The sequence below is a fragment of the Pseudomonas sp. E6002 genome (assembly GCF_013385565.1).
Lineage (GTDB): Bacteria > Pseudomonadota > Gammaproteobacteria > Pseudomonadales > Pseudomonadaceae > Aquipseudomonas.
Map to the genome: position 1 here is coordinate 27,508 of NZ_JACAPT010000031.1, position 110,295 is coordinate 137,802.

General features: G+C 60.4%; 88 protein-coding genes and 4 pseudogenes. 41 read left to right on the plus strand and 51 right to left on the minus strand.

The features are described from left to right. Positions 1-197: 197 nt before the first annotated feature. Genes HX815_RS24660 through HX815_RS24680 form a run of 5 tightly spaced genes read left to right on the plus strand, consistent with a single transcriptional unit; the run spans position 198 to position 5,753 of the window. The gene (locus tag HX815_RS24660) at positions 198-1,847 is read left to right on the plus strand and encodes an AMP-binding protein (RefSeq protein WP_134326619.1); all 1,650 of its coding nucleotides are present in this window, start codon (positions 198-200) and stop codon (positions 1,845-1,847) included. Between the two features lie 22 nt (positions 1,848-1,869). Beyond that, positions 1,870-2,637 carry an SDR family NAD(P)-dependent oxidoreductase gene (locus HX815_RS24665; RefSeq protein WP_008433459.1) on the plus strand — a complete coding sequence of 256 codons (768 nt, stop codon included), beginning with the start codon at positions 1,870-1,872 and terminating at the stop codon, positions 2,635-2,637. 11 nt (positions 2,638-2,648) lie between these two features. After that, positions 2,649-3,833 (plus strand): acetyl-CoA C-acyltransferase, encoded by a 1,185-nt coding sequence (locus tag HX815_RS24670; RefSeq protein WP_087693007.1) that lies wholly within the window; start codon positions 2,649-2,651, stop codon positions 3,831-3,833. A gap of 9 nt (positions 3,834-3,842) precedes the next feature. Then, entirely contained in the window at positions 3,843-4,970 is a 1,128-nt protein-coding gene (locus tag HX815_RS24675) for an acyl-CoA dehydrogenase (RefSeq protein ID WP_102604354.1), read from the plus strand. Positions 4,971-4,979: 9 nt separating this feature from the next. Next, positions 4,980-5,753 carry an enoyl-CoA hydratase gene (locus tag HX815_RS24680; protein WP_003217608.1) on the plus strand — a complete coding sequence of 258 codons (774 nt, stop codon included), beginning with the start codon at positions 4,980-4,982 and terminating at the stop codon, positions 5,751-5,753. 141 nt (positions 5,754-5,894) lie between these two features. Here HX815_RS24680 and HX815_RS24685 read toward each other — a convergent pair whose 3' ends face one another. From HX815_RS24685 to arnC, 12 genes are all read right to left on the minus strand, one after another. Further along, entirely contained in the window at positions 5,895-7,046 is a 1,152-nt protein-coding gene (locus HX815_RS24685; protein WP_087693006.1) for an acyl-CoA dehydrogenase family protein, read from the minus strand. Between the two features lie 3 nt (positions 7,047-7,049). Then, positions 7,050-8,153, minus strand: a complete 1,104-nt coding sequence (locus HX815_RS24690) for an enoyl-CoA hydratase/isomerase family protein (protein WP_087693005.1) — start codon at positions 8,151-8,153, stop codon at positions 7,050-7,052. Between the two features lie 124 nt (positions 8,154-8,277). After that, positions 8,278-8,994: an HPP family protein gene (locus HX815_RS24695; RefSeq protein ID WP_102369056.1), complete on the minus strand. Its 717-nt coding sequence runs from the start codon at positions 8,992-8,994 to the stop codon at positions 8,278-8,280. A 176-nt stretch (positions 8,995-9,170) separates the two neighbouring features. Then, positions 9,171-9,350: a type VI secretion system contractile sheath small subunit gene (locus HX815_RS24700; protein WP_256344058.1), complete on the minus strand. Its 180-nt coding sequence runs from the start codon at positions 9,348-9,350 to the stop codon at positions 9,171-9,173. Positions 9,351-9,871: 521 nt separating this feature from the next. Beyond that, positions 9,872-11,494: a glycosyltransferase family 39 protein gene (locus HX815_RS24705; RefSeq protein WP_087693003.1), complete on the minus strand. Its 1,623-nt coding sequence runs from the start codon at positions 11,492-11,494 to the stop codon at positions 9,872-9,874. 3 nt (positions 11,495-11,497) lie between these two features. Then, positions 11,498-12,877, minus strand: a complete 1,380-nt coding sequence (locus tag HX815_RS24710) for a UDP-glucose/GDP-mannose dehydrogenase family protein (protein WP_008433443.1) — start codon at positions 12,875-12,877, stop codon at positions 11,498-11,500. After that, positions 12,874-13,287, minus strand: a complete 414-nt coding sequence (arnF, locus tag HX815_RS24715; protein WP_177021107.1) for a 4-amino-4-deoxy-L-arabinose-phosphoundecaprenol flippase subunit ArnF — start codon at positions 13,285-13,287, stop codon at positions 12,874-12,876. Before arnF ends, HX815_RS24710 begins: the two co-directional genes overlap by 4 nt. Then, complete coding sequence (gene arnE, locus HX815_RS24720; protein WP_003217625.1) at positions 13,284-13,631, minus strand: 4-amino-4-deoxy-L-arabinose-phosphoundecaprenol flippase subunit ArnE; 348 nt, start codon at positions 13,629-13,631, stop codon at positions 13,284-13,286. Before arnE ends, arnF begins: the two co-directional genes overlap by 4 nt. Continuing rightward, positions 13,628-15,283, minus strand: coding sequence for a lipid IV(A) 4-amino-4-deoxy-L-arabinosyltransferase (arnT, locus tag HX815_RS24725; protein ID WP_177029025.1), 1,656 nt, complete (start codon positions 15,281-15,283; stop codon positions 13,628-13,630). Before arnT ends, arnE begins: the two co-directional genes overlap by 4 nt. Then, complete coding sequence (arnD, locus tag HX815_RS24730; RefSeq protein ID WP_023658828.1) at positions 15,280-16,164, minus strand: 4-deoxy-4-formamido-L-arabinose-phosphoundecaprenol deformylase; 885 nt, start codon at positions 16,162-16,164, stop codon at positions 15,280-15,282. Before arnD ends, arnT begins: the two co-directional genes overlap by 4 nt. Beyond that, positions 16,164-18,155, minus strand: coding sequence for a bifunctional UDP-4-amino-4-deoxy-L-arabinose formyltransferase/UDP-glucuronic acid oxidase ArnA (gene arnA / locus HX815_RS24735; protein ID WP_087693000.1), 1,992 nt, complete (start codon positions 18,153-18,155; stop codon positions 16,164-16,166). The genes arnD and arnA overlap by 1 nt, the downstream gene beginning before the upstream one ends. After that, positions 18,152-19,186 carry an undecaprenyl-phosphate 4-deoxy-4-formamido-L-arabinose transferase gene (gene arnC, locus HX815_RS24740; RefSeq protein WP_003217633.1) on the minus strand — a complete coding sequence of 345 codons (1,035 nt, stop codon included), beginning with the start codon at positions 19,184-19,186 and terminating at the stop codon, positions 18,152-18,154. Before arnC ends, arnA begins: the two co-directional genes overlap by 4 nt. Positions 19,187-19,655: 469 nt before the next feature. Here arnC and HX815_RS24745 point away from each other — a divergent pair, with 469 nt between their 5' ends. The 3 genes from HX815_RS24745 to HX815_RS24755 all read left to right on the plus strand — a co-directional run bounded on the left by HX815_RS24745 (position 19,656) and on the right by HX815_RS24755 (position 21,802). Then, a complete protein-coding gene (locus tag HX815_RS24745; RefSeq protein WP_087692999.1) occupies positions 19,656-20,444 on the plus strand; it encodes a M949_RS01915 family surface polysaccharide biosynthesis protein in 789 nt (262 codons plus the stop codon). 103 nt (positions 20,445-20,547) lie between these two features. Then, complete coding sequence (gene xerC, locus HX815_RS24750; protein WP_087692998.1) at positions 20,548-21,462, plus strand: tyrosine recombinase XerC; 915 nt, start codon at positions 20,548-20,550, stop codon at positions 21,460-21,462. A gap of 115 nt (positions 21,463-21,577) precedes the next feature. Next, the gene (locus tag HX815_RS24755) at positions 21,578-21,802 is read left to right on the plus strand and encodes a DUF2188 domain-containing protein (RefSeq protein WP_003217639.1); all 225 of its coding nucleotides are present in this window, start codon (positions 21,578-21,580) and stop codon (positions 21,800-21,802) included. 119 nt (positions 21,803-21,921) lie between these two features. Here the strand turns inward: HX815_RS24755 and HX815_RS24760 are convergent. Continuing rightward, positions 21,922-22,216: pseudogene (locus tag HX815_RS24760) on the minus strand (SDR family oxidoreductase); the annotation flags it as partial. Between HX815_RS24760 and HX815_RS24765 the strand changes: the two are divergent. Next, positions 22,217-22,366 (plus strand): annotated as a pseudogene (locus tag HX815_RS24765) (DUF2188 domain-containing protein); the annotation flags it as partial. 119 nt (positions 22,367-22,485) lie between these two features. Here HX815_RS24765 and HX815_RS24770 read toward each other — a convergent pair. Beyond that, positions 22,486-22,797 (minus strand): annotated as a pseudogene (locus HX815_RS24770) (SDR family oxidoreductase); the annotation flags it as partial. Between HX815_RS24770 and HX815_RS24775 the strand changes: the two are divergent. Beyond that, positions 22,798-22,947, plus strand: a pseudogene (locus HX815_RS24775) (DUF2188 domain-containing protein); the annotation flags it as partial. Positions 22,948-23,066: 119 nt separating this feature from the next. On the opposite strand, the gene HX815_RS24780 reads toward HX815_RS24775, so the two are convergent. Next, entirely contained in the window at positions 23,067-23,924 is an 858-nt protein-coding gene (locus HX815_RS24780; RefSeq protein WP_177029026.1) for an SDR family oxidoreductase, read from the minus strand. Positions 23,925-24,023: 99 nt separating this feature from the next. Then, positions 24,024-24,296: a DUF2790 domain-containing protein gene (locus HX815_RS24785; RefSeq protein ID WP_008433423.1), complete on the minus strand. Its 273-nt coding sequence runs from the start codon at positions 24,294-24,296 to the stop codon at positions 24,024-24,026. Between the two features lie 229 nt (positions 24,297-24,525). Between HX815_RS24785 and HX815_RS24790 the strand changes: the two genes are divergently transcribed. The 9 genes from HX815_RS24790 to HX815_RS24830 all read left to right on the plus strand — a co-directional run bounded on the left by HX815_RS24790 (position 24,526) and on the right by HX815_RS24830 (position 34,818). Beyond that, entirely contained in the window at positions 24,526-27,447 is a 2,922-nt protein-coding gene (locus HX815_RS24790; RefSeq protein ID WP_177029027.1) for a TonB-dependent receptor, read from the plus strand. 169 nt (positions 27,448-27,616) lie between these two features. Next, complete coding sequence (locus HX815_RS24795) at positions 27,617-28,378, plus strand: GntR family transcriptional regulator (RefSeq protein ID WP_008433419.1); 762 nt, start codon at positions 27,617-27,619, stop codon at positions 28,376-28,378. Further along, positions 28,375-30,105 carry a fumarate reductase/succinate dehydrogenase flavoprotein subunit gene (locus HX815_RS24800; protein WP_003217648.1) on the plus strand — a complete coding sequence of 577 codons (1,731 nt, stop codon included), beginning with the start codon at positions 28,375-28,377 and terminating at the stop codon, positions 30,103-30,105. The genes HX815_RS24795 and HX815_RS24800 overlap by 4 nt, the downstream gene beginning before the upstream one ends. A gap of 40 nt (positions 30,106-30,145) precedes the next feature. Continuing rightward, a complete protein-coding gene (locus HX815_RS24805) occupies positions 30,146-30,391 on the plus strand; it encodes a ferredoxin family protein (protein WP_003217650.1) in 246 nt (81 codons plus the stop codon). A gap of 122 nt (positions 30,392-30,513) precedes the next feature. Continuing rightward, entirely contained in the window at positions 30,514-31,920 is a 1,407-nt protein-coding gene (locus tag HX815_RS24810; RefSeq protein ID WP_008433414.1) for an ABC transporter substrate-binding protein, read from the plus strand. 12 nt (positions 31,921-31,932) lie between these two features. Continuing rightward, complete coding sequence (locus HX815_RS24815) at positions 31,933-32,715, plus strand: ABC transporter permease (protein WP_134326624.1); 783 nt, start codon at positions 31,933-31,935, stop codon at positions 32,713-32,715. Beyond that, positions 32,715-33,554, plus strand: a complete 840-nt coding sequence (locus tag HX815_RS24820; protein ID WP_177029028.1) for an ABC transporter ATP-binding protein — start codon at positions 32,715-32,717, stop codon at positions 33,552-33,554. The genes HX815_RS24815 and HX815_RS24820 overlap by 1 nt, the downstream gene beginning before the upstream one ends. After that, the gene (locus HX815_RS24825; protein WP_177029029.1) at positions 33,551-34,504 is read left to right on the plus strand and encodes a HEAT repeat domain-containing protein; all 954 of its coding nucleotides are present in this window, start codon (positions 33,551-33,553) and stop codon (positions 34,502-34,504) included. Before HX815_RS24820 ends, HX815_RS24825 begins: the two co-directional genes overlap by 4 nt. Next, on the plus strand, positions 34,501-34,818 hold the full coding sequence (locus HX815_RS24830) for a DUF971 domain-containing protein (RefSeq protein ID WP_008433404.1): 318 nt from the start codon (positions 34,501-34,503) through the stop codon (positions 34,816-34,818). The genes HX815_RS24825 and HX815_RS24830 overlap by 4 nt, the downstream gene beginning before the upstream one ends. On the opposite strand, the gene HX815_RS24835 is transcribed toward HX815_RS24830, so the two are convergent. Together HX815_RS24835 and HX815_RS24840 are read right to left on the minus strand one after the other, a co-directional pair. Continuing rightward, on the minus strand, positions 34,803-36,008 hold the full coding sequence (locus tag HX815_RS24835) for a multidrug effflux MFS transporter (protein WP_177029030.1): 1,206 nt from the start codon (positions 36,006-36,008) through the stop codon (positions 34,803-34,805). The genes HX815_RS24830 and HX815_RS24835 overlap by 16 nt on opposite strands. A gap of 198 nt (positions 36,009-36,206) precedes the next feature. Further along, positions 36,207-36,566, minus strand: coding sequence for a helix-turn-helix domain-containing protein (locus HX815_RS24840; protein ID WP_177021099.1), 360 nt, complete (start codon positions 36,564-36,566; stop codon positions 36,207-36,209). A gap of 98 nt (positions 36,567-36,664) precedes the next feature. Between HX815_RS24840 and HX815_RS24845 the strand changes: the two genes are divergently transcribed. From HX815_RS24845 to HX815_RS24875, 7 genes are all read left to right on the plus strand, one after another. Further along, entirely contained in the window at positions 36,665-37,414 is a 750-nt protein-coding gene (locus HX815_RS24845) for an SDR family NAD(P)-dependent oxidoreductase (protein WP_087692989.1), read from the plus strand. A 260-nt stretch (positions 37,415-37,674) separates the two neighbouring features. Continuing rightward, positions 37,675-38,244 (plus strand): substrate-binding domain-containing protein, encoded by a 570-nt coding sequence (locus HX815_RS24850; protein ID WP_177022826.1) that lies wholly within the window; start codon positions 37,675-37,677, stop codon positions 38,242-38,244. 271 nt (positions 38,245-38,515) lie between these two features. After that, positions 38,516-39,235, plus strand: coding sequence for a fimbria/pilus chaperone family protein (locus HX815_RS24855; RefSeq protein ID WP_177029031.1), 720 nt, complete (start codon positions 38,516-38,518; stop codon positions 39,233-39,235). Between the two features lie 62 nt (positions 39,236-39,297). After that, positions 39,298-41,829, plus strand: coding sequence for a fimbrial biogenesis usher protein (locus HX815_RS24860; protein ID WP_177029032.1), 2,532 nt, complete (start codon positions 39,298-39,300; stop codon positions 41,827-41,829). Continuing rightward, positions 41,783-42,367, plus strand: coding sequence for a hypothetical protein (locus HX815_RS24865; RefSeq protein WP_177029033.1), 585 nt, complete (start codon positions 41,783-41,785; stop codon positions 42,365-42,367). Before HX815_RS24860 ends, HX815_RS24865 begins: the two co-directional genes overlap by 47 nt. 146 nt (positions 42,368-42,513) lie before the next feature. Further along, a complete protein-coding gene (locus tag HX815_RS24870) occupies positions 42,514-43,188 on the plus strand; it encodes a DUF1120 domain-containing protein (RefSeq protein WP_177022822.1) in 675 nt (224 codons plus the stop codon). Positions 43,189-43,331: 143 nt separating this feature from the next. Beyond that, entirely contained in the window at positions 43,332-43,577 is a 246-nt protein-coding gene (locus HX815_RS24875) for a hypothetical protein (protein WP_177029034.1), read from the plus strand. A 214-nt stretch (positions 43,578-43,791) separates the two neighbouring features. On the opposite strand, the gene HX815_RS24880 is transcribed toward HX815_RS24875, so the two are convergent. After that, positions 43,792-44,457: a response regulator transcription factor gene (locus tag HX815_RS24880; RefSeq protein WP_177022821.1), complete on the minus strand. Its 666-nt coding sequence runs from the start codon at positions 44,455-44,457 to the stop codon at positions 43,792-43,794. Between the two features lie 136 nt (positions 44,458-44,593). Then, positions 44,594-45,922 carry an EAL domain-containing protein gene (locus HX815_RS24885; RefSeq protein ID WP_177022820.1) on the minus strand — a complete coding sequence of 443 codons (1,329 nt, stop codon included), beginning with the start codon at positions 45,920-45,922 and terminating at the stop codon, positions 44,594-44,596. Positions 45,923-46,192: 270 nt separating this feature from the next. Between HX815_RS24885 and HX815_RS24890 the strand changes: the two genes are divergently transcribed. Continuing rightward, a complete protein-coding gene (locus HX815_RS24890; protein ID WP_177022819.1) occupies positions 46,193-48,577 on the plus strand; it encodes an ATP-binding protein in 2,385 nt (794 codons plus the stop codon). Positions 48,578-48,690: 113 nt separating this feature from the next. Further along, entirely contained in the window at positions 48,691-49,884 is a 1,194-nt protein-coding gene (locus tag HX815_RS24895) for an EAL domain-containing protein (protein ID WP_177029035.1), read from the plus strand. A gap of 159 nt (positions 49,885-50,043) precedes the next feature. Here the strand turns inward: HX815_RS24895 and HX815_RS24900 are convergent, their stop codons facing one another. The 8 genes from HX815_RS24900 to HX815_RS24935 form a co-directional block, all read right to left on the minus strand. Beyond that, positions 50,044-50,658, minus strand: a complete 615-nt coding sequence (locus HX815_RS24900) for a histidine phosphatase family protein (RefSeq protein ID WP_371136005.1) — start codon at positions 50,656-50,658, stop codon at positions 50,044-50,046. A 971-nt stretch (positions 50,659-51,629) separates the two neighbouring features. After that, positions 51,630-55,274 (minus strand): autotransporter domain-containing protein, encoded by a 3,645-nt coding sequence (locus HX815_RS24905; RefSeq protein WP_256351182.1) that lies wholly within the window; start codon positions 55,272-55,274, stop codon positions 51,630-51,632. Positions 55,275-56,217: 943 nt separating this feature from the next. After that, a complete protein-coding gene (locus tag HX815_RS31755) occupies positions 56,218-56,691 on the minus strand; it encodes a hypothetical protein (RefSeq protein ID WP_256344290.1) in 474 nt (157 codons plus the stop codon). Between the two features lie 100 nt (positions 56,692-56,791). Beyond that, on the minus strand, positions 56,792-57,841 hold the full coding sequence (locus HX815_RS24915) for an alcohol dehydrogenase (protein ID WP_177022817.1): 1,050 nt from the start codon (positions 57,839-57,841) through the stop codon (positions 56,792-56,794). 85 nt (positions 57,842-57,926) lie between these two features. Then, positions 57,927-59,084: an FAD-dependent oxidoreductase gene (locus HX815_RS24920; protein ID WP_218169015.1), complete on the minus strand. Its 1,158-nt coding sequence runs from the start codon at positions 59,082-59,084 to the stop codon at positions 57,927-57,929. 2 nt (positions 59,085-59,086) lie between these two features. After that, the gene (locus HX815_RS24925; protein WP_177029037.1) at positions 59,087-59,755 is read right to left on the minus strand and encodes a cupin domain-containing protein; all 669 of its coding nucleotides are present in this window, start codon (positions 59,753-59,755) and stop codon (positions 59,087-59,089) included. Between the two features lie 71 nt (positions 59,756-59,826). After that, on the minus strand, positions 59,827-60,168 hold the full coding sequence (locus tag HX815_RS24930; protein ID WP_218169017.1) for a carboxymuconolactone decarboxylase family protein: 342 nt from the start codon (positions 60,166-60,168) through the stop codon (positions 59,827-59,829). A gap of 80 nt (positions 60,169-60,248) precedes the next feature. After that, positions 60,249-61,022 carry an SDR family NAD(P)-dependent oxidoreductase gene (locus HX815_RS24935; RefSeq protein ID WP_177022813.1) on the minus strand — a complete coding sequence of 258 codons (774 nt, stop codon included), beginning with the start codon at positions 61,020-61,022 and terminating at the stop codon, positions 60,249-60,251. 197 nt (positions 61,023-61,219) lie between these two features. Between HX815_RS24935 and gcvA the strand changes: the two genes are divergently transcribed. Beyond that, positions 61,220-62,158: a transcriptional regulator GcvA gene (gene gcvA / locus HX815_RS24940; RefSeq protein WP_177029039.1), complete on the plus strand. Its 939-nt coding sequence runs from the start codon at positions 61,220-61,222 to the stop codon at positions 62,156-62,158. Between the two features lie 6 nt (positions 62,159-62,164). Here the strand turns inward: gcvA and HX815_RS24945 are convergent, their stop codons facing one another. From HX815_RS24945 to valS, 10 genes are all read right to left on the minus strand, one after another. After that, a complete protein-coding gene (locus tag HX815_RS24945) occupies positions 62,165-63,745 on the minus strand; it encodes an ABC transporter ATP-binding protein (RefSeq protein WP_008433389.1) in 1,581 nt (526 codons plus the stop codon). Positions 63,746-63,760: 15 nt separating this feature from the next. Continuing rightward, positions 63,761-64,783, minus strand: coding sequence for an ABC transporter permease (locus tag HX815_RS24950; RefSeq protein ID WP_173883025.1), 1,023 nt, complete (start codon positions 64,781-64,783; stop codon positions 63,761-63,763). Next, complete coding sequence (locus tag HX815_RS24955) at positions 64,783-65,847, minus strand: microcin C ABC transporter permease YejB (protein ID WP_003217676.1); 1,065 nt, start codon at positions 65,845-65,847, stop codon at positions 64,783-64,785. Before HX815_RS24955 ends, HX815_RS24950 begins: the two co-directional genes overlap by 1 nt. Beyond that, positions 65,834-67,672, minus strand: a complete 1,839-nt coding sequence (locus HX815_RS24960) for an extracellular solute-binding protein (protein WP_177029058.1) — start codon at positions 67,670-67,672, stop codon at positions 65,834-65,836. Before HX815_RS24960 ends, HX815_RS24955 begins: the two co-directional genes overlap by 14 nt. A 129-nt stretch (positions 67,673-67,801) precedes the next feature. Beyond that, positions 67,802-70,741, minus strand: a complete 2,940-nt coding sequence (locus tag HX815_RS24965; protein WP_177029040.1) for a TonB-dependent receptor — start codon at positions 70,739-70,741, stop codon at positions 67,802-67,804. A gap of 191 nt (positions 70,742-70,932) precedes the next feature. Continuing rightward, positions 70,933-71,886 (minus strand): FecR domain-containing protein, encoded by a 954-nt coding sequence (locus tag HX815_RS24970; RefSeq protein ID WP_003217682.1) that lies wholly within the window; start codon positions 71,884-71,886, stop codon positions 70,933-70,935. Beyond that, complete coding sequence (locus tag HX815_RS24975) at positions 71,883-72,395, minus strand: sigma-70 family RNA polymerase sigma factor (protein ID WP_003217684.1); 513 nt, start codon at positions 72,393-72,395, stop codon at positions 71,883-71,885. Before HX815_RS24975 ends, HX815_RS24970 begins: the two co-directional genes overlap by 4 nt. A 181-nt stretch (positions 72,396-72,576) precedes the next feature. Further along, positions 72,577-73,515: an AraC family transcriptional regulator gene (locus HX815_RS24980; RefSeq protein ID WP_087693824.1), complete on the minus strand. Its 939-nt coding sequence runs from the start codon at positions 73,513-73,515 to the stop codon at positions 72,577-72,579. Positions 73,516-73,532: 17 nt separating this feature from the next. Next, positions 73,533-74,375, minus strand: coding sequence for an oxidoreductase (locus HX815_RS24985; protein WP_087693825.1), 843 nt, complete (start codon positions 74,373-74,375; stop codon positions 73,533-73,535). Between the two features lie 202 nt (positions 74,376-74,577). Beyond that, positions 74,578-77,145: a valine--tRNA ligase gene (valS, locus tag HX815_RS24990; RefSeq protein WP_177029041.1), complete on the minus strand. Its 2,568-nt coding sequence runs from the start codon at positions 77,143-77,145 to the stop codon at positions 74,578-74,580. 140 nt (positions 77,146-77,285) lie between these two features. Between valS and HX815_RS24995 the strand changes: the two genes are divergently transcribed. Beyond that, positions 77,286-78,413 carry an NAD(P)/FAD-dependent oxidoreductase gene (locus HX815_RS24995; RefSeq protein WP_177029042.1) on the plus strand — a complete coding sequence of 376 codons (1,128 nt, stop codon included), beginning with the start codon at positions 77,286-77,288 and terminating at the stop codon, positions 78,411-78,413. Positions 78,414-78,425: 12 nt separating this feature from the next. On the opposite strand, the gene HX815_RS25000 is transcribed toward HX815_RS24995, so the two are convergent. The 4 genes from HX815_RS25000 to HX815_RS25015 all read right to left on the minus strand — a co-directional run bounded on the left by HX815_RS25000 (position 78,426) and on the right by HX815_RS25015 (position 83,414). Continuing rightward, the gene (locus tag HX815_RS25000) at positions 78,426-79,028 is read right to left on the minus strand and encodes a dTMP kinase (RefSeq protein WP_177022840.1); all 603 of its coding nucleotides are present in this window, start codon (positions 79,026-79,028) and stop codon (positions 78,426-78,428) included. A gap of 32 nt (positions 79,029-79,060) precedes the next feature. Next, a complete protein-coding gene (locus HX815_RS25005; protein ID WP_177029043.1) occupies positions 79,061-81,007 on the minus strand; it encodes a PAS domain-containing sensor histidine kinase in 1,947 nt (648 codons plus the stop codon). 95 nt (positions 81,008-81,102) lie between these two features. Continuing rightward, positions 81,103-82,434: an LLM class flavin-dependent oxidoreductase gene (locus HX815_RS25010; RefSeq protein WP_177029044.1), complete on the minus strand. Its 1,332-nt coding sequence runs from the start codon at positions 82,432-82,434 to the stop codon at positions 81,103-81,105. 23 nt (positions 82,435-82,457) lie between these two features. Then, on the minus strand, positions 82,458-83,414 hold the full coding sequence (locus HX815_RS25015) for an ABC transporter substrate-binding protein (protein WP_177029045.1): 957 nt from the start codon (positions 83,412-83,414) through the stop codon (positions 82,458-82,460). Between the two features lie 409 nt (positions 83,415-83,823). Between HX815_RS25015 and HX815_RS25020 the strand changes: the two genes are divergently transcribed. The 3 genes from HX815_RS25020 to HX815_RS25030 all read left to right on the plus strand — a co-directional run bounded on the left by HX815_RS25020 (position 83,824) and on the right by HX815_RS25030 (position 89,633). Next, the gene (locus tag HX815_RS25020) at positions 83,824-85,359 is read left to right on the plus strand and encodes an efflux transporter outer membrane subunit (protein ID WP_256349006.1); all 1,536 of its coding nucleotides are present in this window, start codon (positions 83,824-83,826) and stop codon (positions 85,357-85,359) included. 104 nt (positions 85,360-85,463) lie between these two features. Continuing rightward, positions 85,464-86,576 (plus strand): efflux RND transporter periplasmic adaptor subunit, encoded by a 1,113-nt coding sequence (locus tag HX815_RS25025; protein ID WP_008433355.1) that lies wholly within the window; start codon positions 85,464-85,466, stop codon positions 86,574-86,576. A gap of 9 nt (positions 86,577-86,585) precedes the next feature. Then, positions 86,586-89,633 carry an efflux RND transporter permease subunit gene (locus HX815_RS25030; RefSeq protein WP_008433352.1) on the plus strand — a complete coding sequence of 1,016 codons (3,048 nt, stop codon included), beginning with the start codon at positions 86,586-86,588 and terminating at the stop codon, positions 89,631-89,633. A 36-nt stretch (positions 89,634-89,669) separates the two neighbouring features. On the opposite strand, the gene treS is transcribed toward HX815_RS25030, so the two are convergent. Continuing rightward, entirely contained in the window at positions 89,670-91,721 is a 2,052-nt protein-coding gene (gene treS / locus HX815_RS25035) for a maltose alpha-D-glucosyltransferase (protein ID WP_177029046.1), read from the minus strand. A gap of 122 nt (positions 91,722-91,843) precedes the next feature. After that, entirely contained in the window at positions 91,844-92,626 is a 783-nt protein-coding gene (locus tag HX815_RS25040; RefSeq protein ID WP_177029047.1) for an SDR family NAD(P)-dependent oxidoreductase, read from the minus strand. Positions 92,627-92,754: 128 nt separating this feature from the next. Here HX815_RS25040 and HX815_RS25045 point away from each other — a divergent pair, with 128 nt between their 5' ends. Then, positions 92,755-93,903: an aldose epimerase family protein gene (locus tag HX815_RS25045; protein WP_177029048.1), complete on the plus strand. Its 1,149-nt coding sequence runs from the start codon at positions 92,755-92,757 to the stop codon at positions 93,901-93,903. A 154-nt stretch (positions 93,904-94,057) separates the two neighbouring features. On the opposite strand, the gene HX815_RS25050 is transcribed toward HX815_RS25045, so the two are convergent. The 5 genes from HX815_RS25050 to HX815_RS25070 are packed head-to-tail and all read right to left on the minus strand — an operon-like array spanning position 94,058 to position 99,954. Next, complete coding sequence (locus tag HX815_RS25050; protein WP_177029049.1) at positions 94,058-95,062, minus strand: substrate-binding domain-containing protein; 1,005 nt, start codon at positions 95,060-95,062, stop codon at positions 94,058-94,060. 48 nt (positions 95,063-95,110) lie between these two features. After that, positions 95,111-95,986, minus strand: coding sequence for an SMP-30/gluconolactonase/LRE family protein (locus HX815_RS25055; protein ID WP_177029050.1), 876 nt, complete (start codon positions 95,984-95,986; stop codon positions 95,111-95,113). A gap of 39 nt (positions 95,987-96,025) precedes the next feature. Beyond that, on the minus strand, positions 96,026-97,606 hold the full coding sequence (locus HX815_RS25060) for an aldehyde dehydrogenase (NADP(+)) (RefSeq protein WP_177029051.1): 1,581 nt from the start codon (positions 97,604-97,606) through the stop codon (positions 96,026-96,028). A gap of 11 nt (positions 97,607-97,617) precedes the next feature. Beyond that, positions 97,618-98,610 (minus strand): AraD1 family protein, encoded by a 993-nt coding sequence (gene araD1 / locus HX815_RS25065; RefSeq protein ID WP_134326635.1) that lies wholly within the window; start codon positions 98,608-98,610, stop codon positions 97,618-97,620. Between the two features lie 21 nt (positions 98,611-98,631). Beyond that, a complete protein-coding gene (locus HX815_RS25070; protein WP_087693837.1) occupies positions 98,632-99,954 on the minus strand; it encodes an MFS transporter in 1,323 nt (440 codons plus the stop codon). A 192-nt stretch (positions 99,955-100,146) separates the two neighbouring features. Here HX815_RS25070 and HX815_RS25075 point away from each other — a divergent pair, with 192 nt between their 5' ends. From HX815_RS25075 to HX815_RS25085, 3 genes are read left to right on the plus strand one after another with little or no spacing between them, the layout of a single operon-like run. After that, positions 100,147-101,883: an IlvD/Edd family dehydratase gene (locus HX815_RS25075; RefSeq protein WP_008433338.1), complete on the plus strand. Its 1,737-nt coding sequence runs from the start codon at positions 100,147-100,149 to the stop codon at positions 101,881-101,883. Positions 101,884-101,939: 56 nt separating this feature from the next. Continuing rightward, positions 101,940-102,662, plus strand: coding sequence for a FadR/GntR family transcriptional regulator (locus HX815_RS25080; RefSeq protein WP_003217775.1), 723 nt, complete (start codon positions 101,940-101,942; stop codon positions 102,660-102,662). Between the two features lie 34 nt (positions 102,663-102,696). Then, positions 102,697-103,602 (plus strand): LysR family transcriptional regulator, encoded by a 906-nt coding sequence (locus HX815_RS25085; RefSeq protein ID WP_177029052.1) that lies wholly within the window; start codon positions 102,697-102,699, stop codon positions 103,600-103,602. On the opposite strand, the gene HX815_RS25090 is transcribed toward HX815_RS25085, so the two are convergent. After that, entirely contained in the window at positions 103,595-104,536 is a 942-nt protein-coding gene (locus tag HX815_RS25090; protein WP_177029053.1) for a cupin, read from the minus strand. The genes HX815_RS25085 and HX815_RS25090 overlap by 8 nt on opposite strands. A 543-nt stretch (positions 104,537-105,079) precedes the next feature. Here HX815_RS25090 and HX815_RS25095 point away from each other — a divergent pair. Then, positions 105,080-105,460, plus strand: a complete 381-nt coding sequence (locus tag HX815_RS25095) for a RidA family protein (protein WP_003217799.1) — start codon at positions 105,080-105,082, stop codon at positions 105,458-105,460. A gap of 238 nt (positions 105,461-105,698) precedes the next feature. Next, a complete protein-coding gene (locus HX815_RS25100) occupies positions 105,699-107,687 on the plus strand; it encodes a U32 family peptidase (RefSeq protein ID WP_102604312.1) in 1,989 nt (662 codons plus the stop codon). Positions 107,688-107,706: 19 nt separating this feature from the next. On the opposite strand, the gene HX815_RS25105 is transcribed toward HX815_RS25100, so the two are convergent. Beyond that, positions 107,707-108,606: a DMT family transporter gene (locus HX815_RS25105; protein WP_008433324.1), complete on the minus strand. Its 900-nt coding sequence runs from the start codon at positions 108,604-108,606 to the stop codon at positions 107,707-107,709. Positions 108,607-108,736: 130 nt separating this feature from the next. Between HX815_RS25105 and HX815_RS25110 the strand changes: the two genes are divergently transcribed. After that, a complete protein-coding gene (locus HX815_RS25110) occupies positions 108,737-109,180 on the plus strand; it encodes an Lrp/AsnC family transcriptional regulator (RefSeq protein WP_003217805.1) in 444 nt (147 codons plus the stop codon). A 96-nt stretch (positions 109,181-109,276) separates the two neighbouring features. Further along, positions 109,277-110,131, plus strand: coding sequence for an NmrA family NAD(P)-binding protein (locus HX815_RS25115; protein WP_177029054.1), 855 nt, complete (start codon positions 109,277-109,279; stop codon positions 110,129-110,131). Positions 110,132-110,295: the final 164 nt, after the last annotated feature.

Below are 110,295 nucleotides of genomic sequence, written 5' to 3' on the forward strand. Positions count from 1 at the left end.
CCGCTGTGAGAGCGGAACCAATACAAGCCATCACCCAAAAAACGGATATACACACACACCAAACAGCGCCCCCCATTGGCCAAACCAGTCAACCAAGTTGAAAGCTTTGACCATTGCCCACCCACCGCTCTAGAGCGACTATTTCACCGGTCTACGTACCCATCCTGAAAATAAAAAACACACAGGGATTTGAAGCGATGCGTGATTACTCGGCTGCCACCACCCAGTTCAACTACCAACACACCGTCGACGCTGCCTTGTCGGGCAACCTGCAGGCCCTCAACGCCTGCGTCGAATGCTGCGACCGCCACGCATTACCTGGCCGCATCGCACTGTTCTGGGAGGGCAAGGACGGCCGCAGCGCCACGTCCACCTTCACCCAGCTGCAAGACCAGGCCGCACGCTTCGCCAACTTCCTCCTGGCCCAGGGCGTCAATCGCGGCGACAAGGTGGCAGGCCTCCTGCCACGCACCGCCGAGCTGCTGGTGGTCGTCCTCGCCACCTGGCGCATCGGCGCGGTCTATCAGCCGCTGTTCACCGCCTTCGGCCCCAAGGCCATCGAACACCGCCTGAACAGCTCCGGCGCCGCGCTGGTGGTGACCGATGCAGTAAACCGTCCCAAACTGACGGAAGTGGCCGACTGCCCGACCATCGTCACCGTCGCCGGCCCCAACGGCGAAGGCATCGTGCGCGGCGATTTCAGCTTCTGGGCCGAGTTGCCCAACTATTCCAACCTCTGCGAACCCGTATTGCTGGCCGCCGACGACCCGTTCCTGCTGATGTTCACCTCAGGCACCACCGGCCCGTCGAAAGCCCTGGCCGTGCCGCTCAAGGCAATCGTCGCGTTCCAGAGCTACACCCGCGACGCCGTCGACCTGCGCCCCGAAGACGCATTCTGGAACGTCGCCGACCCGGGCTGGGCCTACGGCATCTATTTCGGCGTGACCGGCCCCTTGTCCATGGGCCACCCGATCACCTTCTACGATGGCCCGTTCACCCTCGAAAGCACATGCCGTGTCATCAACAAATACGGGATTACCAACCTCACCGGTTCTCCCACGGCCTATCGCCTGCTGATTGCCGGGGGCGAGCAGTTCGCCAAGTCGATCAAGGGCAAGCTGCGTATTGTCAGCAGTGCCGGCGAGCCGCTTAACCCGGAAGTGATCCGCTGGTTCGCCGATAACCTCGGCGTGACCATCCACGACCACTACGGCCAGACCGAGTTGGGCATGGTGCTGTGCAATCACCATGGCCTGGAGCATCCGGTGCACGTCGGCTCCGCAGGCTTTGCCTCGCCGGGCCATCGCATCGTGGTGCTGGACGACAACCATCAGGAGCTGCCCGCCGGCCAGCCAGGCATCCTGGCTATCGACCGCGAGCAATCGCCGATGTGCTGGTTTGCCGGTTATGACGGCGTCAAGACCAAGGCCTTCGTCGGCAAGTACTACCTCAGCGGCGATACGGTGGAGCTGAACCCCGATGGCAGCATCAGCTTTGTCGGGCGCAGCGACGATGTGATTACCACTTCCGGCTATCGCGTGGGGCCGTTCGACGTAGAGAGCGCCTTGATCGAGCATCCGGCCGTGGTGGAGGCCGCCGTAGTGGGCAAGCCATGTCCGGAACGCACCGAGATCGTCAAGGCGTTTGTGGTGCTCAGCGAGCAGTACCGCGCCGAGCCGGCCCTGGCCGAAGAGCTGCGCCAGCACGTGCGCAAGCGCCTGGCCGCTCACTCGTACCCGCGGGAAATCGAATTTGTCAGCGAGCTGCCCAAGACCCCGAGCGGCAAGCTGCAACGCTTCATTTTGCGTAATCAGGAAATTGCCAAGGCCCAGGCGGCCACGGCGTGACCCATTCTTCAAGGAAACAATGATGCAGATTGAGAACAAGGTTTTTCTGGTCAGCGGTGGCGCTTCAGGCCTCGGCGCGGCAACCGCCGAGATGCTCGTGGCGGCCGGTGCCAAGGTGATGCTGGTGGACCTGAACGCCGACGCAGTGGCCGCCCAGGCGCAAAAGCTCGGCGCGCAGGCCCGCAGCGTAGTCGCCGATATCAGCCAGGAAGCCGCTGCCGAAGCGGCGGTACAGGCCACCGTCGCCGCCTTTGGCGGTTTGCATGGGTTGGTCAACTGTGCCGGTGTGGTGCGGGGCGAGAAAATCCTCGGCAAAAATGGCCCGCACGTGCTGGCCAACTTCGCCCAGGTGATCAACGTCAACCTGATCGGCAGTTTCAACCTGCTGCGCCTGGCTGCAGCGGCTATCGCTGAAACCGAGGCGAATGCCGATGGCGAGCGCGGTGTGATCATCAATACCGCTTCAGTGGCAGCGTTTGACGGCCAGATCGGCCAGGCGGCCTATGCCGCGTCCAAGGGCGCGATTGCCAGCCTGACCCTGCCGGCGGCCCGCGAACTGGCGCGCTACGGGATTCGGGTGATGACCATCGCCCCCGGTATTTTCGAAACTCCGATGATGGCGGGCATGACGCCGCAAGTGCGCGAATCCCTCGCCGCCGGCGTGCCATTCCCGCCGCGCCTGGGCAAGCCGGGCGAGTACGCCGCGCTGGTGCGGCATATCATTGAAAACAGCATGCTCAACGGCGAGGTGATCCGTCTCGACGGGGCCTTGCGCATGGCAGCCAAATAAGGAGATTTTTCATGACTGATCCAATCGTTATTGTCAGCGCGGTACGCACCCCGATGGGCGGGTTCCAGGGCGATCTCAAAGGCCTCACCGCTCCGCAATTGGGCGCTGCGGCGATTCGTGCAGCGGTCGAACGCGCCGGTATCGCTTCCGATGCCGTGGATGAAGTGCTGTTCGGTTGCGTGCTGCCCGCCGGCCTCGGCCAGGCGCCGGCACGCCAGGCGGCGCTGGGTGCTGGCCTGGACAAGTCCACGCGCTGCACCACCCTCAACAAGATGTGCGGCTCGGGCATGGAAGCCACGATCCTGGCCCATGACGCGTTGCTGGCAGGCAGCGTGGAGGTGGTCATCGCCGGTGGCATGGAAAGCATGTCCAACGCGCCGTACCTGCTGGACCGCGCCCGCAGCGGCTATCGCATGGGCCACGGCCGGGTGCTCGACCACATGTTCCTCGACGGCCTCGAAGACGCCTACGACAAGGGCCGCCTGATGGGCACCTTTGCCGAGGACTGCGCCGAGCACAACGGCTTTTCCCGCGAGGCCCAGGACGCGTTCGCGATTGCGTCCCTGACCCGTGCGCAACAGGCGATCACCGACGGCAACTTCATCGCCGAAATCGTCCCGGTGCAGGTCACCGTGGGCAAGGAACAGAAAACCATCATCCACGACGAACAGCCGCCGAAAGCCAAGCTGGACAAGATCGCCACCCTGAAGCCGGCCTTCCGTGAAGGCGGCACGGTGACGGCAGCCAACTCCAGTTCGATTTCCGACGGTGCGGCGGCGCTGCTGCTGATGCGCCAGTCCGAAGCGCACAAGCGCGGGCTCAAGCCTCTGGCGGTGATCCATGGCCACGCGGCGTTTGCCGATGAGCCTGGCCTGTTCCCGGTAGCGCCGGTGGGGGCGATCCGCAAGCTGATGAGCAAGACCGGCTGGAACCTCGACGAAGTCGACCTGTTTGAAATCAACGAAGCCTTTGCCGTGGTCAGCCTGGTGACCATGAGCAAGCTGGAGATTCCCCACAGCAAGGTCAACATCCACGGCGGTGCCTGTGCCCTGGGCCATCCGATTGGCGCGTCCGGCGCGCGGATCCTGGTGACCCTGCTTTCGGCCCTGCGCCAGAAAGGCCTCAAGCGCGGCGTTGCAGCGATCTGCATCGGCGGCGGTGAAGCCACGGCCATGGCCGTTGAATGCCTGTACTAAGGAACACCTATGCTGCCGAATGACGAACAACTGCAAATCAGCGAAGCCGCCCGGCAATTTGCCCAGGAACGCCTTAAACCGTTCGCTGCCGAGTGGGACCGCGAGCATCGCTTTCCCAAGGAAGCCATTGGTGAAATGGCCGAGCTGGGCTTTTTCGGCATGCTGGTCCCGGAGCAATGGGGCGGCTGTGATACCGGCTACCTGGCCTACGCCATGGCCCTGGAAGAGATCGCTGCCGGTGACGGCGCCTGCTCGACCATCATGAGCGTGCACAACTCCGTGGGCTGCGTGCCGATCCTCAAGTTCGGCAATGATCAACAGCGCGAGCAGTTCCTCAAGCCCCTGGCCAGTGGTGCGATGCTCGGTGCGTTTGCCTTGACCGAGCCCCAGGCCGGTTCCGACGCCAGCGGCCTGAAAACCCGTGCCCGGCTGGAGGGCGATCACTACGTCTTGAATGGCTGCAAGCAGTTCATCACCTCCGGGCAAAACGCCGGGATCGTGATTGTGTTTGCAGTCACCGATCCGGCTGCCGGCAAACGCGGCATCAGCGCCTTTATCGTGCCCACCGACTCGCCGGGCTACAGCGTCGCGCGGGTCGAGGACAAGCTCGGCCAGCATGCTTCCGACACCTGCCAGATCCTGTTTGAGGATGTGCAGGTGCCGGTGGCCAATCGTTTGGGCGAGGAGGGCGAAGGCTACCGGATCGCCCTGGCCAACCTCGAAGGCGGGCGTGTCGGCATTGCTTCGCAAGCGGTAGGCATGGCGCGGGCGGCATTTGAAGCGGCCCGGGACTACGCCCGCGAGCGGGAAAGCTTTGGCAAGCCGATCATCGAGCACCAGGCCGTGGCCTTCCGCCTGGCGGACATGGCGACGCAAATCGCCGTGGCGCGGCAGATGGTGCATTACGCCGCCGCCCTGCGTGACAGCGGCAAGCCGGCGCTGGTGGAAGCGTCCATGGCCAAGCTGTTTGCTTCGGAAATGGCCGAAAAGGTCTGCTCGGCAGCCTTGCAAACCCTCGGCGGTTACGGTTACCTGAGCGACTTTCCCCTGGAGCGGATCTACCGCGATGTGCGGGTCTGCCAGATTTACGAAGGCACCAGCGATATTCAACGCATGGTCATTTCACGCAATCTCTGAGGAGTCTCTATGAGTTACGAAAGCATTTTGCTGGACGTGCAGGGCCGGGTCGGGCTGATCACCCTCAATCGCCCGCAAGCGCTGAACGCCCTGAACGCGCAACTGGTCAGCGAGCTGAACCAGGCGCTGGACAGCCTGGAAGCCAACCCGGAAATCGGCTGCATCGTGCTAACCGGCTCGAAAAAAGCCTTTGCCGCCGGTGCCGACATCAAGGAAATGGCCGAGCTGACCTACCCGCAGATCTACCTCGACGACCTGTTCAGCGACAGCGATCGCGTGGCCAACCGCCGCAAGCCGATCATCGCGGCGGTCAACGGGTTTGCCCTGGGTGGCGGTTGTGAACTGGCCTTGATGTGCGACTTCATCCTGGCGGGCGACAACGCCAAGTTTGGCCAGCCGGAAATCAACCTCGGCGTGCTGCCGGGCATGGGCGGCACCCAGCGCCTGACCCGCGCCGTGGGCAAGGCCAAGGCCATGGAAATGTGCCTGACCGGGCGCTTTATCGATGCGGTGGAAGCCGAGCGCTGCGGGATCGTCGCGCGCATCGTGCCGGCGGATGAGCTGTTGGACGAAGCATTGAAGGTCGCGACCCTGATCGCCGGCAAGTCGGTGCCCATCAGCATGATGGTCAAGGAAAGCGTGAACCGTGCGTTTGAAGTGAGCCTGTCCGAAGGCGTGCGCTTTGAGCGCCGGGTGTTCCACGCGGCGTTTGCCACGCTGGATCAGAAGGAAGGCATGGCGGCGTTTGTGGCCAAGCGTGCGCCGGAGTTCAAGGACAAGTAAACACTGTCCTGTAACGCTGAAGATCAAAAAATGTGGGAGCGGGCTTGCTCGCGAAGGCGGTGTTACAGTCACCCGATGTATCGACTGATCCACCGCCTTCGCGAGCAAGCCCGCTCCCACATTGGTTCTGCGAAATACCTGTTACAGCTGGTAGTTTTTCAATTCTCTGGCAATCACCATCCGCTGAATCTCGCTGGTGCCCTCGTAAATCTGGGTAATCCGCGCATCCCGGTAGTAACGCTCCACCGGGTAGTCCTCCAGATAGCCATAACCCCCATGAATCTGCATGGCTGAAGAGCACACCTTCTCGGCCATTTCCGAGGCAAACAGCTTGGCCTGGGAGGCCTCCGACAGGCATGGCTTGCCCGCACTGCGCAATCGGGCGGCGTGCAGGATCAGCAAGCGCGCCGCATTCAGGCGGGTTTGCATGTCGGCCAGCAAGTTGGCCACGCTCTGGTGCTCGATGATCGCCTTGTCGAACTGCACCCGGTCACGGGCATAGGCCAGCGCGGCCTCAAAGGCGGCACGCGCAATACCCAGCGCCTGGGCGGCAATCCCGATGCGTCCGCCTTCGAGGTTGGACAGGGCGATGGCCAGGCCCTTGCCGCGTTCACCCAGCAGGTTGGCTTCCGGTACGGTGCACTGGTTGAGGGTGACGGCACAGGTGTCCGAGGCACGAATGCCCATCTTGTGTTCGGTACGGTCCACCACGAAGCCCGGGGTGCTGGTCGGCACCAGGAACGCCGAGATGCCTTTCTTGCCCAGGTCAGGGTCGGTCACTGCAAACACGATCGCCAGCTTGGCGCGCTTGCCGTTGCTGACAAACTGCTTGGCGCCGTTGATCACCCACTGGCCGTCCCGCAGTTCGGCACGGGTGCGCAGGTTGTGCGCTTCGGAACCGGCCTGGGGTTCGGTAAGGCAGAAGCAACCGATGGCCTGGCCGCTGGCCAGTTCCGCCAACCAGGTTTCCTTTTGTGCTTGTGAGCCGTAGTTGAGGATTGGCCCGCAACCCACTGAATTATGGATACTCATCAGTGCGCCGGTAGCGCCGTCGCCAGCGGAAATCTCTTCCACTGCCAGGGCGTAGGCCACGTAGTCGACGTAGGTGCCGCCCCATTCTTCGGGCACCACCATGCCCAGCAAACCCAACTCGCCCATCTTGGCGACCAGGGCATCATCGATCCAGCCGGCCTTTTCCCAAGCCTGGGCGTGGGGGGCGATTTCGCCACGGGCAAAGTCCCGCGCCATGTCGCGGATCATCACTTGTTCTTCTGTAAATTCAATATCTTGCATGACTTAGTTCCCGTTCTTGTCGAAGTCGCGGAAGAAGCTTTCGACATGATCAGCCTCCAACGCCTGCAGGGTTGGAGGGTTCCAGCGAGGGGTTTTGTCCTTGTCGATCAGCAGGGCGCGGACGCCTTCGATCAGGTCGCCACGGGCAAACCATTGGCGGTCCAGGTGCAGTTCCAGGGCAAAGCATTGCTCCAGCGGCAGGTGGCGCCCGCGACGCAGCATCTGCAGGGTCACGGCCATGGCCAGGGGGGAGCGCGTCTGCATCAGGCTGGCGGTGGTCAATGCCCAGTCATGGCTGTCGGCGACGGTGACTTGCTGCAATTGCTCGACGATGCTCGGCACGTCCGGCAAGGCAAAGAAGTGATCGATGGCTGGGCGTAGCGCCGCCAGGGGGGCGTCGGGCAATTGTTGCACCGCGAGGCTGGCCAGCAGGCCTTGCAGGTCCTTGAGGGGAGAATCGTGCCATTCCAGGCGGTCCAGGCGCTGGTCGAGGTCGGCGAGCCGGGCGCTGTCGAGGTACCAGTCCGCCAGGCCGCAATACAGGGCGTCGGCGGCACGAATCTGCACGCCGGTCACCCCGAGGTAGATCCCCAGTTCCCCGGAAATGCGCGGCAGGAAATAGCTGCCGCCCACGTCAGGGAAATACCCGATGGCCACCTCGGGCATTGCCAGGCGGCTGCGGTCGGTGACCACCCGCAGGTCGGCGCCTTGCACCAGGCCCATGCCACCGCCAAGGACGAAGCCGTCCATCAGTGCCAGGACCGGTTTGCGATAGTTGTGAATGGCGAGGTCGAGGGCGTATTCCTCGACGAAGAAGTCTTCGTGGAGGGTGTCGCCGCTCTTGAAGCTGTCGTACAGCGAGCGAATGTCGCCGCCGGCGCAGAAGGCTTTTTCACCGGCACCGCGCAACACCACGGCATGCACCTGGGGATCGTCCGCCCACGCCTGCAAATGCCGGCTGAGGCTGCGGACCATGTCCAGGGTGAGGGCGTTAAGGCCTGCGGGGCGATTGAGGGTCAGGTGGCCAATATGGTTGCGTACGTGCGCCAGGACCTCGTCTTGCACAATCCCGGCGCTGCTTGCCTCGGATGAAACCTGAGCAGTCATCTCTAACTCCCTGCTTTTATTGTTCTTTATCAAGATGTTCGCGGGCGAACCATCTCGCGATCGTACCAGTGCAAATTTGCCCAGTACAAGTCGGAATCATGCAGGTCGTTTTTGCATTTTTGCCTTATGGAGGAGGCTGGCCCTGGTGCTGGAAAACCGCGCCGATGGTGCGCCGCCGGGCATACCGCTCGCTGGCCTGGATCAGCTCCTCCAGCTCCTGCGGGGTAACGTCCAGGAACTGCTCGCGCTCGGCGAGGGCCTGCTTGAGGTCCTCGGCGCTGATCCCGGGGTTTTCGGTGGCGATTGGCATAAAGATCGGCGCAGCCGGTTCGCGGGTGCCCTTGGGGTAACGCGTGCGCGTGGCGTTGTTGTAGGCCAGCGCGCAGGCCAACAAGGCTGTGGCTCCCAGCATGACTGCGGCAAGTTCGTGCCAGCCCATGGCAATCGAGGCAGGGTCAGCCAGCACCAGGCTCATGGCCAGGCCGCCCGCCGGTGGATGCAGGCAGCGCAGCCAGCAGATCAGGATCACGGTCATCCCGGCAGCCAGGCATGCGCTGCCCAGCGTTCGGCCCAATACCCGGGCCACCAGCAGCGCAACGATCCCGGCACACAGGTAGCTGCCGATGATCGACCAGGGCTGGGCCAGCGCGCCGGAGGATACGGCAAACAGCAGCACCGCCGAGGCTCCCAGCGGGCCTATCAGGTGCAGGGCCACCTCGGTGCCGAACACCTGGGCGCACACCCAGACGCTGAACAGTGTGCCCAGGGCCATGCCGATGGCGGCACGACTCCATTCGGCAGGGCGGGTATTGATGGCAGCGGGTAACCAGCGAGCGAGCATTGACAGACGATCCGTGAAAAGCGGGCGAAAAAAAAGGCTTGCCTGGTTTCCCGGAAAAGCCCTTTAAAGAAGTTCCTGCATTTGGGGGAGGAACCTGCGCAGTGTGCCAATCGATGAAGACTGCTGCCAATGCATATTAATGCAGGTCAAGTGCAGTATTTTTGCAGTAAAACGTGTCAGCCAAACGGTATCAGGCGGGTTGGCGGTGGCATGGGGTTGCTGATCTTGCCCAGCACACGGTCATCGGTTTCCTCGTTGATCAGTAGGTTTTGTACATTTTCCCGCAGCGATGGATTGTTGGCCAATGGCCCCTTGAGCACCACCAGTGCATCACGCAGTTCCATGAGCCGATCCAGTTTTGGCAGCGGGATGTAACCCGCATTCACTCTGTCGCGGGACAAAGGCGCGACAGCGTCAGAGGTTGAGGGGGCGGGCAATCGACGGTCGGACACAAAACATTCCTCTAAATGAAATAAACGGCAGCGCTGAATGCTGTTTAAAACGTCTTTATTGTTATTTCGACTGTTCGTTTAAGCGGGGCATGTCTTGATTGATGGCTTGCTGCTACGTTCGTCGAGTTTCTTTCGAAAGTAACAGGAATGCCTTACACCGCACCTTTGGAACTTCTGAAAATAGTTAAAAGGTATTAAATAATTAACTCGCTTGGCAGGCGAGTCTACAGTCGAGGGCTAGGGGCGGGAAGAGGGCGTCTTATCGGTAGCAGCGTATAGATGCGTAGGATGTTTCTCGATAGTTGCTACGCTAAAAGTTTCGAAGTTGAATGGGCAAAGAAGTTTCTTACATACACTTGGATTTATAACTACTGAATGTACTGGCGCGGGATAAGCGGTTGGTTCCGCTTATCCCGCGCCCTGTATCAAGGTTGTGCGGGTTTGATCAAATGCAGCAGTACGTAGGGGTTCTTGTCGAACTGGCCGGTCAGTACCGGCTGCAGTGAACGAAAACGCGGGTCGCTCAACGCTTCATAGTCCGACTGGCTCATGATCAGCCATGCAGGAGCCTGGATCGGCGCCAGGTCGGCAGGCAACTGGGTAAACAACGGCACCCGGTCGCAATCGAGGTTGACCATGAACTTGATGGCTTTTGCGTCCTTGCCGAGTGCGTGTAATACCAGCGGCGCCGGTTGTTGCTGGGTCAGCGCATGGGCCTGGAGGGTAAAGGTGCGCGTGTCATACAACCGGCGCTCCAGCGGCTCGACCATCACGATATACGCCAGCCACACCGCCAATACCGCGGCGAAGGCCGGGCCCACGTAGCGAAGCCGCCGGTTGAACAGCAAGCCCAGTGCCAGCACCTGGATCGCGATCAGGATCCCGAACACCGGATTGAGGCTGCCAATCTGCTCGGGGAAGCGGTGACGCGCCACGAACAAGCCTGCGATCAGCAGCCCCGGAATGACCGTCCACAACCCCAGCATCAGCCAGCGCAGCCCGGCGAACAGTCTGCCTCGCGACACCTGGAACGGGTACGCGGCGATGATTGCCGCCAGGGGCAGCATCGGCAGCACATAGCGCGCTTTTTTTGCTTGGGGCACAGACAAGCCGATCATCACGATCAAGCCTGCAGCGAGGCAGTACAACACCAGCTTCAGCGCCGGGCCCTTGTCCTCCCGGCCACCGGCGACAATCGCAACCAGCGCGAGTATTGCCAGCGGATACGCCGGTGCGTAGTTGCCCAGCGAACTGCTGAAATAATACAGCGCGCTGCCGGAGCCTTCGGTGCCATCCATGCGACCCAGGAACTGCATGCGGATTACGTCCTGCATGAACGTTTCACCGCCACTGAGCTTGGCCAGCAGCAACAGCAGGCCCACGCACGCCGCCAGTAACGCCAACGCCAGCAGGCCGAAACTGAACAGCTGGCGCCATTGCCGGTTGATCAGGTAATAGCTGCACAGCATGCCGGTGGGAATGACCAGGCCAATCGGTCCACGGATTGCAAACCCCAGGATCAGCAGCGCAAACAGCCAGTGCAGGCGCTTGGCGGCGCCGAAGTGGTCATGGGCATAACCCAGGTAAAACACCGCCAGGGCCACGGCAGCCAACATCTGGTCGAGGGACACCGCGCGGGTTTCGCTGATGAAGGTGCTGCTGAGCAGCATCACCGCGATGCTCAGCAGCGCCCAGCGCCGGGAGTAGGGCGCCGTCAGCCGGTAGACCAGCACCACGAGCAGCGCCGAAGCGATGGCCGTGGGCAGCCAGGCCGTCAGGCTGGTGACCTGCCCCAGGGGCAGGGACAGCAGCCAGGTCATCAGCGTCGAGGTGGCCAGGTAATCGGCATAAGGTTGCCCGTACGTCGTCGGGAAGAACCCCGGCCCATGGCGCAGCATCTCCTGGGCGAACAGCACGAAGCGCGAGTCAAAGCCGATGATTGCCTGGTTCCAGTTGCCTGCGATAAACAGGACCAGTGCCAGGAGCCCCAGCACCCATGAGTGTCGGCGGATCGTCGGGCTGAGCAGGGGCGGATGAGCTTTGTCCACGTCTCAGGCTTCCTCGGCCTGAGGCGCCCAGTTTTGCTGGGGGATCGGCAAGTTGCAGGAATCGCCACGGCCCATCGGGAAGTACTGGATGCCTTTGCGTGCCAGGCGTTCGCCGTCGTACAGGTTGCGGCCGTCGAAGATCACCGGGGTTTTCAGGCGTTGCTGGATCAGGTCGAAGTCCGGTGCCTTAAACTGTTGCCATTCGGTGCAGATGATCAAGGCGTCAGAGCCACTCAGGGTGGATTCCGGGGTGCCCATCAGCATCAGGCGCGGATCATCACCGTAGATGCGCTGGGTTTCCTGCATGGCCTCCGGGTCAAACGCACGTACATTCGCGCCGGCGGCCCACAAGGCTTCCATCAGCACCCGGCTTGGCGCATCGCGCATGTCGTCGGTGTTGGGCTTGAACGCCAGGCCCCACAAGGCGAAGGTCTTGCCGCGCAGGTCGCCCTTGAAGAATGCATTGGCACGTTCGAACAGCTTGCTCTTCTGGCGCTGGTTGATGGCTTCCACGGCTTCCAGCAGGTCGCTGGAGCAGTTGGCGGCCTTGGCGCTGTGGATCAGGGCGCGCATGTCCTTGGGGAAACAAGAGCCGCCATAACCGCAACCTGGGTAGATGAAGTGGTAGCCGATACGCGAGTCGGCACCAATGCCCAGGCGCACGGCTTCGATGTCGGCGCCCAGGTGTTCGGCCAGTTCGGCGATCTGGTTGATAAAGCTGATCTTGGTGGCCAGCATGCAGTTGGCGGCGTACTTGGTCAGTTCGGCGCTGCGCAGGTCCATGAAGATGATGCGGTCGTGGTTGCGGTTGAACGGTGCATACAACTCACGCATCACCTCGCGCACTTCCTCACGTTCGCAGCCGATGACGATCCGGTCCGGGCGGCGGCAGTCGGCAACGGCCGAGCCTTCCTTGAGGAATTCCGGGTTGGAGACGATATCGAACTCCAGGTGGCGGCCGGCAATGCGCAGGGCTTTTTCCATGTGCGCACGCAAAGTGTCGCCAGTGCCTACAGGTACGGTGGATTTTTCCACGAGGATCACCGGGTCGATACGGTGGCGAGCCACTGCATCGCCCACGGACAGCACGTATTTCAGGTCGGCCGAGCCGTCTTCGTCCGAAGGGGTACCCACGGCGATGAACAGCACTTCGCCGTGTTCGACCGCGAGTTTTTCGTCATAGGTAAACGTCAGGCGTCCGCCTTCGAGGTTTTCCTTGACCATGGCCGCCAGGCCCGGCTCGAAAATGCTCACGTGGCCCTGTTGCAGCAACTTGACCTTTTTCTCGTCAACGTCCATGCAGATGACATCGTGGCCGACTTCGGCCAACACGGTGGCCTGCACCAGACCGACGTAACCGCTACCAAATACACTGATTTTCATGGGGCATTCCTGGGACTTGTGGTGCTAGCACGACGAGAGTTGATAGTCAGGACTCCGAGAATGACCAAGGCCACTCCCGCAGTTTTTGAAAGCGAAAAATGTTCGTTGAACACCGGCAGGCTGGCGGCCAGCAGGTAGACCAATGCGTAGCTGATGCTGAGCAGCGAGTAGGCACGGCCCAGAGGCAGGTCTTTCAGTGCGCCAAGCCAGCAGAGCATCGACAGGGCATAGGCGATGATCGCCAGGATCACCACGCCCAGTGCGCCGAGGTCGATGGCACCCGTGTTGAGTGCTGTCAGCCATTCGGTGGGCAATGGCAGGCGCGTCATGCTCCAGCGCATGCCCAACTGGGCACCGCTGACCAGTGCCACGCTGCCCAGGGCCAGGGCAAAACCGCGAGCGCGACTCATACCTGGCGCCCCAGCAGCACCACACCGGCAATCACCAGCAGCACGCCGAACCAGTGGCGACCATCGATGTGTTCATGGAACACAAAGCGCGCCACCAGGGTGACCAATACAAAATTGAGGCTCAGCATCGGGTAGGCGATGCCGACTTCCAGGCGTTGCAGCACCAGCAGCCACACCAGCAAACCCAGGCCCAGGCACACCAGCGCCGACCACAGCCACGGCGAGCGCAGCTTCAGGGCCCAACCGTCGGGCTGGTCACGCCAGCCTTCCACGGCAAACTTCTGGGACACCTGGCCCATGCAGGTCAGCAGGCAGGCACCTAACAACAGCAGCAGAGTGGTCATGGCGCGCTCTGCGGGAAGATCAGAATCACGATATTGCCCTGCTCGTAACGCTTGCCGTCTTTGGGCAGCAGGTTCACTTCCTGGCGCTCGTCGTCACCCTTGACCCGCATCACCACGCCCACCGAGCCTTGCTTGCGCGCCTCGCTCATCCATTGCTGGACGCTGGCGGCATCGATCTTGCGGTAAGCGGTGTCCGGGAAGGCGATGCCGTATTTCACTTCGCCAACGGTGTTGTAAAGCATCACTTCAGGACGCTGCAGGCGCCATGACAAGGCCGATGCGGCGCCGAGGTCGTTACTCAGCAATGCAGTGGTCGGCTGCAGCTCCTGGAGGTGGTCGATGATGAACTGGTCGGGGGTCTTGTTATAAACCACCGAGTGCGGCAACGCGGCCGGCACCAGCGCCACCAGCAACCAGCTGCCCATCACCGGTGCGGCCCACATGTGCAACGGGCGGGCGGCTTGCAGCAGGTTGGCGATGATCCAGCCGAACAGGAAGACGAACACCAGCACCAGGCTGAGTGTTTCCTGGCCGTGCTCGTACACCGGTTTTTTCAGCTGGAACCAGGTCAGGGCCAGCAACGCCAATATGCCAATGACCAGATTCACCCAGCCGTTGATGCGCAGTACGCGGCCACGGGCCTGGGCCAGTTTGTCGGCGAGGGTATGCCCCATCAGCAGCGCCAGTGGCAGCAGGCAGGGCATGATGTACGACGGCAGCTTGCCCTTGGCCAGGCTGAAGAACGCCAGCGGCATCAGCAGCCACAGCAGCAGGAAGGCGACCTTGCTGTTGCGTTTTTCCAGCCATGCCTGCTTCACGGTGGACGGCAGCAACGCCATCCACGGCAGGGTGAACGCAACCATCAGCGGCAGGTAATACCAGAAGGGCTCGGAGTGCTGGGCGTCGTCGCCGGCAAAGCGCTGGATGTGCTCGTGCCAGAAGAAGAAATTCCAGTAGTCCGGTTCCTGGGCATGCACCATCAGCGCCCAGGGCAGGCTCACGACAATCGCCACCACCACGGCCACCAGGCCATAGGTGAGCAGTTCACGAATGCGTTTTTGCCAGAGCACGTAGGGCAGGGCGATCAGCACCGGCAGCAACCAGGCAAGGAAACCCTTGGTCATGAACCCCATGCCGCAGGCGAACCCGAGCAAGGCCCACGACCACAGGCGGCCGCGGGTGGTGGTGCTGTCGAAGCAGAACCACAGCGCCGCCCCGGTCAGGTTGACCCAGAAGGTGAACTGCGGGTCGAGGTTGGCATAGCCCGCCAGGAACGCGACGCTGACAAAACTCATGTACAGCACGGCGCTGACCAGGCTCTTGCGCGGGTTGTTCCACAAACGCCGGGCCACGAAATACACCAGCAGGATGCTCAAGCCAGTGCTCAAGGCCGAGGCAAAACGCACGCCGAACAGGTTCTGCCCGAAAATCGCCTGGCCCAGCGCGATCATCCAGTAACCGGCCGCCGGTTTCTCGAAGTAGCGAATCCCCATGAAGTGTGGCGAGGCCCATTTGCCGGTCAGCAGCATTTCCTGGCTGATCTGTGCATAGCGGGTTTCGTCGGGGATCCACAGGCCGTGGGTGGCCAACGGGATCAGGTAGAACACCCCGAAGGCCAGCAGGAGCAGGGGCAGGGCCCAGCGCCGGATCATGCCTTTTGCACTCCGAGCCAGCCTTCACGGCCGCTCAACGCACCACGCACCAGCTGTTGCTGGGGCAGGGTGGTGAGGTCGGCGGGCAACAGGTCGCCCAACGGTTTGAACGCGATGCCGCGCTGCCCTGCCTGGGCGAGCAACTGGCGAAAATCATTGGCCATCAGAATCCCTTCTACTTCTGCGTGGATCGTATAGACGTTGAGCTTCGACGGCTTGAAGCGGTCGAGGATGTAGCTATTGAAATCCTTGGCGGCCACCACCGGGCCCACGACTTCGTCGAAGGTCGGCATGTCCACCGGAATTTGTGGCGTGCCGGCACTGCCATCCGCCAGGGTCGGCCGGAACAGGCTGGTACCGCGGCAATCGCTGTTGTAACGGAAATTGAACTGTTGCTTGGCTTGCACCACGCGCTCATCGGCACGCCAGCCGGCGGCGGCTGAGCAGTCGATGGGTTCACCGAGGATGTCGCTCAAGGTGTCGACGCCACGGCGAATCTGCTCGATCAGCTGTGCATCGCTCCAGCGCCCGGTGTTGGCTTGCCAGCCGTGATGATCCCAGGCGTGCAGCCCGACTTCATGCCCGGCGGCCTTGGCCTGGCGCATCAGGTGCCCCAGGTCGCGGCCAATGGGTTTGCCCGGCCAGGCGGTGCCGGCCAGCAAAATGTCCCAGCCGTACAAACCGGCCGCGTTGGAGCGCAGCATCTTCCACAGGAACTGCGGGCGGATCAGGCGCCACAAGTGGCGCCCCATGTTGTCCGGCCCGACGCTGAAGAAGAAGGTCGCCTTGACCCCGGCTTCATCAAGCGACTCCAACAACCTTGGCACCCCTTCACGGGTGCCTCGGTAAGTGTCGACGTCGATGCGTAGACCCGCTTGCATCAACGCTTGTCCGCGATTTCGAGCATGGCTTCACGCAGGAAGAAATCCAGAGTGTTGCCGATGGTTTCGCTCATCTCCACGGTAGGCTCCCAGTTCAGCAGGCGCTTGGCGTTTTCGATGCTTGGCTTGCGGTGCGCCACGTCCTGGTAACCGGTGCCGTAGAACGCCTTGCTCTCTACGTCGCGGAAACCGGCAAACGGAGGGAAGTTGCTGCGCAGCGGGTGAGCTTCGAACTGACGCAGCAGTTCTTCGCCCAACTGACGGATGCTGGCTTCGTTTTCCGGGTTGCCGATGTTGATGATCTGGCCGTTGCAGTTGTCGTTGTCGTTATCAATGATGCGCGCCAGGGCTTCGATACCGTCGGCGATGTCAGTGAAGCAACGCTTCTGCTCGCCACCGTCGAACAGACGGATCGGCGTGCCTTCCACCAGGTTCAGGATCAGCTGGGTGATGGCGCGGGAGCTGCCGATACGGGCCGAGTCCAGGCGGTCGAGGCGCGGGCCCATCCAGTTGAATGGACGGAACAGGGTGAACTTCAGGCCCTTGTCGCCGTAGGCCCAGATCACGCGGTCCAGCAGTTGCTTGGAGACCGAGTAGATCCAGCGCTGCTTGTTGACCGGGCCCACCACCAGGTTGGAGGTGTCTTCGTCGAAGTACTGGTCCTGGCACATGCCATACACTTCGGAGGTCGACGGGAAGATCACGCGCTTGTTGTACTTCACGCAGTAGCGAACCAGTTTCAGGTTCTCTTCGAAGTCCAGTTCAAATACGCGCAGCGGGTTGCGGGTGTATTCGATCGGGGTGGCGATGGCCACCAGCGGCAGGACCACGTCGCACTTCTTGATGTGGTACTCGATCCACTCGGAGTGGATGCTGATGTCGCCTTCCACATAGTGGAAATTCGGGTGGCTGCGCAGGCGCTCGATGGCGTCGGAGCCGATGTCCAGGCCGTAGATTTCGTAACGGTCGTCACGCAGCAGGCGCTCGGACAGGTGGTTACCGATGAAACCGTTCACACCCAGGATCAGCACGCGGGTACGACGGGGCTTGCGGCCGGACTCGGCGCCGCGCAGTACGGAACCGTCCACCAGGCCCAGTTCATCAGCCAGGGACGGGCCGGCCAGGTACAGGCCGTTCTCGTTGCGCTGGCCGAACTTGACCACCAGGGAGTCTTCACCGCAGGCGATGCGCAGCGGGTTGACGCTGATCACTCGGCCTGGCGCCAGGCCTTCGTTGCCCTTGACGACTTCGGCGCTCCAGACGATCAGCTTGTGCTCGCCCACGGCGCAGAAGGCACCCGGGTATGGTTGGGTAACGGCGCGAACCAGGTTGAACAGCTCTTCAGCCGGTTTTTTCCAATCCAGTTTGCCGTCAGCGGCGGTGCGACGACCGAAGTAGGTGGCCTTGCTTTCGTCCTGGGCGGTTTCGGTCAGCTTGCCTTGAGCCAGTTGCGGCAGGGCATCGCGCAGCAGGTTGGTGGCGGCGTCACGCAGTTTGGCGTGCAGGGTCAGGCCGGTGTCGGTGCGCTCGATCACGACTTTCTGCTGGGCCAGGATCGCGCCGGCATCGGCACGCTTGACCATGCGGTGCAGGGTCACGCCGGTTTCGGTTTCGCCGTTCACCAGCACCCAGTTGGCCGGTGCGCGGCCACGGTACTTAGGCAGCAGGGAGCCGTGCAGGTTGAACGCGCCTTTCTTGGCGGTGGCCAGCAGGGCTTCGCTCAGCAGGTTGCGGTAGTAGAACGAGAAGATGTAGTCCGGGTTCAGCTTGGCGATGCGCTCGATCCACAGCGGGTGGTTGGCGTCTTCCGGGGCGTGTACCGGGATGCCATTGCGGGCGCACAGCTGGGCGACGGAACCGTAGAAATTGTTTTCCTTGGGATCATCGGCATGGGTGAACACGGCAGCAATTTCGTAACCCGCATTGAGCAGGGCTTCAATGCCAGCACAGCCAATATCGTGGTAAGCGAAGACAACAGCTTTTGAATTCATGACGAAACCTGATCGGAAGGAGAAGTAGAGGTGTGGGAGGACGTCAGGCCGTCGACCGTAAAGGTCTCGGCCGGTGCTGCCGGTTGGTTGCGCAGCACTTTTTCGATAAAGAACCGTGGGCGGGCCCGCACATCGCTGTACATGCGGCCCAGGTATTCACCCAGGAGGCCCATGCCGATGAACTGGCCACCGGTGAACACGAACAATACGGCGAACAGCACGAACATGCCGTCGCCGGCCCAACCGGAGCCGAAAGCGATACGCAGCACGATCAGTGCAAAGGCGAAGAGCATGCCCAGGGCCGCCAGGCTGAAACCGACGATGCTCAACAGGCGCAATGGCGTGGTGGTCATGCAGGTCAGCAGGTCGAACATCAGGCTGATCAGGCGCATCGGGCTGTATTTGGACTCGCCGTGTTCACGCTCGGCGTGATGCACCAGGATTTCCGTGGTGTGGCGCGCAAAGCTGTTGGCCAGGATCGGGATAAAGGTGCTGCGCTCGCGGCAGGCCAGCATGGCGTCGACGATGGTGCGGCGATAAGCACGCAGCATGCAGCCGTAGTCGCTCATGGCCACGCCGGTGGAGCGTTGCACGGCGAGGTTGATCAGGCGCGACGGCCAGCGGCGGAAGGCCGAGTCCTGGCGGTTGTTGCGCACGGTGGCAACCACGTCATAGCCCAGGGCGGCCTGTTCGACCAAACGCGGGATTTCTTCCGGCGGGTTTTGCAGGTCGGCGTCCAGGGTGATCACCACGTCGCCCCGGCAATGCTCGAAGCCGGCCATGATCGCGGCGTGCTGGCCGTAGTTGCGGTTGAGGATCACCGCCACCACGTTGCTGCCTTCGAGCGCGGCGGCGTCTTCCAGCAATTGCGCGGAGTTGTCGCGGCTGCCGTCGTCCACCAGGATGATTTCGTATTCGTAAGCCAGTTGTTTGCAGGCGGCCATGGTGCGGCGCAGCAGTTCAGGCAGGCTTTCTTGTTCGTTGTAGACCGGGATAACGATCGACACGCAATGAATTGGATAGGGTTTCAAAGATTCATTACCTCGGGGGTTAGAGCAACTTGGAGCGTAAAGACAGCAGTTATCGTCAGCCTCGGATGCCGGGCATCCGATCAAAGATAGCGTTGATTTGTGGCATTCATTCGACAGTCCTGACAGGTCACAGTGGGTCTTCCATGGCTTACGTGAGTAAAGACCAAAATGCTCAAAGGTAAAGCGGAATCAACGAGTTAACCTGCAAAGTACGGTTCGTTCTCAAGTCGTGCCGCCAAGATTAAGCGCAAAAATGTTCAACGAATATGAAACGCAGATGAAAAAGTCGTTTTTTTGGCAGGTAGACAGCTAGGGTTCAGGTAAACAGCAGAAGCACGGACAACGTCGTGCCGATGAGGGGAGAAGGGGCGGTAGCCTTTTTCTTCACGCGGGCAGGTTCCTGAAGAATCTTCTCTGCAATGCCGCGCAAGTGCCGGTAAAGTAAGCCATCTCTTGCCAGGGCAGTCGGATGAATAGCGTGCAGCGTTTACGGCCAATGTTGATGGTGTTGTTGATGACGGTGGCCTGGGCCACGAGTGTGCGGGCCGATGACGGCGTGGCACTGACGTCCATCGACCAGGTGCCCGATGGCGTAGAAGTGCGGGGTAAACAGGTCGGCGCCTTCGTCTGGAGCGACAAACAGGGCAAGAACCTGTTGGTACTCGCAGAGCAAGTCAGCGAACGCGACGACGACGGTGCGCAGTCGGCCTTTGTCTACGCCGCCCAGTACCTGCTCGACGGTGACCGGCCCAAGCGCCTGTGGATGCTCTACGACGACGTGCAGCATTGCGAGTTCGATGCCGGCGCGCACTTCAACAGCGACGCCACCCAGGTCACCGACCTGCTGGGCGATGGCATCAGCCAGGTCACCGTGGGGTATAGCCGCACCTGCACCAGTGACGTCAGCCCCAATGATTTCAAGCTGATCATGCACATCGGCAAGTCGCAGAAGTACCGCCTGCGCGGCATCGACCGCTATGGCGCCAGCTGGTGGGATGAAGACGCCGGCGCCCTGCAGGGCATGCCGTTGCCCAAGGATTGCAGCATCGCCGCCCAACAGGCGCTGGTCAGCCAGTACAAGGAGCAGGGTACCGAGCTGCCGCTTCCTGGCTGTTACGGCGACGAAGAAGATTTTGCCAAGGCGCCCAAACCGTACCTGGAGTTCATGCGCCAGCACTGGTTTGCCTTGATGCAGAAGCAGGACACCGACTGGAGCCAGCAGCAGACGCCAGCCCCGGCGGAAGACGATCAGGAATAGCCCCGGGGATTGACCTGCGCTAGACTCGGCGCTCGCCAATTCACTAAATATGTCGATTAAACAGATGGTTAGTCGACATATTTAATCCAAAGGCTGATCTACCTTGACTGAGTCTACCCGCAACCCGCTGACCCTCTATCTCACCCGCCTGGCGCCCTCCAGCCAGCTGACCATGCGCTACGTGCTGCAGGACGCCGCCGACCGCCTGGGTTTTGAAGACATCAACCTCGAAGACATCGACTGGCACCTGCTGCAGCCCGAACACGTCATGGCCCTGGTGGCGGTGCTGCGGGAAGACGGGTATGCGCCGAATACCTCATCGCTGTACGTCAACGCCGTGCGCGGGGTGATGAACGAAGCCTGGCGCATGAGCCTGATCAGCCAGGACCACCTGCTGAAGATGCGCTCGGTCAAGGCCATGGCCGGCACCCGCCTGAGCCAAGGGCGCAACCTGCGGCGTACGCTGATTCGTGAGTTGATGGAAGTCTGCGCCGCCGATCCGCGCCCGCAGGGCCTGCGGGATGCGGCGGTGATCGGGATCCTGTATGGCTCGGGCATGCGCAAGTCGGAATCGGTGAACATCGAGCTGGGCCAGGTCAACTTTGACGAGCGCAGCCTGCAGGTTACCGGCAAGGGCAACAAGCAATTGATCAAGTACGCACCGGCCTGGGCCTTTGCCAAGCTGGAGGCATGGCTGGCGTTTCGCCGCAGCCAGTTGAAACCGGGTGAGCAGGACGATGGTTTCCTGTTCAACCGGATTCGCCGGGGCAGCCATATCACCCGCGAGCGCATCACCAAACACGCGATTTACTACATCGCCCGCCAGCGTGGGGAACAGGTCGGCGTGAAAATCATGCCCCATGATTTCCGCCGTTCGTTTATCACGCGGGTCATTGAAGAGTACGACCTGTCGATCGCCCAGAAGCTGGCGCACCACACCAATATCCAGACCACCGCCACCTACGATGTGCGCGACGACAATGAGCGGCGCAGGGCCGTGGATCGGTTTGACCTGTAGGGCCGCCCGTAACCTGGCCCGCCAACTGCCTTGAACTCTGCCCGGCAGCCGCGCTCGCAATAGTAGGGCGCGGGTTTTGCCGCGTGCCGTGTTTATTCAGTCGAAGGAGCAGACCATGGATACCTACAACATCAACAAGACCGGCACCGGTTGGGCGTTGACCAAGCAGGGCTCGGCACGGCCGTCGAAAACGGCGGAGACCAAGGAGGCGATCGTTGAGTTGGCGAAGGAGTTTCTCAGCGACAAGACGGCGTCGCTGAGGATTCACAGCATGGATGGGCGGATTCAGGAGGAAAGAACCTATCCGCGCAAGGCTGACCCGACACGATCTCCGGGCTGACCGAGCACCCAATGTGGGAGCGGGCTTGCTCGCGAAGGCGGTGGTTCAGTTACAGATGCAATGCCTGACACTCCGCCTTCGCGAGCAAGCCCGCTCCCACACTGGAATTGCATTCAACTCTAGAGAATCGGCTTGCCACCCGTCACCGCGTACCTCGAGCCCGAGATGTAACTCGCCTCATCCGACGCCAGCAACACATAGATCGGCGCCACTTCCACCGGCTGGCCGGGGCGGCCCAGCGGTGTCTCGCTGCCGAAGCTGTTCACGTCTTCGTCCGGCATCGTCGAGACAATCAACGGCGTCCAGATCGGCCCCGGCGCCACGCTGTTCACGCGGATGCCCTTGCTGCCCAGCAGTTGTGCCAGGCCACCGGTAAATGGTGGCGGCGTAAGCCAGCAACGTTGGCTTGGGCATACGGCAGAGACCAAGGAGGCGATCGTTGAGTTGGCGAAGGAGTTTCTCAGCGACAAGACGGCGTCGCTGAGGATTCACAGCATGGATGGGCGGATTCAGGAAGAAAGAACCTACCCGCGCAAGGCTGACCCGACACGATCTAAGGGCTGACCGAGCACCCAATGTGGGAGCGGGCTTGCTCGCGAAGGCGTTGGATCAGTCACAGATGCATTGCCTGACACTCCGCCTTCGCGAGCAAGCCCGCTCCCACACTGGATTTGCATTCGACCCTAGAGAATCGGCTTGCCGCCCGTCACCGCATACCGCGAGCCCGAGATGTAACTCGCCTCATCCGACGCCAGCAACACATAGATCGGTGCCACTTCCACCGGCTGGCCGGGGCGCCCCAGCGGTGTTTCGCTGCCGAAGCTGTTCACGTCTTCGTCCGGCATCGTCGAGACAATCAACGGCGTCCAGATCGGCCCCGGTGCCACGCTGTTCACACGGATGCCCTTGCTGCCCAGCAGTTGTGCCAGGCCACCGGTAAAGTTCGCAATCGCGCCCTTGGTGGCGGCGTAACCCAGCAACGTTGGCTTGGGCATACGGCAGAGACCAAGGAGGCGATCGTTGAGTTGGCGAAAGAGTTTCTCAGCGACAAGACGGCGTCGCTGAGAATTCACAGCATGGATGGGCGGATTCAGGAGGAAAGAACCTATCCGCGCAAGGCTGACCCGACACGATCTCCGGGCTGACTGAGCACCCAATGTGGGAGCGGGCTTGCTCGCGAAGGCGGTGGTTCAGTCACAGATGCATTGCCTGACACTCCGCCTTCGCGAGCAAGCCCGCTCCCACACTGGATTTGCATCCGACCCTAGAGAATCGGCTTGCCGCCCGTCACCGCATACCGCGAGCCCGAGATGTAACTCGCCTCATCCGACGCCAGCAACACATAGATCGGTGCTACTTCCACCGGCTGGCCGGGGCGGCCCAGCGGTGTTTCGCTGCCAAAGCTGTTCACGTCTTCGTCCGGCATCGTCGAGACAATCAACGGCGTCCAGATCGGCCCCGGCGCCACGCTGTTCACGCGGATGCCCTTGCTGCCCAGCAGTTGTGCCAGGCCACCGGTAAAGTTGGCAATCGCACCTTTAGTGGCGGCGTAAGCCAGCAACGTTGGCTTGGGCATATCGGAATTCACCGAGCTGGTATTGATGATAGACCCGCCGGCCTTCATATGCGGCAGCGCCGCCTTGCAGATGCGAAACATCGCGGTGATGTTGATATCGAAGGTCTTGACCCATTCCTCGTCGGGCATCTCTTCGAGGGTCTCGTGGGTCATCTGGAATGCGGCGTTATTGACCAGCACGTCGATCCGCCCGAACTGCTCGACGGTCTGGTCGACAATCGCCTGGCAGTTGGCTTTTTGCGCGAGGTCGCCGGGCAGCAGCAGGCATTGGCGGCCGGCTTCTTCAACCCAGCGTGCGGTTTCCTTCGCGTCCTCGTGTTCGTCCAGGTAGGCGATGGCCACATCGGCACCTTCGCGGGCAAAGGCAATCGCCACGGCGCGGCCGATACCGCTGTCGGCGCCGGTGATCAGGGCGATCTTGTTGGCCAGGCGGCCGGAGCCGGTGTAGCTCTTCTCGCCGCAGTCGGGATAGGGGTCCATCTTCTTCTGCGAGCCGGGAACGGATTGGGCCTGGCTGGCGAAAGGTGGGCGCGGGTAGTCAGTCATCTCAATCTCCATAGATCACAACGGGTTCTATGGATTAGTGATTTTCAGCTGCCGGATAGTTGTAATCGATGCCGGCCGAGCCCGACGAATGGTTTGCGCTCAACCGTGCTGGCAGGCATCGCCCAGGCGCATGTAGTCCAGTTCATGACGCACGCCGTGGCTGTCGATGTAGACCATGTGACCCTTGACCGGCCCGCATTCGGTGGAGGATTCGGTACTGACGCGCACCACCTTGGCGATGTCCAGGTCCTGGGAATAGTCGTACGCCTCGCTGGCGGGGGCGTTGGCACTCACAGTGGGTGCCGGGGTTTCGCCCTGGGCGAAGGCAAGTGTGCTGAACAGGCCCAGCACGGCGATAAGCAGATAACGCATGAGAACCTCCGACACCACGAAGGTGGTGGCTTGACTGTGGGGTTCATTCTACAAAGCGCGTGGCGCGGGGATGAACGCTTGCGGGCCAATAGAAGACATCAGCCAAATCGATGCAGCAAGCCTCTTATAACCGGTTATAAACTCATAGCATCTTCGCCTAAACGCAGCCCTATAAATATCCGTCTGCCGCTGCTCATCCCTGTAGACACATACAACAGGGAGTTCCTCGATGTTTTTATTCAAACAACAACTACCAAGGCTGACGCTGGCGGCGGCGTTGGCGATGGGAGTGTGCACGACATCGGTGATGGCCCAGGAAGTGGCCGGCCAGGTGTTCACCTTCGATATCGCTGGCGGCCCGCTTGATACGGTGCTGCTGGATATCTCCCGGCAGACCGGGGTGATGATTTCGTTCAATCAACAGTGGGTGCAGGGCAAGCGCAGTGCCGCCATCCGCGGCGATTTGGGCAGCCTGCAAGCGGTGGACAAGGCGTTGCAGGGCAGCGGCCTGCAAGTGAGCGACAGCGAACAGGGGCTGACGGTGCATCCAGCACCCGTGACGTCCACCAGCGTCGCACCGGCCGAGGGCAAAAGTACTGATTACCGCCTGGAAAAAGTCACGGTGACCGGCTCGGCGATTCGCCGGGTGGACGCGGAAACGGCAGTGCCGGTGACCATCCTGCGGGTCGAGCGATTGCGCGAGCAGGGTGTGAGCACCACCGAGGAGTTGATCAACCGCATTTCGGCCAACCAGTCTGCCGTTGGCTCCGGGCGTTCGGTGGGTTCCAGCAGCGGCGGTGCGGCGTATGCCGACTTGCGCGGGATTGGCGCGAACAAAACCCTGGTGCTGCTCAATGGCCGGCGCCTGAGCAACAACGCCGTCAACACCACCAACGGTTCCGGGGTGGACTTGAACACCATCCCGTTCGCCGCTATCGACCGCGTGGAAGTCCTGCGCGATGGCGCCTCGGCGCTGTATGGCACCGACGCGATTGGCGGGGTGATCAACTTCATTACCAAGACCAGCCTCACCGGTGGGCAACTTTCCACCAACTACGATTCGCCCACACGCTCCGGCGGCGGCGACAGCCATAACTTCAGTGGCAGCTACGGTTTCGGCGACCTTGAAGAGGACCGCTTCAACGTGTTCGGCGTGGTCAGCTACGACAAGCAGACGCGCCTGGCGGCCAAGGACCGTGACTTCACCTACAACTACCAGCCAGGTCGCGGCCTGGATTTCACCTCCGGCACCGCCGCGCCGGCCAACTGGAGCCAGGGCAGCAACGCGACCAACCCGCTGGCCGGCTCCGGTTGCAATTCCCCCGGGCTGCTGTCACGCAATGGCATCTGCCGCCAAAGCCTGTGGAGTTACCTGGACCTGGTGCCGGAAACCGAAAAAACCTCGGCCTTTGCCAAAGCCACCGGCAAGCTGGCCGATGACCATACCGTCAGCCTCGAATACTTCTGGGCGCGCAACGAAAACCGTACGCAGATTGGCCCAGGCACCCTGATGGGCGCCCAGGTCAATCCGGGTACGCCTTTCTATCCGGGCAACGGCATCACCCCGGGCCCCACGGGTTTCGCCCTGGACCCGACACAGCCGGTAGACGTGAACTGGCGTGAAACCGATGCCGGCGCGCGCAAGCACGAAGATGACAACACCAGCCAGCGGCTGCTGCTGAGCTTTGAAGGCAATGTGGCGAACTGGGACTACAACGTCGGCGCGTCCTACAACCAGAACAAAGTGGTGCAAACCATTCTTGACGGCTATGTAAACGACCAGACCATCAGCCAGGGGATTGCCAACGGTGTGATCAACCCGTTCGGGCCGCAGAGTGAAGCGGGCAGGGCGTTGCTCGCCTCCAGCCGCGTCGATGGCGATTACGCCACTGCCGTGGGCCGAGTGAAGAGTATCGACGGGCGCGTAAGCCGTGAAATCGGCGACTGGTTCGGTGCGGGGCCGACGGGCCTGGCGCTGGGCGGTGAATATCGCAAGGAGGATTTCCACCAGGATTTCGCCCAGTTTGCCGAGACCGTGCAGAGCCTGGGCGTAGACCCCAATGGCGCGGTGCGCGGCAATCGCAGCGTGTCGGCCGAGTACGCCGAGGTCAACGTGCCGGTGCTCGAAAGCCTGGAACTGTCTGCCGCCGTGCGTCATGACAAATACAGCGACTTTGGCAGCACCACCAACCCGAAATACTCGTTCCGCTTCCAGCCGTTCAAGGAACTGGTGGTGCGCGGTGCCTACAGTGAAGGCTTCCGTGCGCCGTCGCTGTACGAGTTGTACAACCCGACCTACACCAGCTACACCGTGGCCAACTACAACGACCCGCGCCTGTGCCCGGGCGGCACCCCGGCCAATGGCGGGATCGGCAACCGCGACTGCGCCCAGCAGTTCCGCCGGCAAAGCGGGGGCAACGGCAGCTTGAGCCCGGAAACCGCACGTAACGTGACCTTTGGTTTCGTGTTCCAACCGATCGAGCGCCTCAGTGCCGGCCTGGATTTCTGGTGGATCACCATCGCCAACCAGATTGCCGAATTTCCTGAGTCGTCGGTATTCGATGACCCGGATGCCTACGGCGACCGCTTGATCCGCAAGGCGGATGGCTCCATCGATCACATCGTTACCGGCCTTGCCAACCTGGGTAAGACCAAGACCAACGGCGTGGATGTGAGTTTCGACTACCGCTTCCCGAGCACCGCCATCGGTGACTTCGGCATCGGCCTGCAAGGCACCTACGTCAACGAATACAAATACCAGCAGGAGCTCAAGGGCGACTACATCGACAAACTCGGTGATTTTCGTGGCGGCGAGTTCTCCACCGCGGGCGCCGTTGCGCGTTGGCGCCACAGCCTGACCGGCACCTGGGCCCGCGGACCGCTGGGCGTCAGCCTGACCAACCGCTACACCAGTGGCTATCACGACTCGGACCCCGACACCCACGACTCCGTAGGCTCCTACAACGTCTGGGACCTGGCGGGTACCTACAACTGGAGCAAGTCCCTGGCCGTCACGCTGGGCGCGAAAAACCTGTTTGACCGCGCGCCGCCGTTCAGCAACCAGACCTATGCGTTCCAGAGCGGGTACGACCCGAAATACGCCGACCCGTTTGGCCGCATCCTCTATACCCGGGTCAGCTATAACTTCTGATTGTTCATCAGGTCCAGACACTGCTCTATAAAACAGGCGGATCCACTGCACCCATCCCGTAGGTGCAGCGGGATTCGCCGGTCCATAACCTTATTCCAAAACGGTATTTCCAGGCTTTTCATAAGACTCCTTATGATCACGTCATAACTCGTTATGACAAGTGGTCCTGATGAACGAATCAACCGTCGCCTTATCCCCTCTGTCCAGCGTTCCGCTGCATGCCCAACTGCGGGACCTGCTGCGCAGCCGCATCCTTGATGGTGAGTACGCGCCGAACACCCAGATGCCTTCCGAGAGCGAACTGGGCACGCGCTTCAAAGTCAGCCGCATCACCGTGCGCCAGGCCCTGGGTGATCTGCAAAAGGAAGGCCTGATCTACAAGATCCACGGCAAAGGCACCTTTGTTTCCAAACCCAAGGCTTATCAGAACGTCAGCACCCTGCAGGGGTTGGGCGAGTCCATGACCGAGCGCGGCTATGAAGTGATCAACCGCCTGCGCAGCTACCGCTTCGTGCCCGCCGACAAGCTGGTGGCCGAGCGCCTGGGCGTGGAGGAGGGCAGCACTGTCGCGCAGATCAAGCGGGTACGGCTGATCAACCGCGAACCGGTGTCGCTGGAAATCACCTACCTCAGCCAGGCCCTGGGCGAACGCCTGGAAAACGCCGACTTGGTAACCCGCGACATTTTCCTGATCCTGGAGAACGACTGCGGCTTGCAACTGGGTCACGCCGACGTGGCGATTGACGCGGTACTCGCCGACAGCGAGCTGACCCAGGCGCTGAACGTCGAGGCCGGCTCGCCGATCATGCGCATCGAACGCCTGACCCACACCGCAGACGGTCAGCCCGTGGACTTCGAACACCTGTATTACCGTGGCGACGCGTTTCAGTATCGCCTGCGCATCGACCGTCAGCGAGGTAGCCGCCCGTGAGCCGCCAAACCCTGGAACTGGAATACGACATCGTGGTGATCGGCGGCGGTACAGCCGGCCCCATGGCGGCGATCAAGGCCAAGGAGGCCAACCGCGATCTGCGCGTATTGCTGATCGACAAGGCCAACGTCAAGCGCAGCGGCGCCATCAGCATGGGCATGGACGGCCTCAACAACGCGATCATTCCCGGCCACTCCACGCCGGAGCAGTACACCAAGGAAATCACGATTGCCAACGACGGCATCGTCAATCAGGCGGCGGTGTACGCCTACGCGACCCACAGTTTTGAAACCATCGAGCAGTTGGACCGCTGGGGCGTGAAGTTCGAGAAGGACGAAACCGGCGATTACGCGGTGAAAAAAGTCCATCACATGGGCGCCTACGTGTTGCCGATGCCTGAAGGGCACGACATCAAGAAGGTGCTGTATCGCCAGCTCAAGCGCGCCCGGGTCAGCATCACCAACCGCCTGGTGTGCACCCGCTTGCTGACCGACAGCGAAGGCGCGGTGAATGGCGTGATGGGTTTTGACTGCCGCACTGCGGACTTCCAGGTGATCAAGGCCAAGGCGGTGATCCTCTGCTGCGGCGCGGCCGGCCGCCTGGGCTTGCCGTCCTCGGGTTACCTGATGGGCACCTATGAAAACCCGACCAATGCCGGCGACGGCTACGCCATGGCCTACCACGCCGGAGCCGAACTGGCGAACCTGGAGTGCTTCCAGATCAACCCGCTGATCAAGGATTACAACGGCCCGGCGTGCGCCTATGTCACCGGCCCCTTGGGCGGCTACACCGCCAACAACAAGGGTGAACGCTTCATCGAGTGCGACTACTGGAGCGGGCAGATGATGTGGGAGTTCCACCAGGAACTGGAAAGCGGCAACGGCCCGGTGTTCCTCAAGCTCGATCACCTGGCGGAGGAAACCATCCAGAACATCGAGCAGATCCTGCATAGCAACGAGCGCCCCAGCCGTGGCCAGTTCCACGCCAACCGGGGCACCGACTACCGCAGCCAGATGGTCGAGATGCATATCTCCGAGATCGGCTTTTGCAGCGGGCATTCGGCGTCGGGCGTGTGGGTCAACGAGCGCGCGGAAACCTCGGTCAAGGGCCTGTATTCAGCGGGCGACATGGCGGCGGTGCCACATAACTACATGCTCGGCGCGTTCACCTATGGCTGGTTTGCCGGCACTAACGCGGCAAGCTTTGTGGCCGGGCGCGAATTCAGCGCGGTGGATGCCCGGCAAGTGGCCGCCGAGCAGGCTCGGGTCTATGCGCCACTGGACCGCGAAACCGGTCTGCCGCCGGCCCAGGTCGAGTACAAGCTGCGGCGCTTCGTCAACGATTACCTGCAGCCGCCCAAGGTCACCCGCAAGATGGAAATCGGCTTGCAACGCTTCGCCGATATCGAGCGCGACCTGGACCAGATGAAGGCGCACAACCCCCATGAATTGATGCGCGCCATGGAAACCAGCGTGATCCGCGACTGCGCCGAAATGGCTGCCCGCGCCTCGCTGTACCGCGCCGAAAGCCGCTGGGGCCTGTACCACTACCGGGTCGACCACCCGCAACGCAACGACGCCGACTGGTTCTGTCATTGCCACCTGAAAAAGGGCGAGGACGGGCAGATGGTCAGCTTCAAGAAACCCGTCGAGCCCTATGTGATCCCGCTGGATGCCGAAGAGATGCAGGCTTACGACCGCCTGCGCGTAGGGGCTGACGCCGCCTGAATGTGCCCCCCAAAGCTCGCTCACCACAGGACACCGTGAAATGGCCTATCAGCCCCAGGAAATATTCTTTCGCTCCAACGCCCCGGTAACGGTGGACGAGGACAAGTGCATCGCCGAAAAAGGCTGCACTGTCTGCGTCGACGTGTGCCCGATGGACCTGTTGGCGATCAACCCGGCAACGCAGAAGGCGTATATGGCGTTCGATGAATGCTGGTACTGCATGCCCTGTGAAAAAGATTGCCCCACCGGCGCCGTCAAGGTCGAGATTCCGTACCTGTTGCGCTGAGACCTGCCGCAAACGCCATCCGCCAACCCCGGACGCAGCCCTAGCCACACCCCCTCGTTTCCCACCGCGCCAGACCGTGGCGGAGACGATTCCTTCAACCATGATTCGAGGGGAACTACCCAATGTTATTGCGCGCAACCCTGGCCGGCCTGGTGCTGGCTTGCTTGAGCCTGTCGGCCCAGGCACAAACGATCCGGGTGGCCATCGGCACCCAGGACACCACCATCAACTGTGCCGCGGGCGGCTTGCTGATCCGCGAGCTGGGGCTGCTGGACAAATACCTGCCGCACGACGGCAAGTACAAGGACGCGACCTACGACGTGCAGTGGAAAAACTTCACCAGTGGCGCGCCGCTGACCAATGAAATGGTCGCCGGCAAACTGGACTTTGGCGCAATGGCCGACTTCCCCGGTGCCTTCAACGGCGTAGCGTTCGAGGCGGCGGGCAAGCACAGCCTGTTCATCAGCGTGTTGTCGGGCAACATCAAGGGCAGCGGCAACGGCATTGTGGTGCCGGTCGCTTCCAGCGCCCAGTCCCTGGCGGACCTCAAAGGCAAGACGATTTCCGTGCCGTTCGCCTCCACGGCCCATGGCATGTTGCTGCGCGCTGTTGCGGCCCAGGGCTGGGACCCGCTCAAGGACGTCAACATCATTGCCCAGGCGCCCGAAGTGGCAGGCTCGGCGTTGCAGGCCAACAAGATCGACGCCCATGCCGACTTTGTGCCGTTCGGCGAACTGTTCCCCAACCGTGGTTTCGCCCGCAAGATCTACGACGGCTCGCAATCCAACACCCCGACGTTCCACGGCGCGCTGGTGGACGAAAGTTATGCCAAACAGTACCCGGAAGTGGTCGTCGCCTACCTGCGCGCGAGTATCGAGGCCAATCAGTTGCTGGCCGCAGAGCCGGAGAAGTACAGCGAGCTGATCGAAAAAGTCACCGGCGTCGAAGCCGAGGTCAACTACCTGTTCCATGGCCCGCTGGGCGTGCAGACCCGTGACTTGAGCTGGAAACCCGAATACCGCCAGGCCGTGGGCACCGCGATCGACACCCTCAAGCTGCTGAAAAAGGCCGACCGTGGCCTGGACCTCAATACCTTTATCGATGACCAGTACATCCGTGCCGCGTTCAAGGCCTCGGGCCTGGACTATGCGGCGCAATTGGGCAACTACGGCCAGGCCCCGCTGAAGGCCAACGACGCTCTGAGCGGCGCGCCGATCACTGACTGGAAGCACGTCGCGCAAATCTGGGTCAAGGGTGAGCCCAAGGTGCGCGATTACGCGTCGGCCGAGGCGGCGTTCACCGCGCTGGACAGCCTGAACAAACAGGGCAAGGCGGTGCGCGCCGTGTATGCCCAGGCCGAAGACAGCGGCATCAAGCTGCTGGCGAGCCAGGCCTGGTTTGCCACCAACCAGCACGGCCAACTCAGTGCATTCCTGCTCAAGGGCCAGGCGCAGCAATTTGCCCAGGCCCAGGGCGGCAAGGTGTTCAACTTTACCGACGCCGGCGCGCAGGCCGTTGCCGGTCGCTGAGGGAGCGTGTTCATGACAAGCACCCCATGGCGCTGGCTGCCCAAGGCCGCTTCCTTGCTGTTGTGCCTGCTGTTCTGGCAGTTGGCGGCCAGCCAGCACTGGAACCTGTGGCTGGTGACATTTGCCAATGTGCCCACGCCGGGCTCCGTGCTGCAGGCTGCCCTGGGGCTGGCGGACTCGGGCAAGCTTGTGCGGCACTTGAGCGCAAGCCTGACCCGGGTGTTCGAGGGCTACCTGGCGGCCGCGCTGGTGGGGATCGGCCTGGGCATCGCGATTGGCCGCTGGAAGTGGGCGGAAGACCTGCTGTTGCCGCCGCTGGAGGTGATCCGGCCGATCCCGGCGGTAGCCTGGATCCCGCTGGCGATCCTGATGTTCCCGTCGTCGGAGCTGTCGATGATCTTCATCACCTTCACCGGCGCGCTGTTTCCGGTGCTGCTCAATACGGTGCATGGCGTGGAAGGCGTCGATCCTCGGCTGATCGCCTCGGCGCGCAGCCTGGGGGCAGGGCGCCGGGCGATCCTGCTGGAGGTGATTTTGCCGGGCGCCGCGCCGAGCATCATCACCGGCCTGGCGATTGGCATGGGCACTTCGTGGTTCTGCCTGGTGACGGCGGAAATGATCTCCGGCCAGTACGGTATCGGCTATTACACCTGGGAGTCCTACACCATCCAGAACTATGCCGACATTGTCGTTGGCATGCTGTTGATCGGCGTGCTGGGCATGGGCAGCAGCCTGTTGGTCAAGCGTCTCGGCGCACTGTTCACTCCCTGGCATCGACCACGAGGTAAAGCCTGATGAGTCATCTTGAGGGCCGTGTCGACATACGCGGCTTGTCCATTGTATTGGGCGAACAGCAGCAGGCATTCGAGGCGGTGAAAGCCCTGGATTGCAGGATCGAGCCGGGGCAGTTCGTGTGCATCCTCGGCCCGTCCGGGTGTGGCAAGTCAACCTTGCTCGGCGCGCTGGCCGGGCATCTCACGCCAAGCCAGGGCACGCTGGAAATGGATGGCCGGCCGATTGCCGGCCCGTCCCAGCAACGGGGCATGGTGTTTCAGCAACACACACTGTTCCCTTGGCGTTCGGTACGCGAAAACGTCGCCTTCGGCCTGAAGATGCGCGGCGTAGGCAAGGCCGAGCGCCTGGCCGCCGCCGATGAGATCCTTCACCTGGTGGGCCTGGAAGGTTTTGCCGAGCGCTGGCCCAACCAGCTGTCGGGTGGTATGCAGCAGCGGGTGGAAATTGCCCGGGTGTTGATCAATCGTCCCGGCCTGCTGTTGATGGATGAGCCGTTCGGCGCGCTGGATGCCCTGACCCGCATGAAGATGCAGGCCTTGCTGCTGGACATCTGGACGCGCATCCGCACCACCGTGGTGTTTGTCACCCATGACATCGACGAAGCGCTGTTCCTGGCCGACCGCATCCTGGTGATGAGCCCGCGCCCCGGGCGCATCATCGAGGATTTCCAGCTGACTTTCCCAAGACCGCGCAGCACCGAACTGATGACCTCGCCGGAATTTACCCACCTCAAGCGCCATTGCCTGGAACTGCTGCACCACGAAGATGGTCGCCAGTTACCACGGCTGAACCCGCTCGGGCTACCCAACGATCACCCAAGACCGCGATTTGCCATATGACCTATGAAACCGAAAACCCCGACATCCAAGCCCTGCGCCCGCGGCTGCAAGCGCCGGATGCCGGCATGCGCCGGATCGCCCTGATTGACCTGGCTGACCTGGAAGACCCCGACGGCCTGGTGTGGCTGGTGGACAGCCTGCGCCACGACCCGGCCACCGACGTGCGCGCCCAGGCTGCCAGCCTGCTGGAGGCGTGGGAAGAAGACGCAGTGGTCAAGGCGCTGTGCCAGGCGCTGACCGACACTGAAGCGTCGGTACGTGATGCCGCCGCCCAGAGCTTGAGCGTACTCAAGACGACGCAGGCGGGCCGGCTGTTATTGCCTTGGGCCACCCACGCCGACGTCAGCGTGCGCACGGCAATCTTCCGTGCCCTGCGCGAGTTGCGCCTTGAAGCGGCGGCGCCGTCGGCAATGCTGGCGCTGAGCGATACCGATGCGGGGGTGCGCCGCGAAGCGGTCGGTGTGCTCGGCTGGCTCAAGCACCTGCCGGCATTGGACGCCCTGGCGAGGTTGGCCAGCAGCGATCCGGACACCGAAGTCCGGCGTGCCGCCACCGGCGCCCTCGGCCTGGCCAGTGATGAGCGGGTACTGCCGGCGCTGTATGAAGCGTTGCAGGACGCCACCTGGCAAGTACGGGAAGAGGCCGCGACCACCTTGGGCAAAGTCGGTAGCACCCGCGCGGGCGACGCCTTGATCACGGCGCTGGCCGATGACTACTGGCAAGTCCGCCTGCGCGCTACCCGCAGCCTTGGGCGCCTGCGGTATGCACCGGCGTTGTCGGCGCTGCTCCTGACGTTGGGCCACAGCATCAGCAACCTGCGCAAGGAAGCCGCCCTGGCGCTGGGCGAGTTGGGCGACCGACAGGCCCTTGGCCCGCTGCGTGATGCGGCCGACGATGGCGACCCGGAAGTACGCAAGGCGGTGCGCATTGCCCTGGCACAACTGCAATGAACAGTGCACCGAACGGCATTGGCCGCGATGATGATGGGCGCTTGAGGCTGGAATGGCGCGACGGCGTGCAATGGATCGACCACGCTCGCCTGCGCCGTGAATGCCCGTGCTCGCAGTGCCGGGCCTTTCGGTTGAGAGGCATGCCGCCGCTGGTGTCGGACCGTGTCCGGGTGCTGGAGGTCCATCCCCAGGGGTATGGCGTGCAGTTGATTTTCAGCGATGGGCACCAGCGGGGGATTTACCCGTGGGCTTATTTGGCAGCAATGGGGCTCCAGACCGGGGCGCCAATCTCCGCTGGTCAGGTGCGCGACTGAGGTTGCAGGTGTGCCGGCAGGCGGCGCAGCGTCCACCACACCGTCAGCATCGCTGCCACGGCGCTGAGGGCGATGCCGATCAACATCGGCGCCGGTGTGTGGTCTGCGAACAGGCCGGCCAGGGACATGGCTACGGCGGCGGTGATCATCTGGATCGCGCCCAACAGCGCCGAGGCCGAACCGGCCACGGCACCGTGATCTTCCAGGGACAACACGCCGGCCGCCGGCAACAGCAAGCCGAGAAAGCCAAAGCCAATAAACAGCAGTGCCATCATTAACGGCAGGCTGTTGCCCCACAGTGTGGTCAGTGCCAGCAAGGTCATGACGGTCGCCACGCCCGCCACCGACCAGCGAATCAACGGCGCGAGGCCGAAGCGTGCACTCAAGCGCGCGGTCAACTGGCTCAGGGCAAAAAACGACGCCGCGTTGAGGGCAAAGCACAGGCTGAATTGCGTTGGCGTGAGCCCGTAGTACTCGATGTAAACGAATGGCGCGCTGCCGATGAACACGAAGAACGTCGCAAGGCAAAAACCGCCCACTACCGACAACCCGGTAAACACCGGATCACGCAGCAACGCGCCGTAGCTGCCGAACGCATTGCCCAGGGTCTTGCCCAGGCGGCGTTCGGCGGGGTGGGTTTCCGGCAATTGCACGGCGGTCATGATCAGGCACAGCACTGCAGCCACACCCAGTACCCAAAACACTTCGCGCCAGCTCCACACGGCAATGATCACGCTGCCGGCCAGCGGCGCGAGAATCGGTGAAATGCTCACCACCAGCATCAGCAACGCCATCAGGCGCGCGGCTTCATGGCCGGTGTACAAGTCACGCACAATCGCCCGCGGAATCACCATCCCGGCGCAGGCGCCAAAGGCCTGCAACGCCCGGAAGCCGATCAGCACCTCGATGGAGGGGGCGAGGGCGCAACCAATGCTGGCCACGATGAAAATCGCCAGGCCGGCATAGATCGGCGGCTTGCGCCCGAACACATCGCTGATCGGGCCGTAGAACAGCTGGCACACACCGATGATCATGAAGAACACTGTCAGGCTCATCTGCACCGCGGCAGGCGAGGCATGCAGGCTGGCGCCGAGTGTCGGCAACGCCGGCAGGTAGCTGTCGATGGCAAACGGGCCGACGGCGGTGATCAACCCCAGCAGCAGGGCGAGGTGGGCGATACTTCGAGACATGGTGGTTCCGGGCGGCGGTAAAAAAGAGGGGCCAGCTTAGTGATCGCCCTCGGCGCATACAAGCCGGTGTTTACAGACTCGCTACAGAGTCACCAGCGGCAGGGTGTCGTGAATAGGCAATGGATACGGGAGATAGACGTAACGTACTGATTTAACTCAACTAAATATCCATTTAGTCGAGTTGGATATTTTGCGAATTTAAGGCTGGGCGAGGGCGGTCGTTCGGCGCTCACTGATGCGTTCAACCGCCAGCATATGGTCGGTGCCCCATTGGCAAAGCGGCCCCAATGCCTGGGCCAGCGAGCGTCCGAAGGGAGTCAGGGAGTATTCGACCTTTGGCGGTATCTCCTTGTAGTCGATGCGCGCGATGATCTCATCGCGTTCCAGCTCCTTCAATTGCTGGATCAGCACCTTGTCCGTCACGCCGCCAACGGCGCGCCGCAGTTCGCCATAACGGTGAACTTCATGGGCCAGGTGATACAGGACCAACGGTTTCCATTTCCCGCCAATCACCGCCAGGGCGGCGTCGAGCCCGCAGTTAAAGGTGCTGTTTGACATGTTTTTGCCCTCAGGCTGGGTACTTACCAAAAGGTGCATACTATTCAAAACAATAGCGCAGATCTACGCTTGGGCCTCAACATTTGAGGGAAACACTCATGAACAGGCTCAACGGGAAAATCGCCGTCGTCACCGGTGGCAACAGCGGGATCGGCTTGGCCAGCGCCATACGCTTTGCGGCCGAAGGTGCACAGGTCGTTATCGTGGGACGCCGCCAGGATGAACTGGACAAAGCCTTGGTCCTGATCGGGCATGACGCGATCGCGATCCAGGGCGACATTTCAAACCTGCGTGATCTTGAGCGGGTATTCGCGCAGATCAAGGCTGACAAAGGTCGTGTTGATGTGTTGTTCGCCAATGCGGGCCTTGGGGATCTGGAGCCCATTGGTGCGATCACGGAGGAATCGTTTGATCGCACCTTTGGCGTGAACGTGAAAGGCACGTTGTTCACCGTACAGAACGCGTTGCCATTGATGAGCGCCGGTGGCTCGATTGTGCTGACAGGTTCGACGACGGCCTCGATGGGCACCGCAGCGTTCAGCGTCTACAGCGCGTCGAAAGGCGCACTGCGAAACTTCGCGAGAAGCTGGGCGCTGGATCTGCAAGGCACAGGTATTCGCGTGAACGTGCTATCACCTGGGCCGACAACGACACCGGGTTTGGACAGAGCGCTATCAGGTACCGGCCAGAAGGATGCGATTGTCGATTCGATGGTTACGCGTGTACCGCTGGGTCGTATGGGGCAGCCAGATGAAGTGGCGAATGCGGCATTGTTCCTGGCATCGGATGAGAGCAGCTTTATGACGGGCAGCGAGATGTTCGTGGATGGCGGTTTCGCTCAGGTGTGATCCAGGCTCATCGACCAAATCGAGACAGGCTGGGTTTGGTCGATGAGGAGCGTGGTGCACTGGTTGAAATCTGGCTGGCACTGACCCTGATAACGGGTCATATGATTACGCATAATGTATATTATGTTAAAAGAGGTGCCATGCCAGAAATGTTCATGAGGCTCATAAGGCACTGATTCGACAAACCCGCTTCTGGTGTCCATTCTCCCAACGGGCAATGTCCTTTGTGTTCATGGTGCGTCCTAATGAGGTGGCAGCCAATGAAGCTGGTTCAGTGTCGTTTCTCGTCCGGTCAGCGCGTGCCACTGCTTGTGCAGGATGGTCCAGAGGCGCTCTTGCCCAAGCTGGTACCATTTATCTACGTCCAGCTCAGACTCAGGCACCGTGCATACAACACGGCCGCAGCGCACCTGCGTGCGATCCAGGCCTTCTACACCTATGCCAAACGCCGAGAGCTGGATAACGCAACGTCTCTGGCTCTATCGGATACGCCCAGCGGAACATACCTGTCACGTATTCTCTTCCCTCAAATGCACATCTCAGAAAGGTTGAGGATCAAGACCAGAACAATTTCCGCGAAGCCTGTCGCAGAAGCAGTAGCCCGTGGCGAAGCGGAGATAGGCTTCCAACAATTGAGTGAGCTGATGCACATGGAAGGCATCGATGTGATTGGGCTTATCCCCGATCAGGTTCAGAAAATGACAATGTACTCAGCGGCCATCATCACGGGCAGCGTGCAGCAAGAGGGGGCTGCCGAGCTATTAAAGTTCCTCAGTTCAGAAGCCGCTAGGAGTGCCATGAAGCTCGGCGGATTAACACCTGTTCGATGAGCCTTGCTAGGAGCTGTGTGCTCGCTATTGGACCGCTGCTAGGACTGTAGCTGCTTTATGGTTGGTCATTTGAGGGGGCGATTTTGTTTGCTGACTCAAGCTTATGCCATCGAGTTCTTGAGGGCTTAGCCTCCTAGGCACGATTTATCGGCAGCTCATCTCACTTTTAATCCTATTCCGATGTTTTGCTTAGTACCGGACTTTCATAATTCACCTCAATGAGCGCCCCATCTGAACTCATCGATTGGCGGCAATTCAATGAGGTATAGACATGACTATCTCCAAAAAACGTTTGTGTGCCCTGTTGGCAGGTTCGGCTGCAGCGCTAGCCGCACCGTTCATTTACGCGACCGGTATGCAGCCTGAGACCTCTGTGGTGATATTGTATGAGGCCGAAGGTGAAACCAGCATCAACGTCAAGAACACCGACGGCACTCCGGCACTGTTGTATTCGACTATCGAGAATATTCCCGAGGACACCGAGCCCCTGGTAGTGCTGACTCCACCCGTCACCCGTGTTGAGGCCGGTGAAACCCAGCTTGTGCGTTTCCTGCGTCAAGGAGGCGAGCCGGTGACAACCCAGCGACTCAAGCGCGTAATCTTTGAAGGCATCGCTCCAAAACTCAACAGCCAAGGTCGCTCGACTGTCGGTGTCAGCATGCGTCAGAACCTACCTTTGATCGTTCACCCCAAAGGTCTGGAGCCTAACCGTGAGCCTTGGAAGTTGCTGAAATGGGGTATCCATAACGGCAAGCTGGTGGTAATCAACAACAGCGCCTATGTCGTGCGGTTGTCTCAAGAGCTGAAACTCAAGCCTTCGGGCAAGACGGCCTTGCTGCCACGCACCTATGTCCTGCCTGGTGAGACATTGAAGATGGCGTTGGCACCTGAAGCTATCCACTCAAGCTCGGTAACCATCGGCCCTGGCACGGTCTATGGTTTCTCTGTCGATAAGTACGAAGCGCCTATCGATGCCACTACTAGTTACTGAGCACGCGCAATAGTCAACAGCTTTTGCACTCCCCGCCTGTTTCTACCTAGCAGTCCTAAACCATGAAAAAGCCTTTCCTGGCTACCTATAAGGGTGGCCGCTGCAAACTCGTGCCTGAACAAAGCACGCGCCCTTTCCTACCGATCTTTGCGCCCCTTGCGTACGCGATCTGGAACGCACTCTTGCTTACGCCGATTGCCGCCCAGGCGGACATGTTGCAGAGGGCTGGGCAAGCCAGCGGCGATTTCGCAAGGTTCGATATGCAAACCCTTAAAGCACGCGGCATTGACCCCAAGCTGGCTGATTATTTTCGCGAGCCCGCGCGGTTTACGGAGGGCGCGCACGTGGCTTCACTGGTGGTTAACGGGGTCAAGCTGGGCAGAGTGGATGCCCGGTTCGACAACCACGGAGAGCTGTATTTTGACGAGGCATTGCTGACCAAGGCCCGTCTGAAGGTTCCCGGTTCGCAGTACGTGCTGAGTTCAAAGGACGCCACCGAAAAACGTTATGACTTTGTGGCAGCGTACCCGCAAACCGAGGTCAGCCTGCACCCGAACAAGGATGAGATTTTTCTAGTGGTCCCGCAGCATGCCTTACAGAGCGATGCGTCCCAGACTACGAACTTCAGCAGTGGTGGCACTGCTGCCCTTTTCAACTATGACGTAATGGCCATGCGTTCGGAATTCGGTTCGCAGTCTAGCGACTACCTGTCGGGCTCGACCGATCTGGGGTTCAACATGAGTAACTGGATCGTTCGCAGTCACCAGCTTTATAGCAAGAGCGACGACAGAGAGAGCTTCGAACATTTATACGCATACGCGCAACGCACATTCACCGAGCAAAAGGCCCTGCTGCAGGTCGGGCAGATCAATATCAACAACCCGCTTTTTTCCGGGGGGGCGATTACCGGCGTGCAGATACTGCCCGAAACGGCGCTACTGGGGTCGGCCCGTTCCGGGGCACGGGTAGAGGGCATCGCCAATACACAATCCACGATAGAAGTACGTCAGGTCGGTGCGTTGATCTACACCACGATAGTGCCGGAAGGACCGTTCAGCCTGAGCGATATACCGTTGCTCAACAGCAACTCCGATCTGGACGTCAAAGTGCGAGACATCACTGGCGCAGAGCGAAACTACGTCGTGTCAGCAGCGTCATTTCGCAACGCTGTTACAGTCCGACCTGGTTACACCTTTTCTGCCGGCAAGATACGCAACCAGGGCGCCAATGATGAGAACCAACCCTGGGTGATTACCGGCACCGGTACCTGGGGCCTGAGTGAAAGCCTGACCGCTACTACCGGGCTGATGGCAGCCCCCGACTATCAATCCACCGGATGGGGCGTGGACACCAACCTCGCAAAGGACACCAGCCTGAGTGTGCGTAACCTCTACTCCCACACAGCCAAGGAAGACGTAAAAGGCACCCAGGCCAGTGTCACCTTGAGCACGCGTTTCACCGAGGCCGTGTCGGGCAGTGTGTCGGCTACCCGGCAGACCACCGGCTATCGAGAACTGTCCGACACCACATTGCGTGCTGATCACGATTGGTACAACCGCCGCTACAAGAGCCAATACAGTGCCTCGCTGGGCTGGTCCAATAGCACGCTGGGCAGCTTCAACGTGTCCATTTCACCCAGCCGTACCTTCAATGGCGACTCTACCAACCGCCTGGTGGGCTCCTGGGGGAAAACGTTCAAACATGCCACTGTGTCTGCCACCGTGGAAACCGCATTAAGCGGCTCGTCCAACAGTCAGGGTGACAGCGACGACGCAATCTACTTCAGCGTCAGCGTGCCCCTGGGCCAGTCCCGTAGCGTGCGCACCTATGCCAGCCGACGCGGCGACAACCAGCGTTTTGGTGCAACGTATTCCGAAACCATCAATGACCAGTTCAATTACCGTCTTAGCACCGAGAGCACTGGCGACCGGGGTGACAACTATTCTACCGCCAACCTCTCGGCCATTCCTCGCTTCACCAGCGTGGACCTGGGTTATGCCCAAGGCCCGGACAGCGAGAACTACAACGCTCGAGTCTCCGGCGGCGCAGTAGCACATCAAGATGGGGTGACCTTCTCGCCATATCCGGTGCAAGACACCTTCGGCATCGTGGACGTCGGCGACCTGTCCGGGGTCAAGGTGTCGACACCTTATGGCCCGGTATGGACTGACTACAAAGGCAAAGCAGTGGTACCACAACTGAGTGCCTATCGAGATAGCCGCGTCGAGGTGCAAACAAAATCGCTGCCGAAACGGATCGACCTACAGAACGGCTTCCAGAGAATTGGCGCCGGCCGTGGTTCGGTGAGTCACCTCGACTTCAAGGTCATCAAGGTTCAACGCATCCTGATTAACGCCTCCGACACAGCAGGACAACCGCTGCCCAAAGGTTCTTCGGTACTTGATGACAAAAACCACTTCCTTACGACGGTCCTGGACAAGGGCGTCATCTTTCTTTCTGACCTGGCCCCTACTGAAGTACTGAGGGTTTCTCTCACTGATGAAAAGTCCTGCCTGCTGAAGATCGACTTCCCCAAGGAGACTGACTATGACGCTTTTTACGATGTTGCACCGGCTGTTTGTCATGCGCCGTAGCACCAGTGCAGATTGCGCGCGATGGCTTGGCACTGCGCTTACCCTGGTTGCCAGTAGTACGTTCGCGGCCGACTGCGAAATGCGTTTGAGCAACCCGGAGGTCGATTACGGCACACTTAACCGGAGCGATATGGATATCCGCGGGAGTGCTCCGATTGCCCTCGGAAACCGGCAACTAAACCTGACGGTGGTCTGTCGCGAAGAAACCCGCTTTGGATTGCGGTTTGAGGGACAAGCGGCGGATTTGAATAGCTACCGGTTTGCCGATAAAGGCCATTTCACAATCACGCTGAGTAACGCAACGCTGGATGGAAATACCGTGCAACTCGCTCAGGCTGGCAGTGCCAGGCCGTTATCGCCAACGGAGCTACTGCGCCCAAATCAAGTGGTGACAACTATGGTTCAAGGTCAGCGGGCTGTTGGCAAAGTTTTTTTGGCTCAGGTTGAAATTCAAACGTATATCAGTGACACAGAGACATATGCGCGCGACATCACCGTACTTGAAGGGCTCGGTAGTTTGACACTGGATACACAATAGAAGATTGCATATCGACTTTTATTTTTAGGCTTGTTCCTAGAGCTTCGCAAACATTATTAATAAGAAAATAGCATTCAGCTGGAATGGAAGCCAGCCACTCTGCCATTGGAGCGGCCTACCTAACTTTTCGTAACGGAGAAATAAAAATGCGTTTCAATCCAAAACTCGCCGCATGGGCCTTCGCCACTACTGCGACAGCCTTTTCTTTGGGTGCACATGCTGCATCGGTTGAGGTAAAAGTAATTGGCACTATTATTCCGAACGCCTGCACTCCGACATTGGCGGGTGGTGGCACTATCGATTACGGCACACGCAGTTCTACTGACTTGAGCGCAAACGACTTTACCCTGTTGCCTGAAAAAAATGTTGCATTCACTATTGTTTGCAATGCACCGACAAAAGTTGCGCTGAAGGCTATAGATAATCGTGCGGGCACACGAGTCCCTGGAGCAGTAAAGAAAATCAGGCCAGCCTTGAATGAAGTCGGCGCCTTTGGTTTGGGCAATGCGTCCGGAAAAAATATTGGTGTTTATGCGATGACCTTAGCCGTAAATGACTTCACTGCTGACGGCGCCAAAGTTGAATCAACCTTCAGCAAAGACTCCGGCACTACATGGCTAAACTCAAGTTCAGGAGGTATTGCAAATGATGGTTCAGTTCTCATGTCATGGTCGGCAACAACTGCTGGCGCTCCAATCGCATTCAAGACTCTGTCAGGTACTTTAAACGTGCAGGCCGCGTTGAATAAAGGTTCTGAACTGGATCTGAGCAGCGATGTGTCTCTGGACGGTTCAGCCACGCTAGAGTTAGTCTATTTGTAATGCAAAATCGGCCCGTAGCGTTTATTCGCTACGGGCTTTTGCCCCACGCTATTTCTCTACTCATTCCCGGGCCTAACAATCTACTTCAGATGGCGACTTAAAATTCCAAATGTATTATCGATTGCGCAACGCCAGATATTATCATGCCCGCGACATACAACATCGGTCGCAGTACCCCCTACGTTTATTATCGTTCCGTCCTCGCTGACACGACTAAGACTCAAATCAGAAATTTGCAAAGCCATATCGCCATAGACAAACAAATGTCGCCTGGTACTGCATACAGGAAATCCGAGGCTGAAGAACCCTTCCTACTCAAGGGCAATGGCGTCTTTACCACGATGCATTTTCCCCGCCGCATCAATCATGATGCTGTCGGCGTGAAATAATCCTAACGCTGCTTTGATGTCTAGCGAGGTAGACCATCTTCCATAATAGAGAAAAACTCCTCGCCGTTCTCCTCGAGCCTCCGCTTTTTTCTGACATCATGATTTTCCTTTTACAGATTTCATGTAGCTGCCGCCAAAAAAACTCACAGGCAATAACTTGTGAGCTTTCTCAAATTCAAGAATAAACCTACGGATATGCGTAAAACTTCACAGGCTACTCTAGTGTCTTCATTATCTTGAACAACCCATTGTTAGAGGTTATTCCTAGTTTGCGAAAAGCTGTGGCTTTCTGCGTGCTGATGGTTTTTATACTACGGTTGAACTTCTCGGCGATTTCCGTGATGGTCATGCCGTCGAGATAACAGCGGATCACCTCCTGCTCACGCGCCGACAGTAAAGCCAATTGCAGCACGTTAGTGTCACTGCTGATTAATTGAGGTGAATTGTCACTTTGCTGGATGCCATCGACTACTTTATAAGAAGCTTCTGCACTTAGGTAAATAGCTCCGGAAGCAACCACCCGGATAGCCTTGGCGAGGCATGTCAGATCCTCATCCTTGCCAATGAATCCGCGCGCTCCAACCCGCAGGGCCAGCGAGACAGTGGCAGGATCGTGGTGAGTTGAGAGCACCAGGATCCGGCAGGCAGGAAAGCGAACCCGCAAAGCGCGAATCAGTGAAACACCATCAAGCTCGTCGCGACCGAGAACGAAGTCCAGCAAAAGCACATCGACGGGCACTGTAGACATGCCGCGCATCAGTTCCCGGCTGTTTTTATATATCCCGACGATCTCTATGCCGGGGGCGTCGCCTAGGTGACTGGCAAGACCTTGGCGAACGACAGCATGGTCGTCGAGTAATGCAACACGTATAGACTTCATGGCGTTCAGACGTCACTCGGTATGGACCAGGTAACTCAAAGACTAAAATGAGAATAGTCAATACTGGCACCTGATCGAGAATTTTTAAGTACAAACACACAGTTCTGGAAAGTCGCACCCAGGCTTTTGTCGTGCACTATCGCGCGACGAGTCTCAGGAAATCAGCCTGCTCCAATGGAGGGGCCAGAGCCAATCCTTGTCCGGCGCTGCAACCTAGACGGTTGAGCATCTCGATGCTGGATGGGTCCTCAATACCCTCGGTCACCAGATTCAAGTTGAAGTAGCGGGCAAGGTTAACGATGCCGGAAATGATCTCGCTCGATTGTGGCGATTGCTCAGCAATTCCAGCTAACTTTCCGTCGACTTTCATCTCATCGAAGGGTATGTGCGTCAACAGAGCGAGCGTTGCGGCGCCGGCACCGAAGTCTCCGAGCGAAATCAGAAAACCCTTCGCTCGGAGTGCCATGATGGACGCTGACAACACCAGTTCGTTTCCAGGGGTGATTTGCTCAGTCAGCTCGATCTTCAATCGCCGGGCAGGCAAACCGGCCTTGTGCATCTTGATTGCCAACCGGGTAGCCAGTCCGGTGGCACACAGCGTGCGGGCCGAGGCATTTATAGCGATGGGAATATCTATACCCAGACGATCGAGCGTACCGAGGACTTCAATCACCGCTCTCTCTACATGACTGAACAGCAAGAGGCCTAACCCTAACTGGTCGACCATCGGGATCAGGATCAACGGGGGGATGTCGCCGTGGATTGGGTGTTGCCAGCGTATCAGCGCTTCGGCACCGATCACTTGACGACTGGCCAAGTTATATTGCGGCTGCAGCACCACACGCAGATTTTCACCCGACGTTATCACTGACACGACCTCGTCTTCGCTGATCAACAACTCAAATCTGTCAGATTGCGACAGCTGCGGTAGCAAGTGTTCGGCAGTAGCAAGCTTTTCGAGTACTTGTAGAAGCTGAGTGGGATGATTCTCGGCAACGATCTCAACCCGTATGCCCGATGCTCTGGCGAGTCGGGCATACGAGGCCAAGGCTATACTGGAAATACCTTTGACGATATCCGTACGGCCCTGCTCGATGGCAGCGGCCGACGAAGTCGCATCATCAAGCGCACAGGCCTTTATGGTCCAGACAATATGGGGAGCTCTGCGTACCCGGCCGTAGGCGTTAAGTTCACCGACCCAACACGGTAGCATCAGACTGTCGACATGATCAGCATGAATCTCGGCCATAACGATGTCCATAGGTTGCTTACGCAGGCGCAGCCTGCTCAGCGACTCAACGTGCTCGATATGGAAAAGACCACTACCGTTCAGGCGCTCTGTCATGCGTAACACATATTGTTCATCGTGGCTTAATACGACCAGATTGACTCGGGGGGGAGGCGTTAGAGTAAGGGGCGAGTTTTTCAACTTGACGATCGCTTCATGAGTGTACTGACAACTCATTTAAACAACGCCCGATCATTTCAGACTATAAGACTGCTCTTAAAAATAATGTGAGATGACAACTCTTATTCTTATCTCGCTCGTGGCGCGCGAGCAGTACAGTATAATTGACGGCCGCTCATGCCAACGGTAGGGTTTCGATCAAAAGCGTGAGGTCATTCACTGCTTTCCAGGAGGCATGGCCGTGAGAAAAAATGCAGAAAAATCCGACAGGTCGGCTGTTATCTTCAATATTGACTTTTTCCAAGCGAAGTACCAGGTGAAAGCACCATGAAGCGGAGAGCGGCGTTTTGGCCAGCGATTTTATTGGTCTGGTTACCGTCAGTTTTCTCCCATCCTCTGGATCTCACCCCTGAAGAACGCGCCTGGATTGCTGCAAACCCGGTCGTCCATGTGGCGGTCGAGCCTAACTGGAAGCCGATACAATATGTGGAGGACGGTCAGCTCATGGGACTGGCCACCGAGTACATAGACTTCATCGAACACAGCACAGGCCTTCGATTTGAGCCTGTGCCCGATTCGGGTCTCGGTCGGAGTAGGATAGAGAAGTTTCAGCGGGGCGAAGTAGATGTTCTTCCCGGGATCACGCCGATGTTTGCGCAGCAATCGATTATCGACGCAGCCCTCTTCACCAACACCTATTATACGGGCGCAACAATAGTTGTAACACGTAAAAACAGTCAGGCGGTGTTCGATCTACATCGACTAGACGGGCATATTGTTGCCGTCAAGAAGGGCAGCTCATATGAGAGCGCAATCAGAGCACTCTACCCAGCTGTCAAAATCCTTGGGACGAAAACGTCCGAAGATTCGCTTACTGCAGTCATTGACAAGCAGGCTGATGCGGCGCTAGACGTTGCACCTGTGCTGCTGCCTTTTTTACGTAGCAAATATGATGAGGAACTGTATGTATCCGGTGGGATAGCCCGTTTGCCAATGGAACTTTCCATGGCTGTACGACGTGATCTGCCCATCTTACGTGACATTATAGACAAGGTGCTAGCATCTCTGACCGCGGAGCAAATCGATGCGATGGTCCAGAACGAGCTCGAGTCGGCCAACAACTATGGCAGGCCGTCGCTAGACGTACTATTGCGCTATTACGGCCTCCAAATGGCACTGGTCTTGACTGGACTATTGTTGATCGCAGGATTTGCGGTTCACGCTAGGCAGCAACGGCGACTGGCCATGCGAAGCGAGAAAGAGAAAACTATGTTTCTGGCCGTCCTCAGCCATGAGATTCGCTCGCCGATGAATGCCATCCTCGCCTCCATGGAGTTGCTGATGCAGCGTCCCGAGCTGCCAGAAGAGTCTCTTCGTTTACTGGCGGTTGCTTCCAGCGGTGCGGAGAACTTGTTGTATTTGTTGGATGACGTTCTGGACATTTCCAAGCTCGAGGCCGGACGGCTTCAACTGGATCTGGGGCCCGTCGATATCATGGAGCTGACCCGCTCAGTTGTGGATTTGCTGGCGCTGAAAGCGAAGAACGGAGTTGAGCTTGAGCTGATACAAGAACACCCCATTGAACCCCATCTGATGCTGGATAGGTTTCGCGTTGAACAGGTGTTGCATAACCTCATCTCAAATGCGATCAAGTTCACGCCTGAAGGTGGCGTGACGATCAGTATACGGTTGGATCCCAGCCCTCCCCCGCTAAACCGGCATCAATTACAAATCCGCATAGTGGATACAGGTATCGGAATAGACGCCGACTCTCTTCAACGGCTTTTTCAACCATACACCCAAGCAAGCACGAATACTGCGCGCAAGTTTGGTGGCACCGGGCTTGGCTTGACCATCTGCAGGCAACTATTGGAATTGATGGGTGGTTCTATAGATCTCGAGAGCGAGCCTGGTAAAGGCTCTATCGCCTCAGTGCGGCTACCCTGTGATATTTACGTTCCGCCGCTCCACCTACAAGAACAGGGCCTATCCAGACAACAATTTGATGTGCCAGCGACGGAGCGTGTACTCAGGGTCTTGCTGGTAGAGGATATGCCTGCGAATCAAGCCGTCCTCCACGCCCAGCTCGAAGTCTTGGGCTACAGCCCGACACTCGCACCCGATGGGGAACAAGCCTTGTTTGCACTTGAGCAAAACACGTTTGACATTGTGTTATTAGACTGTGATCTCCCGAGCATTTCCGGTTATGAGGTGGCCCGCCAGTGGCGAGCCATAGAGTCGTCGCTCGCCCTTGTACCTACGCCAATCATGGCGATCTCCGCATCGACCGATGATGAACACACCACCACCTGCTTCGAAGCAGGCATGGACGGCGTACTGAAAAAACCCATCAAGCTGGGCAAGTTAAGAGATGCACTTCAACTCTGGACAGATTTGCCACTGGCACATATTGATGATGAGGCCGCATTCGTTACAGATGAACGAACAGCTTTCGCGCACCTTTGGAGCGACGTGCATGCGTTACGGGCCGCAGTTGAAATGGCTGACATGGAAGACGCGACTCATTACGCGCATCGATTGTTTGGTGCCTTCGCGATATTGAAACAACCCGATATGGCATCGTTGGCGAAATCAATGGAGGCCCGCCTCAAGGTCGGGGCCTTTAGCTCTGTACAGACGGATCTTCTCACATTGGAGCAGCTACTGGGGCAATATGCGTCATCCACAGGATCAGACAGAATTTCACCATGAGGGGATGATTGAACGCCTTTTAATCCCATTCCGATAGTCTGCACTCTGCACGACTACGTACAGTATTTGGCATCAATATATTTCTATGGGCAGATACGATGCCATCGAGTCCGATGCAGACGGAGCATTACAAAACTTTGCCTCAGGTGCTGATTGTAGGAGCAGTTGACGTTATCGGCTACAGCCCATCTTTCACCTACGAGGCGCAGTTCGTAGCGAACTTGAGTGCAGCTGCAATTGTACTGGCCACGCGACGGTTTGACGTCGTGCTGAACAGTATCTCGGCGGAGCGTACCGAGGGGCTAGCATTGCCGTCATTGCTGCTGGATCTTAGGCGGCAATGCATATTGTCGAATTTGCCTGTTGTCATATGGTACAACGCACAGGAGCAGAATTCCCTGGAATGGCATGCACGAGTAGCCGGACGTGCGGGTGTAAAAGTCCTGCTCTTCGACTTGGCTAGTGCAAATATCGATATGAATGTCGCCTGCGCGCTCTTGGAGAGCAGTCATGTCGGGCCAGGCCAGCACAGCAAAAATCAAGCGCCCAGCGCAGTTGAGCTGATGCGCGCCCTGATGGCCAATATCGACCTCAGAATAGTGCTGCAACCACAACTCAACCTGCAAACCGGCGAGATCGTAGGTGCCGAAGCGCTGGCGCGTTGGAACCATGTATCCAAAGGTAATATTGCGCCGGCAACCTTTGTGCCGTTGGCCCGCCAAGCCGGTGTGGAGCTACTGCTCTTCCACACAGTGCTGACTAGAGTGATTGCGCTGTTGAGCGATCTGCACCGTCAAGGTATTGCGGTGCCGATAGCGGTAAATGCATCAGCCTCGATATTATCCACGACTGGGATTGGTCAATCACTCGCGCGAAGGCTTCGAGAAGCAGACGTGCCCACTTCACTGCTGACGATCGAATTGACGGAAGATGTGCCAGTTCATGATTGGCTTGCCTTGTCGATGGAGTTGGGTTCTCTGCGCATGTGGGGCTTTCCGATTGCAATGGACGATTTTGGGTGTGGCTTTGCTTCGATAGACCTGTTGACTCAAATGCCATTTTCCAAACTCAAAATTGATGGCCGCTTCGTACAAGGTATGGCCGATGACTGCGGCTGTTGTGCGGCAGTCTGCGCGGCGATTTCGATAGGCCAGGCCATGGACCTGGATGTCATCGCCGAAGGGATTGAATCTTCGTCGCAGGTTGAGGCGTTGCTCAAGTACGGGTACCGCACGGGACAGGGCTTTGCCTTGTCGTTACCTCTGGAGGTGGACGAATTCATACGCGCGCTCGCCACCGGAGCCTGAGAGCTATTACGGCGACGACGTATTCGAGCAACTGCGCCTGACGCTCGAAGAGTGGCAGATCAGTGTCTCGCTACTACCCGCCGGTCGTACCCTTCCCTGTACACCGCAAGCCACCAGTCATCCCGGTATCGGCTCCAAAGCCCGGCAGTAATCCGCGAATCAGGCTGGGCAAGTAGGCTCACCATGGTTGAGGCCCTGGAGCAGGCGTTGGCTGTACAGGCTCGCCTTGCCATCGCGCCAGGTCAGGGTTAATACATATAGCGTGTCGAAATCATCACGCCTCCAATCCTCGGCGATCATCCCCTCCTCACCAAGGGCCTTGCCTGCTACGGCATTGATCAGTTCCGGGAGATAACCACGAGACCAGGCGGTGTAGACCGTCGCGTTGTGATATTTCTTGCGCAGTAGCTCGTCCGCCAGTTCGTCAGTGTCGTTTGCCCCAAAGTCGATATTTACCGACAGGCCAAGGCGGATGGCGCTGGGGCCGATAGTCATCAGCGGGCGAATATAGCTATAGCGTTGGTCCTGACGCCCCTCCTTAACATATCGCGAGGGGTTGGCAGCGAACACGTAGTCGGCTTTGCCGAAACGCTCAGGCAGCATTATAGCGAGGTCCAGGGCGCGATTGAGCCCTTGGCAGTTCAGCTGCCCCAATCCCTCGCTGAGTTTTTCGGCGTGGCGCACGAATACCAGAGTCTGGGTGCCGTCCGTCGGTTTGACCTGACGTTCACTCCCCACTAGGGATGGCTGCACGGTTATGGCGGCAAGTCCCAGGATCGGCACCACGTGACGAAGGGACAGAAAGACAAATTTAAGGCGGGGAGGTAATTTATCCAACTTGAATATCGCTTGATGTTTAATAAGACAACATACTTAAGCAAAGACCATCATAGGGTTCTATAGGACTACACCTAAATTATTCAGCTTGCTGCTTTGAACCAATGGCGACGAATAAACAAATCAGCGCGCACTCTGCTTAGGTGGAGCTAGTACTGCCATGTCGGCGCGGAACGCACAGGAATCAACGGCTCATCAAAACCGGTATAAGGTGTTCCGATAGGAACTGCCTCGCCCTCCTCATCCATAAGTCGACTATTACGCATCGGATGCCAGAGAGTAGGTTTTAATGCTGCCTTTAAGTGTCAACTGTGGCTGTAACTGTCATCGTCGCAATGCAGTACCGCCGCTATAGGAAATTCAATAGTAGTTACGACATGTAGTATGACCAAGGAATCTGCATTTTCAATGCGGCGGGCGAATGCTCTGCTGTACAACGTACCGAACGAAAAGTTTGGCTCCAGGTACGTGGAATCTTTCGTTGCTGCAATGAGCTGGATTCAATAGGAGGCGGAGAAAAGTTGGTGTGCCAATGAGCAGTACTACCTGCTAAGAACTGGAGCGCCTACCTCATTGGAGCGCATCGACGCGGAGACTTTTATCAACGCCGCTATAAACTGTGGAATACATGGTGAAATGAACCTGAACTTATCGCCCGTCGCAAGATTAGTGTAATCAGCAACCTGGAGTAAGTTCGGAATGAGCGGTCGCACCATCTACCTTTTCATGTGGGGATATCAAGGCGCTTGACTCGCATCTAACCGGAGTCAGCACAGGGATACTCCTGATCAGGAGCGACAATTGTAAACCTGTGAGTCAATTTTGCGCAGGGCTGTTTATTCCATGCATCACTGTGGCGAGGGAGCTTGCTCCCTCACCACAGATTATCGCTGGACAACTTCCCTGGGTTAGAAGCGGAAGGTAAAGCCCGCGTTGATCCCGTTGTTGTTACCGCAGTTGGACAGCAAACCGCTGTAGCTCAACGACACCAGCGTGTCCTGGGTCAGGGCCATTTCCGCACTGGCCTTGATGATCGCACCGTCGCGAGCCACCGGCACACTATTGACCGCAAAGGCGTTGTCGCTACCAGTGAATTTCAGCGAAGCCTCACGATCGGTATCACCGAACTGATGTGCCCAGCCCAACTCGCCACGCAAGGTCACCGCCGACGTGCTGCTGACCGGCAGTTGGGTGTGAGCCCTCAGACCCAGGGTGGAGAGCGTTGCATCCTGGCTTTGCTTGCTGGCATGCAGGGCCGCGGCGCCACCTTTCTCCTTGAACGAATCGCTCTGGTAGTTCAGGTAGGTCAGGTTGGCAAAGGGTTCGAACGCGGCCCACTGGGTATAACCGATCTCGGCGAACACTTGATCGGTGCGTGCGCTGTAGTCGGCTCGTTCATGGTCCGACTGGCTGGCGTAAACCACGCGCCGTGAGGTGTCCAGACGGTGCCAGGTGGTGGCACCGCCCAAGTGCAGGGCAATCGCATCGAAACGTTTGCCGCTGTAGATCGACAGGTGATAGTTGTCGCTGTCCGCCGAGGCCGACGACTCGCCATTGAGGTGGCTCTGGGTGTAGCCGGTGGCCGCACCCACGCGCCAGCCATCGCCTACATCCGTGTCCAGACCCAATAGCACGCCGCTGGTGGACGACGAATAGCCACTGGCATTGTTGTCACCGCTGACGTTATCGCGACCGCCCAGCAGTTGCACCCAGCCGCCGTTGTCGGTGGCCAGGATCTGCGCGCTGGAGTCCTGCGCCTGAGCCTGTTGCAGGCGGCCGTTGACGGCTTCGCGAATGTAACGGCTGTCGGCCATTTGCGCCGCCGCCACATCCGATTGCAGTTGCCCCGACAGTTGTTTGAACGCCTCCCGCGCCTGGGCTGCCGAGTCGGAAGCCAGCAGGCTTTCATACACCGGGCTGCCGGCGCCCAATGTTTCGGCCACTGTCGCCACTGCATGTTCATTACGCGTTTGCGCGACGCTGGCGAAGGTCGTCTGGTTGCGTGCTACCGCCAGGGTCAGTTGGTTCGGTTGGTAATTGAGCTGGGTACCGATGAACAGGTAATTGGGCGAGATCGCCGAAAACTGGCCATTGATGCCTTGGCTGGCGCTGAGGATGTTGAACTGCTGGCCCAGCAAGCTACGTGTCTCGGTGAAGGTCAACAGGTTGGGACTGTTTTCCAGGGACACCGTCACCGCACCACCGTTGAGTGTGGCGACACCGCTGCTCTGGATCTGGTCGCTCCGGCCATTGGGGCCCACTTCCACGGCGTACACCGAGCCCGGGTTGAACGTCACATCGCCGGTGTGCAGCGTGCCGATCGAATGACCTGGCGCCACACGGCCGCCAGTATTGACGGTCAAGGGCCCCACCGTACCGTTGCCGGCCAGTGTGCCGCCCAGGGTGGTTGTCACGCCGTTGTCCGCGTTCACGGTGCCTACGGCGCTGCCATCCACGGTCACGCCAGAGGTCAGCGAGCCATTGACCGACAGCTTGCCGCCGCGTACCCAGGTGCTGCCCGAATAGGTGTTCTGGCCTTCCAGCACCAGTTCACCGTCCCCCGACTTGGCCAGGCTACCGACATAGGTCGTGCCGGTGAGCAGGTCCTTGGCACGCGCCAGCATAGCCAACTCCCGCGCGTTGCCGATTTCATATTGGAACTGATCGTCAGCCGAGGCATTGGCCGGCAGGCCGTTGAGCCAGCCTTTTTGCTGTTTGGTGGCCGCCCAGGTTGCCTGCTCGGCAGCGTCTTCTAGCCGACGGGCGCGGATCGCCTCATCGGAAATCGGGTTAGCCCAGATGTCACGAGTACCGGTGGGTAAGGCCACCGCCACCGAATCGAGGAACTGCCCCGGCCCCTGCATGGCTTTTTGCAGGTTGGGCAAGCCCCAGCCACTGACCACTCCCGGTACCTGCGGCGTACCCCGCGCAGCGTCGTGCACCGGTTGCAGTTTGCCGTAGGTGCGGCCGCCGTACAGGGTACCCACGGGCGTGTCCAGACCGTCCGGCGCTTGCAGGCTGGAGGTGGTCAGCAACACATCGCGGGCCTGACTGGCGGTCATGTAAGGGAAGCGCTGAATCACCAGCGCCAACGCCCCGGAGACGCTCGGCGCGGCGGCCGAGGTGCCGTTGGCATTTGGGATAATTTCGCCTTCCGGCCCCGTGGATGGAATCCCCGAAACGCCCATCACACACCACCACTTCGACGTGCCGCAACGGTTGTAGACCTGAGCGCTGGTCTCGTCGTAACCGGTGATCGAAAGGAATTTGGTTTCGATATCGGGTTTGAAAAACGGCAGGTTGGCGTTGGTATCCGGGTTGGCCCCGTGGCTGTCGTTACCCGCAGAAATGATCTGAATGAACGTGTTTTGCCGTGCTGCGTCGGCCATCGCGTCCATCCAGGTTTTTTGCCCGGCGTGGGCCTTGTCCCAAAACGGGCGATAAGCGGCGGTCATGTCGCGCAAGTTGTCCGCCGCGCTGTCGCCGACATTGCCGAAGTGGTTCTCTACATCGTTGCGCGAGTTTTGCCCCCAACTCTGGTTGACGATCGACACATTCTTTGCGGCCAGGGCGTTGTAGCTGGCCATGAAGGCGTTGTAGTCGAGGTCATTGGAGCCTTGGTACCGATCGTTGTCGCTGCCACCTGTGTTGGCGACAAAGATATTCGCATCGAAGGCAATGCCGTGCATACCGGTGCCATTGCGGCTGGCCCCAAGCACGCCGGACATTTCCGTACCGTGGCCATCGTTGAACGCCGGGTCATATTCTCCTGAGATATTGAAATGTTCACCCTGCTGGAACTCGCCGCTGGGCACTTCAAGACGGTAGCGCGGATGGGTAGCGTAGTACTCGCCGGTAGAAGTCACCGTCTGCACCCGGTCCTGGCCCTGGGCATTCTTGCCCTGGAACTCAAAATGCTCGGCGAGGACCCCCGAGTCGAGCACGCCGACATTCACGCCCTTACCGGTGATGCCCAAGGCATAAGCATAGTATGCATTGGTGCGGTCCAGGCCAGAGTTAACCTGGGCTTCCGGAGTCTTCCAGGTTTGTGCGTTGGCGCTCCAGTCACGTGTAGCACCCGCCCAGGATTGACCTGCATTCAGTTGCCCGTTGAGGTTGCTGCTGACGCCCGGTTCTACATAGACATAGGGCTTGGCGGCGGGCAAATTGGAGATGATTGCCTTGGAAAAATCGAGAATATCGGTGGTGTAACGGCCGTTGTTGCTGAACAACCGGCTGCGGTATTTGTCCAGAGGCGAGTCGTAGTCCAACGGCCGCTTGGTATCACCAAGCATGGCGCTGATGGTCAGGTTTTCTGGTTGCAGTTCGTAGTTCTGCTTGAGGGCCGAGTCAAACTTGCCGGACTGGGCGGCAAAATCCTTGGCCGCTAAATCGACGATCTCCGCGTCTTTAAACCGCAGCCCCTTATATACGTCGGTTTTGGGGCCAAACGAGGCAACGGCTTTCCTGAACGCAGCTTCAAGCACCTGAGACGTATAGGGATTATTGGCTGCTGGCGCTTCTTGCGCAAAAGCCACGCCTGCCTCGCTCATCAACAAGGTAACAGCCCAAGTGATGGGTGTGAGCCTCCATTGTCGTGCTGTGAGTAGATGTTTTTTTATACGACTTGAATCATGATCTGAAATACTCATTATGCTCCCCTCGAACATGTAATTATTTCTAAATGCGTGTCATCGGTTTTTTATTTTTTATAGGCAGAAAGCAACTTGATCATTTCGGGATTCGAGCTCCGCATTAATATATTTATCACAGGCCAGCACTGCGACTTTTTTGTGCGGACAACCAAGAAGCAGGGCGCCACTTGGTAACTTCAATAGCGTTTTTATCGCTGCAACAGGGTTTGGCTTTAAATAAAATTCTGTGGTTATAATTCCCTCATCAAAGTGGTGCAGTAGGCCTTCTCAAGACAATACCGTGATACAAGTCGTTAAATATTTAGGAGTAGTCTGAAAAACGAAAAGCGAACGGATATTAGGGAGAGTACCTCAGCCGAAACCCTCTTCTTATTTGCAGTAAGAGCTGCCCTTCGAGGAACAGATTTAGGTCAACCTTGAACAGCTACACTTTAGCCTTGCTGCCCACAGGACGGCAAAATACCGGGACTTCCAGCCAAAAGTTTTCACGCACGTAGTCCACGCTTGCACTCATCCCCCCATCGAAGATCGCTGACTCCCTCACCCCGGTATCCGTTTTTTGGCTAGCTGCTAAGTAGCATCCAAGATCCCGGCGTCACCAAAAAACGATGTGACTCCGGAAAATGGTTGCCAGCAAGGGACACCTTGCCCCCCGAATCACGATTCCAGTACGACAAGAAATGCCAACACGTGCGGATACGGGAAATTGATCGCGGCGTTACCGATGATCTAGTGCTCACGTGTAACCCGCGGCACGAGGCTAACGCGGGCCTCGGAAAACTCGGTCTATGAACATCAATCGATGAACAGTTGCGATCATTTGAGGCGTACTGAATCAGTATTATTGAGCTACTGATCTGCTTATGAACATCTGACATCGCCCACTTGTTAAATGACGTATAGCGCCCGGGATTTGCTTGAGCAGGAAATGCGCTCGAGTGGCTAACGCACCTTGCCCTTTCAGATCAAACCGACCGGCCATGTACTTGGGGACAGTCAGTGCCAGCGCGACGACAGCCAACACCAGCGGTAAAAGCGAAACCCACAGCACTGTATTCCAGCCATAAGCCGACAGCAGCCCACTCGACGAAAAAGACCCGACCGCCATCACGCCGAACACGATGAAATCGTTGAGCGATTGAACGCGTGCTTTCTCTTCATGCCGATGGCATTTCCAGCACCAGTGCGGACGCGCCCAGCAATCCAAAATCCCACCAAGCCCCAGCAGGATCAGCGACCCGTCGAATTGCAGTCCCAGATTGGCCGAGGCATTGCTAATGCCTGCAGAGGTGCATGGCCAATTCCGAGCGGACACCCTCCTCCAAGCTCTTCAGCCGTCGGCATCGGCAGTCTGTTGGGGCAGTGTTGAGATCATGGTTCTTCATGGGTGTCGAGTACCTACAGCAAGGTCGTCATCACGGGTCAATGCGCGCAGCGGCGTGCTCACCTGCGATGCTCAATACCATGCGGAATTTGACGTCGCCGGACTTCATCCGTTGGTAGGCTTCATTGGCCTGTTCGAAGGGCATCACTTCGATCCTCGGGCGTACGTCAGCCAGCACGCTGAAATCCAGGGTCCTTTCGTTTTCGTAGGGCGAGCCGGTGATCGAACCCAGCAGGCTGCGCTCACCCACGACCAGGTGGCCGGTCGACACCGGCAACGGATCTTTGCCCGCTCCAAGCAGAACAAGACGGCCTTGTGGTGCGAGCCCGGCCATGAGCGCCGATACGGTAGCAGGGGCGCTGATCGTACTCACGATGGCCTGAGCGCCGCCCATTTCCTTGAGCTTCGTCGCCGCGTCTTCTTCATGGGTGTCGATGTAGACATGTGCTCCGAGGTTCAATGCGTCGTCGGCGATATCAGTGCCGCGCCCGATGGCAACCACGCGAAACCCCATCCGGCGCGCGTACTGCAGGGCCATATGCCCCAGGCCGCCAATACCAAAGATGGCAACCGTATCGCCCGCCTGCGCACCGCACTTCTTCAACGCATTGAACGTGGCGATGCCGGCGCAAAGCAACGGCGCGGCTTCCTCGGCAAGGAGTTCGTCAGGAATCGATACCAACCCGGAGGCTCGCGCCAGCATCATTTCGGCATAACCACCGTCGCAAGTAGCGCCGACAAAGGGCTGGTGTTGGCACAGCTGAAAGTGCCCCTGGCGGCACGGTACACATTCGCCGCAAGGCCCGCCCAGGCGGCCCACGCCCACACGCTGGCCGACTTTCCAGAGCGATGGAACGTGCTCGCCCAGCGCGGCGATGCGGCCGACCACTTCATGACCCGGCACACGCGGCGGCTGCAGTGCAGGGTCTGCCCCTTCGATGTCGCCAATATCGGCACCACAGATGCCGCAGGCCTCCACGGCAATCAGCACCTGCCCACTACCAGGGGCAGTTGTTGGACGGTTAACCAGCTCCAGAAAGCCCGGTCGGGTGACTTGCATGGCACGGTATGTAGCGTTCATAGCCCTCGGCTCCTGAAAAGATAAAAAAATGGAAAAGTGTCAGGCCGAAACAACAACGAGTGCCGTCTTGCCTTGCGATCTCAGGTCAACGCTTCGATGGATTCAACGCAGCCGCACTGGCATGTTCAGTCAACGCCTTCACGCCCAGGCCGGCGGCCTCGACGGCCCCGGCCAAATAGCCGGAAAACTGCGGCGACCACTCGCTGGCGATGCCTGTCAGGCATCCCTGCCAGGGTCCCGAAGTTGCCTTGGCCGAGGGCGCTCGGGCATGCTGGGCCGCGGCATTTACATCGACTGCAGTGGCCGTAAGCGGGTCTTGCGCCCAGTCCTTGATGGCTTCGGCCTTGAGCGTCGCCGCCAGAGGGCCAAACATCCGGACCAGTTGCGCACGGCAGTGCGTGCGCAATACCTCGTCGGAGACCCTGCTGCGTACACGCGCCGGCACGCCCAGGAAGCCAAACAGCGCTGCGCTGCCACCCGGCATGGAGGCGTCATGGATTTCACCCAGTGGCCCACGTGCACTGCGGCCTTCACCGGACAACCCCTGCTCTCGCCAGAACGGTGTGTCATAGATGGCGACATACTTGGCTTGAGGTGCCATCCACGTCGCCGTTTCACGCCACTGCAGGGCCAGCGATGCAGGCAAGGCCGGTTCGAATGCGATGGTGCTTTCGACCAGTCGAGGCGGCAGCGCCAGCAAGACATGCTCGGCCTGCCAGGCACTGACATGGCCTGCGGCGTTTTCGCTCTCAAGCTCGATACAGCCATGGTGTTTGCGAAGTCGGCGCACCGTGTGGCCGGTGATGATGTTTGCCGGGGCGAGCTTATCTCGCAGGGCTTCGGTCAAGCGCCCCATGCCACCGGCCAGGCGCATGGACGCGGGCGAGTTCACGTAGCCACGCATGCGCACAGCAGGCTCCTCGGGTGAGCGCTCCACCATCATGTCGCCCTCCTCGAACTGCTCAAACTGCTCCAGGCCCAAGGCCTCCACCAGCCGGCCAAGCTCGTGTTGGTAGCCAGGCCAGAACCAGGTAGGGCCCAGGTCGAAGCGGTCGATGCCGTCGATGTTCGCTGCAATGTGGGTAATGGCCTGGCCGGTGGCGTCGATGGACGCAATACGACCGCCGACGACTTCCCTCCCCTCCAGCAACACATAATCGGTGATGCCCTGGCGTTCCAGCAGGTAGGCGGCGTACAGGCCGCTCAAACCAGCGCCAACGATAGCAATGCGTACCGTGTGCATGCTCATTCCTCTGCCGCCACATCGGCCAGGTGGCCCGTTTTGAGGTACAGGGTGGCGCCTTGGTCGCCAGCGTAGAGGTTCGCAGACTCACCAGCAGGCAGGCGCACCCAACTGCCGCACTCGTATGCCTTTCCATCCAGCGTCACGTTGCCCGCCAGCACCAGCAGTTCAGCGCCATCAGGCCGCGTCTCGAAAATCGCGTCATGCGGTGCCAGACGTTGCAGACAGACCTGCTCCGTTTCATTACGGAACAGCGTGCAAACCTCGCGCCGGCCCTCCCGACGCCACGCGGCAGGGTCACGGGTATCAATGCGCACATGGCGCTGCTCGCGTCCCTGCATCTGCTGAAGCTTGACGAAAATGACAGCGCCCTCGGCGCTGGAGGGTTGATGGCTGGACCCGGGGGGATTGCGCAAATACCAGCCCGCCGGGTAGTCCCCACTCCCGTCGGAGAAGGTCCCCGACAACACGAGAATCTCCTCTCCCCCGGGATGGGGGTGGCGAGGGAAACGGGAGTCAGGGGCATACCGCACAAGGCTGGTGGCACGGGCTTGTTCCGCGCCCACGCGATCCAGCATCACGCGCTCGACGCCATCCTGGGGCGAAGCCACCCATTGACACTGCTGGGACGCCACGATGGCGCGGCGAGTGAAATCGGCATTGATCAGCATGAGGGTTATCCAAACGGGGACAAAGACACCGGCCAACCCGTCCGTGGGTGGGCGGTGCATATCGATAGGGCTTACTGACTGGGCAGTTGTTGATAGGCCTCGACGACGCGTGCCGAGTACGTCAGTGCAGCACCCGCGTTCAGGGCAATCGCCACACCGAGGGCTTCGGTGATTTCTTCAAGCGTGGCACCGTGCTCGACCGCCTTCTTGGTGTGAACGGAAATACACCCGTCGCAGCGCGTGGTCACAGCCACCGCCAATGCGATCAGCTCGTGGATCTTCGGTTCCAGATGCCCCGTCTTGACCGCCGAATTGTCGATCATCATCAGGCCGCGCATCACGTCCGGGCTTTGTTTAGCGTAGTCGCCCACGCGCTCCATCAGGGCGTCGCGGTAGCCATTCCAGTCTTGCATCATGGTCTTTCTCCAAAAACAGATTGAAGCCAGGTGTGGGGTCTCGCCTGGCAAAGAACTCAGTGCGTCAGCGGCGCAGGTCAGTTACGGCCAGCCATGACACCGCCATCGACGTCCCAGACGGCGCCAGTAACCCAGCCCGCCTTGTCCGAGAGGAGGAAGGCAACCACTTCGGCGACATCCTGAGGCGTGCCCACACGGCCAATCGGGTGGAAGCTGTTGAAGCCTTGCAGCGCACTGTGCACTTCGGCTTTTGGAATGAAGCCTTCGTAGATAGGGGTCTGCACCACGGCAGGCGACACCGCGTTAACACGGATGTTCTTGCTGCCCAGTTCCATCGCCAGGTGCTGGGTCAGCGAGTGCAGGCCCGCCTTGGCCATCGAGTAGGCCGACGACGGTGTGGCCGCGATCGCCTGCTTGCCCCACATCGAACCAATGTTCACGATCGCGCCCGGGCGGTTCTTGGCGACCAGGTTGGCGGCAACCTTTTGCGTGATGAAGAAGGTCGCTTTGTTGATCGACATGTACTGGGCGTAATCGGCTTCCGAATGCTCCAGGAATGGCTTGGGGAAGAACACGCCAGCGGCGTTGACCAGCAGGTCGATATCCGAATGCTGCTCGTCCAGGGTTTTGATCAGCGAAGCGACGGCGGCGTCGTCGGACAGGTCGGCGGTCAGCGCCCATACCTGGCCCAGTTCAGCTAATTCCTGGCGGGCTGCTTCGGTTTTCTCCGGGCGGTTGCCCACGATAACCACGCTGCCGCCCTCGGCCAGTACGGTGCGCGCCGTCTGCAGGCCCATGCCGCTGGTGCCACCGACGACCAACAGCTTCTTGCCCTTGAATTGATTGCTCATCTTGAAAATCTCTCTGTGCGCCCGCCGCCAGGCAGGACTTGAATGGAAGAAAAACTATTGTTTCCAATGGCACTCGCATGCCTATGCGCTCACCCATCAAACAGATCAACAGTCGGCATGGAGGCGATTTTTCTCCTCTTCCGGCCCGCAGACAAACGAGATAAAGTGTCAGCCCCAGAAAGAAAAACTTTATCGATATGAAATCGCCCGTCCATCTCAACGCCCTGCGTGCTTTCGAGGCCAGCGCCCGCCATCAGAGCTTTTCTTCGGCGGCGGTCGAACTCAATGTCACACCCGCCGCTGTCGGTCAGTTGGTCCGTACGCTGGAAGACTGGCTGGGTAGCCCGCTGTTTGTGCGCGGTAGCAGCGGTCGGGCACGGCTTGTACCTACTGAGGCGGCTGAGCGTGCATTGCCAGACATCCGGGCAGGTTTCGACAGGCTGGCGTTGGGGATGGAACGACTTAGCGAAGGCTCGATCAGCGGCGTACTGACCGTGGCCGTCAGCCCGGCTTTTGCCGCCAAATGGCTGTTGCCTCGCATCGACCGCTTTCAGGCGGTGTGCCCCGAAACAGACGTGCGTCTGGATACCAACCTTAAACCGGTGGATTTCGTCGCCCAGCGGATCGATATCGGCGTGCGTTATGGCACGGGGCGTTGGCCAGGGCTGACCGCCGAGAAGCTGATGGACGAAGAGGTGTATCCGGTGTGCTCGCCACAACTGTTGCGCGAGCATTCGCGTTTGCAAAAAACCAGTGACCTGGCACAGGAGACGTTGATTCACGACCTTTCGATGGATAGCCATAGCGGTTTTCCGAGCTGGGAAACCTGGATGCAGAAAGCCGGATCGAAGGACACCCTCTCCCTGCGAGGCATGCAAATCAACAATTCTGCCGCCGTGTTGCAGGCTGCGGTTGAGGGGCACGGCGTCGCACTTGCACGCAGCGTCATGGCCCACGACGACCTGGCAAGCGGACGGTTGGTGCGGTTGTTTCCAGACATCAGTGTTGCATCGGAGCTGGCCTACTACGTCGTTTATCGACCTGAGTGTGCGAGCTTGCCCAAGTTGGCGACATTTCGGGACTGGTTGTTGGCAGAAGCACTGCAGACGGTAAAGCGTGAGATCAGCGCCCACTAGGCTGTACTACTCGCGATTCCTCAACGACGACGCTACCAGCAAATCCCGCGTATAGGCATGCTCCGGTGCGTCGAACAATTGCTCGGTACTCCCCGCCTCCACCACCACGCCATCCTTCACCACGATCAAGTCGTGAGCCAACGCCCTTACCACCGCCAGGTCGTGGCTGATAAACAAGTAGGTCAGCCCATGCTCCTCCTGCAACCTGCGCAGCAAACTCACCACCTGCTTTTGCACAGTGCGGTCGAGAGCTGAGGTGGGTTCGTCGAGCAATATCAAATCCGGCTTGATCACCAGTGCGCGGGCGATTGCGATGCGTTGGCGCTGGCCGCCGGAGAATTCGTGGGGGAAGCGATGGCGCGTATCGGGGTCGAGTCCGACGTCGCGCAACACGGCAATCACTTGAGCTTCGCGCGCGCAAGCATTGAGGTCCGTGTGTACGCGCAGGCCTTCTTCGATGATTTGCTGCACGCTCATGCGCGGACTGAGGCTGCCGAACGGGTCTTGAAACACCACCTGTAGTTTGCGCCGCCAGGGACGCAGGGCCTTGCCTTTGAGTGCGTCGAGGGCCTGGCCCTGGAAGCGAATGCTGCCTTGGGCGTCGATCAACCGCAGGATCGCCTGGCCAAGGGTGGATTTGCCCGAGCCGGATTCGCCAACAATGCCCAAGGTTTTGCCACGTTGCAGGCGCAGGTCGATGCCGTCCACCGCCTTGATCGGCGGTTTGCGCCGCAGCAGGCCGCCTTGCGGGAACCAGACCTTGAGGTTGTCCACTTCCAGCAGGTTGTCCGCCGTCTCACGCACCACCGCCCTGCCCTCGGGCTCGGCCTCGAGCAACTGCCGGCTGTAGGCGTGCTGCGGCGCGGCAAACAGTGCCTGGCAGTCGGCCTGTTCGACGATCTGGCCGGCGCGCATCACCGCCACGCGCTGGGCGATGCTGCGCACCACGTTGAGGTCGTGGCTGATCAACAGCAGCGCCATGCCCAGGCGTTGCTGCAGGTCTTTTAGCAGCGCAAGAATGCGTCGCTGCACGGTCACGTCCAGGGCCGTGGTGGGCTCGTCGGCGATCAACAGCAGCGGTTCGCAAGCCAGGGCCATGGCGATCATCACCCGCTGGCGCTGCCCCCCGGAGAGCTGATGCGGGTACGCCGCAAGGCGCTGGCGCGGCTGCTGGATGCCCACCAGTTCGAGCAACTCCAACACGCGCTCACGCGCCGCCGCACCGCCCAGGCCTTTGTGCAGCAGCAGGGTTTCGGACAGCTGCCGTTCGACGCTGTACAGCGGGTTGAGCGAGGTCATCGGCTCCTGAAAGATCATCGCGATGCGATCGCCGCGAATCTGCCTTAAACGCTCCGGCCGCGCGCCGAGCAGCTCTTCGCCCTGGTAGCGAATACTGCCCTGGGTACGCGTGGTGTGGGGCGGCAGCAATTGCAGGATCGAGTGGGCGGTCACCGATTTGCCGGAGCCCGACTCGCCCACCAGCGCCAGGCACTCGCCCGGGTGAATATCCAGGTCGATGCCACGCACCGCTTTGTGCCCGTCGAACGCCACTTTCAGGTTACGAATTTCAATCAACGCGTCAGTCACGGCACAGCTCGCTTATCAGGATCGGGGGTCGAAGGCGTCGCGGCAGGCTTCGCCGATAAACACCAACAGGGACAGGATCAACGCCAACGCAAAAAACGCGGTCAGCGCCAGCCACGGGGCTTGCAGGTTGTTTTTCCCCTGGCCGATCAATTCACCCAGGGACGCACTGCCCGTGGGCATGCCGAAGCCAAGAAAATCCAGGGCGGTGAGGGTCGAAATGGCCCCGGTCAAAATGAACGGCAAGTAGGTCAAGGTGGCAGTCAGCGCGTTGGGCAGAATGTGCCGCAACATCACCTGAACATCGCCCACACCCAGGGCTCGCGCGGCCTTCACGTACTCCAGGTTGCGCCCGCGCAGGAACTCGGCGCGCACCACATCCACCAGGGTCAGCCAGGAAAACAGCGCCATGATCCCCAGCAGCCACCAGAAACCCGGTTCGACAAACCCGGACAAGATGATCAGCAAGTACAGGACCGGTAGCCCCGACCAGATCTCGATCAGGCGCTGCCCCAACAGGTCGACCCAACCGGCGTAATAGCCTTGCAGCGCGCCGGCGGCGACCCCGATCAAAGTGCTCACCACGGTCAGCGCCAAGGCAAATAACAGCGATACCCGGGTGCCGAAAATCACCCGCGCCAATACATCCCGGGCTTGATCATCGGTGCCCAGCCAGTTGCTCGCGCTGGGCGGCGCCGGCGAAGGGGTCGTGAGGTCGTAGTTGACCGTGTCGTAGCTGAACGGAATAGGCGCAAACAGCATCCAGCCGCCCTGCCCTTCAATCAGTTCATGCACGTAAGGGTCACGGTAATCCGGCTGAAACGGCAACGTGCCGCCGAAATCCTGCTCGGTGTAGCGCTCGAAGGCCGGGAAATACAGTGAGCCCTGGTACGCCATCACCAGTGGCTTGTCGTTGGCCAGCAGTTCGGCACCCAGACATACGGCGAACAGCGCCAGGAACATCCACAGCGACCACCAGCCGCGGCGATTGCGCTTGAAGTGCAGCCAGCGGCGACGAGTAATCGGAGTAAAAACCGGCATCAATGCGACCTCGCGGAAAAATCCAGCCGGGGGTCCAGCAGGCGGTAGCACAGGTCGCCCAGCAACTTGATGACCAACCCGACCAGGGTAAAGATAAACAGCGTGCCGAAGACCACGGGATAGTCCCGTGCCACTGCCGCTTCGTAGCTCAGGCGACCGAGGCCGTCGAGGGAGAAAATCACTTCAATCAGCAACGAGCCGCCGAACAACATCGCGGTGAGCGCCTGGGGCAGGCCAACCACGATCAGCAGCATGGCGTTGCGAAACACGTGTTTGTACAGCACCTGTTTTTCGCTGAAACCCTTGGCCCGCGCGGTCACTACGTACTGGCGGCTGATCTCGTCGAGGAAGCTGTTTTTGGTGAGAATGGTCAGTGTGGCAAAGCCGCCAATCACCAGCGCCGATACCGGCAAGACAAGGTGCCAGAAGTAGTCCACGACCTTGCCCGCCCATGACAGGCTGGCAAAGTTCTCCGAGACCAGGCCGCGCACCGGAAACCAGTTCAACAGGCTACCGCCGCCGAATACCACGATCAGCAGCAAGGCGAACAGGAACGCCGGCATGGCGTGGCCGATAATGACCGCCGCACTGCTCCACACATCGAAGCGGCTGCCATGGCGCACGGCCTTGCGGATGCCCAGCGGGATCGACACAAGGTAACTGATCAGCGTGGCCCAGAAGCCCAGGGACAAAGTCACCGGCAGTTTTTGCAGGATCAGGTCGGTGACCTTGGCGCCGCGAAAGAAGCTATCGCCAAAATCCAGCCGCGCGTAGCTGCTGAGCATCAACCACAGCCGCGCGCCAAGGGGCTTGTCGAAGCCGTATTGGCGCTCGATATCGGCCACCAGCGCGGGGTCCAGGCCACGAGTTGTGCGCGATTCAGTGCTGCCGGTTTCCACCCGTGTGCCGGCCACCGACGCTTGGCTGCCGATGCCTTGCAAGCGCGCGATGGCTTGCTCAACCGGGCCACCCGGGGCGGCTTGCACGATAAAAAAGTTGACCAGCAGGATGCACACCAGCGTCGGCACGATCAGCAATAAACGGCGCGCGCTATAGGCCAGCATGTTGGGAAGCCTCAGTCAGTTGACGCATCTGTGCGGTGGTCAGCGGTGTCGGGCTCACTTCCCACCAGGTGTCGATGCCCACGTCATTGAGCGGCGCTGTGCGGGGCCGACCAAAACGGTTCCACCACAGCGAGGACGAGCCCGGCGGGTAATAGTTGGGAATCCAGTAGAAGCCCCACTGCAACACGCGGTCGAGGGCATGGGCGTAGCGCACCATGGTCGGGCGGTCGTTGGCGCGGACAAGGCCATCGATCAAGGCGTCCACCGCCGGGTTGCGCAGTGCCATGTAATTGTTGGAGCCAGGGTCATCGGCACTCTCGGAACCGAAGTAGTTGGTCAGCTCGCGGCCCGGCGATGGGCTGACCGGGTAGCCGTTGACGATCATGTCGTAGTCCCGTGCGCGCACGCGGTTGGCGTATTGGGCTGAGTCGATCATGCGGATCGTGAAGCCGATGCCGATCTGCGCCAGGTTGCGTTTGTAGGGCAGCAGCAAACGCTCGAAGCCTTTCTGGGCATTCAGGAAGGTGAACTGCAACGGCGTGCCCTCGGCGTTAACCAACTGGTCGCCGCGCGGGGTCCAGCCCGCCTCGGCCAGTAACTTCAGCGCTTGCGCCTGCTGCGGCCGAATGCGCCCGCTGCCATCGGTGCGCGGCGGCTGGTAGACCTGGGTGAACACCTCCTCCGGCACTTGCCCGCGCCAGGGTTCCAGAATGGCCAGCTCCTGGGCATCCGGCAGCTGGGTGGCCGCCAATGCGCTGCGGGAAAAGAAGCTGCGCTGGCGCAGGTACAGGCTGTGCATCATCTGCCGGTTGCTCCAGTCGAAATCCCACAACAGGCTCAGCGCCTCGCGCACGCGGCGGTCCTGGAACTGCGGTTTTTGCAGGTTGAACACAAAACCCTGGGTGCCCTGCACGGCATTCGGCGCCAGTTGTTCACGTTGCAGACGACCGTCGCGCAAAGCCTCGCCGTCGTAGCCCACCGAATAACTGGTGGCGGAAAATTCGCGATTGAAGTCGTAACCCTGGGCTTGCAGGATCTGGCGCGACACGTCGCCGTCGGCAAAAAATTCAAGCCGCAGGGTGTCGAAGTTGTACTGCCCCTGCGTCACCGGCAGGTCTCGCCCCCACCAGTCCTTGACCCGTTCGAAGGTGACACTGCGGCCGTTGTCCACGCTGCTGATACGGTACGGGCCGCTGCCCACCGGCGGTTCAAAGCCGCCGCCGTTGGCGAAATTGCGCCCCTGCCACCAATGTTCCGGCAGCACCGGCAGTGAAGCGAGGTCCAGGGGCAAGGTGCGATTGTCGGCGCTTTTGAAGGTGAACCGCACTTGGGTCGGCGATTCCACCAGCACCTGGTCCACATCGGCAAAGCTTTGGCGATACGCCAGGCTGCCTTCGGTGGTGAACAGCTTGAAGGTGTAGGCCACGTCCTGCGCGGTGATGGGCGTGCCATCGGCAAACCGCGCCTTGGGATTGAGGTAGAAACGCAGCCATGAATGGTCATCTGCCAGCTCCATGCCTTGCGCGACCAACCCGTACACGGTGTACGGCTCATCCTGCGAACGGTACGCCAACGGGCTGTAGAGCCAACCCTGGATCTGGGTGATGCCGGTGCCTTTGTCGACATACGGGATCAGGTGATCAAACGCCCCGCCTTCCATGGACGAGCGACGAAAACTGCCGCCCTTGGGCGCGTTCGGGTTGACGTAATCCAGGTGTTTGAAGTTGGCCGGGTACTTGGGCGCTTCGCCGTATACCGTCAAAGCGTGCGTCGGTTGAGCGAGCAGTGACGGGACCCAAAGCCCCGTCAGCAGTGCCCACACCATGAAGCGAAACAGGCTCACAAACTCAACTCCTTTTCCAAAAACACTGAAGGCTCACTTATGCAGGGTTGTGCGTCGACGCCAGGGTTTTTATAGAGCACCGGTTAGACCGTTAGCGCATGTGCTTATGCGCTACTTGCCGAAGTGGTAACTCACGTCCAGCCAGACCTGGCGGCCATAGGGGTCGTAGTTGCCGCTGGGGTAATACGGCCAGCCGGCGGAGTCATCGTGCTTGACCTGATTGAGCAGGTTGTTGACGGTCAGGCCGACACTCGCCTGCTCGTTCACCTGGTAACGGGCGCTGGCGTTGAAGGTGGTCCAGGGCGACAGGCGCCCATCGCCGGCGCCATTGGTCACGCTGCCGTAGCGAATGCCGGTCAGCGTGGTGGTGAGGTGCTGGTAGTCCCAGGTCAGGCTCGCGTTGACCTTGCTGCGCCAGTCGTGGTTGTCGGTGCTGGAGCGCAGGTTCTGGGTTTGCGCATCGTCCGATTCCTTGAGGTAGTGGGACAGCACCAGGCTGTAGCCAATCGCCGAACTGAACGCGCCGTACTGGCCTGCGCCCCAGCGAATATTACTCTTGAGGTCCAGGCCGCTGACCCGCTCGCTGGCGGCGTTGATCGCATTGACCTGCACCCGTTGCAGCACGTTCGGGTCCACTGCCGCCGTGCTGGCATTGCGCTGGATGCGTGCCAGGACGTCGGCGCAAGTGGTCGCATCAAGCTGGCCGTTGCGGCACTGGTTTTCCTGTTGCAGCAAGCGGTTGATGTCGACGGTGGTCAACAGGTCCTTGATTTCGACGCGCCAGAAGTCGGCGGAGAAATCAAACTGATGCGAAGGCGACCAGACAAAGCCGTACGTCCAGGACTTGCCACGCTCGGAGGCGAGGTCCGAATTACCGGTCTGGGTGTAATCCACGCGGCCTCGGTCACACGCCCCCTCTACGCCCTTGCTGCAACCGTAATAGTCGATCTGGTCAGGCGTGTAGCCATTGGTCGCGGCCTGGTAGAGGTAGTTGAGGTCGGGTGCGCGAAAGCTGGTGCCGTAGCTACCACGAAACAGCAGGCTGGTCACCGGGCGCCATTCCAGGCCCAGGTTGTAGGTTTTTTGTTGCTCGGTGCGGCCACTGAATTTGTATTGGTCCCAGCGCCCGGCCGCCGAGGCGAGCAAGGTGTCGGTGACGGGAATGCTCAGCTCGCCACCCGCGGCGTAGCGGTCACGCGAACCGCCTGAATTGGAGGCCGGCGTGGTGTTGTAAAACGTGCCGTCATTGAGTTGGTCGTCGACATCGACGCTGTAGGATTGCCGCCCCACTTCGGTCACACCGGCAAAGCCCACCGGCCCGGCGGGCAGCTCGAACAGGTCGCCGTTGATGTTGGCGCTGAAGGTTTGGGAAACCGATTTACTCTTCTGCACCAGGTTGCCGCGAAACTGATCCCACTGCTCCGGAGTCAGCGGCTGGTCCAGCCGCGAAGGGTCTGGCGCGAAGACCGGGTGCCCGTCCTGCGTGCCCAGTTGCGGCCCGAGGTAGTAATCGCGGATGCCGCTCAAAGGCGTGTAGCGGGTGGTGCGGTCGCTGGTGTACTCGGAGCGGTTCGCCGCAATCTGATAACCCCAATCACTGTTGGTGAACTTGTCTTCCAGGCCCAGGGTGCCGGTCCAGGACACTTCGCGCCATTTGCTGTTGTTGCTGGTCTTGCCACCGATTTCCTCGCTGGAAAAGTTGCGTGACCAGCGCTCCAGGTTACCGGTGTTGCGGTTGATAAAGTCCGGCGAGGTGAAGCTTGGGCCGCGCGTGTTGTTCTGCGTGTGATCAAAGCCAAACATCAAGTCGGCGAACACTTTGCCGGTGTCGCTGAAGTGCCAGGTGCCGCGCGTGTAGCCGTCATAGTTTTCCTTTTGCGCCTGCAAGGTCCAGTAGTCGTTGTAGTACTGGTTGGTGGTGCAGCGGGTGCTGCTGCCACCGAGCTTGCCGTTGTAGATACCGCCATAGGCGCCGCAGCCGGGGCCGAGGTAGGCGCCGCTGTCGAGGTTACGGCGGTAGCCCACATCCTTGGCCGGGCCGTCGCTCATAAAGCCGCGCTGGTTGGCCCAGATCGGTTGGCGCTGGGTCAGCTCCAGGCCGAATACCCCGTCAAAATCGCCCCAGGTGTCGCCGCCGCTGATCTGCAGGCGCTGGTTGTCGCCGCCGCCACGCTCGGCGGCGCCACCACGCAGATTGACGTCCACGCCGCTGATTTTGTCTTTGAGGATGATGTTCACCACCCCGGCAATCGCGTCGGAGCCATACACCGCCGAGGCGCCGCTGCTGAGGATCTCGATACGCTCGATCATCACCGCCGGGATGTTCGCAAGGTTGGTGAAGTTGACCGCGCCGTCGTACGCCGTGGGGTAGTCGGCCACGCGCCTGCCGTTGATCAGCACCAGTGTGTGGTTCGGCCCCAGCCCTCGCAGGTTGAGGGCACTGGCGGCCGGCTGGAAGGTGTTGCCGTAGTCTTCGCCCTGGGTCATGCCGGTGTTCTGGGTTTGCGAAGCGATGGCGTCGTAGACGTTTTTGTAGCCCCTGCGGGTGACTTCGTCAGCGGTGATGACCGTGACCGGCGACGGCCCTTCAACCTGGGCACGGGCAATGCGTGACCCCGTGACCACGACCTTTTCCAACGCCACATCACCCGGGACTTTCGCCGCCGTGGGCGCAGCCTTGACCGCCGCTGCAGGTGGCTTGGCCGCCCGGCGCAGGGTCCAACCGCCGTCGCCACTGGGCACGGCGTCGAGGGCTGCACCGTGTAGTGCCTGTCGCAGCGCTTGCTCGGTGGTGAAGGTGCCCCGCACCGGCGCGCTGGTCAGGCCTTGCACAAGGTCTTGCTGGAAGGAAATGATCTGCCCGCTGCTGCGTGACAGGGTCAACAGCGCTTGGTCGAGGGGGCCGCTGGCGATATCAAAATCAAAAGTCTGGGCGGTCGATATCGCAGACAGCGGCTGTGCCAGCACCGCCGTGCCATGTCCCGCCAAAGTCAGGCCAATCGTCAGAGACAGTGCCGCCAGAGATGCGCTACTGAGAGGTTTGAGTTGCATGGTTGAGGTTCCCATCATTGATATGCCGTTGATGGGTTGAACAACAGATCGGGTTTTTTTATAGGCGGCCGTTAGGCTAAAAAAGCATGGGTTTATAACGGCCCGAAACAACACTCCCAGGCAGATACACCCTGGCCTGTATTGGGTTGTGCAACAGTGGCGGGGGTTTTATAGGGCTGGGAAAATTATTTTTATCGGCGCTCGATACTGACCCAATAAGGGCTGTGATAATCGATCTGCACCGGCAAGGATTTGGCCAGCAATTGCAGGGCGCCCTGGCTGTCGTCCAGCGGGAAAATCCCGCTCAGCCTCAGGCTCGCCGCCTCGGGGCTGACGCGGATGATGCCGCGCCGGTAGTCACGCAGGGCTTGCACCACTTCACCCAATGAGCGGTCACGCACTTCCAGCAAGCCTTGGGTCCACGAGGCCTCGCCGCCGCTGGCGGTTTCCAGGTCGAGGATGCCGTGGGCATTGAACGTGGCTTTCTGGCCGGCACTGATCACCTGCACAGCGCCGTCGCGCGTGGTGATTTCCACTTGGGAATGCAGCATCGTGATTTGGGTTCGATCCTCGCCCTGCTGTACCAGAAACCGCGTACCCAACGCGCGCATGCGGCCGTGTTCGGTCTCGACGATAAACGGTCTGAGACTGTCCTTGAAAACGTCGACCAGCAGCTTGCCGTCGAGCAACTGCAACAGCCGTTGCCGAGCATCGAAATGCGTCAGCACCTTGCTGCGCGCATCCAGGGTCAATGCACTGCCATCCTCCAGCGTGAGGTTCAGGCGCTCGCCCGTACCGGTGCGCAAGGCGCCCAACGGCAACCAGCTGTCGGACAGCCGCGTGATCAGACTTCCAAACGACACAACGCCAACCAGCGCCAGGGTATTGCGCAAGAAGCGCCGGCGGCCCGACGGTGCGTTGAGGGTGTGCAACAGGCTGTCGCGGGGCATGCGGCGCAGTTCGTCATTGTTCAGCACGGCCGGAACGCCGCCCATCATGTTGAAGATTTCGGCACGCCGTGGGTCGCCCTCACTCCAGCGACGGAACGCCTGGTGCTCCTGAGCACTGGCGTGCCCGGATTGCAGCAACGCCATCCACTGCGCCGCCTCGTCGATGATCGCCTCATCCGGCGCGCTGTGGCTCATGGCTGTGTCATCGCCAGGTAGCAGCGCTTGAACGCATCGGCCATGTATTGCTGAACCCGGCTGACCGAGACCTGCAGGCGCTCGGCAATCTGCGCATAGGTCAAACCGTCCAGCTGGTGATACAAAAACGCCGCCTTGGCCTTGGCCGACAAACCGTCGAGCAAGCGGTCGACTTCCAGCAGCGTCTCGATCAACAGCAAACGCTCCTCGGGCGACGGGTGCACCATCATCGGCGCCTGGGCCAATGCTTCCAGGTAGGCACGTTCCAGGTCCTGGCGACGCCAGCCCTCATACATCAGGCGCCGCGCGATGGTGGTCAGCAACGCCCGCGGCTCGCGGATTTGCGAAGGGTCGGGCAATGCCAGTACCCGCAGGAAGGTCTCCGATGCAATGTCCTGAGCCCCATGGGCACAACCCATGGCCCGGCTTACCCGCGTGCAAAGCCAACTGTAGTCACTTTTGAACATCTGCCCAATCAGACCGAAATGTGGGTTCTGATTCACACCCATTGCATGCTCCATGCGAATAAAGGCCATTCAGCCTGGCGGTTGATGAGCAATGGAAAGCCATCGCTGGAGGCGGACTTTGCATGAGGGGAGCATAGGTTAGGAAAGAATAAAAAATAACAATAGCCTGTCAAATTGGCATATGCAGAAAAATCAGATACGGGGCAGCGCCCTGGCTGTCAGGTCAGTGCGAAGACACATAGACAGAAGGCTGCACCGGCGCTGGCAGCGAATAGGTTGCTTTCATCCATTCGACTTCAGCATGGGGTGTGCGGCCGAAGTAGCGCTTGAACTCTCGGCTGAACTGCGATGCGCTTTCATAGCCCACGTTAAAAGCCGCAGATGAGGCCGACATGTCGTCGCGGAGCATCAACAACCTTGCCTGGTGCAGACGAGTCGATTTCAGGTACTGCATGGGTGAGGAGTCGGTGACTGTTCGAAAGTGCAGATGAAAGCTGGGTACGCTCATACTTGCCTCCTGGGCCAGGCACTCGACGTCCAGCCGCTCCTGGTAACAGCTGTGTATCTTGCGAATGGCGCGGGTCACCTTTGCGAAATGGCCTTGCTTGCCAAGGGCCGCCCGCATGGACCCTCCTTGTTCACCTGCGATGATCCGGTAGTAAATCTCGCGCACCAGCGAGGGGCCGAGGATCGGGCCATCGACCGGATGGCTCATCGCTTCGAGAAAGCGCAGTGTGGACTCGCGCAACATCTCGTCCATCGGCGAGGAATACATGCCTTTGGGACGTTCGTGGGTCGGACCGGATTTTTCGTCAATTTCCAGGATCAGTTCGCCAGCGAGTTTGAAATCCAGGCGCATGTATACCGCCAGCATCGGTTCCTCTTCGCTGGCGTCGGTTTCCATGGTGAAAGGCACTGGCACAGACACCACCAGGTAGTGCTGGGCGTCGTAAAGGTAGACCTCATCGCCCAGATAGCCGAGCTTGCGCCCCTGGCACAGGATGACGATGCCAGGCTCGTAGAGCACTGGCGTGCGGGTCAGCGGGCGATTGGAGCGCAGAAAGCGTATGTCTTCCAGTGCGCTCAGATTGTAGCCCTCCAGGGGGGCCAACTGCTCCATCAGTTGGACCATGCGCCGGGTTCGCGCGGCAAAATGATTCATAGGCCCCTCTTGCGGTTTCACGAAGCGTGACCATCCGTAGAGCGTGTCAGTGCTTCCCATTGGTCGATGTCTCGCAGGGATTGCGTCAGCTTTTCGCGCACAAAGCCTATGGCATCGCTGCCGAGCAGCAGGTGGGCCGGTGGGTTGTCGCTGGCGATCAACTGCAGCATGGCTTGCGCGGCTTTTTGCGGGTCTCCCAGTTGGTGGCCGCTTTTCGCTTCGCGCGCCTGGCGTACCGGATCAAAGCTGGCATCGTAGTCGGCAATGCTGCGGGGCGTACGCTGCATCGAGCGGCCGGCCCAATCGGTGCGAAATGAGCCTGGCGCCACGGCGGTGACAAAAATGTTGAATGGCTTGAGTTCTTTGCTCAGGGTGTCGGAGATGCCTTCCAGCGCGAACTTGCTGGCGCAATAGTAGGCGATACCCGGCATCGTGATGGTGCCGCCCATGGACGTGATGTTGATGATGTGCCCGCTGCGGCGCTGGCGGAAGTACGGCACGAACGCCTTGGTCACGGCAACGGCGCCGAACACGTTGACGTCGAACTGACGACGCATTTCTTCCAGCGGCGACTCTTCGAAAATGCCCTCATGGCCGTAACCTGCGTTGTTCACCAGCACATCCACCGGGCCGTAGCGGGTCTCGATCTCGGCAACGACGCTGTCGATCCGCTCAAAGTCGGTGACATCCAGGATCACGCCATGAGCACGCTCCGTTGATAATGCCTCGAACGTTTGCAGCGCGGCTTCGTTGCGAACGGTACCAATGACACGGTGGCCTGCAGCCAGTGCCTCGGTCGCGAGGGCCTTGCCAAAGCCGCTGCTGATGCCGGTGATGAACAGGGTTTTGCGAGTGCTCATGGAAATTCCTCTCGGTTACTGAGTGCTAATGGTAGCCAAGCCACCGCTGGCGACCTATGCCGGATCATCTATGAGGCTTGCCTATTCCTATTCGCTTCTACTCGTACTCTCAATTGTCCCGATGTGGCTCGATTGACGCAGGCTGATGCGTGGTCCGGCCCGCCCCAGTGGGTGTCACTGAGGCGGTCGGCACCACTCCACGTTACGTCAGCCAGACATCGACCTGCCGCTCCGCGCCCTCTATAAACACCAAGGCCTCGACCTGCCCCGCCTCTATCAGGTCTTGGCTGACGCCTTTTATCAATTCAAGCTGCGCGGCGCTGTCGACCAGCTCAACACGTGCTACCGGAGCCTTCATGGATTGGCTGGCGTCAGATTTTGCTTTGCGAATCGCAGACAGCACGCTGCTCAGGCTCATCAATAACTGTTCAACAGCCGCGTCAGGGCAAGCGCCCCCTTGCGGCCAGGGCGCCTTGTGCACTGAGCCGCACTTCCAGGATTGCCAGACCTCCTCACACACAAAGGGCAGAAATGGCGCAAACAGTCGCTGCTGCACGCTCAGCGCATGTGCCAATGCATTACGCGCCGAGTAGCCGTCGGGTCGATAGGCACGACGCTTGACCAATTCGACGTAGTCATCGCAAAACCACCAGAAGAATCCTTCGATACGCGACAACGCCCCGCTGTAGTCATAGGCCTCCAGCGCGACGGTAGCGTCCTGGACTACGCCACCCAAGCGTTCAAGCATGGCTTGATCCAGCGGTTGGTCGATATCCCCGGTGTCATCCTTCGCAAAGCCTTGAACCAACCTCGAAAGATTGAACAGCTTGACGGCCAGGCGGCGGCCGATTTTCATCTGCTGCTCTTCAAAGGCTGTGTCACTGCCGAGCCGCGCCGAGGCAGCCCAATAGCGCACGCCGTCACTTCCATACTGGTCGAGCAAGGCTTGAGGGGTGACCACATTCCCCTTGGACTTGGACATTTTCTTGCGATCAGGATCAAGGATCCACCCGGAAAGCGCGACGTTGCGCCATGGCGCGCAACCGTGTTCAAAATGGCTGCGTACCAGTGTCGAGAACAGCCAGGTTCGGATTATGTCGTGACCTTGGGGCCTGAGGTCCATCGGGTATATTTTGGCAAACAACCCATCGTCCTCTCCCCAGCCGCCGGCAATCTGAGGCGTCAGGGAACTGGTGGCCCAGGTGTCCATGATGTCTTGTTCACCGATAAACCCGTTGGGTTGACCACGCTGCTCGGGTCGATACCCAGGCGGTGTATCCAGGCCCGGATCAACAGGCAGGCTTGCCTCACTGGCGATAATCGGAGCGCCATGCTCGGCTTCGCCTTGTGCGTCCAGGCGATACCAGAACGGAATCGGCACGCCGAACGTACGTTGGCGACTGATTAGCCAGTCTCCATTCAACCCCCCTACCCAATGCTCGTAACGCCTGAGCATGTGCGGCGGATGCCAGTCCAACGCCTGGCCAGCGTCGAGCAACACGTCCCTCAGGTTCGCGTCGCGTCCGCCATTGCGCAAGTACCATTGCCGCGTCGCGAGAATTTCCAAAGGCCGGTCGCCTTTCTCGAAGAACTTTACCGCGTGGTTAATCGGTCGTGGTTCATCTCGCATGGCGCCGCAGTCACGCAACATCGAAACGAGCTGCGTACGAACCTGGGACAGGGTACGGCCGGCCAGGCCTGCGTAGGCCTGTTGGCTGCGCGGCGTCGTCAACCAGGAGGGCGTCTCAAGTAACAGGCGCCCGTCCTTTCCCAGGACTGACCGTGTGGGCAGCTGCAACTCCCGCCACCAAATCACATCGGTTAGATCGCCAAAGGTGCAGACCATCGCCAACCCGGTGCCCTTGCCGGGGTCACCCAAAGGGTGGGCCAGCAGCGGAACGTCCAGGTCAAAAATCGGCGCACGCACGGTCTGCCCGAACCTCGCCTGATAACGAGCGTCGTCCGGGTGAGCCACCAGCGCCACGCATGCCATCAGCAACTCAGGTCGAGTCGTAGCAATCTTCAGTTCGGCACCATCAGCCGCGTCGAAGCCGAGTTCGTGATACGCACCCGCAACCTCGCGCTCCTCAAGCTCTGCCTGGGCTACGGCCGTCTGGAACGTCACATCCCAGAGGCACGGAGCCTCCTGGCTATACAGTTCGCCACGCTGGTAGTTACGCAGTAACGCGCGCTGACTGGCTCGTTGGGAGCGTTCATCAATGGTGGCGTATGAAAGACTCCAATCAACGGACAAGCCCAGTTGCACGAACAGTGCACGGAACGCTTGCTCATCGATGGCCGTCAGCTCATGGCACAACTCGATAAAGTTGCGCCGACTGATGACGGCAAAGTCAGCCCGTTTTAATGGAATTGACTCGGAGGGTTTGAATCCAGGCTGGTAAGCGGCCAACGAGTCGCAACGTACGCCGTAGAAATTCTCGACCCTGCGTTCGGTCGGCAAGCCATTGTCGTCCCAACCCATGGGGTAGAACACAGCCTTGCCGCGCATCCGCTGGAACCGGGCGATGATATCGGTGTGGGTGTAGCTGAAGACATGGCCAACGTGCAACGAACCTGAGGCTGTCGGTGGCGGCGTGTCGATGGAGAATACAGCGTCGCGTTGGGCGCTGTGGTCAAAGGCATACGTGCCTTCGAGCTGCCAATGCTGAGACCAGCGTGTTTCGAGGTTTTCAAGCGAGGGGGTGACGGTTTGATCGTTTAGAACTTCATCACGTTTAACGGTGACATAGCTTCCTCCTGTCAACATCATGGGGCGCAACAACGGTTGTGCGCCGAAGCAAACTTTATATTCAATCGCCTGCGGAAAGTAAACCCCTTGAACCAGGCCATTTTTTCCACAAAATAGCGTAAAAACAGTCCGGAAGATTTCTCACATTCAACAGGTAACCTATGCACACCCCCGTCACAATCATCGGTGCTGGCCTGGGCGGTCTCATCCTGGCCCGCGTGCTGTACGTCCACGGTATTGCCGCCACCGTCTATGAAGCAGAGCCGTCGGCAACCGCACGCGCCCAAGGCGGGATGCTCGATATCCACGACTACAACGGCCAACTGGCCTTGCAGGCCGCGGGCCTGACGGACGAGTTCCGCGCGCTTATCCTGAAAGGTCGCGAGGCGACTCGGGTGCTTGATTGGCAGGGTGCCACTCTGTTGGATCAACCCGACGACGGCACAGGCGGCCGTCCCGAGGTCATGCGTGGCGAACTGCGCAAGATGCTCCTCGATTCACTGCCCGCCGGTACTGTGCGTTGGGGCCACAAGGTCAAGGGCGTGCGCGCCCTCGGCGAGGGTCGCCACGAAGTGACCTTCGCCGACGGTACTTGCGTTGCCACCCACCTGCTGGTTGGCGCGGACGGAGCCTGGTCAAAGGTCCGGCCGCTGCTCAGCGACGCTGCCCCCGAGTACATGGGCCGCTCGTTGATCGAAACCTACCTGTATGACAGCGACGCCCGGCACCCGGCCACCTCCAGGGCGGTAGGTGGCGGTGCGATGTTCGCACTTCAACCGGGAAAAGGGATCCAGGCGCACCGTGAGACGGGCGCCACGCTGCACACCTACGTAGTGCTCACCGAATCCCAAAGCTGGTTTGCCGCCATCGATTTCACCGACACGGCAACGGCGGCGGCACGGATCGCGCAGGAATTCGCAGGCTGGTCCCCTGCCCTCACGGCATTGATCACCGACAGCGACACCGAACTGGTATGGCGCCCGCTCTTTATGCTGCCGGTTGAGCACCGCTGGGAGCGGGTGCCGGGCGTAACGCTGATCGGTGATGCCGCACACCTTGCGGCCCCGAATGGCGAAGGTGCCAACCTGGCCATGTACGATGGTGCCGAACTCGGCAAGGCCATCGCCTCATACCCTGATGACGTCGAAGCCGCCCTGGGCGAATACGAACAGGCCATGTTCCCGCGCAGCGCGCAAATGGCTGCCGAAGGGAATGAACTGCATGAGTTGCTGTTTGGTGACGATGCACCCTATAGCCTGGTCAGCATGTTCAACGGGGCAAGTGCCTGAACAGGGCTCGGGTCAATCACACTGGAAGGACTCAAGGACGTTATAAATTTCGGCAACCACCTGCCGTGTCGCGCCCTCAATGGTTCCTTCATTCCGGCATAACACCCAGCCGTGATCCGCAACCGCTCGCTCGAACGCCCGGGTACAGGCGACATGTTCTGCCAGCGTGTGGATCACGGTACTGCTCAGTCCGCGCCGGCGTGCCGCGGCCCGTGCCCATGAAATATCAGGGGCAGTGACGACCCCGACATGCAGGTCCGGCACTTGCACGTTTCGATCAATGTTCAACTGCAGGATTTCTGCCAGCGGGACTTCCCGGCGAAACGCGGCATCAGACGGGTACCAGCGGTCGATCAGGACGATGCTGCCTGGTGGCTGTCTAGCCAGCACGTGCCGGGAAATCCACGCACGGCTATCAGCGAAGCGTTCACAAACCTCCCACTCCAGATCCAGGCCGGGATGCCTGGCGAGTCTGTTAACGAGGGTCATTGTTTCACTTCTGAAGGGATCGCTTTTTCTCTCGCAAAGCCGGATCACCATTCTGTTGTCAGCCCTAAGCGCTTTTGTTACGGCCTCCAGCAATGTGGTTTTGCCAGTACCCTTGGGGCCATCCATGGAAACAAACAACGGACGGCCAGCCGCCTGACTCAACACGGCTTGTCGGTCCGGCTGCGCATGGTTTCGGCGATCACCCTGGCCAGTGCAGATTGATCAAATGGCTTGGGTAAGCGCGTCAATGTGGTCTTGAGGTCCAGGGAGATTTCCGCAAAGCCTGAGGAAAGAATGATGGGAAGGTTGGGATACAACGACTCGATGTTGCCGGCAAGCTCGATCCCGGTCATGTCCGGCATTGCCATGTCTGTCACGACCAGGTCAAAGCACGCGCCTTGCGCCAGGAACGCCAACGCAGCATGCCCGTCTCCTGCCGACACAACATGATGGCCCAGGTCTTCAAGCATCGCCCCGGTGCTGATCAGCACCAGCGGGTCGTCATCTACCAGCAGAATCTCGAGGCTTTGCTGATGGGCTGCATCGGGTGTATCTGCAGTTGATGCCAGCGCCGCAGACTGTGTGGTGTCGGTCACCGCCACCGGTAACCAGAGCTCTGCGGTTGTGCCCTCTCCTACCTGGCTCTTCAGCACAAAGTGGCCCTGTGACTGTGCCGCCAGGCCATGCACCATCGAAAGCCCAAGCCCGGTGCCTTTTCCCGCTCCCTTGGTGGTGAAGAACGGCTCCATGGCCCGTTGCAAGGTCGCGTCATTCATCCCGGGGCCGGTGTCGATGACAGAGATGCAAATCAGCCTTTGTGAGTCATTCGCCCCGCCGGGAAACGCATCCTCCCGCGCTGAAATCAGGATCCTGCCCCGACCTTCCATTGCGTCCCGGGCGTTGATCACCAGGTTCATCACAGCCATTTCCAGTTGGCTCATGTCGACCAATACCGGCCGCAGGATCAATGGGAACTGTGTGTCGACGTTGATGCCTGCGCCCAACATGCGGGACAGCAGGTCTGACATGTTGCGGATCAGATCGCCCACATCCACAGGCTGAGGGTCAAGCTCCTGGCGACGGGCAAAGGCCAGCATCCGCTGAGTCAGCGTTGCGCCCCGCTGGGCGCCCGCGATGGCATTATTCAGTAAGGCGCAGGTTCTCGAGTCCTGCGGGACACGCTTCTTGGCGAGTTCAAGACTCCCCAGAATCACCATCAGGAGGTTGTTGAAGTCATGGGCGATGCCGCCGGTGAGCTGGCCCAGGGACTCCATTTTCTGGGATTGGAATAACGCCTCTCGGGTTTCCTTGATCTCCTGTTGAGCCTGGACGCTTTCGGTAACGTCCCGGGTGATCTTCGCAAACCCCACCAGCTCACCCAGTTCATTCTTGATCGGGTCGATAACCACATGGGCGAGGAATCCCGTGCCGTCCTTGCGCAGGCGCCAGCCCTGCCCTTCGTAACGACCTTCCCTGACCACCGTTTCAAGGGCGCGCTGCGGGACGTTGTGGTCTACGTCCTCACGCTGGAAGAACATGGAGTAATGCCTGCCGATGACTTCTGCCGGCTGATAACCCTTGATGCGCTGGGCGCCGGCGTTCCAGGTGGTGATCACGCCGTTGGGGTCCAGCATATACAGCGCGTAGTCGGTGACGCCTTGCACCAGCAGGCTGAATTGCTGCTCGCTCTGGCGCAGCGCCTGCTCCGCGGCCTTACGCTCGGTCAGGTCCCGTGTGACCTTGGCGAAGCCAATCAACGTGCCGTCGTCGGCGCGTATCGGGTCGATGATCACCAGTGCCCAGAGACGAGTCCCATCCTTGCGGATGCGCCAACCTTCGCCCTCGAAGCGCCCTGACTGCTCGGCGCTCTTGAGTGCCCGGCCCGGCAAGTCCGAGGCCAGGTCTTCCGGGGTGTAGAACAGCGAAAAATGCCTGCCCAGCACTTCACTCTGTTCGTACTGCTTGATCTTCCTCGCCCCGGAGTTCCAACTGCGAATCAACCCGTTCGTATCAAGCATATAGATGGCATAGTCGACCACTGCGTCGACAAGCAGTCGATACCGGTCGTCCTGATTGAAAGGCCCTTGTGCAGGTGGGGATGGCATCAGGAAAGTCTCGGGACAAATGAGTGGCTTGAGCCCTCAGTATGTCTAAAAAAATCCCCGGCCCACCAATTTATTCATCTGAACAGTTTTTTGAGTCAACCGCCGCCGTTGCGCGCAAACCGTGGAATCTTCAATCCCAGGCTTTCCCGCAAGGTCGTACCTTCATAAGCCGTGCGATACACGCCGCGCTCCTGCAACAACGGGATGACCTCGTGCGTGAAGCGCTTGAACTGCTCCGGATGGCCGATGTAGATATTGAAACCATCCACCGCGCGGGCTTCAAGCCAGTCAGCCATTTTCCGAGCGACGGTATCCGCCGATCCGACAAACGCTCCCGGGCGCAGTTGCCGCCCAAACTCCACCGCCTGGCGCAATGTAAAACCTTTCTCCCGTGCCTGATCGGCAATGCGTTTGGCCGCGGTAAAAAAGCTGCTGCGTGCCGCCTCCAGGCTCTCCTGCGGGAACGGCGCATCAAGGTCGTACTGGCTGAAATCATGCCAGCCGAAATTGCGTCCGAACTCCTTCAGCGCCAGCTCGAAACTGTGGTCGGCCTGATGGTAGTGCCGCTCGATTTCACGCGCCTGTTCATCGGTATCGCCTACATAAATCTCGGCGCCGGGCATCACCAGCAATTGCTCCGGGTCACGGCCATGCTGCAGCGCCCTGCCCTTGATATCCCGATAAAAAGCCTGGCCCTGCTCGATGCTGGCCGCATGGGTAAAGATCACATCGGCGGTGGCCGCACCGAGGTCGCGGCCTTGTTCCGAATCGCCAGCCTGGAAGATCACCGGTTGGCCCTGGGGGGAGCGCTGGATATTCAGCGGCCCGACCACGGAAAAGTGCTCGCCCTTGTGATTCAGGCTGTGGAGTTTGGCGGGGTCGAGAAACCGGCCGGTGGCGCGGTCACGCACGAAGGCCTCTTCCTCATAGGAGTTCCACAGGCCCTGCACGACCTGGACGTGTTCGGCCGCCCGGCCATAGCGGGTGTCGTAGTCATAATGTTCGTCGCGGCTGTAGTTGCCGGCGGTACCGGCGTCGCCGCTGGTGACCACGTTCCAGCCGGCGCGGCCTTTGCTGATCAGGTCGAGTGAGGCCAGGCGCCGCGCGACGTTATAGGGCGAGTTGTAAGAGGTCGTCAGCGTACCGACCAGGCCCAGGTGCCGGGTGCTTACGGCAAGTGCCGATAACAGCGTCAGCGGCTCCAGCCGGTTCAGGTAGTGGGATGGCGAACCCGGTGTGATGAATTGGCTGTCGACGATGAATATCAAGTCGAACAATGCCGCCTCGGCCTGGCGTGCAATGTCGATGTACCAGTCGACGTTGACGCTGGCATCGGCCGGCAATTGCGGGTCGAGCCACAGATTGTGGCGGCCGGGCCCGCCGCAGCCCATGGTCAGGGCGCCGAGTTTGAGTTGTCTTTTAGTCATGTCCAACGTATTCCTGGAAACGTTCAGGGCTGGGTTCTGGCGACGGCTGGTTGCAAGGACGCCGCGAAGGAGTCGTCGAACAGCTTGGCTGCCGGGTAAGACTTGACCAGTCCCTGGCTTGCGAAAAAGTCCACGGTCTTTTGTGCTTCTACAGGCGACTGGGCTGTCACCGGTTCGACCGTCGTGCGTGCCCGGGCAAACCAGGCGCGGGCAATGTCGGCATCTGCGCGGGTGCGCTTGGCCCAGGCATCTGCATACGCATCGGCGTTGGCCGGGCTTTGGCGCGTCCAGTCACGGGCTTTCTTCAGGCGTTGGAGAAAATCGCTGATTTGCGCACGCTTGTTATCGACGGCCCTGGTGCTGGCGGCGACGAAACTCTGGGCCGGGATCAGCCCGTCTGCGGTCGCCAATACCCGTGCGCCCTGGCGTTCCTGTTGGGTGACGTAGGGTTCCCAGGTGGCGATGACGTCGACCGAACCGCCTTCCAGTGCGTGGGAAGCATCCAGTGCACTGAGGTAGCGCAACTCCAGGGCCTCTTTCGGCACGCCCGCCTTATCCAGTGCGGTCAGCAGCAGTTGCTGGCTCCAGGAGCCTTTCCAGATGGCGGCGCGCTTGCCTTTGAGGTCCGCAAGGCTGTGGATCGAGGAATCCTTTTTCACCAGGATGGCCACGCCCTCGAGGTTTTGCCGGCTGATGGCAATCACCTTGATCGGTGCGCCGAGTGCACCGAGGAACAGCACGGGCGCATCGCCGAGCAGGCCGATGTCGAGGCTGTTGGTATTGAGGGCTTCCGCCACCGGAGACCCGGCAGTGAATTGCTTCCATTCAAGGGTGTAGGGCAGATCATCCAGCACCCCCGCCGCTTCCATCACGGCCTGGGCGTTGTAGCTTTGGTCTCCGACCACCAGCGTTTGCGCGTTCGCGGTCAGGCACAGCAGCGTGGCGGCCAACCCGGCCGCCAGTTTTGTCAGGTAACGCACGTTCGTCTCCAGATGCCTTCTCAAGCATTGAAAGTCGATCCGCGCGTGCGGTCTCGGCAGTGTTCGTAGGGAGGGCTACGATGAGGGGCTGACGGCCGCATGTAAAATACTTATAACGCATAACCTAATTCGATATTAATGCGTTAAATGCATTTTGGGGGGTGGTCGGCGCGCACGGACATTGCGTACCCGCCTGCACCACCTACACTGATTTGAATTCGGCGACTCTCGCGCCATTTTTTCAGCCGTATGGCCCGATGCCCGCGCACTCATTGCTCAACAAATAAAGCAGTTAACCAACTGATTAATCAGAGTAAATATGAAAGAGCAGCCTCGGCAGCTTGCATCGGCACCGCAACCAGTGGCGCACAGCCGCGCCCTTTTTCGACCACCCCACCTTCTGGCTCCCTTGAGCCTGCTGTGCATCGCCCTCGCCGGATGCACCGTCGGGCCCGATTTCGCGCGTCCTGAGGTGCCGGCGAACGCCGATTATTCACGAGAAAAACTCACCTCCACCGCCAAGGCCGATATCGACACCGGCGGTGCGGCACAGCGGCTGATCGCCGGGATGGATATTCCCGGGCAATGGTGGACGCTGTTCCGCTCGCCGGAATTGAACGCGCTGGTGGAAGAAGCCTTGCGCGCCAACCCGGATGTCACCGCCGCCCAGGCGGCATTACGCCAGGCCAATGAACTGGTCTATGCCGACCAGGCGTCGCTGTTTCCCTCGGTGAGCGGCAACGTGCAGAAGGCCCGCGAGAAAGTATCGGGCGTCACCTCGGGCCTGCCGGAGTCGCCGATTCTCACGGTGAGCTCGGCGTCGCTGAGCGTGTCCTATGCCCCGGATGTATTCGGCGGCACGCGCCGGCAAATTGAATCCACCTCGGCCCAGGCCGAGTACGAGCGCTTCCAGTTGGAGGCGACCTACCTCACGTTGACCTCCAATGTGGTGAACACCGCAGTCAGCCTGGCCTCTATACGCGACCAGATCGCCGCCACCGAAACCATCATTCGGCTACAGAGTGATCAGCTCGACGTCCTGCAGGCGCAGCGCCGGCTGGGTGCGATCGGCGACTCCGACGTGCTCACACAGCAGACCGCGCTGGCGCAAACCCGTGCCACCTTGCCGCCCCTGCAAAAGCAGTTCGCCCAGACCCGCAACCAGTTGATGGCCTACCTCGGCCGGTTTCCCAACCAGGACCGGGACGAGCGCTTCAACCTCGCCTCCCTGCACCTGCCCGAAGAACTGCCGCTCAGCCTGCCTTCGGCCATCGTTGGCCAGCGGCCCGATGTGCGTTCCGCGCAGGCGCAACTGCATCAGGCCAGTGCCAATATCGGCGTGGCCGTCGCCAATCAGTTGCCGCAGTTCAGCATTACCGGGTCGGTAGGCTCCACGGTGGCCAGCGGGACCAAATTGTTTTCGGCGGGCAGTGGCGTCTGGAGCCTTGCCGGGTCGATCACCCAGCCGATCTTTGATGCCGGCGCACTCGAACATCGCAAACGCGCTGCCGTGGCCGCCTATGACGAGTCGGCAGCCCGCTACCGTGGCACGGTGATCGGCGCGTTCCAGGACGTGGCCAACGCACTGCGGGCGCTGGAGGCGGATGCCGATGCGCTCAACCAGCAGGTGGTGGCCGAGCGCTCTGCCCAAGCCAACCTGGACCTGGTGCAGGCGCAGTTCAAACTCGGTGCCGTGGCGTACATCAACCTGCTCACGGCCCAGCAAACCTACCAGAACACCGTGCTGGCCCGGGTCAGGGCGCAGGCCTCCCGCTACAGCGACACCACCGCGCTCTTCCAGGCATTGGGTGGCGGATGGTGGAACCGTACCGATGTGGACCCTGCCACCAAGGGCCGGCCTGATCGGTTCGGCCTGCCGTCGTGGAACGAGATCATGCCGGCCAGGAACGAGGCAGCGCCTGCCGATTCGGCACGGTTCAACTGAACTGAACTCTTGAAACAGCGAGAACATCCATGGCTGACGTCATAACCGCCTCTCCCCTGCCCACCGAGCCCGGCGCACCGCGCAAGCGCCGACTGTGGCGGCCGATGATCATCATGATCGTGGTGGTGCTGGTGATTGTGGCGATCATTGCCGGGGTGAAGTTCGTGCAGATTTCGGCGCTGATCGCCCAATCGAAAATGCCCCTGCCGGCCTCCGTGGTCACGGCCATGAAGGTGCCGTTCAGCGACTGGCAACCGAATGTCAGCGCCGTGGGCTCAATGAAAGCGGTCAGGGGGGTGGATGTGACCACTGAAGTGGGCGGCATCGTGCGCACCATCGGCTTCACGCCCGGGCAAGAAGTGGCGGCCCAGGCGCTGCTCGTCCAACTGAATGCCGACTCGGACATCGCGCAACTGCATTCCCTTGAGGCCACGGCTGACCTGGCGGTGATCGTCCTCAAGCGTGACAAGGCGCAACTGGCGGTTAACGCCATCTCCCAGGCACAAGTGGACACTGACACCGCCGACCTCAAAGCCAAGCTCGCCGCCGCCGAACAACAGCGCGCGCTGGTGGCGAAAAAAACCATCCGCGCGCCGTTTGCCGGGCGCATCGGCATCACCAGCGTCAACCCTGGCCAATACCTCAACCCCGGCGACAAGATCGCCACGCTGCAAACCTTCGATCCGATCTACATCGACTTCACGGTGCCCCAGACTCAAATGGAGGCCATCGCCATCGGCCAAGGGGTTTCGGTAACGGCCGACGGCCTGTCCAATCAAACCTTCACCGGCAAGATCAGCACCATCGACACCCAGTTCGACGCCACCACGCGCAATGTCACCGTGGAAGCCACCGTCGACAACCCCAAACAGAACCTGGTGCCCGGGATGTTTGCCCGCGCCGTGGTCAACTCCGGTGCGACGCAGCGCTACCTCACCGTTCCGCAGACATCGGTGACCTACAACCCTTACGGCACCACAGTATTCATTGCCACATCGAGCAAGAACGACAAGGGTGAGGAAGTCCTCACCGCGCAACAGACCTTTATCAAGACCGGACCGACCCGGGGCGATCAGGTGGCGATCCTGTCGGGCGTGAAGGAAGGTGACCTGCTGATCACCAGCGGCCAGATGAAGCTCAAGAATGGCTCGCCGGTGAAGGTCGATAACAGCGCCGCGCCGCTGAACGATCCTGCGCCGACTCCCCAAGAACACTAAAGGTGTCCCATGAAGCTTACCGATACCTTTATCCAGCGGCCGGTCTGGGCGATTGTCGTCTCGCTGTTCATCCTGATCCTGGGGCTGCGCTCGATCTTCGAATTGCCGGTGAACCAATGGCCACGCACCGAAAATACCGTGGTCACCATCACTACCGCCTACTACGGCGCGGACGCCTCCACCGTTGCCGGCTTTATTACCCAGCCGCTTGAATCGGCCATCGCCCAGGCCCAGGGCATTGACTACCTGTCTTCAACGAGCATCACCGGTGTCTCGACGATTACCGCCACGCTGCGGCTGAATTACGACGCGAGCAAGGCCCTCACCGAGATCAACACCCAGGTCAACTCGGTCAAGAACCAACTGCCGGCGCAGTCCCAGGAACCGGTGCTGACGGTGGCGGTCGGGCAGACCACAGACGCCATGTACCTGGGTTTCTACAGCGACACCCTGCCTACCAACAACATCACCGACTACCTGGTGCGGGTGGTCAAGCCCAAGCTGGACTCAATCCAGGGCGTGCAAACCGCAGAAATCCTCGGCGGGCGCCAGTTCGCCCTGCGCGCCTGGATGGACCCGAACAAACTGGCGGCGCATAACGTGACCGCCCAGGACGTGTCCACCGCCCTGGCCAACAACAACTACCTGTCTGCCGTCGGTTCCACCCGCGGGCAAACGGTGACGGTCGACCTGACGGCCGGGACCGACTTGCACACGGTGGATGAATTCAAGCGGCTGGTGGTCAAGCAGAAAGGCGATGCCCTGGTGTACCTGGAGGACGTGGCCACCGTCACCCTCGGCGCCGAAAGCTACGACAGCAGCGTGGCGTTTTCCGGCAAGCGTTCGGTGTTCATCGGCATCAAGACGGCGCCGACTGCCAATATCCTGACGGTGGCCGACAGCGTGCGCGAGGCCTTCCCCGAGCTGCAATCCCAGTTGCCCACCGGGGTACGCGGCGAGATCGTGTATGACTCCACGGAGTTCATCAACACCTCGATCTATGAGGTGGTGAAGACCCTGGTCGAGGCGATGATCATTGTGTCGGTGGTGATCTACCTGTTCCTCGGCTCGTTCCGCGCGGTGATCGTGCCGCTGGTGGCGATCCCGCTGTCGCTGGTCGGGACCTTCTTCATCATGTACCTGCTGGGGTACTCGATTAACCTGCTGACCCTGCTCGCCCTGGTATTGGCGATCGGCCTGGTGGTGGACGACGCGATTATCGTGGTGGAAAACGTCGACCGGCATATCAAGGAAGAAGGTAAAGGCGTGCTGGAAGCTGCGCTGGTTGCCGCGCGGGAACTGGGTGGGCCGATCATCGCGATGACCGTGGTGCTGATCGCCGCCTACGTGCCCATCGGGCTGCGCAGCGGCCTTACCGGTGCGCTGTTCAAGGAGTTCTGCTTCTCACTGGCGGGTGCCGTGACTGTGTCGGCCGTGGTGGCGTTGACGCTTTCGCCGATGATGACGTCCCGGCTGTTCAAGTCCGGGCAGGAAGAAGGCCGGTTTGCCCGCAAGCTCGATCAGTACTTCGACTGGTTGCGGGGCCGTTACCACCGCGTACTCTCGGGCGGCCTGAACGTATGGCCAGTGCTGGTGACGTTTGGTTTTGTGCTGTTCCTGCTGGTGGCCGCCAGCGGCATGACCGCCAAAAGCGAACTGTCGCCCACCGAGGACCAGGGGCTGGTGTTCATGCAGATCAAGGGCCCGCCCACCGCCTCGCCGCAACAGATGGAACGGATTGCCGACCAGGCCTTCCAGATCGCCAACAAAGAGCCGGAATACGCGCAGATGTTCCAGCTGACCGGGTTGCCTATCCTCAACCAGGGCCTGGGCGGTGTGCTGCTGAAAAACTGGGGCGACCGCTCGCGCTCCCAGGCCCAACTGATATTGGAACTCCAGCAGAAATGGAACCAGGTGCCGGGCGCCACCATTGCGGCCTTCCCGCTGCCATCGCTGCCGGGCGCCCAGGGCTTGCCGGTGCAGTTCGTGATCACCACCACCGACTCGGTGGAAAACCTCAACGAAGTCGCCCAGGCCGTGGTGGCCGAGGCCCAGAAACAACAGCTGTTCTATTTCTCCGACATGGACCTGAAACTCGACAAGCCACAAGCCAAGCTGGTGGTGGACCGGGAGAAAATCGCCGCACTGGGCATGACCCAGGCCGACGTCGGTGCGGCGCTGTCCGCGGCACTGGGCGGCAACTACGTGAACTACTTCTCCACTGCCGGGCGCTCGTACAAAGTGATTCCCCAGGTGCTGCAGGTTGATCGTCTCAACCCGGACCAGATTCTCGATTACTACATTCGCACGCCATCCGGCAGCATGATCCAGGCGCGGACCGTGGCGCATATCGAAACCTCGACCCAGCCGGAATCCATCAACCACTTCCAGCAACTCAATTCGGCGACCCTGTCGGGCGTCAGCGGCGTGGCCCAGGGCGAGCTGCTGGCGAAACTGAACACCATTCTGACCAATATTGCGCCGTCGGGTTACACCTCGGACTTCTCCGGCGAATCTCGCCAGTTCATGCAGGAATCTGGCGGGTTCTTCGGCTTGCTGATGTTTTCGATCCTGATCGTGTACCTGGCCCTGGCGTTTCAGTTCGAGAGTTTCCGCGACCCGGTGGTGATCCTGTTCTCGGTGCCCCCTGCACTCTTCGGCGCGCTGGCGTTTATCACCATGGGATTTGCCTCGATCAACGTGTACACCCAGGTGGGCCTGGTGACGTTGCTGGGGTTGATCACCAAGCACGGGATCCTGATCGTGCAGTTTGCCAACGAGTTGCAGCGCGCCGGTCACAGCAAGCGCGAGGCCATAGAAGAAGCCGCCGGCGTGCGTCTGCGGCCGATCCTGATGACCACCGCCGCCATGGTGCTGGGCGTGGTGCCGCTGGTGTGGGCCTCCGGTGCCGGGGCTGCGGGACGGCATGACATGGGCCTGGTGATCTTTGCCGGGTTGTCGATCGGTACCGTGCTGACGCTGTTCATGGTGCCTGCGATGTATATGTTCATTGGTTCAACGCACCATCAGGAGGCGGAACAGCCGGTCCCCGTGTAGGAGCGAGCTGGCTCGCTCCTGCAGTGGATCAGTGGGTCAGATCACTACCCGCAGCGCCAAGCCTTCATACGCATCCAGGGTGATGGTGAAATCACCCTCGGGCGTCAGATCGCCCTCCACCCGCTCATTAATGATGTCCACCACCGGGCCCGGCGCGATATTGGGCAGGTGCAGGGTTTCCGTAATCGGCGTCGAGCCGAAGTTCAGCGCCGTGATCTGGGTACCTTTGCCCGCCGGCAGCTCGTGCACCATGATCAACAGCCCCGGGTGCTGCACATCCGGCACCAGGATCTGGCGGCTGGCGGCGATGTCGTAGGCTCGGCGCACCGCGAGGATTCTTTGCAGTTGCGAGGCAAATGAATCCGGGTCGGCCAACTGGCTGATCAGGCTGCCATACAAGGTTTTCGGGCGCGGCATCTGCCCGGCGGATTGCTCCGCATCCGGATTCAGGTCCACCAGGTCATAGGCGCCGCGATGGATCCAGCGTGTGTCGCCATCCAGCATCAAGTGGGCCACCTCCTGCGCCGGTAACGGCAATGCGCCCACCAGGTCCCAGCCGGACAGTGCAAACACCCCCGGTTGCATCGCGTTGTACATCACCAGCAGCAGGTGAATCTGGCGGATCTGCTGGATATCCGCCGGGGTAATCGCCTCAAGGTCGCGAATGCCCAGCGCCGCCGTGATGATGCTGGCGGTGGTGCAGGACACGCCGTTGGTCACGAACTTCAGGTTATACGGCGCGTGTTCGCCAGCCAGGCGTTCGTACATCTGCTCACGGATATGCTCGCGCAGGATGCCGCCGGGAAAGGTCTGCCCCTGATAGAGGTAGGTGTCATGGGCGTGCAACGTCCAGAAGTGCACCAGTTCCAGGGTCAGCTCGTCATGGTTCTGCAAGGCGTGGATCAGCGAGCCGGGGTCGATGCCCAGGGTGTGCATCTCCCGCAGCATCAGGCGCAGGAACTCGGTGTCGCCCATCAATAACGCGTGCTGGTAAGCCGGGCGCGTGATGAAGTCGTAGGACAGGTCGGCGCCGCCGTGGGACATGGCGGCGATGTCGTCCACCGTCAGGTTCAGTTCCTGGAAGCTGAAACCCCCCGCCTTGCGAATCGCGCCGCCCAGGATCTGGTTGCCGGTGATGGACAGCGGATGGCTTTCAGACCAGGCGTTACCTTCCAGTTTTCGTTCCACACCGAGGAAACCGTTGGCATCCAGGCGCAGGATTTTCGCCCCCATTACGTCGATGGCGTGCAGGGCGTCGCCGATGATCATCTGCTGCGCGGCGAAGGTCGGGTCCAGCCAGTTCAGCGATGGTTGCCCTTCCTTGAAGTAATGCAGGTACACCCAGCGGCGGGGCTTGCCGTCCACGCCGATGACCACATCAGTCGCGCTCCAGTCGGTTTCCTTGACCCCGGGTTCGAAGAAGATCACCCGTTGCAACTGGCCGACGATGTAGTGCTTGTCCCTGAGCACGTCGACCTGCTGCGGGCTGAGGTTCTGCGCATCGCGGCCCTCGCTGATATCGGGCAGCAGCGGCCAGTCTTCCTCGCGGATCTCCACCATGTGATAGAGCCCGGGATAGTCTTCGTAGGCCATCTCGGCCAGGCGGAAGTCCGCGCCCTTGCCGGTGTGGGACGGAATCACATCGTCGATGATCACCGCGTTGTGCGCGGCGGCCATGCGGGCCAGCGCCTGAAGCTGGGCTTCGGTGCCCAGTTGCGGGTCGATGTCGAAGCTGATGCGGTCAAAATTGCCGTCAATGGTGGGGGTGTGCTCGGTGCCGGAAAGACCACCCGAGCGTTTCAACGGGCCGTTATGGATGCCCTGTATGCCGATTTTCGACAGCGCGTGCCACAAGGTTTCATCGCCCAGGGCCTCCAGTACGCTGCCGTTCTCGCGGGTGACGATGGACGCCGGATAGGCCGTGAACCACACCGATGCCAGGGCTGAAGCATCACGGGGCCGTGTATGGGCATATGGCTGTTGCCACAACCGGCCTTGCCCCGAATAAAGCCTGGCGCGCTGCTTGGCGGCATGCAGCATCGATTGTTCCACCAGCCAGGCCACATGTTTCTTATCGGCGTCCGTCATAAATCAATCACCTGCACCCATGAAGTAGTCGGTTGCGGTGGCTGCATATGAACCACCGTTCGTTACTGTATGAGGCCCCGGGCGGCGATTCGTTGCATCCGGGATGGCGACCCTTCCCCGGCCTAGACCCAGCCGCCGTCCACAATGAAGTTCTGTGCGGTACACATCGCCGATACATCAGAGGCCAGGAACAGCGCCATATTGGCGATATGTTCCGGCTTCACACTGCCCGGCAGGCACTGGCTGCGGGCGATCAACTCCCGGGCCGCGTCATCCACCCACATCGCCAGTTGTTTCTCGGTCATCACCCAGCCCGGCACCAGCGTATTGACCCTGATACGGCTGGGCCCAAGCTCCCGCGCCAGGGCCCGGGTCATGCCGTGGGCGGCGGCTTTGCTGGCGGCGTATACCGGGTAGCCGCTGGAAGCCATCATCCAGCCGATGGAACCCAGGTTGATGATCGACCCGCCGCCTGCGGCCTTCATCATCGGCACCACGGCCCGGGCTGCGAAAAACCCGTGCTTCAGGTTGACCGAAATCAGTTGGTCGAACCGCTCCGAGTCGATTTCATCCAGGGTGTGCCGAACGTCATTGGCGGCATTATTCACCAGCACGTCGATCGGTCCAAGGCTCTGCGCCAGGCACGCTATCGCGGCCTTGTACGCGATCTCGTCGGTGATATCGCAATGGGCGAATTCGACGGCATGGCCCTCGGCCGACAATATCGCCGCCAATCGGTCGCCCTGCCCTTGCGCCCGGTCCACGAAGGCTACCTTGGCCCCCTGGCGTGCGAAGGCACGCACCATGGCCTCGCCTATCCCGGAAGCACCGCCGGAGATCAGCACGGTTTTATCCCGCAGGTCCGGGTACATCGCCTGCGCGCCGGGCTGTTTTTCAGTGTTCATGGGGCAGTCACTCCGCTGTATTTAGTCTTATTTTATATTGCATGTTTTGCGATATTGGCTATAAATCAGCCCTGCAGCCGAATAAATAGTAGAACTATTTAATTAACAACAATAAAGGTAGCTCAGTCATGCGGCAATCCCGATTCCTGCTTACCGGCCTTGGCCTCTCCCTGGCGGTGGCCAGCCTGGGCGCTCAGGCGGCTGGCTTGTCCAGCGAACACAAACCCTTCGGCAAAACCAATGACGGCACCGCCGTCGAGCAGTATGTATTGCGTAACAGCCATGGCGTACAAGCCACGGTCATCACCTATGGCGCGGTCTTGCAGTCGCTGAAAGTACCCGACAAACACGGCCAGTTCGCCGACGTGGTGCTGGGCTTCGATGACGTCCAGGGCTACCAGGCCGGTACTGCGTTCTTCGGCGCGACCATCGGCCGTTTTGGCAACCGCCTGGACAAGGGCAGCTTTGAACTGGACGGCAAACGCTATCAAGTGCCCCTCAACGACGGGCCGAACTCGCTGCACGGCGGCCCGCAAGGTTTCGACAAGCATGTGTGGAAAGCCCAGCCGGTCAAGCAGGACGATTCGGTGGGCGTGACCCTGAGCTACCTGTCCAAGGACGGCGAGATGGGTTTTCCCGGCAACCTGAAAGTCGATGTCACCTATAGCCTCAACGACAAGAACGAACTGCACATCGACTACAAGGCCACCACCGACAAACCCACAGTGCTCAACCTCACCAACCACAGTTACTTCAACCTCGCCGGCGCCGGCAGCGGTGATGTGCTCAAGCAGGTCGCCACCCTGCATGCCAGCCATTACACCCCGGTCAACAGCACCCTGATTCCCACCGGCGAACTGGCCCCGGTCGCCGGCACGCCGATGGACTTTCTCAAGCCCACTGCCATCGGCCAGCACATCAAGGACGATCATCCCCAGCTGAAATTCGCCGAACCGAAACAAGGCGGCTTTGACTTCAACTGGGTGCTGGATGCCAAGGGTGATATCGGCAAACTGGCCGCCGACGTTCGTGACCCGCAGTCCGGTCGCCGCTTGCAGCTGTATACCAGCGAGCCTGGCGTGCAGTTCTATACCGGCAACTTCCTCGACGGGACGATCAAGGGCAAGGGTGGCACGCCTTACGCCCACTGGAGTGCGTTCACCCTGGAAACCCAGCATTTTCCCGACGGCCCCAACCAGCCGAGCTTCCCCTCTACCCGTCTCGATCCTGGCCAGACCTACACGCAGAATACCGTGCTGAAATTCTCTGCTGACTAAACCTGTGGGAGCTGTCGAGCTTTGGCGAGGCTGCGATGACGTCGGCACTATCAATATCCAAGGTGCCTGACCCACCGCTATCACAGCCTCGCTGAAGCTCGACAGCTCCCACAGTACCGGCGTTAGCAGGGCTGCCGGGAAACGTCAGCGGCCATCAGTTCCACAAACCGATCTTTTGCAGCTCCTGCTTGAAGTTCTCGCGGGTGATCAGCGTCACCTCATCCATCGCCGTGTACTTCGGCGGCTCCTTACCCGTAGTGACCCACTCGAACATCATGCTCGCGGTGTTGTAGCCCTCGATATGCGGGCTGGGCAGCATCGAGCCGAAGAAGCCGCTGGTGGCTTTCTTCAATTCGCCAATGGCATCGGTGCCGTTGATGCCGATGCCGATGACATTCGCCGCCGCAAACCCGGCGCTTTCGGTGGCGCGCACGCCGCCAAGCACGGTGTTGTCATTCATGCCGCCGATGATCAGGTTTTTCGCGCCGCCGGGAAGCTTGACCAGCGCCGAGTTGGTGGCGTCCATGCTGCCGGGGACGTCGAGGGTCTTGAGGGCTGCGTACAGGATGTGGTCATCCGGAATACCCGCAGCCTTCAGGGATTTGACCGAGCCATCAGTGCGCTTTTTGCCGGTATCGAGTTCGTTGTAGGTGTTGATCACCGCATAGGTGTCCTTCCAGTCCCAGCCACGTTTTTTCGCTTCAGTGGCCATGGCACTGCCCTGCTTCTCGCCCACTTCAAACGCGGCCATGCCCAGGTAAGGCACGTCTTCCATGAAGTTGCCCTTGGCGTCCACAAAACGGTCATCCACGGCGATCACTTTCAAGCCGTTGGCTTTGGCCTTGGCCATGATCGCCGGGCCGAGGGACACGTCCGGCGGGCAAATCACAAAACCCTTGGCACCATTAGCGGCCAGGCTGTCGATGGCCGAGAGGGTTTTTTCGCCGTCGGGCACGGCGATCTTGATCACCTCGAAGCCCTTGTCCTTGCCGGCCTTTTCGGCGAAGGCCCATTCGGTCTGGAACCAGGGCTCTTCCGCCTGCTTGACCAGAAAGCCGATCTTCACCGGCTCGGCCGCCAGCAACAGGCTGCTCAGGCCGACGGCGGACACCGCCACAGCGGCGCAGCACAGGGAACGGATACCACGACGACGATTCATAGGGTGACTCCTTGTTGTTGTTTTTGAGTGCGTTAAACAGCCTGTTGGTTATCCTGCAAAGCGGTGGCAGATTTTCCCCGGCACATCGACCTCAATGGCCAGCACCGCACCGTCCAGCGGGTGATCCAGCGGGCTGGCGGCACTGGTGATGTACAAGGTCTTGAGGTCGGGGCCTGCGAACACGCAACTGGTGGGACGGCTGACCGGTAGCTCGATCACCCGGTCGACTGCACCGCCCGGCGTCAGCCGCAGCAGGCAACTGCCGTCCCAGCGGGCGTTCCAGATATAGCCTTCGGCATCCATGGCCGAACCGTCCGGGCCACCCCGGGAGTGAGGCCCGAACCAGACTTGCGCAGGTGCGAGCTGGCCCTGTTCAGTCATCGGGTATCGATAGAGCGTGCCGTCCAGGCTGTCGCCGAAATGCACGTGGGTGGCGGTGTCGTTCCACAGCAAGGTGTTGGGAATCCCCAGGCCTTGCAGCAACGGCGTGACCTGCCCGTCGGTATCGACCCGGAACAGGCCGCCGGAACGTCGCAGCACCGGCAAGTCTTCACCGTGCTCGCCGATGTTGTTCTGCATGGTGCCCAGCCACAGCCGGCCCTGGGCGTCGCAGCGGGCTTCGTTGGCACGGTTGCCCGGTTGCGGATCGGCGACGCAAAGCAAGGTCAGGCGTGGATCGCTCGGCGTCGAATCGAGGTCGAGGCGATACACGCCGCTGCTCAGGGTCACCAGTGCATCGCCGCTGGCGCACGGAATAAACGCCGAGACCGGCTCAGGCAATTGCCAGGTGTGCAATTGCCCGCCCTGCAGGCGCAAGGCCTGCTGGCCGATGATGTCCACCCAATACAAGGCCTGGCCCGGTACATCCCAGAACGGCCCTTCGCCCAGCCGAGCCCGGTGCGGTGTGACTGCGGTCCACGACATGAAACCTCCTGCTTTCTTGTTGTTTTCAGGTGGTACCGGTTACAGCGCGTCGCGCGACGGCTGCCCATCTACCAGACGCTGAATGCGCAACGGGTTGGCATTCTTCAGCGCGTCGGGGAGCAGGCTATCAGGGTAATTCTGAAAGCACACAGGTCGCAGGAAACGCTCGATCGCCAGGGTGCCCACGGAAGTGCCACGGGCATCCGAAGTTGCCGGATACGGCCCGCCGTGGACCATCGCGTCACACACCTCGACGCCCGTGGGGTAGCCGTTGAGCAGGATGCGGCCAACCTTTTGCTCCAGCAGCGGCGTCAACTCGCCGAACTGGGTGAAATCCGCCGGCTCGCCGATGATCGTCGCGGTCAATTGGCCGTGCAGGCCGTGCAACGCCGCAGCGAGTTGGGCCTGGTCGGCGACTTCCACGAACACCGTGGTGGGGCCGAACACTTCCTCCTGCAGCACTTCATCGCCGTTGATCAGCAGGCTGGCGTCCGCTTTGAATAGCTGTGGCTGCGCCTGATTGCCGGTTTGCGTCTGGCCCGCCAGGTGCTCGATGCGAGGATGGGCCAGCAGCGTGTGCAGGCCTTTGCCGTAGCTGTTCAAGGTGCCGGCATTGAGCATGGTTTGCGCGGGCTGGCCGCCGATCAGTTGGGCGACCTGTTGGGTGAAGCCTGTGAACGCTGGCGAGGCAATCCCGATCACCAGGCCCGGGTTCGTGCAGAACTGGCCGCACCCCTGCACCACCGAGGCGACCAGGTCGCGGGCGATGGTGTCTGCCCGGGTTTGCAGGGCCTGGGGCAAGACGATCACCGGGTTGATGCTGGACATCTCGGCGAACACCGGGATCGGTTGCGGGCGTGCCGCCGCCATATCGCACAACGCCCGGCCGCCCTTGAGCGAGCCGGTGAAACCCACGGCCTGGATCGCTGGGTGCTTGACCAGCGCTTCCCCCACACCGCCGCCGAAGATCATGTTGAACACGCCGCCGGGCATACCTGTGCGCTCGGCCGCCCGCATGATCGCATCGGCGACCCGCTCGGCGGTGGCCATGTGGCCGCTGTGGGCCTTGAACACCACCGGGCAACCGGCCGCCAGCGCGGCGGCGGTGTCGCCACCGGCAGTGGAAAAGGCCAGGGGGAAATTGCTCGCCCCAAACACCGCGACCGGCCCCAGGCCGATGCGGTATTGGCGCAGATCCGGGCGCGGCAAGGGCTGACGATCCGGCAGCGCCAGGTCGATCCGCGCGCCGTAGAAATCACCGCGCCGCAGTACCTTGGCGAACAACCGCATCTGGCCGCTGGTACGACCGCGCTCACCCTGGATACGCCCGGCGGGCAACGCCGTTTCGCGGCAGACCAGGGCGACAAAGTCATCGCCCAGGGCGTCCAGTTCATCGGCTATCGCCTCCAGGAACGACGCACGATGCTGCGCGCTCAGGCTGCGATAAGCCGGGTAAGCCTGAGCGGCGGCGTTGGCCGCGGCGTCGACCTCCTGCGCGGTGGCCTGGTAGAAATCAAAGGGCAATGCCTCGCCACTGGTGGCGTCGATGCTCTGCAGGGTGATGCTGCCGGCAGCGCTGCGCTGGCCGCCGATGTAGTTCTGACCACAAATCCGGGTCATGCCTGTCTCCTTCAAAGGGTGCCTATGCCGCCAGGTGCCACGCCGCTGTTGGCCACGGCAATGCCGTTGATCAATGGCGCGCCGAATTCGGCCTGGCTGATTTCGAACACATCGCCTGGCTGGGTACGAATGCCGTCGGCAAACGACAAGGTGGCGGTGCCGAAGAAATGGATATGCACGTCACCTGGGCGCAGGAACTGGGTGTATTTGAAATGGTGGTATTCAAGGTTTTCGAGGCTGTGACACATGTTGGCTTCGCCACTGAGGAATTCGTGCTGCCACAACACCTCGCCATTGCGCACGATACGGCTGGTGCCCGCCAGGTGCCGGGGCAGTTCACCCAGGCGCAACTCGGGACCATAGCTGCAACTGCGCAGCTTGGAGTGGGCCAGGTACAGGTAATTCTTGCGCTCCATCACGTGGTCGGAAAACTCGTTGCCCACCGCGTATCCCAGGCGATACGGCTTGCCGTCGTGACCAATCACATACAGCCCGGCGATTTCCGGCTCTTCGCCGGCGTCTTCGGCAAACGCTGGCCACGGGAATGGCTGGCCCGGACGCACCACGATGCTGCCGTCGCCCTTGTAGAACCATTCCGGCTGCACACCGGCCTGGCCAGCAGCCGGTTTGCCGCCCTCCACGCCCCATTTGAAGATGCGCATGCTGTCGGTCATCGCGCTTTCGTCACTGGCGTTCTGGTGCATCTTGTCCCGCGCCGACGCGCTGCCCAGGTGGGTCAGGCCGGTACCGCTGACCAGCGTGTGGGCCGGGTCCGGGTGATCCAGCGGTGGCAAGATCTTCTGCGCGGCCAGCAGTCTGGCGTAGTCGTGGCTCTCGGCCAGGCCGAGGTGATCTATGTGCTGTTGCAAGGTGACGCCAGCCTCGATGGCGGCGAGTGCCAGGTCGCGTACCGTGCGGGCGGCCCGCACCTCGCGTACCTGATCGCCGTCGACCACGCCCACTCGGCGTTCGCCGTTGTTCAATTCAAACTGCACTAACCCCATGAGTGTTCTCCTGATTGCCAATTAAGTACGCGTGGCGCCACGGGCGCTGGCGGCGAACTGGTCGGGCGGCAGCACGTGCCTGCGCTCCAGCAACCGATAGACCACCCCGGTCAACACCACCCCGAACAGCATCACGCACGCCAGGAAGTACAGGCCCGACGCAAGGTTGCCGGTGTACTCCTTGAGGGCGCCGATCACGAACGGCCCGATGTAGCCGCCGAGGTTGCCCACCGAGTTGATCAAGGCGATGCCCGCCGCTGCACTCGCGCCGGCAAAGAAACGTCCCGGCAAGGTCCAGAACACCGCCGTGCAAGAAAACAGCGCAAACGCCACCAGGCACAGCGCTGCCAGTTGCCACAGCGGCACTGTCAGCCAGGCGCTGAGGAACAGGCCGATGGCGCCCAACACGTAGAGCACGGCAAGATGACCGTAGCGATCATTCAGGCGATCGGAACTGCGCGGGACGATCAGCAAACCGATGATCCCGAAGATGTAGGGCACTGCCGACACAAACCCGGTGGTCAGGTCGCTGCCGCCAAACTGCTTGATCAAGGTCGGCAGCCAGAGGCCCAGCCCATAAATGCTCAAGGTCACCGGCAAGTAGAACAGCGCCAGCAGCAGCACGCGTTTGTCCTTCAGCGCATGCAGCGGGTTGCCGTGCCGGGTCTGGCCGTAGGCTTGCAGGTCTTTGGCCAGCTCGCCGGTGAGCCAGGCCTTCTCCGCCTGGTCCATCCATTTCACCTGTTGCGGCCCATCCGGCAGGTAGCGCAGCACCGGCCAGGTCAGCAGGATCGCCGGGGTGCCGATGACGATGAACAACCACTGCCAGCCGTGCAGGCCGAGTATCCCGTCCATGCCGAGCAAGCCGCCCGCCACGGGGCCGGTGATCATCATCGCGATGGGTTGGGACAGGATGAACAGCCCGAGGATCTTGCCGCGGTGCCTCACCGGGAACCACTGGGTGATGTAGTAGAGGACACCCGGGAAGAACCCGGCTTCGGCGGCGCCCAGCAGAAAGCGCATCACATAGAAACTGTGGGGGCCCTGGACGAATGCCATGCCGATGGTAATCGCGCCCCAGGTCACCATGATTCGTGCGAACCAGCGCCGCGCGCCGAAACGGTCGAGCATCAGGTTGCTGGGGATTTCCAGCAGGAAGTAGCCAATAAAGAACAGCCCTGCTCCCAGCCCATACGCCGCATCGCCGATGCCCACATCCGCGCCCATGTGCAATTTGGCGAAGCCCACGGCCGAGCGATCCACGTAGGCAATCAGGTACAGCAAGATCAGGAAGGGAATCAGTTTCAGCGTGATGCGACGTATCAGCCGCTGTTCCTGGCTCATGTGAGCGGTCTCCGATTGTTATTTTTATAGAGCGTTTCGGGTCGCCTCTCGCGGAAAACCGCCAGGGCCAGGCCTCGTTGAATCGGACTATATAGTAATACTATTTAATCAACAACACTTCCAAACACCCGAATTTACGCCTATGTTAAGCCGAGAATGGATCAATATAGTCTTACAATAAGAGAGTCAGCCATGTCCGAGAAAAAGCCCGTCCTGCGCTCCGCCAGTTGGTTTGGTACCGCCGATAAAAACGGCTTCATGTACCGCAGCTGGATGAAAAACCAGGGGATTGCCGATCATCAGTTCCACGGCAAACCGATCATCGGGATCTGCAATACCTGGTCGGAGCTGACGCCCTGCAACGCGCACTTCCGCCAGATTGCCGAGCATGTGAAACGCGGCGTGATCGAAGCCGGTGGCTTTCCGGTGGAATTTCCGGTGTTCTCCAACGGCGAATCGAACCTGCGCCCCACCGCGATGCTCACCCGTAACCTGGCCAGCATGGACGTGGAGGAAGCCATTCGCGGCAACCCCATCGACGGCGTGGTGCTGCTGACCGGCTGTGACAAGACCACCCCGGCGCTGCTGATGGGCGCCGCCAGTTGCGACGTGCCGGCGATCGTCGTCACCGGCGGGCCGATGCTCAACGGCAAGCACAAGGGCCAGGACATCGGCTCGGGCACCGTGGTGTGGCAGCTCAGCGAACAGGTCAAGGCGGGCACCATTACCCTCGACGATTTCCTCGCGGCCGAAGGCGGCATGTCCCGCTCGGCGGGCACCTGCAACACCATGGGCACCGCCTCGACCATGGCCTGCATGGCCGAAGCACTCGGCACTTCCCTGCCCCACAACGCGGCGATTCCCGCGGTGGATGCGCGGCGTTATGTACTGGCGCACATGTCCGGCATGCGTGCGGTGGAGATGGTGCGTGAAGACCTGAAGCTGTCGAAGATCCTGACCAAGGAGGCTTTCGAAAACGCGATTCGTGTGAACGCAGCCATCGGCGGCTCGACCAATGCGGTGATTCACCTGAAAGCCATCGCCGGACGCATCGGCGTCGAGCTCGACCTGGACGACTGGACCCGCATGGGCCGTGGCATGCCGACTATCGTCGACCTGCAGCCGTCCGGGCGCTTCCTGATGGAGGAGTTCTACTACGCTGGCGGCCTGCCGGCGGTGCTGCGACGCCTCGGTGAGGCCAACCTGATCCCGCACCCGAATGCCTTGACCGTCAACGGCAAGTCCCTCGGCGAAAACACACGGGAAGCGCCGATCTACGGCCAGGACGAAGTGATCCGCACCCTCGACAACCCGATCCGCGCCGACGGCGGCATTTGTGTGCTGCGGGGCAACCTCGCACCACTGGGTGCAGTCCTCAAGCCCTCGGCTGCCAGTGCCGAACTGATGCAGCATCGCGGGCGTGCCGTGGTGTTCGAGAACTTCGACATGTACAAGGCACGGATCAACGACCCGGAACTGGACGTGGATGCCAACTCGATCCTGGTGATGAAAAACTGCGGGCCCAAGGGTTATCCGGGCATGGCGGAAGTCGGCAACATGGGCTTGCCGGCCAAACTGCTGGCCCAGGGCGTGACCGACATGGTGCGGATTTCCGATGCGCGCATGAGCGGCACGGCCTACGGCACCGTGGTGTTGCACGTGGCGCCGGAAGCGGCGGCCGGCGGCCCGTTGGCCACGGTCAAGGAAGGCGACTGGATCGAACTCGATTGCGCCAATGGCCGCCTGCACCTGGACATCCCGGACGCCGAACTGGCGGCGCGCATGGCCGACCTTGCGCCGCCCGAGCAGCTGATTGTCGGGGGTTACCGGCAGCTGTACATCGACCACGTATTACAGGCAGACCAGGGCTGCGACTTCGACTTCCTGGTGGGCTGCCGTGGTGCGGAAGTGCCGCGTCATTCCCACTAATTGGGACGGGAGCAATGCTATGATGCCGCGTATTTCGCCAGAGTAGCCTCCCTGTTATGGATCAGCAGCCGACCAAGCCGCGCAAGAGCATGCACGCCCAAATCGTCCAGGACTTGGGCATGCACATCGTTTCCGGGCGCTTCAAGCCGGAAGAACGGTTGCCCATGGAGGCCACCTTGTGCGAGGAGTACAAGGTCAGCCGCTCGGTATTGCGTGAGGCGACTCGGGTGCTGAGCGCCAAGGGCCTGGTGATTTCCAAGCCCAAGGTCGGCGCTGTGGTGCGCCCTCGGGTGCAGTGGCACTTGCTGGACCCGGACGTGCTGACCTGGCTGATGCAGTCGACACCCCACAGCGAGTTTTTCAACACCCTGGCCGGTGTACGTCGGATCCTCGAGCCGGAAATCGCCGCGATGGCCGCGACCACCGCCACCGACGCCGACATCGCCACCATCGAAAAAGCCTACCTCGGCATGGAAACCGCCAATACCCACGAAACGTTGCTGCAGGCCGACCTGGACTTCCACCGGGCGATTGCCGATGCGACCCGCAACGACTTGCTGGCCTACATGTGCAATATGCTGTCGCTGCCACTTCGCGAGTCCATCAACATCACCAATCGTCGCCCCGACATCCAGGGCCTCAGCCTGCCCCGGCACAAAGCGATCCTCACCGCGATCAAGAACCGTGACGCCCTCGGCGCGCGGCATGCCTCCCTGGTGCAACTGGACGATACCCGGGTGGCGCTGGACACCGTGATGAACGTGCTGACGCCGCTGTAGCGCCAGGCAACCCACCGTCAAGTCGAGGCCGCCCTTGGATTACTTCGCTGCGTTAACCGCCTTTGTCGAAGCCGCCGAGGGCAATAACTTCTCCCGTGCCGCCGACCGGCTTGGCATCAAGGCTTCCACGGTTTCACGCTACGTGAAGGACCTTGAACAGGACCTCGGCATCGCCTTGTTCAACCGCTCTACCCGTACGCTGCACCTGACCGAGGGTGGCCAGACATTCCTGACGCACGCACGCCGGGTACTGGATGAACTCGAACAAGCCAAGGCCGCCACCTCCGCACTGAACGAACAACCACGGGGCGTGCTCAAGCTCAACCTGCCGCCCGCCTTTGCCCGCCACCATATCCTTCCCACCTTGAATGCCTTCCTGGCCCGCTACCCGCAGATCAAGCTGGAACTGGTGCTGGACGACAGCCACGTCAACCTGATTCATGCCGGCGCGGACCTGGCGATCCGCATTGGCACCCTGGCGGATTCCACCTTGAAGGCACGCAAGATCTGCGATGAGCGCTACCGGCTGGTGGCCAGCCCGGCGTTTTGCCGGGAGTATCCGGCGCCGGTCAACCCTGCCGACCTGGCTGCCATGCCGGCGATTCTGGGGGCGGCTGACAGTGCATTTGCCAACGGGCGTGAGGTGTCACCGCTGGTGCATAAAGACAGCATCCGGATCAACGACCTGGACGCACAATTGATCGCCGCACAACAGGGCCTGGGATTTGCCTTGCTGCCCGACTGGCTGGTAGCCAAACCCATTGAAACCGGCGAGTTGCTGGTGTGGTTGCCTGAGTGGGATATCCGCATCGCAGGCCGTGAATCGGCGGTGTGGTTCGTGTATCCACCCAAGCGCATCGTGTCTTCCAAAGTGCGGTGCTTCATCGACTTTATCGTCGAGCAGATGGGCGAATCACCGCACTGGAAACGTTTCAACTGAAGCGGATATCCAGCGACCGCAGATAGGTTTGCAGCCCGGCGTCCTGGATCGGAATCAGGAAGGCTTCCGTGTCGGACTCATTGAAGTGGGCATGCCAGTAACCTGGCGGCGTCACGAACGCCAGGCCCGGCGACCAGTCGACCCGCACCGGGTTGCGGATCTGCCCATCGGCGTCCAGTTCGGTGCCCACCAGCGAATAGCAGCCCTTGGGGCAATCAATGATGAAATCCAGCGCAATCGACTGGTGTCGGTGGGGCTTCTGAATCGACCCCGGCGGCAGGATGCCGTACATCGCCCACAGCACATGGGTCACGGTACGGGTCTGCGGGAAGTTGCGATTGCCCAGCAGGATGCTGATACGGCTACGGTCCTGGGCGCGGGGATCATCGGCCGCTTCCCGCAGTTTTGCGTTGGCCAGCTCCGCGGGATACAGCGTCGGCACGAAGCGATCGGCACTGCGGGTCACGCCCAGGTAACGCAACAGCGGCTCATCGTGGACGTAATACAGGCGCGCATCCTCTGATGCGCTGAACCGCGCTTGCTGCAGACCTGGCAGCGCAATGAAGCAGCCTTTGGTCCAGTCGATGCGGTGCGCGCCCTGAACCACACTGCCCTGCCCGGCGATGACATAAAACACCTGTGAGGTGGCGTTGGGGTGCAGTTCCAGCGTATCGCCGGCGTTCAGGCGAATGAAGTTCGCACACAGCCCCGGACCGGTGGCCGGACCTTCGCAACCCAAGGCATCGCTGAGGTCCAGCGGCACTACCCGAGAGGGCCCACTGTCGTACAGCGAGGCCGGGAAGCTGTGATAGGGAATGCGGGTGATCAGGTTGGCGCTGATGGGATTGGCGGCCTTGCTGTATTCAAAGTATTCGGCATCGAGCAGGTGCAGCGGTTGGGTATCGGCCACGTCAGGCTTGAATTCGCTATTCATTATGATCACCTCAATCTACGACTGGATTTCGCATGCCCCGTGGGGCGCTGCGGCGGTGAAAGAACTATAGGCATTCAGCGGCGGTGGATTAATCCCTCATCTTGCACAGCAGTTGTGCGAAATGGGGCAGGCACAAGCCTCTCTTGGTGTACTGATAGTTTGATTCAACCAACTATCAAAGTGCCACTTTATAAATAAGTTAAATATATATACATCAGCGCCCATAAAAAATCCGCCGCAGAGACTGCGGCGGCAAACCAAAGGATGTTGTCGAAGCAGAGCGGCTAAGACAGGGTTAAAACTACAGCAGCGTGCGCATATGCACAGTGAATTTTAATTAATCGAGTTTAATCGGCAGTGCACCTGCGCACGCAACTATTGGCAATTAAACTATCCACGAAACAACAGGCTAGTTAAACAAACACGGTTAATCGTGGACTTTCGTTTTACCTTGCTGCTTCGCCGAAAAGGCCCGGGTTTGCCCCGGGCCTTTTTTTCGGGGACCATATCGGCCTTCTTTCTAATGTCACCCAAGGGAATCCCATGGCCAACCACGACCTCGCCTTCACCCCCGATCTCGACCCGGACTCCATCTCTTCCGACGTCATCGGCTTCAACGGCATCCTCGTCTCCACGCAAATCCCTACCCGCGCCGACGGCAGCCTGGAGCTTGGCGACATCACCCTGCAAAGCGAATGCACCCTGCAAGCCCTCAAGGTGGCCCTGGAACGTGCCGGCAGTTCGATTGACCGGGTCATGCACTTGACCATCTACCTGACCGACATGGCCGACCGCGCCGCGTTCAACGAAGTCTACAAACGCTACTTCGCCAAGCCCTGGCCGGTGCGTGCGGCGGTTGGTGTTGCCGCCCTGGCCGTCGAAGGCATGCGGGTTGAAGTCACTGCGATGGCCGCCAAGGGCTGAGTCAAACGCTCTATATCAACCAACGATTATCAAATGTGGGAGCTGTCGAGCCCCAGCGAGGCTGCGATGGGATCGCCTCGGTGTCACTGATACACCGCGGTGTCTGCATCGCGGGCAAGCCCGGCTCCCACCGTTGAGTGCATTCCAATTTGGGAGCACACCTGGGGCTTGATAGATGTCGATAGCGCATTTCACAGCTACAATGCCCGCCTCCGTGACAAGCCTGACTAAAAAAACTATGTCCTTGCCCAAGCATCACCTGGAATTGCTCAGCCCTGCGCGCGATGTTGCCATCGCCCGCGAGGCCATCCTGCATGGCGCCGACGCCGTGTACATCGGCGGCCCGAGTTTCGGCGCGCGCCATAACGCCTGCAACGACGTGAGCGATATCGCGCAGTTGGTGGAGTTCGCTCGGCGCTACCATGCGCGGGTGTTCACCACCATCAACACGATCCTGCACGACAACGAGCTTGAGCCGGCGCGCAAGCTGATCCACGAGCTTTACGATGCCGGCGTCGACGCGCTGATCGTCCAGGACCTGGGGGTGATGGAGCTGGATATCCCGCCCATCGAACTGCATGCCAGCACCCAGACCGACATCCGCACCCTGGGCCGGGCGAAGTTCCTCGACCAGGCCGGTTTTTCGCAGCTGGTGTTGGCCCGTGAGCTGAACCTGCAGGAAATCCGTGCGATTGCCGATGAAACCGATGCCGCCATCGAGTTCTTCATCCACGGTGCCTTGTGCGTGGCCTTCTCCGGCCAGTGCAACATCTCCCACGCCCAGAATGGCCGCAGCGCCAACCGTGGCGATTGCTCCCAGGCCTGCCGCCTGCCCTACACCCTCAAGGATGACCAGGGCCGTGTGGTTGCCTTTGAAAAGCACCTGTTGTCGATGAAAGACAACAACCAGAGCGCCAACCTGCGCGCCCTGGTGGATGCCGGCGTGCGTTCGTTCAAGATCGAAGGCCGCTACAAGGACATGGGCTATGTGAAGAACATCACCGCCTATTACCGCCAGCGCCTCGACGAGATCCTCGAAGACCGTCCGGACCTGGCTCGCGCTTCCAGCGGCCGCACCGCGCATTTCTTCCTGCCGGACCCGGAAAAGACCTTCCACCGTGGCAGCACCGACTACTTCGTCACCGACCGCAAGGTCGACATTGGCGCCTTCGACACCCCGACCTTTACCGGCCTGCCGGTGGGTGTGGTGGAAAAAGCCGGCAAGCGTGACTTGCAAGTGGTCACCCATGAGCCGCTGTCCAATGGCGACGGTCTCAATGTACTGATCAAGCGTGAAGTGGTGGGTTTCCGCGCTAACATCGCCGAGCCAAAAGGTGAGTTCGAAGAAGACGGCGAGAAGCGCTACCGCTACCGCGTCGAGCCCAACGAGATGCCGGCCGGCCTGCATCAGTTGCGCCCGAATCATCCGCTGAACCGCAACCTGGACCATAACTGGCAACAGGCGCTGCTCAAGACTTCCGCCGAGCGCCGTATCGGTGTGTCGTGGAACGTTCGCCTGCAGGAAGACCGCCTGGAACTGACCGTCACCAGCGAAGAAGGCATCAGCGCCAGCGTTGCGCTGCCCGGCCCGTTTGGCGTGGCCAACAAACCGGAACAGGCACTGGAAACCTTGCGCGACCTGCTGGGCCAACTGGGCACCACCCAGTACCACGCCACCGCGATCGAACTGGATGCGCCGCAGGCGTTCTTCATCCCGAACTCGCAGCTCAAGGCCCTGCGCCGTGAAGTGATCGAGGCGCTGACCGAGGCGCGTATCCAGGCCCATCCACGGGGCGGCCGCAAGGCAGAAACCACGCCGCCGCCGGTGTATCCGGAATCGCACCTGTCGTTCCTGGCCAACGTCTACAACCAGAAGGCCCGCGACTTCTATCACCGTCACGGTGTGCAACTGATCGATGCGGCGTATGAAGCCCACGAAGAAACCGGCGAAGTGCCGGTGATGATCACCAAGCACTGCCTGCGGTTCTCGTTCAACCTGTGCCCCAAACAGGCCAAGGGTGTGACGGGGGTGAAGACCAAGGTTGCGCCGATGCAGTTGATCCACGGCGACGAAGTACTGACGCTGAAGTTCGACTGCAAGCCTTGCGAGATGCACGTGATCGGCAAGATCAAGGGCCACATCCTCGGCCTGCCGCAACCGGGCAGCGTGGTGGGTTATATCAGCCCGGATGACCTGCTCAAGACCATCCCGCGCGGCGCACATTGAGTCGCCGGTGAGCGTCATGCTACGGCGTGACGCTCATCACTGTTTTCGAACGCCACCACCAACCCCGCTGCAATCCCGCCGCCGCGAGCAAAATCGCCGCCACGCCCAGCCATTGCAACCAGCCCAGGCGATGCCCAAAGGCAATCCAGTCGACAAAGATTGCCGCAATCGGGTAGATAAACGACAGCGCCCCGGTGATTGCCGTCGGCAACTTCTGGATCGCGCCATACAGCAGCACGTACATCAAGCCGGTATGCACCACGCCTAAGGTCAGCAATGCCGCCCAAGCATCCATCGATGCAGACAGGCTGTGCCACTGCATCAGCGGTGCCAGCAGCAAGGCGCCTGTGGTCACCTGGATCAACGCCATCAAATGCGGCGGCACCTCCTTCAAGCGCTTGATGATCAGGGCGGCAATCGCGTACAAAAGCGCCGCGCCCAGCGCCAATGCCACGCCCACCAGATAGTCGTCCCCGGTATTTGACTGATCGCCATGGGCAGTGACAATCGCCAGCATTCCCACGAACGCCACGCTCAGCCAGGCGAGCTTCTGCACGGTGATTTTCTCGCCCAGGAACACTGCCGCCAGCATCACCAACATAAACGGCTGCACGTTATACACCGCTGTACTGATGGAAATGGATGCCCTGGCGTAGGACTCGAACAGCAGCAACCAATTGCCCACGATCGCCACGCCGCTGAGCATCGCCAGCCCGAGTTTGGTGTAGTCCAGCAAGTCCAGGCGCAGATAGCCGAGCAGCCAGCACACCACCAGCAACGTCAGCGCGCCGATCACGCAGCGCCAGAACACCACTTCCACCACCGGCACTCCCGACACCAGCACGAACCAGCCGATGGTGCCGGATATGAGCATGGCGGCGACCATTTCCCATGAACCGCGACGTATGGATTTGTCCATGATTGAGCTCCTCAAGTGAGGCTCAATTATGGCAATCTGGCCTGTAGCGACTCCATATTCTAAATAAGGCGAACCTTGAATTTCGCCTATTCTTATTAGGCAAACCTGAGCAATCGCTTTCGGAGCGACCATGATTGACAGCATTGACCAGCAACTGATCGCCGCGCTGATGGACGATTCGCGCCTGTCCCTCAAGGCCTTGGCGGGTATCACCGGCCTGTCCTCCCCCAGCGTCGGCGAGCGGCTGCGGCGCCTGGAAGAGCGTGGCGTGTTGAAGAACTACACCGTGGACATTGACCCCAAGCATTTTGGCTATCTGCTGCAAGCCATCGTGCGCATTCGCCCTTTGCCCGGGAAACTGCAGGAGGTGGAGCGCCAGATCCAGGCGATCCCCGAGTTCACCGAGTGCGACAAGGTGACCGGCGATGACTGCTTCATCGCACGCCTGCATGTGCGCACCATGGACCAACTCGACACACTGCTGGATAAGCTCAACGCTTACGCCGAAACCAACACCGCCATCGTCAAGAAAACCCCGGTAAAACGCCGATTGCCACCACTGAGTGATTCATGATTCTGAGTCACTGATGCAGTGACGGGATCGCTATTCTGTCAATCCAGGGCGGTGTTTATGCTTGATCCACACATTGGAACAACAGGCGTAAACACCATGTATGTCATCACCGGAATCACAGGCAAAGTTGGCGGCGCCCTCGCGCGCTTTCTCCTCAACGATCGTCAACCCGTGCGCGCAGTCATTCGCGATGCCGGCAAAGGCGCCGTATGGGCCGCCCTTGGTTGCGAGGTCGCCATCGCCAATATGGACGACGCTGCGGCCCTCACTGAAGCATTCAAGGGTGCCACCGGCGTGTTCATCCTGCCGCCTTCGGATTTCGACCCGGAGCCGGGTTTTCCCGAGGCGCGCAAAGTGATTGCCGCCGTCGCTCAGGCCATTGAAGCGGCAGCCCCGCAGAAAGTTGTTTGCCTGTCGACCATTGGCGCCCAGGCCGAGCACCTGAATCTGCTGACCCAACGCACCTTGATGGAACAGGCGCTGAGCGCGTTGAACGTGCCGGTGACCTTTTTGCGTCCGGGCTGGTTCATGGAAAACGCCGCCTACGACGTAGCCACCGCCCGCGAACACGGAGTGATCCACAGCTTCCTGCAACCGCTGGATAAGACCGTACCGATGATCGCCACCGCCGACGTCGGCCGCCTCGCTGCGCAATTGTTGCAGCAACACTGGAGCGGGCGTCGGGTAGTTGAGCTGGAAGGCCAATGGGTCAGCCCGAACGACATCGCTCGCACGTTGACCGAAGTGCTTGGTCGTGGTGTGACAGCACAGGTGGTGCCTCGCGATGCGTGGGAGCCGATGTTTCGTGAGCAAGGCGCGCAGAATCCAATGCCGCGCATGCGCATGATTGATGGGTTTAACGAAGGTTGGATCTGCTTTGAGCAGGCGGACGTGGTTAAGGGTGAGACCACATTGCTCAAGGTGCTGCGGGAGTTGGCTGCAAAAACCTGATGCCATGGCCTGCAAGCCAGCTCAGTGATTGGGTACATATCCGTTATTTGGGTAACGGCGGCGTATGGTTTCGCTCTTACAGCGAGTCACTTTGCAAAAGCGGCAAAGTAACCAAAGCGCTCTGCCCCGCCTGTCGGCACCTCGCCTAGGCTCGGTGTTCCCTC

Coding starts and splice junctions, on each gene's coding strand:
- HX815_RS25080 (WP_003217775.1), top strand. CDS start 101,940: ATGGATCAGCAGCCGACCAAGCCGCGCAAGAGCATGCACGCCCAAATC.
- HX815_RS24840 (WP_177021099.1), bottom strand. CDS start 36,566: ATGTCAAACAGCACCTTTAACTGCGGGCTCGACGCCGCCCTGGCGGTG.
- HX815_RS25070 (WP_087693837.1), bottom strand. CDS start 99,954: ATGAGCCAGGAACAGCGGCTGATACGTCGCATCACGCTGAAACTGATT.
- HX815_RS24755 (WP_003217639.1), top strand. CDS start 21,578: ATGGATACCTACAACATCAACAAGACCGGCACCGGTTGGGCGTTGACC.
- HX815_RS24875 (WP_177029034.1), top strand. CDS start 43,332: ATGCCCGCGACATACAACATCGGTCGCAGTACCCCCTACGTTTATTAT.
- HX815_RS24815 (WP_134326624.1), top strand. CDS start 31,933: ATGACAAGCACCCCATGGCGCTGGCTGCCCAAGGCCGCTTCCTTGCTG.
- HX815_RS24675 (WP_102604354.1), top strand. CDS start 3,843: ATGCTGCCGAATGACGAACAACTGCAAATCAGCGAAGCCGCCCGGCAA.
- HX815_RS24975 (WP_003217684.1), bottom strand. CDS start 72,395: ATGGGTGTGAATCAGAACCCACATTTCGGTCTGATTGGGCAGATGTTC.
- HX815_RS24830 (WP_008433404.1), top strand. CDS start 34,501: ATGAACAGTGCACCGAACGGCATTGGCCGCGATGATGATGGGCGCTTG.
- HX815_RS24865 (WP_177029033.1), top strand. CDS start 41,783: ATGACGCTTTTTACGATGTTGCACCGGCTGTTTGTCATGCGCCGTAGC.
- HX815_RS24930 (WP_218169017.1), bottom strand. CDS start 60,168: ATGCAAGACTGGAATGGCTACCGCGACGCCCTGATGGAGCGCGTGGGC.
- HX815_RS25005 (WP_177029043.1), bottom strand. CDS start 81,007: ATGCCATCCCCACCTGCACAAGGGCCTTTCAATCAGGACGACCGGTAT.
- HX815_RS24925 (WP_177029037.1), bottom strand. CDS start 59,755: ATGCTGATCAATGCCGATTTCACTCGCCGCGCCATCGTGGCGTCCCAG.
- HX815_RS24670 (WP_087693007.1), top strand. CDS start 2,649: ATGACTGATCCAATCGTTATTGTCAGCGCGGTACGCACCCCGATGGGC.
- HX815_RS24860 (WP_177029032.1), top strand. CDS start 39,298: ATGAAAAAGCCTTTCCTGGCTACCTATAAGGGTGGCCGCTGCAAACTC.
- HX815_RS25045 (WP_177029048.1), top strand. CDS start 92,755: ATGCGGCAATCCCGATTCCTGCTTACCGGCCTTGGCCTCTCCCTGGCG.
- HX815_RS25095 (WP_003217799.1), top strand. CDS start 105,080: ATGGCCAACCACGACCTCGCCTTCACCCCCGATCTCGACCCGGACTCC.
- HX815_RS25090 (WP_177029053.1), bottom strand. CDS start 104,536: ATGAATAGCGAATTCAAGCCTGACGTGGCCGATACCCAACCGCTGCAC.
- HX815_RS25050 (WP_177029049.1), bottom strand. CDS start 95,062: ATGAATCGTCGTCGTGGTATCCGTTCCCTGTGCTGCGCCGCTGTGGCG.
- HX815_RS24825 (WP_177029029.1), top strand. CDS start 33,551: ATGACCTATGAAACCGAAAACCCCGACATCCAAGCCCTGCGCCCGCGG.
- HX815_RS25100 (WP_102604312.1), top strand. CDS start 105,699: ATGTCCTTGCCCAAGCATCACCTGGAATTGCTCAGCCCTGCGCGCGAT.
- arnT (WP_177029025.1), bottom strand. CDS start 15,283: ATGATCCGGCGCTGGGCCCTGCCCCTGCTCCTGCTGGCCTTCGGGGTG.
- HX815_RS24685 (WP_087693006.1), bottom strand. CDS start 7,046: ATGCAAGATATTGAATTTACAGAAGAACAAGTGATGATCCGCGACATG.
- HX815_RS24880 (WP_177022821.1), bottom strand. CDS start 44,457: ATGAAGTCTATACGTGTTGCATTACTCGACGACCATGCTGTCGTTCGC.
- HX815_RS24960 (WP_177029058.1), bottom strand. CDS start 67,672: ATGGTGTGGGCACTGCTGACGGGGCTTTGGGTCCCGTCACTGCTCGCT.
- HX815_RS24805 (WP_003217650.1), top strand. CDS start 30,146: ATGGCCTATCAGCCCCAGGAAATATTCTTTCGCTCCAACGCCCCGGTA.
- HX815_RS24780 (WP_177029026.1), bottom strand. CDS start 23,924: ATGACTGACTACCCGCGCCCACCTTTCGCCAGCCAGGCCCAATCCGTT.
- HX815_RS24895 (WP_177029035.1), top strand. CDS start 48,691: ATGCAGACGGAGCATTACAAAACTTTGCCTCAGGTGCTGATTGTAGGA.
- HX815_RS24955 (WP_003217676.1), bottom strand. CDS start 65,847: ATGCTGGCCTATAGCGCGCGCCGTTTATTGCTGATCGTGCCGACGCTG.
- HX815_RS25025 (WP_008433355.1), top strand. CDS start 85,464: ATGATCATCATGATCGTGGTGGTGCTGGTGATTGTGGCGATCATTGCC.
- HX815_RS25115 (WP_177029054.1), top strand. CDS start 109,277: ATGTATGTCATCACCGGAATCACAGGCAAAGTTGGCGGCGCCCTCGCG.
- HX815_RS25110 (WP_003217805.1), top strand. CDS start 108,737: ATGATTGACAGCATTGACCAGCAACTGATCGCCGCGCTGATGGACGAT.
- HX815_RS24915 (WP_177022817.1), bottom strand. CDS start 57,841: ATGAACGCTACATACCGTGCCATGCAAGTCACCCGACCGGGCTTTCTG.
- HX815_RS25000 (WP_177022840.1), bottom strand. CDS start 79,028: ATGGATGGCCCCAAGGGTACTGGCAAAACCACATTGCTGGAGGCCGTA.
- HX815_RS24710 (WP_008433443.1), bottom strand. CDS start 12,877: ATGAAAATCAGTGTATTTGGTAGCGGTTACGTCGGTCTGGTGCAGGCC.
- HX815_RS24950 (WP_173883025.1), bottom strand. CDS start 64,783: ATGCCGGTTTTTACTCCGATTACTCGTCGCCGCTGGCTGCACTTCAAG.
- HX815_RS24885 (WP_177022820.1), bottom strand. CDS start 45,922: ATGAGTTGTCAGTACACTCATGAAGCGATCGTCAAGTTGAAAAACTCG.
- HX815_RS24855 (WP_177029031.1), top strand. CDS start 38,516: ATGACTATCTCCAAAAAACGTTTGTGTGCCCTGTTGGCAGGTTCGGCT.
- HX815_RS25040 (WP_177029047.1), bottom strand. CDS start 92,626: ATGAACACTGAAAAACAGCCCGGCGCGCAGGCGATGTACCCGGACCTG.
- HX815_RS24835 (WP_177029030.1), bottom strand. CDS start 36,008: ATGTCTCGAAGTATCGCCCACCTCGCCCTGCTGCTGGGGTTGATCACC.
- HX815_RS24660 (WP_134326619.1), top strand. CDS start 198: ATGCGTGATTACTCGGCTGCCACCACCCAGTTCAACTACCAACACACC.
- HX815_RS24935 (WP_177022813.1), bottom strand. CDS start 61,022: ATGAGCAATCAATTCAAGGGCAAGAAGCTGTTGGTCGTCGGTGGCACC.
- HX815_RS24810 (WP_008433414.1), top strand. CDS start 30,514: ATGTTATTGCGCGCAACCCTGGCCGGCCTGGTGCTGGCTTGCTTGAGC.
- HX815_RS24680 (WP_003217608.1), top strand. CDS start 4,980: ATGAGTTACGAAAGCATTTTGCTGGACGTGCAGGGCCGGGTCGGGCTG.
- arnD (WP_023658828.1), bottom strand. CDS start 16,164: ATGCAAGCGGGTCTACGCATCGACGTCGACACTTACCGAGGCACCCGT.
- HX815_RS25030 (WP_008433352.1), top strand. CDS start 86,586: ATGAAGCTTACCGATACCTTTATCCAGCGGCCGGTCTGGGCGATTGTC.
- arnE (WP_003217625.1), bottom strand. CDS start 13,631: ATGACCACTCTGCTGCTGTTGTTAGGTGCCTGCCTGCTGACCTGCATG.
- HX815_RS24695 (WP_102369056.1), bottom strand. CDS start 8,994: ATGCTCGCTCGCTGGTTACCCGCTGCCATCAATACCCGCCCTGCCGAA.
- treS (WP_177029046.1), bottom strand. CDS start 91,721: ATGACGGACGCCGATAAGAAACATGTGGCCTGGCTGGTGGAACAATCG.
- HX815_RS24745 (WP_087692999.1), top strand. CDS start 19,656: ATGAATAGCGTGCAGCGTTTACGGCCAATGTTGATGGTGTTGTTGATG.
- HX815_RS24995 (WP_177029042.1), top strand. CDS start 77,286: ATGCACACCCCCGTCACAATCATCGGTGCTGGCCTGGGCGGTCTCATC.
- HX815_RS24965 (WP_177029040.1), bottom strand. CDS start 70,741: ATGCAACTCAAACCTCTCAGTAGCGCATCTCTGGCGGCACTGTCTCTG.
- HX815_RS24970 (WP_003217682.1), bottom strand. CDS start 71,886: ATGAGCCACAGCGCGCCGGATGAGGCGATCATCGACGAGGCGGCGCAG.
- HX815_RS24980 (WP_087693824.1), bottom strand. CDS start 73,515: ATGAATCATTTTGCCGCGCGAACCCGGCGCATGGTCCAACTGATGGAG.
- HX815_RS24920 (WP_218169015.1), bottom strand. CDS start 59,084: ATGCACACGGTACGCATTGCTATCGTTGGCGCTGGTTTGAGCGGCCTG.
- HX815_RS25060 (WP_177029051.1), bottom strand. CDS start 97,606: ATGACCCGGATTTGTGGTCAGAACTACATCGGCGGCCAGCGCAGCGCT.
- HX815_RS24790 (WP_177029027.1), top strand. CDS start 24,526: ATGTTTTTATTCAAACAACAACTACCAAGGCTGACGCTGGCGGCGGCG.
- HX815_RS24890 (WP_177022819.1), top strand. CDS start 46,193: ATGAAGCGGAGAGCGGCGTTTTGGCCAGCGATTTTATTGGTCTGGTTA.
- HX815_RS24690 (WP_087693005.1), bottom strand. CDS start 8,153: ATGACTGCTCAGGTTTCATCCGAGGCAAGCAGCGCCGGGATTGTGCAA.
- HX815_RS24795 (WP_008433419.1), top strand. CDS start 27,617: ATGAACGAATCAACCGTCGCCTTATCCCCTCTGTCCAGCGTTCCGCTG.
- HX815_RS25105 (WP_008433324.1), bottom strand. CDS start 108,606: ATGGACAAATCCATACGTCGCGGTTCATGGGAAATGGTCGCCGCCATG.
- gcvA (WP_177029039.1), top strand. CDS start 61,220: ATGAAATCGCCCGTCCATCTCAACGCCCTGCGTGCTTTCGAGGCCAGC.
- HX815_RS24850 (WP_177022826.1), top strand. CDS start 37,675: ATGAAGCTGGTTCAGTGTCGTTTCTCGTCCGGTCAGCGCGTGCCACTG.
- HX815_RS25055 (WP_177029050.1), bottom strand. CDS start 95,986: ATGTCGTGGACCGCAGTCACACCGCACCGGGCTCGGCTGGGCGAAGGG.
- HX815_RS24665 (WP_008433459.1), top strand. CDS start 1,870: ATGCAGATTGAGAACAAGGTTTTTCTGGTCAGCGGTGGCGCTTCAGGC.
- HX815_RS25010 (WP_177029044.1), bottom strand. CDS start 82,434: ATGACTAAAAGACAACTCAAACTCGGCGCCCTGACCATGGGCTGCGGC.
- HX815_RS24845 (WP_087692989.1), top strand. CDS start 36,665: ATGAACAGGCTCAACGGGAAAATCGCCGTCGTCACCGGTGGCAACAGC.
- araD1 (WP_134326635.1), bottom strand. CDS start 98,610: ATGGGGTTAGTGCAGTTTGAATTGAACAACGGCGAACGCCGAGTGGGC.
- arnA (WP_087693000.1), bottom strand. CDS start 18,155: ATGAATTCAAAAGCTGTTGTCTTCGCTTACCACGATATTGGCTGTGCT.
- HX815_RS24820 (WP_177029028.1), top strand. CDS start 32,715: ATGAGTCATCTTGAGGGCCGTGTCGACATACGCGGCTTGTCCATTGTA.
- valS (WP_177029041.1), bottom strand. CDS start 77,145: ATGATGTTGACAGGAGGAAGCTATGTCACCGTTAAACGTGATGAAGTT.
- arnF (WP_177021107.1), bottom strand. CDS start 13,287: ATGAGTCGCGCTCGCGGTTTTGCCCTGGCCCTGGGCAGCGTGGCACTG.
- HX815_RS24785 (WP_008433423.1), bottom strand. CDS start 24,296: ATGCGTTATCTGCTTATCGCCGTGCTGGGCCTGTTCAGCACACTTGCC.
- HX815_RS24905 (WP_256351182.1), bottom strand. CDS start 55,274: ATGAGCGAGGCAGGCGTGGCTTTTGCGCAAGAAGCGCCAGCAGCCAAT.
- HX815_RS25075 (WP_008433338.1), top strand. CDS start 100,147: ATGTCCGAGAAAAAGCCCGTCCTGCGCTCCGCCAGTTGGTTTGGTACC.
- HX815_RS24985 (WP_087693825.1), bottom strand. CDS start 74,375: ATGAGCACTCGCAAAACCCTGTTCATCACCGGCATCAGCAGCGGCTTT.
- HX815_RS24870 (WP_177022822.1), top strand. CDS start 42,514: ATGCGTTTCAATCCAAAACTCGCCGCATGGGCCTTCGCCACTACTGCG.